Annotated in this window: 86 protein-coding genes; 31 read left to right on the plus strand and 55 right to left on the minus strand. The window is 71.2% G+C overall.

Annotated elements, in window-relative coordinates:
* Positions 1-74: 74 nt before the first annotated feature.
* The gene (locus tag AB1460_RS10850) at positions 75-449 is read left to right on the plus strand and encodes a hypothetical protein (RefSeq protein ID WP_368960768.1); all 375 of its coding nucleotides are present in this window, start codon (positions 75-77) and stop codon (positions 447-449) included.
* A gap of 22 nt (positions 450-471) precedes the next feature.
* Here the strand turns inward: AB1460_RS10850 and AB1460_RS10855 are convergent, their stop codons facing one another.
* The 3 genes from AB1460_RS10855 to AB1460_RS10865 all read right to left on the minus strand — a co-directional run bounded on the left by AB1460_RS10855 (position 472) and on the right by AB1460_RS10865 (position 3,473).
* The gene (locus AB1460_RS10855) at positions 472-1,152 is read right to left on the minus strand and encodes a response regulator transcription factor (RefSeq protein WP_368960769.1); all 681 of its coding nucleotides are present in this window, start codon (positions 1,150-1,152) and stop codon (positions 472-474) included.
* 11 nt (positions 1,153-1,163) lie between these two features.
* Positions 1,164-2,705, minus strand: a complete 1,542-nt coding sequence (locus tag AB1460_RS10860) for a sensor histidine kinase (RefSeq protein WP_368960771.1) — start codon at positions 2,703-2,705, stop codon at positions 1,164-1,166.
* 192 nt (positions 2,706-2,897) lie between these two features.
* Positions 2,898-3,473, minus strand: coding sequence for a hypothetical protein (locus AB1460_RS10865; RefSeq protein WP_368960773.1), 576 nt, complete (start codon positions 3,471-3,473; stop codon positions 2,898-2,900).
* Between the two features lie 254 nt (positions 3,474-3,727).
* On the opposite strand from AB1460_RS10865, the gene AB1460_RS10870 reads away from it, so the two are divergent.
* Both AB1460_RS10870 and AB1460_RS10875 read left to right on the plus strand, forming a co-directional pair.
* Positions 3,728-4,249: a hypothetical protein gene (locus AB1460_RS10870; protein WP_368960774.1), complete on the plus strand. Its 522-nt coding sequence runs from the start codon at positions 3,728-3,730 to the stop codon at positions 4,247-4,249.
* A 1-nt stretch (position 4,250) separates the two neighbouring features.
* The gene (locus AB1460_RS10875; protein ID WP_368960776.1) at positions 4,251-4,988 is read left to right on the plus strand and encodes a class F sortase; all 738 of its coding nucleotides are present in this window, start codon (positions 4,251-4,253) and stop codon (positions 4,986-4,988) included.
* 56 nt (positions 4,989-5,044) lie between these two features.
* Here the strand turns inward: AB1460_RS10875 and AB1460_RS10880 are convergent, their stop codons facing one another.
* On the minus strand, positions 5,045-5,263 hold the full coding sequence (locus AB1460_RS10880; RefSeq protein ID WP_368960778.1) for a hypothetical protein: 219 nt from the start codon (positions 5,261-5,263) through the stop codon (positions 5,045-5,047).
* Between the two features lie 105 nt (positions 5,264-5,368).
* Positions 5,369-6,112: an RNA polymerase sigma factor gene (locus AB1460_RS10885; protein WP_368960780.1), complete on the minus strand. Its 744-nt coding sequence runs from the start codon at positions 6,110-6,112 to the stop codon at positions 5,369-5,371.
* 229 nt (positions 6,113-6,341) lie between these two features.
* Here AB1460_RS10885 and AB1460_RS10890 point away from each other — a divergent pair, with 229 nt between their 5' ends.
* Positions 6,342-6,719 (plus strand): effector-associated domain EAD1-containing protein, encoded by a 378-nt coding sequence (locus tag AB1460_RS10890; protein ID WP_368960781.1) that lies wholly within the window; start codon positions 6,342-6,344, stop codon positions 6,717-6,719.
* Between the two features lie 321 nt (positions 6,720-7,040).
* Positions 7,041-8,384 carry a DUF1254 domain-containing protein gene (locus AB1460_RS10895; RefSeq protein WP_368960782.1) on the plus strand — a complete coding sequence of 448 codons (1,344 nt, stop codon included), beginning with the start codon at positions 7,041-7,043 and terminating at the stop codon, positions 8,382-8,384.
* Positions 8,385-8,409: 25 nt separating this feature from the next.
* On the opposite strand, the gene AB1460_RS10900 is transcribed toward AB1460_RS10895, so the two are convergent.
* The gene (locus AB1460_RS10900; RefSeq protein ID WP_368960784.1) at positions 8,410-8,853 is read right to left on the minus strand and encodes a DUF3592 domain-containing protein; all 444 of its coding nucleotides are present in this window, start codon (positions 8,851-8,853) and stop codon (positions 8,410-8,412) included.
* A gap of 184 nt (positions 8,854-9,037) precedes the next feature.
* Positions 9,038-9,757 carry an SDR family NAD(P)-dependent oxidoreductase gene (locus tag AB1460_RS10905; RefSeq protein ID WP_368960786.1) on the minus strand — a complete coding sequence of 240 codons (720 nt, stop codon included), beginning with the start codon at positions 9,755-9,757 and terminating at the stop codon, positions 9,038-9,040.
* A 151-nt stretch (positions 9,758-9,908) separates the two neighbouring features.
* On the opposite strand from AB1460_RS10905, the gene AB1460_RS10910 reads away from it, so the two are divergent.
* On the plus strand, positions 9,909-10,895 hold the full coding sequence (locus AB1460_RS10910; RefSeq protein WP_368960787.1) for an AraC family transcriptional regulator: 987 nt from the start codon (positions 9,909-9,911) through the stop codon (positions 10,893-10,895).
* Between the two features lie 97 nt (positions 10,896-10,992).
* Here AB1460_RS10910 and AB1460_RS10915 read toward each other — a convergent pair whose 3' ends face one another.
* Positions 10,993-11,721 (minus strand): TetR/AcrR family transcriptional regulator, encoded by a 729-nt coding sequence (locus AB1460_RS10915; RefSeq protein WP_368960789.1) that lies wholly within the window; start codon positions 11,719-11,721, stop codon positions 10,993-10,995.
* 234 nt (positions 11,722-11,955) lie between these two features.
* On the opposite strand from AB1460_RS10915, the gene AB1460_RS10920 reads away from it, so the two are divergent.
* A complete protein-coding gene (locus AB1460_RS10920) occupies positions 11,956-13,002 on the plus strand; it encodes an aldo/keto reductase (protein ID WP_368960791.1) in 1,047 nt (348 codons plus the stop codon).
* Positions 13,003-13,077: 75 nt separating this feature from the next.
* Here the strand turns inward: AB1460_RS10920 and AB1460_RS10925 are convergent, their stop codons facing one another.
* Entirely contained in the window at positions 13,078-13,809 is a 732-nt protein-coding gene (locus AB1460_RS10925; RefSeq protein ID WP_368960793.1) for a DUF72 domain-containing protein, read from the minus strand.
* 183 nt (positions 13,810-13,992) lie between these two features.
* Positions 13,993-14,427, minus strand: a complete 435-nt coding sequence (locus tag AB1460_RS10930) for a response regulator (protein WP_368960887.1) — start codon at positions 14,425-14,427, stop codon at positions 13,993-13,995.
* A 413-nt stretch (positions 14,428-14,840) separates the two neighbouring features.
* Here AB1460_RS10930 and AB1460_RS10935 point away from each other — a divergent pair, with 413 nt between their 5' ends.
* From AB1460_RS10935 to AB1460_RS10950, 4 genes are all read left to right on the plus strand, one after another.
* The gene (locus tag AB1460_RS10935) at positions 14,841-16,385 is read left to right on the plus strand and encodes a sensor histidine kinase (protein ID WP_420497250.1); all 1,545 of its coding nucleotides are present in this window, start codon (positions 14,841-14,843) and stop codon (positions 16,383-16,385) included.
* A gap of 535 nt (positions 16,386-16,920) precedes the next feature.
* Positions 16,921-18,144: an SfnB family sulfur acquisition oxidoreductase gene (locus tag AB1460_RS10940; RefSeq protein WP_368960795.1), complete on the plus strand. Its 1,224-nt coding sequence runs from the start codon at positions 16,921-16,923 to the stop codon at positions 18,142-18,144.
* 126 nt (positions 18,145-18,270) lie between these two features.
* Positions 18,271-18,594, plus strand: coding sequence for a DUF6221 family protein (locus AB1460_RS10945; protein ID WP_368960796.1), 324 nt, complete (start codon positions 18,271-18,273; stop codon positions 18,592-18,594).
* A gap of 182 nt (positions 18,595-18,776) precedes the next feature.
* Positions 18,777-20,228 carry a serine hydrolase domain-containing protein gene (locus AB1460_RS10950; RefSeq protein WP_368960798.1) on the plus strand — a complete coding sequence of 484 codons (1,452 nt, stop codon included), beginning with the start codon at positions 18,777-18,779 and terminating at the stop codon, positions 20,226-20,228.
* Positions 20,229-20,254: 26 nt separating this feature from the next.
* Here AB1460_RS10950 and AB1460_RS10955 read toward each other — a convergent pair whose 3' ends face one another.
* On the minus strand, positions 20,255-20,440 hold the full coding sequence (locus AB1460_RS10955; RefSeq protein ID WP_368960799.1) for a magnesium transporter accessory protein: 186 nt from the start codon (positions 20,438-20,440) through the stop codon (positions 20,255-20,257).
* A 190-nt stretch (positions 20,441-20,630) separates the two neighbouring features.
* On the opposite strand from AB1460_RS10955, the gene AB1460_RS10960 reads away from it, so the two are divergent.
* Positions 20,631-20,801 (plus strand): CsbD family protein, encoded by a 171-nt coding sequence (locus AB1460_RS10960; protein WP_368960801.1) that lies wholly within the window; start codon positions 20,631-20,633, stop codon positions 20,799-20,801.
* 198 nt (positions 20,802-20,999) lie between these two features.
* Here the strand turns inward: AB1460_RS10960 and AB1460_RS10965 are convergent, their stop codons facing one another.
* The 4 genes from AB1460_RS10965 to AB1460_RS10980 all read right to left on the minus strand — a co-directional run bounded on the left by AB1460_RS10965 (position 21,000) and on the right by AB1460_RS10980 (position 23,921).
* Entirely contained in the window at positions 21,000-21,269 is a 270-nt protein-coding gene (locus tag AB1460_RS10965) for a GlsB/YeaQ/YmgE family stress response membrane protein (RefSeq protein ID WP_420497251.1), read from the minus strand.
* 327 nt (positions 21,270-21,596) lie between these two features.
* Positions 21,597-22,316: a septum formation family protein gene (locus AB1460_RS10970; RefSeq protein ID WP_368960802.1), complete on the minus strand. Its 720-nt coding sequence runs from the start codon at positions 22,314-22,316 to the stop codon at positions 21,597-21,599.
* A 134-nt stretch (positions 22,317-22,450) separates the two neighbouring features.
* Positions 22,451-23,416: an alpha/beta fold hydrolase gene (locus AB1460_RS10975; RefSeq protein WP_420497245.1), complete on the minus strand. Its 966-nt coding sequence runs from the start codon at positions 23,414-23,416 to the stop codon at positions 22,451-22,453.
* Between the two features lie 304 nt (positions 23,417-23,720).
* Positions 23,721-23,921 carry a hypothetical protein gene (locus AB1460_RS10980; RefSeq protein WP_368960806.1) on the minus strand — a complete coding sequence of 67 codons (201 nt, stop codon included), beginning with the start codon at positions 23,919-23,921 and terminating at the stop codon, positions 23,721-23,723.
* 264 nt (positions 23,922-24,185) lie between these two features.
* Between AB1460_RS10980 and AB1460_RS10985 the strand changes: the two genes are divergently transcribed.
* Positions 24,186-24,458: a DUF4235 domain-containing protein gene (locus tag AB1460_RS10985; RefSeq protein ID WP_368960807.1), complete on the plus strand. Its 273-nt coding sequence runs from the start codon at positions 24,186-24,188 to the stop codon at positions 24,456-24,458.
* 147 nt (positions 24,459-24,605) lie between these two features.
* Here the strand turns inward: AB1460_RS10985 and AB1460_RS10990 are convergent, their stop codons facing one another.
* Positions 24,606-25,208, minus strand: coding sequence for a TetR/AcrR family transcriptional regulator (locus tag AB1460_RS10990; protein WP_368960808.1), 603 nt, complete (start codon positions 25,206-25,208; stop codon positions 24,606-24,608).
* A 72-nt stretch (positions 25,209-25,280) separates the two neighbouring features.
* Between AB1460_RS10990 and AB1460_RS10995 the strand changes: the two genes are divergently transcribed.
* Positions 25,281-26,897, plus strand: coding sequence for an MFS transporter (locus AB1460_RS10995; protein ID WP_368960809.1), 1,617 nt, complete (start codon positions 25,281-25,283; stop codon positions 26,895-26,897).
* A gap of 149 nt (positions 26,898-27,046) precedes the next feature.
* A complete protein-coding gene (locus AB1460_RS11000; RefSeq protein ID WP_368960811.1) occupies positions 27,047-27,859 on the plus strand; it encodes a thioesterase family protein in 813 nt (270 codons plus the stop codon).
* A gap of 73 nt (positions 27,860-27,932) precedes the next feature.
* On the opposite strand, the gene AB1460_RS11005 is transcribed toward AB1460_RS11000, so the two are convergent.
* Positions 27,933-28,202, minus strand: a complete 270-nt coding sequence (locus tag AB1460_RS11005; protein ID WP_368960813.1) for a hypothetical protein — start codon at positions 28,200-28,202, stop codon at positions 27,933-27,935.
* A complete protein-coding gene (locus tag AB1460_RS11010; protein ID WP_368960815.1) occupies positions 28,199-28,999 on the minus strand; it encodes a hypothetical protein in 801 nt (266 codons plus the stop codon). The genes AB1460_RS11005 and AB1460_RS11010 overlap by 4 nt, the downstream gene beginning before the upstream one ends.
* Positions 29,000-29,380: 381 nt before the next feature.
* On the opposite strand from AB1460_RS11010, the gene AB1460_RS11015 reads away from it, so the two are divergent.
* Complete coding sequence (locus AB1460_RS11015) at positions 29,381-30,562, plus strand: alcohol dehydrogenase catalytic domain-containing protein (protein WP_368960817.1); 1,182 nt, start codon at positions 29,381-29,383, stop codon at positions 30,560-30,562.
* An 88-nt stretch (positions 30,563-30,650) separates the two neighbouring features.
* Here AB1460_RS11015 and AB1460_RS11020 read toward each other — a convergent pair whose 3' ends face one another.
* Complete coding sequence (locus AB1460_RS11020; RefSeq protein ID WP_368960819.1) at positions 30,651-31,037, minus strand: nuclear transport factor 2 family protein; 387 nt, start codon at positions 31,035-31,037, stop codon at positions 30,651-30,653.
* A gap of 54 nt (positions 31,038-31,091) precedes the next feature.
* Positions 31,092-32,174: an NAD-dependent epimerase/dehydratase family protein gene (locus tag AB1460_RS11025; RefSeq protein WP_368960890.1), complete on the minus strand. Its 1,083-nt coding sequence runs from the start codon at positions 32,172-32,174 to the stop codon at positions 31,092-31,094.
* A gap of 164 nt (positions 32,175-32,338) precedes the next feature.
* On the opposite strand from AB1460_RS11025, the gene AB1460_RS11030 reads away from it, so the two are divergent.
* The gene (locus AB1460_RS11030; protein ID WP_368960821.1) at positions 32,339-33,466 is read left to right on the plus strand and encodes a serine hydrolase domain-containing protein; all 1,128 of its coding nucleotides are present in this window, start codon (positions 32,339-32,341) and stop codon (positions 33,464-33,466) included.
* 26 nt (positions 33,467-33,492) lie between these two features.
* Here AB1460_RS11030 and AB1460_RS11035 read toward each other — a convergent pair whose 3' ends face one another.
* The 13 genes from AB1460_RS11035 to gvpO all read right to left on the minus strand — a co-directional run bounded on the left by AB1460_RS11035 (position 33,493) and on the right by gvpO (position 42,692).
* A complete protein-coding gene (locus tag AB1460_RS11035; protein WP_368960822.1) occupies positions 33,493-34,377 on the minus strand; it encodes a trimeric intracellular cation channel family protein in 885 nt (294 codons plus the stop codon).
* Positions 34,378-34,662: 285 nt separating this feature from the next.
* Positions 34,663-35,658, minus strand: coding sequence for an NAD(P)-dependent alcohol dehydrogenase (locus AB1460_RS11040; protein ID WP_368960892.1), 996 nt, complete (start codon positions 35,656-35,658; stop codon positions 34,663-34,665).
* Positions 35,659-35,678: 20 nt separating this feature from the next.
* Positions 35,679-35,960, minus strand: a complete 282-nt coding sequence (locus tag AB1460_RS11045) for a hypothetical protein (protein WP_420497246.1) — start codon at positions 35,958-35,960, stop codon at positions 35,679-35,681.
* The gene (locus AB1460_RS11050) at positions 35,960-36,310 is read right to left on the minus strand and encodes an ArsR/SmtB family transcription factor (protein ID WP_368960824.1); all 351 of its coding nucleotides are present in this window, start codon (positions 36,308-36,310) and stop codon (positions 35,960-35,962) included. Before AB1460_RS11050 ends, AB1460_RS11045 begins: the two co-directional genes overlap by 1 nt.
* A gap of 249 nt (positions 36,311-36,559) precedes the next feature.
* Entirely contained in the window at positions 36,560-37,609 is a 1,050-nt protein-coding gene (locus AB1460_RS11055; RefSeq protein WP_368960825.1) for an SRPBCC family protein, read from the minus strand.
* A complete protein-coding gene (locus AB1460_RS11060) occupies positions 37,606-38,223 on the minus strand; it encodes a hypothetical protein (RefSeq protein ID WP_368960826.1) in 618 nt (205 codons plus the stop codon). Before AB1460_RS11060 ends, AB1460_RS11055 begins: the two co-directional genes overlap by 4 nt.
* Positions 38,223-39,176: a GvpL/GvpF family gas vesicle protein gene (locus tag AB1460_RS11065; protein WP_368960827.1), complete on the minus strand. Its 954-nt coding sequence runs from the start codon at positions 39,174-39,176 to the stop codon at positions 38,223-38,225. The genes AB1460_RS11060 and AB1460_RS11065 overlap by 1 nt, the downstream gene beginning before the upstream one ends.
* A gap of 5 nt (positions 39,177-39,181) precedes the next feature.
* The gene (locus AB1460_RS11070; protein WP_368960829.1) at positions 39,182-39,619 is read right to left on the minus strand and encodes a gas vesicle structural protein GvpA; all 438 of its coding nucleotides are present in this window, start codon (positions 39,617-39,619) and stop codon (positions 39,182-39,184) included.
* Positions 39,616-40,140 (minus strand): gas vesicle protein K, encoded by a 525-nt coding sequence (locus AB1460_RS11075; RefSeq protein WP_368960831.1) that lies wholly within the window; start codon positions 40,138-40,140, stop codon positions 39,616-39,618. The genes AB1460_RS11070 and AB1460_RS11075 overlap by 4 nt, the downstream gene beginning before the upstream one ends.
* Entirely contained in the window at positions 40,137-40,457 is a 321-nt protein-coding gene (locus AB1460_RS11080; RefSeq protein ID WP_368960833.1) for a gas vesicle protein, read from the minus strand. Before AB1460_RS11080 ends, AB1460_RS11075 begins: the two co-directional genes overlap by 4 nt.
* Entirely contained in the window at positions 40,450-41,721 is a 1,272-nt protein-coding gene (locus AB1460_RS11085; RefSeq protein WP_368960835.1) for a GvpL/GvpF family gas vesicle protein, read from the minus strand. Before AB1460_RS11085 ends, AB1460_RS11080 begins: the two co-directional genes overlap by 8 nt.
* Positions 41,681-42,283: a gas vesicle protein gene (locus AB1460_RS11090; RefSeq protein ID WP_368960837.1), complete on the minus strand. Its 603-nt coding sequence runs from the start codon at positions 42,281-42,283 to the stop codon at positions 41,681-41,683. The genes AB1460_RS11085 and AB1460_RS11090 overlap by 41 nt, the downstream gene beginning before the upstream one ends.
* A gap of 103 nt (positions 42,284-42,386) precedes the next feature.
* Entirely contained in the window at positions 42,387-42,692 is a 306-nt protein-coding gene (gene gvpO, locus AB1460_RS11095; RefSeq protein ID WP_368960839.1) for a gas vesicle protein GvpO, read from the minus strand.
* 425 nt (positions 42,693-43,117) lie between these two features.
* Between gvpO and AB1460_RS11100 the strand changes: the two genes are divergently transcribed.
* Together AB1460_RS11100 and AB1460_RS11105 are read left to right on the plus strand one after the other, a co-directional pair.
* Positions 43,118-44,332 (plus strand): hypothetical protein, encoded by a 1,215-nt coding sequence (locus AB1460_RS11100; protein ID WP_368960840.1) that lies wholly within the window; start codon positions 43,118-43,120, stop codon positions 44,330-44,332.
* An 11-nt stretch (positions 44,333-44,343) separates the two neighbouring features.
* Entirely contained in the window at positions 44,344-45,051 is a 708-nt protein-coding gene (locus AB1460_RS11105) for a hypothetical protein (protein ID WP_368960842.1), read from the plus strand.
* 38 nt (positions 45,052-45,089) lie between these two features.
* Here AB1460_RS11105 and AB1460_RS11110 read toward each other — a convergent pair whose 3' ends face one another.
* Both AB1460_RS11110 and AB1460_RS11115 read right to left on the minus strand, forming a co-directional pair.
* Positions 45,090-46,049 carry a Rieske 2Fe-2S domain-containing protein gene (locus AB1460_RS11110; protein WP_368960844.1) on the minus strand — a complete coding sequence of 320 codons (960 nt, stop codon included), beginning with the start codon at positions 46,047-46,049 and terminating at the stop codon, positions 45,090-45,092.
* Between the two features lie 12 nt (positions 46,050-46,061).
* Positions 46,062-46,574 carry a ChaB family protein gene (locus AB1460_RS11115; protein WP_368960845.1) on the minus strand — a complete coding sequence of 171 codons (513 nt, stop codon included), beginning with the start codon at positions 46,572-46,574 and terminating at the stop codon, positions 46,062-46,064.
* A 186-nt stretch (positions 46,575-46,760) separates the two neighbouring features.
* Here AB1460_RS11115 and AB1460_RS11120 point away from each other — a divergent pair, with 186 nt between their 5' ends.
* The gene (locus AB1460_RS11120; protein ID WP_368960846.1) at positions 46,761-48,548 is read left to right on the plus strand and encodes a thiamine pyrophosphate-requiring protein; all 1,788 of its coding nucleotides are present in this window, start codon (positions 46,761-46,763) and stop codon (positions 48,546-48,548) included.
* Here the strand turns inward: AB1460_RS11120 and AB1460_RS11125 are convergent.
* Complete coding sequence (locus AB1460_RS11125; RefSeq protein ID WP_368960848.1) at positions 48,521-49,360, minus strand: helix-turn-helix transcriptional regulator; 840 nt, start codon at positions 49,358-49,360, stop codon at positions 48,521-48,523. The genes AB1460_RS11120 and AB1460_RS11125 overlap by 28 nt on opposite strands.
* Positions 49,361-49,609: 249 nt before the next feature.
* Between AB1460_RS11125 and AB1460_RS11130 the strand changes: the two genes are divergently transcribed.
* Positions 49,610-50,083, plus strand: coding sequence for a hypothetical protein (locus AB1460_RS11130; protein WP_368960850.1), 474 nt, complete (start codon positions 49,610-49,612; stop codon positions 50,081-50,083).
* A 103-nt stretch (positions 50,084-50,186) separates the two neighbouring features.
* On the opposite strand, the gene AB1460_RS11135 is transcribed toward AB1460_RS11130, so the two are convergent.
* The 5 genes from AB1460_RS11135 to AB1460_RS11155 all read right to left on the minus strand — a co-directional run bounded on the left by AB1460_RS11135 (position 50,187) and on the right by AB1460_RS11155 (position 55,156).
* Positions 50,187-50,723 carry a DUF6328 family protein gene (locus tag AB1460_RS11135; protein ID WP_368960851.1) on the minus strand — a complete coding sequence of 179 codons (537 nt, stop codon included), beginning with the start codon at positions 50,721-50,723 and terminating at the stop codon, positions 50,187-50,189.
* A 64-nt stretch (positions 50,724-50,787) separates the two neighbouring features.
* Positions 50,788-51,930: a YihY/virulence factor BrkB family protein gene (locus AB1460_RS11140; RefSeq protein ID WP_368960853.1), complete on the minus strand. Its 1,143-nt coding sequence runs from the start codon at positions 51,928-51,930 to the stop codon at positions 50,788-50,790.
* A gap of 75 nt (positions 51,931-52,005) precedes the next feature.
* A complete protein-coding gene (locus tag AB1460_RS11145; RefSeq protein WP_368960855.1) occupies positions 52,006-52,731 on the minus strand; it encodes a GntR family transcriptional regulator in 726 nt (241 codons plus the stop codon).
* Entirely contained in the window at positions 52,713-53,714 is a 1,002-nt protein-coding gene (locus AB1460_RS11150) for a phosphotransferase family protein (protein WP_368960896.1), read from the minus strand. Before AB1460_RS11150 ends, AB1460_RS11145 begins: the two co-directional genes overlap by 19 nt.
* A 110-nt stretch (positions 53,715-53,824) precedes the next feature.
* Complete coding sequence (locus AB1460_RS11155) at positions 53,825-55,156, minus strand: acyl-CoA dehydrogenase family protein (protein WP_368960856.1); 1,332 nt, start codon at positions 55,154-55,156, stop codon at positions 53,825-53,827.
* A 130-nt stretch (positions 55,157-55,286) separates the two neighbouring features.
* Here AB1460_RS11155 and AB1460_RS11160 point away from each other — a divergent pair, with 130 nt between their 5' ends.
* Positions 55,287-57,050 carry a thiolase C-terminal domain-containing protein gene (locus tag AB1460_RS11160; protein ID WP_368960857.1) on the plus strand — a complete coding sequence of 588 codons (1,764 nt, stop codon included), beginning with the start codon at positions 55,287-55,289 and terminating at the stop codon, positions 57,048-57,050.
* 55 nt (positions 57,051-57,105) lie between these two features.
* Here the strand turns inward: AB1460_RS11160 and AB1460_RS11165 are convergent, their stop codons facing one another.
* Both AB1460_RS11165 and AB1460_RS11170 read right to left on the minus strand, forming a co-directional pair.
* On the minus strand, positions 57,106-57,774 hold the full coding sequence (locus AB1460_RS11165) for a flavin reductase family protein (protein ID WP_420497247.1): 669 nt from the start codon (positions 57,772-57,774) through the stop codon (positions 57,106-57,108).
* 7 nt (positions 57,775-57,781) lie between these two features.
* Complete coding sequence (locus AB1460_RS11170; RefSeq protein ID WP_368960859.1) at positions 57,782-59,311, minus strand: CHAD domain-containing protein; 1,530 nt, start codon at positions 59,309-59,311, stop codon at positions 57,782-57,784.
* A gap of 676 nt (positions 59,312-59,987) precedes the next feature.
* Between AB1460_RS11170 and AB1460_RS11175 the strand changes: the two genes are divergently transcribed.
* The 3 genes from AB1460_RS11175 to AB1460_RS11185 all read left to right on the plus strand — a co-directional run bounded on the left by AB1460_RS11175 (position 59,988) and on the right by AB1460_RS11185 (position 63,261).
* The gene (locus AB1460_RS11175; protein ID WP_368960860.1) at positions 59,988-61,208 is read left to right on the plus strand and encodes an ABC transporter substrate-binding protein; all 1,221 of its coding nucleotides are present in this window, start codon (positions 59,988-59,990) and stop codon (positions 61,206-61,208) included.
* A gap of 98 nt (positions 61,209-61,306) precedes the next feature.
* A complete protein-coding gene (locus AB1460_RS11180; protein ID WP_420497252.1) occupies positions 61,307-62,203 on the plus strand; it encodes a patatin-like phospholipase family protein in 897 nt (298 codons plus the stop codon).
* Positions 62,200-63,261 (plus strand): 1-acyl-sn-glycerol-3-phosphate acyltransferase, encoded by a 1,062-nt coding sequence (locus AB1460_RS11185; RefSeq protein WP_368960863.1) that lies wholly within the window; start codon positions 62,200-62,202, stop codon positions 63,259-63,261. The genes AB1460_RS11180 and AB1460_RS11185 overlap by 4 nt, the downstream gene beginning before the upstream one ends.
* 92 nt (positions 63,262-63,353) lie before the next feature.
* On the opposite strand, the gene AB1460_RS11190 is transcribed toward AB1460_RS11185, so the two are convergent.
* From AB1460_RS11190 to AB1460_RS11205, 4 genes are all read right to left on the minus strand, one after another.
* Positions 63,354-64,547, minus strand: a complete 1,194-nt coding sequence (locus AB1460_RS11190) for an MFS transporter (RefSeq protein WP_368960865.1) — start codon at positions 64,545-64,547, stop codon at positions 63,354-63,356.
* 140 nt (positions 64,548-64,687) lie between these two features.
* Positions 64,688-66,586, minus strand: coding sequence for a PAS domain-containing protein (locus tag AB1460_RS11195; protein WP_420497248.1), 1,899 nt, complete (start codon positions 66,584-66,586; stop codon positions 64,688-64,690).
* 87 nt (positions 66,587-66,673) lie between these two features.
* Entirely contained in the window at positions 66,674-67,564 is an 891-nt protein-coding gene (locus AB1460_RS11200) for a DUF5995 family protein (protein WP_368960868.1), read from the minus strand.
* A 240-nt stretch (positions 67,565-67,804) separates the two neighbouring features.
* Positions 67,805-69,280 carry an acyl-CoA carboxylase subunit beta gene (locus tag AB1460_RS11205; protein ID WP_368960869.1) on the minus strand — a complete coding sequence of 492 codons (1,476 nt, stop codon included), beginning with the start codon at positions 69,278-69,280 and terminating at the stop codon, positions 67,805-67,807.
* 355 nt (positions 69,281-69,635) lie between these two features.
* Between AB1460_RS11205 and AB1460_RS11210 the strand changes: the two genes are divergently transcribed.
* The 3 genes from AB1460_RS11210 to AB1460_RS11220 all read left to right on the plus strand — a co-directional run bounded on the left by AB1460_RS11210 (position 69,636) and on the right by AB1460_RS11220 (position 71,673).
* A complete protein-coding gene (locus AB1460_RS11210; protein ID WP_368960871.1) occupies positions 69,636-70,013 on the plus strand; it encodes a GntR family transcriptional regulator in 378 nt (125 codons plus the stop codon).
* Positions 70,014-70,093: 80 nt separating this feature from the next.
* The gene (locus tag AB1460_RS11215) at positions 70,094-70,990 is read left to right on the plus strand and encodes an ABC transporter ATP-binding protein (RefSeq protein WP_368960900.1); all 897 of its coding nucleotides are present in this window, start codon (positions 70,094-70,096) and stop codon (positions 70,988-70,990) included.
* Positions 70,987-71,673 carry an ABC transporter permease gene (locus AB1460_RS11220; RefSeq protein WP_368960872.1) on the plus strand — a complete coding sequence of 229 codons (687 nt, stop codon included), beginning with the start codon at positions 70,987-70,989 and terminating at the stop codon, positions 71,671-71,673. Before AB1460_RS11215 ends, AB1460_RS11220 begins: the two co-directional genes overlap by 4 nt.
* 127 nt (positions 71,674-71,800) lie before the next feature.
* Here AB1460_RS11220 and crcB read toward each other — a convergent pair whose 3' ends face one another.
* Complete coding sequence (gene crcB, locus AB1460_RS11225) at positions 71,801-72,175, minus strand: fluoride efflux transporter CrcB (RefSeq protein ID WP_368960873.1); 375 nt, start codon at positions 72,173-72,175, stop codon at positions 71,801-71,803.
* A complete protein-coding gene (locus AB1460_RS11230) occupies positions 72,172-72,657 on the minus strand; it encodes a fluoride efflux transporter FluC (protein ID WP_420497249.1) in 486 nt (161 codons plus the stop codon). The genes crcB and AB1460_RS11230 overlap by 4 nt, the downstream gene beginning before the upstream one ends.
* 236 nt (positions 72,658-72,893) lie before the next feature.
* Between AB1460_RS11230 and AB1460_RS11235 the strand changes: the two genes are divergently transcribed.
* Positions 72,894-73,928 (plus strand): hypothetical protein, encoded by a 1,035-nt coding sequence (locus AB1460_RS11235; RefSeq protein ID WP_368960875.1) that lies wholly within the window; start codon positions 72,894-72,896, stop codon positions 73,926-73,928.
* A 123-nt stretch (positions 73,929-74,051) separates the two neighbouring features.
* On the opposite strand, the gene AB1460_RS11240 is transcribed toward AB1460_RS11235, so the two are convergent.
* From AB1460_RS11240 to AB1460_RS11255, 4 genes are all read right to left on the minus strand, one after another.
* Entirely contained in the window at positions 74,052-74,339 is a 288-nt protein-coding gene (locus AB1460_RS11240) for a DUF1540 domain-containing protein (RefSeq protein ID WP_368960876.1), read from the minus strand.
* A gap of 375 nt (positions 74,340-74,714) precedes the next feature.
* Positions 74,715-76,133 carry a helix-turn-helix domain-containing protein gene (locus tag AB1460_RS11245; RefSeq protein WP_368960878.1) on the minus strand — a complete coding sequence of 473 codons (1,419 nt, stop codon included), beginning with the start codon at positions 76,131-76,133 and terminating at the stop codon, positions 74,715-74,717.
* A gap of 279 nt (positions 76,134-76,412) precedes the next feature.
* Positions 76,413-77,159: an SDR family NAD(P)-dependent oxidoreductase gene (locus AB1460_RS11250; RefSeq protein WP_368960880.1), complete on the minus strand. Its 747-nt coding sequence runs from the start codon at positions 77,157-77,159 to the stop codon at positions 76,413-76,415.
* 78 nt (positions 77,160-77,237) lie between these two features.
* Positions 77,238-77,699 (minus strand): cupin domain-containing protein, encoded by a 462-nt coding sequence (locus tag AB1460_RS11255; protein WP_368960881.1) that lies wholly within the window; start codon positions 77,697-77,699, stop codon positions 77,238-77,240.
* A 413-nt stretch (positions 77,700-78,112) separates the two neighbouring features.
* Between AB1460_RS11255 and AB1460_RS11260 the strand changes: the two genes are divergently transcribed.
* On the plus strand, positions 78,113-79,957 hold the full coding sequence (locus tag AB1460_RS11260; protein ID WP_368960883.1) for an ABC transporter ATP-binding protein: 1,845 nt from the start codon (positions 78,113-78,115) through the stop codon (positions 79,955-79,957).
* A 166-nt stretch (positions 79,958-80,123) separates the two neighbouring features.
* On the plus strand, positions 80,124-80,726 hold the full coding sequence (locus tag AB1460_RS11265) for an NADPH-dependent FMN reductase (protein ID WP_368960884.1): 603 nt from the start codon (positions 80,124-80,126) through the stop codon (positions 80,724-80,726).
* A 93-nt stretch (positions 80,727-80,819) separates the two neighbouring features.
* Here AB1460_RS11265 and AB1460_RS11270 read toward each other — a convergent pair whose 3' ends face one another.
* Together AB1460_RS11270 and AB1460_RS11275 are read right to left on the minus strand one after the other, a co-directional pair.
* The gene (locus AB1460_RS11270) at positions 80,820-81,257 is read right to left on the minus strand and encodes a nuclear transport factor 2 family protein (RefSeq protein ID WP_368960885.1); all 438 of its coding nucleotides are present in this window, start codon (positions 81,255-81,257) and stop codon (positions 80,820-80,822) included.
* 74 nt (positions 81,258-81,331) lie between these two features.
* Positions 81,332-81,706 (minus strand): glyoxalase, encoded by a 375-nt coding sequence (locus AB1460_RS11275; RefSeq protein WP_368960904.1) that lies wholly within the window; start codon positions 81,704-81,706, stop codon positions 81,332-81,334.
* Positions 81,707-81,847: the final 141 nt, after the last annotated feature.

An 81,847-nucleotide genomic window follows, 5' to 3' on the forward strand; every position in this document is an offset into this window, starting at 1 on the left:
TGGGTGGTGGGTGGTGGGTGGTGCCGCTCGAGAAGTTTCATGACGAGACCTCGATGTAGAAGCACACTAGGTGATTGATCGGTCACCAGGGTTTCTGCCCAGCTGCCGGGCGGGTACGAACACGCTCGCCGCATCCCGGCTGTCTCGGCTCGCCCGGTCTCGGACGAGCGCCCGGAGCCTTCGGTCATGGCATCGTCGGTATCGCGGCGGCCATCGCGGTCGACGACCAGCGACAGGGGCGCTGCACCGAGGAGTTCCGCGCAACTCTCGCCGAGATCACCGGACCGCTGGCCTGCCCCCGACGGCTCTGGTGCGCGTTGACAATCCTTGCCAACGCCGCCCTGTTGCGTGCCGAACTCGGCGGACCTGCCGGAACCGGAGCCGACCCGCCACCGCAGCCTCCGGAGGTCGCCGGCAGGCGGATCGAACAGGACGATGACGACGAATAGCCTGAACCTCTCTCCCGTCCCGTCATTCAACGGGGGGTTCGGGTTCCAGGCGGTATCCCATTCCTCGTACCGTCGTGATGGTTCCCGCGCCCAGCTTGCGGCGGAGATAACCGACATAGACGTCGACGATGTTGCTTCCCGGGTCGTAGTCGTACCCCCAGACGGCGGACAGCAGCTGCTCTCGGGCGAGTACCTGGCCGGGATGGCGCAGAAAGGTCTCGGCGAGGAGGAACTCGCGGGCCGTGAGATCGATGCTGCGGGGCCCCACCCGTGCCCGCCGGGTCCGCAGATCGAGGCTGATGCCGCCGACGGACAGCACCGTGACCTCCTCCGCCGCGCGCTCGGAGCGCAGGCGCAGCCGTACGCGGGCGAGGAGCTCCTCGAAGCGGAAGGGCTTGCTCATGTAGTCGTCGGCACCCCCCTCAAGGGCGGCGACGGTGTCACGCACGCCGTCACGGGCGGTCAACACGACGACGGGAACCCGCACACCGGCGTGACGCAGCCGGCGCAGCACGGTGAAGCCGTTCATGTCAGGCAGTCCGAGGTCCAGGACGATCAGGTCGAAGTCCGCTGTCATCGCGACGTCCAGCGCGGTGGCGCCGTCGCTGACGCAGAACGGGACGAAACCGTTGGCCCGCAGCCCCTTCTCGATGAACGAGGCGATTCTGCGTTCGTCTTCCACGATCAGGACGCTGCTGCTCACGGTCGCTTTCCTCAACTGCTCGAACTGCTCGGCGGGGCGGGGAGAAGGCCGGGGGCAGGGCCGGAGCGCGGCAGCGTGATCTCGAAGGTCGCACCGAGGCCCGGGCCGCTCCGCACCCGCACACTTCCGCCGTGCGCCACCGCGATCGCGCGCACGATGGCGAGACCGAGACCCGCGCCCTCGGACGACGAACGACGTCCGGCCGGGCCGCGGGCGAACCGTTCGAAGATCCGCGCCCGGTGTTCCGGCGCGACACCCGGCCCGGTGTCCGTCACCCAGAAGGTCACGGCGTCGTCCCGCAGCCGGGAGCCGATCCGCACCTCGTCGCCGTCGTCGGTGTGCTGCGTCGCGTTCTGCGCGAGCTGCACGAGCGCCTGGGTGACACGGTGCCGGTCCATGACGACCAGGCCGGTACCGGAACCCGCCGACCCCCACCGGCGCGGTGCCAGCGCCCCGGCCCGGGACATCAGATCCTCGGTGAACCCGGCCAGCTCGACCGGTTCGAGGCGCAGGAAGTCGGGCCGCTCCGCCTTGGCCAGCGTGAGCAGGTCATCCACCATTCTGCTCATCCGGTCGAGCTCGTCGGTGACCAGCGCGACTGTGTCGGCGCGCTCGGCGGGGTCGTCCCCGAGCAGCTCCAGGTGCCCGCGGATGATCGTGATGGGGGTGCGGAGCTCGTGGCCGGCGTCGTCGACGAACGACCGCTGGGTGCTGAACGCCTCCTCCAGCCGGTCGAGCATCCCGTTGAAGGTGCGGGCCAGTTCGGAGATCTCGTCCCGGCCGGCGACCGGAATGCGACGGGAGAAGTCCGTGTCGGTGATGGTCTGCGCTGTGCGGCGCAGCTCACGGACCGGTGCGAGGACACGGCCGGCGACGAGCCAGCCACCGGCTCCGGCGAGCCCCAGTGCCACGAAACCCACGATCGCGAGCACGCGGACGACCTCGTCGACCTCGGCCCGTTCCTGATCCGCGAAGACGGCCACGGCGAAGACACCGCGGGCGGGGCTGCTCGCCACCCGCACGGGCACCGTCGCGTACCGGACCTCGCCGGCGGGCGTCATGATCGTGCCGTACCTGGCCTCCGAGCCGGCGAGCAGGGCGGCGACGACGGCAGGGTCCGTGTCGAGCCGGTAGATCGGCTCCTCGGCGCTGCGCCGGTAGGGCACGCCGTCCACCAGCGCCAGCATGGTCTCGCTGGGCTCTGGGATGTTGCGTTCCAGGTGCACCTCCAGGAGCTGCCGGACGTCGGTGAAAGGCTGCGACGTCCGCGGGTCGACGCTGCGCACCGCGAGACGTCGAAGCTCCGCGACCTCCAGCGCCAGGCCGCGGTCGATGCGTTCGTCCACCCGCTGGAGCAGCACCTCCCGGGAGACGAGAACCGAGCCGGCGAGCGCCACCGCCACGAGGAGCAGCTGCCAGCCGAGGATGTGCAGGCGGGCGGAGCTCGCGAGGTAGCGCGCGGCCCGACGCATCCACCCGGGCACGAGCCGTCGCAGTGCCGGCCGTTTCGGTGCCAGCCTCTGTGGTGCCGGGCGCCCGGTGGTCAGCCTCATCGCCAGTCCGTCCGCGTTCCTCCTCGACCTTTCCGGAACCGGCACAGCCGCCAGCCTGACGGGGAAGTCCCACGGGATGGGTGAGACCGGGATGAGAACGTTCTCATCTTTACCGGCCGTGCCGCGGCGACGGCCGGGATGGCGCCGAACAGGGCGCCGGCAGGGATGGCGAGAGAGCCGGGGCACCCGGCATCACGGTGTTGCGGGGGGCAGTGCGCGTCCCGGTGCACGTGGCGGCGCGCTGGGCACCGGGGTCACTCCGGGTTCTGACGGCACGGGGGAGGGCGCCGCGCTGGGTTCCGTGGTGGCGGCCGGCAACGGGCGGTACGTCACCGCAGGCGCGTCGTCCGGCCGGACGGCGATCCGCTGCGGTGTCTCCTGCCCGGACATGCGAGCAGCCAGTTCCCGCAGGTACCGCTGCCGCGTCTGCTCGGCCGACACCTCGGTCGGCGCCCCGAGTGGCGCCCCGATCGGCGCCGGCTCCTCCATCGTCGGGCTGGGAACCGGGGTCGCGGCCGTCGTCACCGTCGGCACGAGGATGGGACCACCGAGGTCCGGTGGCCGTGGCTGGCCGCGGCCGGTGACGACCACGCCGAACCCGGGGGCCACGAGCGCACTCACGACGACCAGGGACAACACGGCCCCGGGCAGCAGCACCAGCCAGGGGCGCCCGGGCCGGCGTCGGCTGTCGGCACGGCGGCGGGGGTGCCGCCCGCGCGCGGCGCGACGTCCCGGTTGATCCCGCTGGTCCCGCCGGAAGCGCCTCATGGACACCAAGGCTAGGACGGGACAGGGAACCGCCGCCGGCGGGATCAGGCCCGTTCCCCGGAAGTGTCCGGACGGCGGTGCCCGCCACGCTCTGGAGCCGCGCGTGGCGCCTGGCCCGGGGTCCGGCCCGGCCCGGCTCCTCGAGTCGATGAGAGAGCTCTCATCCCCAGCTCATGGCACACCCATGCTCGGCGACGAGTGTCACTCCGCGCAGCCGCGGACTGGCCGCGGCATGACCGAACCGAGGTTCGACGATGGCATCCACCCAGAACCTGCCGCGTACCCGAAAGCTGGTGGGTGTCGCGGGGCTGGCGCTCACGCTGCTGGGCGCCGGCATTGCGACGTCGACGTCCGCCGCTGCGGCCACCACGTCGGCGCCCGCCCCGGCGCCACCTGCCGCGACCCCTCCAGGAGTGCCCGCGGCGCCCGCACCGGTTCCGGCGGAAACGCCGGCGGGCGCCGCACCGGGGGGTGCCGCACCGGGGGGCGCGCCGTCCCCGGTGCCTGTTCCGTCGCGGACAGCCGCCTGCGCGGTCGAGGATCCCGCGGTTTCGCCGGAGCAGCAGCGGTTGCGCTGCGAACGGGCGGCCGCCGCGGGGCGGGACGGCTCACTGCCCGTCGGCGGGATCGACACCGGCGCCGGCGGTACCGCCACGATCGAGACCACTGCTACCGAGGACAGCGGCCCGCTGGTTCCCCTCGCGGCCGCCGGTGCCGGGCTGGGCCTGATCGCCGGACTGGGTGTCCGGCGGCGCAGGTCGCGGGCCGAGAGCTGAGATGACGGCCCCCGTCTCGGTCCCGGCCCCCGTCTCGGTCCCGGCCCCCGTCTCGGCTCCGGCCCTCGTCTCGGCCGCGGTCCGACGGTGCTGCGCCGCTGTCCTGGCCGCGTTGCTCCTGAGCACGCTCGTGGGATGCGGGACGTCCGGGTCGGCATCGGGGCTGGCATCCGACCGGTCCACCGGCACGGCGTCGGCGTCGGTGTCCGATGCGCCGGCACGAACCACCGGCGGAGCCGGCGCAGGCGGCGAGACCGGACCTGCGGACGGTGCTGCGGTCGGCGCCGCGGTGGGGCAGGTCGCCGATCCGGCTCGGATCCGCATCCCGACCATCGGTGTCTCGGCGCCCGTCGTCCCGCTGGCGCTCGCCGTGGACGGGAGGCTGGAGGCGCCAAAGGTGTTCGCGGAGACCGGCTGGAACGTCGAGGGACCCGAACCGGGCGAGAACGGGACCGCGGTGATCGCCGGCCATGTCGACTCGCACACCGGGCCGGCGGTGTTCTTCCGCCTTCGCGAGCTGGTGCCCGGCGACCGCGTCCAGGTCGACCGCGCGGACGGCTCGTCGGCGGAGTTCGTGGTCGGCCGGCTGGAAAGCTACCCGAAGGACGAGCTGCCCTCCGAGGAGGTCTACGGGCCCACGGGCCGACCCGCCCTGCGCCTGATCACCTGCGGTGGGGCGTTCGACCAGGCCCGGTCCAGCTACCGCGACAACGTCATTGTCTTCGCTGACCTGGTCTGACGTCCGGTCGTGACCGCTCTCGCGCGCAGCTCGGCCTTCTCGTCAAAGGCACCTGATCATTCGTTCGGGCGTTGCGGCGGGCTGGTCGGTTCGTCGGTGCAGAGGAAAGGCGCCTGGTCGGGCTGCGGTCCACCGCTGTGGCCGGCCAGGCGGCGGCGGAATTCGGCGACGGCTTCGTTGCTAGCGCGTTGCCGCAGCAGTATAGCTCCCTCGGTGGCGAACGAAGATTCTTCGACGAGTCTCCTCACGGCTTCCGGATCGACGGCGTTGCTCATTGTTCCTCCTCAACGGGGCTGTGTCGCAGGGCGACGCAGCCCCAGGCCGGCAAGCGGCACGTCGAGCGACGCTCGACGTGCCGCGCCGCAGGCCTGGAATTCATGTCAGTCGCAGGTGTGCTTTTTTCTGAGTCGGGCTAACGCACTTTCCACCGCCTTCCGGGTCGTGCCCACTATCTCGGCTATCTCGGTCTGGGTGTAACCGGCTGCGCCGAGGAACGCCGCCCGTTCAGCCAACATGCCGCTTGCCAGCCGTCGTCTGACAGAGTCGAGCGCCACGGCGACGTCGCATGGGTCGGCAGCGGACTGCACCCAGCTGCGACCGACGAGTATTGAGGTCTGCCGGTCCGGTCGTGCTCGGGCCGACTGCCGGGACCACGAGCGCAGCACGTCGACGAAGCACACCAAGCATGTGCCGACGAAGTAGCTGGCCAGACTGGCCCTGCCCGCAGGATCCCAGCCGTTGCCCGACCTCGCGGTCTGCCGGAGCCGAATCACCGCGCGGACAATTGTCTCCTGAGCGAGGTCCTCAATGTCGTCGTTGGAGGCGCCTCGCAGCACGGCGGACTCCTCTGGGACGCCGTGCAGGCCCCGCAGGCGGGCATGTCGCAGGATCTGGCCGCTACGGATCCAGCCGAGCACGATCGGCCAGGCGTAACGGAACAGCTGATCCTCGACGGTCTGCAGAGCAGTTCCTGGAACGTCCTGGGTCAGGATCTCGTCCCACAGCCGCTGGTCTGCGTCGGATGGGCCAGCGTGATCCGGCGGCAGGGAACGGGTCGGGGGAGGCGAGACCGCGTCAAGGTCTCGCTTTTCGGGGGTAAGTCGGGGACTCTGCTTCTGCATCATTCGCTCCTCGGCGACCTGCCGCCCCCCGTTTAGCGGTAGGTACCCAAAGGTAGTTGTGGATGTGCAGTATCTCGTAGGCCACGCACCCTGGCCTTTCCCTCGCGATGCCCTATGTGTTCTAGGTCACGATGCGACCGGCGAGGGATCCGCGTCGATGTCGCCCTAGGACCTTACCGAGCCCACGGCTCCCGCTGTGGGTGCTATCGGCGACCGGAGTCGGAGGTCCGGCATGCGGACAGGACGTGGACGGACGGACAGAACAGACACCCGGGCCCTTGGGGAGGAGGAGGTCGTCGCATTGTCAGTCGCTTACTACGAGCCTGCGACCGTCCGGATACTGCTGGAACGAGTAGGTATCCCTTTGCGACGCCAGCCCAGCTGGGTCGGATCTCCGCAGCTCTACTGGCACGAGGTGAACCGGCTGTTGGGCGCGGGACTCCTGGTCGACGGACGTCGTCGCCTGCTGCGCGCGGCGGCCGCCGACTACCCGGCAAACCGTGTGTTCGCCGGCGCGGCCCGGCCGCGCCTATGGATTTCGGCTCAGTTCGTCGCCGAAACCCTTCGATGGGCAGCTGGGTGCATGCTGTCACAGGATCTGGAGGTTTAGGAGCAGCCTCACGCGCCTGTCCAGCACGAGAGCGCGGGCAGACGCCGACAGGCCATCCAGCGGATGATGACCGGCCCGCACGACGGCTTCGACGACTTTGGGAGGTCGGGGCCGCCGCTACGCTCGCCGACGCCTGATGCGTCCCGCATCGAGCCCACATGCGGCTCACACGTTCGGACCGGACACTGACGGCGTCGAGTTCGCCGGGGACGGGAGCACGGGATGTCAGACCAGGGGCGGGCTCGGCCGCGGAGCCGGGCATCGCGGCGGGCGCGCCGCGCGTGTCGGGCGGGTGCCGCTGCCCTGGTGATGACGGGCGTCGTGGCCTCGACCACCACGGCCGTGTCGGCTGGCGCGTCACCGGGGTCACCGGCAGCGGCGGCAGCGGCGGGCTCGGCGGAGGAGATCGCCGCGGATGGCTACGTGTTCGGCTACAGCCCGGTGGCCATGGCCCGCACCCGGGCCGGCCACGTGTGCAGGAGCGGCACGAACACCCTGCTCAACGTGCCTGTCCTGTCGACGCCGGCGAGCCGCAGTGTGGTGGCGCCGAACGTCGACACCCTCTACTCGGTCGCCTGGCTGGACCTGCGTGACGGCCCCGTGCAGCTGACGCTGCCCGACACGACCGACCGGTACGTCGTGTTCGAGATGCTGGACATCTACTCGAACGTCTTCGCCAACGTCGGCACCCGGCTCAACGGCTCGCAGCCCGGCACCTACCTGATCACCCCGCCGGGCTGGAGCGGGACGGTGCCGACCGGCACCACCGCGATCGCCGCTCCGAGCTGGGATGTGTGGGCTCTCGGTCGCACCCTGGTGAGCGGTGACGGCGACCTGCCCGCCGCGCGTGCGGTGCAGCGCCAGTACACCGTGGCGGCGACCGGCCTCGGGGTGACCGGGCCGGTGCCCCCCGCGCTCCCAGCCGTCGACTGCGCGAACCCGCCCGACCCGCAGACCCCCGACGACGCCGGTGCGGCGTTCTTCGACGAGCTGGCTGCCGTGCTCGCCGCCGACCCGCCGCCAGCCGCGGACGGCCCCGCGGTCACCTCGCTCGAGAGCATCGGGGTCGTCCCGGGTTCGACCCCGTCGACGGGTGATCCGGCAACGGTCGCGGCGCTGGCCGCGGGGGTCACGGCTGGGGAGAGCCAGGTCCAGGCCGCCGCCGAGGACGTCCTCGTTCCCTCCGGCACCTGGCTGGGAAGTTTCGACGGCGGCGTCTACGGCACCGACTATCTGCTGCGCTCGGCGGTCGCTGTGGTCGGAGTCGGTGCGAACGTGCCGCAGGAGGCGCTGTACTACTGGTCCGGCCCGGACGCCGACGGTGAGCCGCTGACCGGCGGGCACGCCTACCGGATGCATTTCGCCGCCGGCGAGCTGCCGCCGGTCGAGGCCGCCGGATTCTGGTCGGTGACGATGTACGACGAGGAGATGTTCCTGGTGCCGAATCCGCTGCGGCGCTATGCGCTGGGTGACCGCAGCGACCTCGCGGTGAACCCGGACGGCTCCATCGACCTCTATCTGTCGGCGACCGCACCGGCCGGGCATCTGAGCAACTGGCTGCCCGCGCCGGACGGACCGTTCAACCTGATGATCCGTGCCTACGTCCCGACGGAGTCCGCGCTGGCCAACAGCTGGCATCCGCCCGCGATCGAGAAGATCTCCTGACGCCGCCGCCTGTGCACACCACGGATTACGAAATGATCATCCTGATTCCGAAGTAGAGGCAGAAGGGGCCGGCGGTGAGGCAGACAGGAAGCAGGAAGACCGCCGAAAGGACCGCGCCGAACCAGTCCGTCCTCGTCACCCAGGTCGGGTCGTGCGGTCGGTACACCACCCGGACTGTGGCGCCGATGCCGGGAAAGGAAAGGTCAGGGTCCCGAAGCGTCGCGCGGCGGATCCGTTCACCGGCCCGGGTCGTGTAGTCGACGATCGGGGTGTAGATCGGGCCGCCGTCGTCGACGCCGCGTTCGATCACCTCGACGTCGACGATCGTGGCGACGGCGACATTCCCGGCGAACCGCAGCCGCATCCGCTGGATGATCCGAAGCAGGGTGTAGAGGCCGAGCAGGAGGAAAAGCGCACCGGCCCACACCATGCTGATGCTCGCGAACGTCGCGATCGTCCCGACGCTCATCGGCGGACTCTCGCTCGACGCCCCCGTGCGCCGCGGCAGCTCACCTGCGGATCATCCAGGCCTGGGAACCGCCCTGACGAGGGGTCGGGTTTCCCGTGTCGGCCACGGCGCCCGACAACGGGCGGCGCAGCGCACGGCGGCGGGCGGCGGATCCCTCGCAGGCGATCGTCAGGGCCGCGGTCGGTCAGCCGGCGAGCATGACCTCAAGGGCGAGCGGATCGGTCGAGTACACGGAACCGGCGCCTGCGGACGCGTCGTCCGGCCAGATCACCGTCCTTCCGGCGGCAACGCCGGTGATGATCCGCTCGGCGACGACCTCGGGGGCGGCCTTGTCGGCATCGACTCCGGCGAGCATGTCGGTGTCGATACCGCCGGGGTAGGCACCGATGACCTCGATGCCGCGACCACGCAGCTCCGCCCGCATCGACTGGGTGGCCGAGTGGGCGGCCGCCTTCGAGGCGCAGTAGCCCGCCATGCCTCCCACCGGCGCCAGGGCGATCAGGGTCAGCACATTGACGATCGCGCCGGGCGCGTTCGCCGTCAGCACCGGCACAAAAGCCCGGCTCACCCGCAGCAGGCCGACATAGTTCGTCGCCACGTCCCGCTGGAAAAGGTCGAGGTCGCCGTCGAGGGCGCCGCCGAAACCGAGTACCCCGGCATTGTTGACCAGCATGGTCACATCCGTCGCCGTTTTCGCCGCGGCGTCGACACTGGACTGGTCGGTGACATCCAGGGCCAGTACGTTGACCCGGGGGTCGGTGCTCACGGTCGCCGTCACGCTGCGTGGATCCCGGGCTGTCGCATAGACCCTGCGTGCGCCGGCGTCGAGGAGACGCTCGACCAGACGGGCGCCGAGACCCCGGTTGGCGCCGGTCACCAGCGCGACGCTGCCTTCGATATTCATGGCCTGTCCTCCGTTCGGAAACTCGATGGGACAACCGTATGAAGCGTGCTGGCGACGGTCGATGATCTGGAATCTCGATTTTTTGTCCGACCATCTCATCCGACCGGAGATTATGCGATCACCGATCAGAAGGGGGCGATAGGCTGAGAACGTGGAGCCGCTCGTCGAGGTACTGAATGTCGCCGGTGTGCGAGGCACCGTGGCCGCGACGGTCCACGCCGGCGACCCGTGGGGGCTGCGGCTTTTCCGGATCTCGGCAGCGGCCTTCCACGCGGTCACAGCCGGTACGGCGTGGCTGCGGATGCCGGGTCAGGCCGCCGTGCGGCTCATGCCCGGCGACGTCGTTCTCCTGCCGAGAGGCTCCGAACACGGCCTGGCCGGTGATCCGGACGGCCCGCTGGGACCTTTCGACCACGCGGCCTCGAAACGGGCTCTCGCTGCGGGCGGGCGTCTCGATGTCGGGCCCCGTCCGGTCCGGACGACGATCCTGTGCGCCTCGTACCGACACGATCCCGCCATCAGCACTCCCTTGTTCACCCTGCTGCCGGAGGTCGTCCACATGCCCGCCGGGAGCCCTGGGCTCGGGTTGCTCCCGGACACCGTCCGGCTGCTGTCCGCCGAACTCACGGAACGCGGTGTCGCCGGCGCGACGGTGCTCGACCGCCTCGTCGATGTGCTCCTCATCCAGCTGCTGCGGGCCTGGCTCCGGACCGAGCCGACCACGCCGTCGGCGTCATGGCTGCGCGCGTTGAACGATCCGACGATCGCCGCGGTCCTCACCGCGATGCATTCCGATCCGGCCCGGGCCTGGACCCTGACCTCGCTGGCCGACCACGTCGCCGTCTCCCGCGCGACGCTGGCCCGCCGGTTCCCCGCACTGGTGGGCGAAACCCCGGCCGCCTACCTCACCCGCTGGCGGATGGATCTCGCCGCCCGCCGGCTGCGTGACACCGACGACCCGATCGACTCCATCGCCCGGGCTGTCGGCTACACCTCCGAGTACGCGTTCTCCCGGGCGTTCTCCCGTGACCGTTCGCTGCCTCCCGGCCGCTACCGGGCCCGGAGCCGGGAGGGACCAGTCGGCGGGCCACCATCAGCACAGGTGGCGTCGGCCCCGGCGTCGCTCCCTCCCGCGTAGCAGCGGGCGGGTGCTACGCGGGCCGCTGGCGGCTGGCCGCCGAACGGGGCCGGCTGGTCGGCCGTGAACGTGTCCCGGTCTCGCGGCGTGGCCCTGCCTACCGGCCGACCTCGTGCTCACCGGCAGGCTCGGGGTCACCGACTGCACCGGGCTGTGGAGCGCCGGGCCTGACACGCAGGTAGACGCCGGCGTGGGCGGCGACGAAAGCACCTTCGGCGGCGCGGTTCGCAGCGGTCTCATCGGGCGGTTCGGCGGTTGTGAGCAGCCGGTAGTAGAGCGGAGCGGAGACGGCCCGGACGACCTCGCGAGCGTCGGTGCCCGCCGGTATCTCACCGCGCTCGACGGCGTCGTCCACGCATCCCGCCCATTCCGCCACGCGAATCTCGTAGAACCGGCGCAGTGCCCGCGCGGTCGAGTCGTCGGTGGCGGCGGCCGCGAGAATCGCCCGGAACAACGGGCCCTGCCGCGGGTCGACGAGGGTGCGCTGGACGAGCCGGGCATTCTCCTTCAGGTCGCCGAGCAGGGAACCTGTCCGGCTGCGCGCCAGGGACTGCTCGGCCATGTCCACGAGCAGGTCGGCGACCAGGGCACCCGCCGACCCCCAGCGCCGGTAGACGGTGGTCCTGCCCACCTGGGCGCGGCTGGCCACGTCGGCGAGATCCAGGCCGGCGAAGCCGTGTTCGGCAAGTGCGTCGCCAGCGGCCCGCAGGACCGAGGCGCGTACCCGCGCGGTGCGTCCGCCGGGCCGGATGCTGCCCGGCAGCACGCCGCAGCCGTCGCCGTCCCCGTCAGGGTCCCCGTCGCCAGGGCCGTCCCCGTCCTTCATCCACACCGCCCGATCCGCCGCTAAGGGGATGGAAGTTCCGTTAAGGCGCCCTCGGATGGTACGCTGGCACAGCCCTAATGGTACTGGGGATCTGTTAAGGATATGGCTGATCGATGAGCCGGAGCTGGCGGGTGGTCCGACGGGCGGCGACGCCGGTGGATGGTGAGGACCCGGCTTCCCTGCTCCCGCAGCGGGGGATGCAGCGGTCCACATCTCGTGGAGAGGGCGACGAAGATGGAGTTCAGACGGCTGGGCGCTTCAGGGCTCATGGTCCCCGCGCTGAGTTTCGGCGGTGGCACCTTCGGCGGCAGGGGCCCGCTGTTCGGGGCCTGGGGGGACACCGACGCCCGCGAGGCGCGCCGCCTCGTCGACATCTGCCTCGATGCGGGCGTCACGATGTTCGACACCGCCGACGTCTACTCGGACGGCGAGTCGGAAAAGATCCTTGGTGAGGCGGTCCGCGGTAGGCGGGAGAAAGTGATCATCTCTACGAAGACCGGCCTGCCGCTCGGTGACGGGCCGAACGATGCCGGTACGTCGCGGGCTCGGCTGATCACGGCCTGTGAGGACGCGTTGCGGCGGCTCGGTACCGACCACATCGACCTCTTCCAGCTCCACGCCTTCGACGCGAACACGCCGGTCGAGGAGGTGCTGTCGGCCCTCGACGATCTGGTACGCGCCGGCAAGACGAGATATGTCGGGGTCTCGAACTTCGCGGGCTGGCAGCTCATGAAATCGCTGGCGGTCGCCGGCCAGTACGGGTGGCCGCGCTACATCGCCCACCAGGTCTACTACTCCCTGATCGGCCGTGACTACGAGTGGGAGCTGATGCCGCTGGGGCTGGACCAGGGAGTCGGCGCGATCGTGTGGAGCCCGCTCGGGTGGGGCCGGCTCACCGGCCGGGTGCGCCGCGGTCAGCCGCTGCCGCCGGAAAGCCGCCTGCACCAGACTGTCCCCTACGCTCCGCCGGTGTCCGAGGAGAACCTCTACGACGTCGTCGACGTCCTCACCGAGATCTCCGAGGAGACCGGCCGGGCGATTCCGCAGATAGCCGTCAACTGGCTGCTCACCCGGCCGACCGTCGCATCCGTCATCATCGGCGCGCGGAACGAGGAACAGCTGCGGCAGAACCTGGGCGCCGTCGGGTGGGCCCTGGCCCCGGAGCACCTGGAGAAACTGGAGGCAGTCACCGCGCGAACCGCCCCCTACCCCTATTTCCCCTACTACCGTCAAGCCGGCTTCGCGCGCCTGAACCCGCCCATGGTCGGTACCGCACCGTAGACCGTAATGATCTCATGGTCGGCCGGTGTGGCGTTTGGCCTGGTGGCGGAGGGCCTGGATCGCCCGTAGCGGCTGTCAGCCGACGATTTCCCGCAGTCGGCGGGCGTTGTGGACGGCGTTTCCGCCGCCGTCGTTGTTGAAGTAGACGTAGGTCTCGTGGCCGCTGGCCAGCCATTCACCCACCCGGTCCGCCCACCAGCGCAGGTCATTGTCGCCGTACGAGCCGCCGTAAAGATACCGGTGGTCGGGCCCGTGCAGGCGGACGTAGACGAAGGGGGCGGTCGCCCGGAGAACGCAGGGCAGGTCGGCCCCGCTCATCACGCAGTAGGCGGCCTGATGGCGCTCCAGGATCTGGAACACTGCCTCGTCATGCCAGCTCGGGTGCCGGAACTCGACGGCCACCCGCATCCACCACGGGAGCCGGCCGAGGAAGTACTCCAGGCGTGCGTCGTCGCGGGTGTGGTCGGGTGCCAGCTGGACCAGGAGGACGGCGCGTCGATCAGCCAGTTCGTGCCAGCCGGCGGCCGTCCGTTCGACCCAGATCTCCGGTTCACGCAGTCGTTTCCCGTGGGTGAGCCCGCGGGCTGCCTTGGCGGAGAGCTGGAACCCCTCGGGTAGGCGTGAGCGCAGCCGCTGGAAGGCGGTGTTCGACGGCCAGCGGTAGAAACTGGCGTTCAGCTCGACGGTCTCGAAGGTCTGGGTGTAGATCTCCAGCCATCGCTGTTTCGGTGTGCCCGGCGGGTATAGCACGCCGATCCAGTGGTCGTAGCTCCAGCCCGAGGCCCCGATGTGTGCCTGCGCGCCCACGCCGACGGCCGTCCCTTCTCCATGTTCCCGAGCCGCCAGTGGTTGTCAGCCGCTGTCAGCGGCTCGCGGAGGCTGTCAGTGGCCAGGACCACCGGTCGGCCGCCGGCGGGGCGGTCGCGCCAGCTCGTGCGTGCCGCTACGGCGAGGCCGCCAGGCGTGTGCCAGCACGGCACGGTCGCACGGTCAGGGCCGTGGCAGGCGTACCAGGCCGAGGTAGAAGTCATCGATGGTGTGGACGGTGTCGAGGAAGGCGTCGAGGTCCGTCGGTTTGCAGACGTAGGCGTTGGCGTGGAGCTCGTAGCTGCCGGCGACGTCGTCAGGTGCGTCCGAGGTCGTCAGGATGACGACGGGAATGGTCCGCAGCGAGCTGTCGGCCTTGATCGCGGCCAGCGTCTCGCGGCCGTCCATCCGTGGCATGTTCAGATCAAGAATGATCAGATCGGGCCGGCGCCTGGCCGGGTCCCGAAGGTATTCCAGCGCCTCCACCCCGTCGCCGACGGTGTGCAGGAGCTGGCCGAGCCCGCGGGAGAGGAAAGCCTCCTCGACGAGCAGGGCGTCACCGGCGTCGTCCTCGGCGAGAAGGATGTCGTAGGGGCGGCTCGGCGCGGCAGCGGTCATAAGCATGGTCTCCATCGGCCCCGTGCTCGGGTGGTGTCAGGGGCGCCGCGTCATCATCGCATGTCCGCGAAGCCCTCATGATGATCACAATGAGGGATGGGCGGCCGATCCTGCCTGCACGTTTTACCGTAAGGAGGGTGCGAGATCATGAGGCGCGGCTGCCGGTGCCGTAGTTTGCGATGGCTCACAGTCGCGCTGCTCCGTTCCCGGGCACCCGAGGCCGGCGACGGCGTTTCGGCGCGGGTGGGTCCGCACCACCCGGTCGGTGGGCTGGTGCGGGTGGCCGGCGGAAAGTAGGGAACGTGGCATCGCATGAGGCTGTCTCCGACGAGCTCGACCACCCGGCGAGCGGGGCAGCCGCGGCTTCGCCGGAGCCGGCACTCGAGCCGGAGCCCGGACCGGCCACTCGGCGGATGCCCATCGGGTGGACGACCAGCCGGTGGTTGACCGTCGGGGTGGGAGGTACCCTGGCGATGCTCGTCGTGCTCGGTCTGACCGGTGCCTGGCTGTTGGCCCACGGGACGACGGTGAACCAGCGGCTGGTCGACCGGAGCACCCCTGCCCTGATCGCCGCGGTGCGGCTGGACGCCTCGCTGGTGAACCAGGAGACGGGGGTGCGCGGCTACGGAATGACCGGCCATGCCGACTTCCTCGAGCCCTATCGCCTCGGGGTCGCGGAGCAGGACCGTGCCGTGCGCGAGCTGCGCCAGCTGCTGACCGCGGACGGCGAGCGCACCGCCGCCCTCGACGCGCTGCTGACCCGGGCGGACAGCTGGCACGAGAGGTACGCGGACCCGATCGTGGCCGCGCCGTCCGGCCGACCCGTGCCGCTCGCCACAGCGCAGGCGGGAGCCGGCAAGGCAGCCTTCGACGCGCTACGCGCCGCGAGCATTACCCTGAACAGGCAGCTGACCGAGGCCCGTGTGCAGGCGCGCGCCGACCTGGTCGCTGTCCGCACCCTGCGGAACTGGACCTTCGCCGCGATCGCGGCCGTGATCCTCGTCGTGGCGGTGCTGGCGTTCGTGGGGCTGCGCCGGGCCGTGTCCGGGCCGCTGGCCCGGCTTGCCGGCGATGCGGAGCGGGTCACCGCCGGCAGCTTCGATCATCCGATCCGCTCCGGTGGCCCCGCGGACATCCAGACCGTTGCCTGGGCTGTTGATCTGATGCGAAGCCGGCTCGCCGAGGCTTACACGACGTCCGAACAGGCCCGCCTGAAGGTTGATCGCCAGGCTGACGAGCTGCGTCGTTCCAACACCGACCTCGAGCAGTTCGCCTACGTCGCCTCCCACGACCTGCAGGAACCGCTTCGTAAGGTGACGAGTTTCTGCCAGCTGCTGCAACGCCGCTACGCCGGCCAGCTCGACGAGCGGGGCGACCAGTACATCGGCTTCATCGTCGACGGCGCGACGCGCATGCAGCGACTCATCCAGGATCTGCTCGCGTTCTCCCGTGCGGGCCGCGCGGATCAGCCCGCCGAGACCGTGGAACTCGAGCAGGTCTACGACCGCGCCACCGACAGCCTCGCGCTGACCGTTCAGGAGGCGGGCGCAGAGCTTTCCCACGACGTGCTCCCGGCCGTCATCGGGCATCCCTCGCACCTGGAGATGCTGCTGACGAACCTGCTCGGCAATGCCGTCAAGTTCCGCCACCCCGACCGCGCCCCGGTCATTCATGTCGGTGCCGTGCGGGCCGGCGACCAGTGGCAGATCAGCGTGACGGACAACGGCATCGGTATCGATCCTCAGTACAGCGACCGTGTCTTTGTCATCTTCCAACGGCTCCACGCCCGTGACGAGTTTCCCGGCACCGGCATCGGCCTCGCGCTGTGCAAGAAGATCATCGAATACCACGGCGGACGAATCTGGCTCGACACCGAGTACTCCGGCGGCACCCGGGTGGTCTTCACCCTGAACGCGGCCGGCCCGGCGGCAGCGGCCGGCACAGCCTCGGCCGTCTGACCGGAAGGACCGGGCCCCGGGGGTTCAGGTGCCGGCGGGTGGCCGTTCCGGCGCGCCGCTCGTGCCGTTCCCATCACCCGTGCCACTCGACCCACCGGTGTTGCCGGGCCCGTCGCGGCCCGCGTTCCGGGGGGCGAACATCATCCAGTGTGGATCTGACAGGCGTCGTCGGTGTTTCCTGGGCGGGCGTCACGGTTGTCTCCGTCCCGGACGCGAGCGCGGCTCACCCGGACCGAACGATGTCATCCCGTCTGAACAGCACGGATCACCCACATCCCGGGGGAGGTCCGAAAGTGCGTGGGATGCCGCTGCGTCGGCCAAAGCACACAGGTGGTCGGTGGAACCACCCGCACCCGGACTGTGGCAGGGCTGTCTGCCAACGCCGCCGTGTCCACAGGCCGACAGATGGCTCCCGGAGGCCGCACAGTGCGGAAATGCTCGTTCCGGCGACGGTACGCCGCACGCCGGATCAGCCGGGCCGGTCAGGACGCAGGGGCAGGGCACAGGGGCAGGGCACAGGGGACGGGGGACGGGGATGGTTCGGCAGTCGGGTGGAATGCGGGCAGCCGCACCGGTGATCGGGTCGGACGCGGCGGCGCTCGCCGTGGCGCGGAGCTACGCCGAGTCGATCGCCGACAGCGTGATCGAGCGGGACAGGTCCGGTGCCGTGCCGGCGGCGGCCCTGGCCGCTCTGGACGGCAGCGGCCTGCTGGGGGTCACCGTGCCGGCGGAGCACGGCGGGCCGGACGTCTCACCGGTCACCCTGGCCGAGGTCGTCCGCATCATCGCCGCGGTCGACCCGGCCATCGCCCAGACACCGCAGGCCCACTTCCTGTTCGTGGACGTCCTCGCCGTGTGGGGGAGTGACGACCAGCGGCAGCGGCTGTTCGCCGACGTCCTCGCCGGTGCCCGGATCGGCAACGCGCTGGCGGAGCGCGGCGGCCGGCACGCGCAGGACCTGCGCACCCGGCTGCGCGCCGACGGCGCGGGACTGCGCCTCGACGGGACGAAGTACTACTGCACCGGGTCGGTCACCGCCCGCTGGATCGCGGTCAGCGCCCTGGACGAATCGGATCGTCTCGTCGTCGCGTTCGTCGAGCGGGACGCCCCCGGCGTCGATGTGGACACCGACTGGGACGTGATGGGGCAGCGTGCCACGGTGAGCGGCACGACGACGCTGCGGGCCGCCCCCGTCGACCCGGCGCTCGTCGTGCCCTACCACCGCGCTTTCGAGGTCCCGCAGCAGCTGGGCGCCCGGGCCCAGCTGGTGCACGCCGCCATCCAGGTGGGCATCGCCGGTGGCGCGCTGCGCGACGCGACGGAGTTCGTGCGCATTCGCGCACGGCCGTTCTTCGAGGCGGCGCGCGGCGGGTGGGCCGACTCGGCCGGCCAGGACCCGCACACCATCCTGCGCCACGGCCGGCTCGTCACCCGGGTCCGCGCCGCCGAACAGCTCCTGCGCTGGGCCGCCGGTGAACTCCAGGACGTCGGGAGGCACCCGGCGGACGCCGACCAGGCCGCCCGCGGCTCCCTCGCCGTGGCCCAGGCGAAGGCGTTCGCCTGCGACATCGCCACCGAGGTGGCCAGTGACCTGTTCGCCCTCACCGGCGCCAGCGCCGCCGACGAACGCCACGATCTCAGCCGGCACTGGCGTAACGCCCGCACCCACGCCAGCCACGACCCCGTCGACTGGAAATACCATCACATCGGCAATCACGTGCTCAACGGCGTGCTCCCACCCAACCACGGTCAGCTCTGAGCGGACCGGCCCTGCGGACGGCTGAACAGCCCCGGCCTCCCAACGACGCGGCCAGGCTCTCCGGCGCGGCCGCCGGTCCGGCCAGCGGCTCGGCGTTGGCCCTACCGACCGGCAACCGGGGAGACCGTGCCTCACCTTCGGGCCCGCATCATCGACGGCATCGACCGGCTCGAGCAGATCGCGCGTGCCGTTCCCGGGCCGTCCATCTGGAACGCCCGACAGGTCGCCGGTATGACGGGGGTCGCGCTCCCGGCCGCCGAGCACGTCGCCCGGTGGAACCCGGCCGCCGTGCTCGCGTTCTGCGCCGGCCTGCGGGAGATCACCGAGCTGCACGGCTACCGGCACGACTGCGAGGGCGACAACGGGCCCTGGAGCGTCCCCGACGGCCAGGTCTGCGCCACCCTGCGCGCCACCGCGCGGATGCTCGGCATCGACCCGGACCAGCACTGAGGCAGTCCGGAGCTGACCCGGTCCGCTGCTGCCGGCGTCCGCTGCCGCCCGCGTCCGATGCTGCCGGAGTCCGCTGCGGCCCGCGTCCGATGCCGGCCCGCGTCCGGTGGCGGGTGCGGCGGAAAGCAGTGGCAGCTGTCGGCCGATGAGAAGATCCTGCGGGGATGGTCAGCGAGCCGGCGATGACGGTGTTTCCTGAGGAGCTTCTGCCGGGCACCCGCCGGGCGCTGCTGCACCGGCTGGCCGTCGGGCAGGCGGAGGGGCGCACGCCTTCGCTGGTCGGCGCCGTCGTACGGGCCGGAGAGCTGGTCTGGACTGACGGCAGGAGCATGATCGACGGGCACAGCCCCGACGCCGACGTCCAGTACCGGATCGGTTCGATCACCAAGACCTTCGTCGCGGTGCAGGTCATGCGCCTGCGTGACGAGGGCGCGCTGGACCTGGCCGACCCGCTGGAGCGTCACCTGCCCGCCGCCACCACCACTGCCACCGCCACCACCACTGCCACCGCCACCACTACGGCCGGAGCAGAGGCCGGGACGGGTGCCGGGGTCGGGTCGCTGACGATCGCCCAGCTGCTCGGCCACACCTCGGGTCTCGCGTCCGAGCCGCCCGGGCCGTGGTGGGAACGCACCCCCGGCACGCTGCGGCCACAGCTCGGTGACGTGTTCGGCGCGCCGGTGGTGCGCCATCCGGCGGGCCGCCGGTTCCATTACTCGAACCCTGGCTTCGCGCTGCTCGGCGCACTGGTGAGCCGGCTGCGCGGGCAGCCATGGGGTGAGGTGCTGCACCAGGAGCTGCTGGCGCCGCTCGGCCTCACCCGGACCACACTGACCCCGAAGCCCCCGCACGCCGGGGGCTTCGCCGTCCACCCGTGGGCGGATGTGATGCTGCCCGAGCCGTTGGAGGACACCGGCGTGATGGCGCCGGCGGGCCAGCTCTGGTCGACCGCCGCCGACCTCTCCCGTTGGGCCGCGTTCCTGGCCCGCGGCGCCGACGGCGTCCTGAGCGCCGACACCCTCGCCGAGATGCGCCAGCCCTCGTCCGGCCCGGACGGGGCGGACGACTGGACCACCGGTTACGGGCTCGGCCTGCACCTGCGACGCCAGGACGGCCAGGTCCTGTACGGCCACGACGGTTCCATGCCGGGCTTCCTGGCCAGCCTGCTGGTGAGCCCGCGGGACGACCTCGCCGCCGTCGTCCTCGCGAACGTGACCGCCGGCCCGGAGGTCGAGCTGATCGCCGCGGATCTGATCCGGATCGTCGCCGAGCACGAACCGCGGATCCCGGAGCCCTGGCGACCACTCGCGGCGGCTGATCCCGAGCTTCTCGCGCTCACCGGCCTGTGGCACTGGGGGCCGGCGCCACACCTGCTGCACCTGCGCGCTGACCGTGGACTCGAGCTCGTACCCCAGGGCGAGACTGGCCGTGGCGCCCGCTTCCGCGCCGAACCGGACGGCACCTGGACCGGGCTGGACGACTACTACGCGGGCGAGACGCTGCGCGTCGTCCGGGCGCCGGACGGCACCGCCTCCCAGCTGGACATCGGCACCTTCGTCTTCACCCGCGCGCCCTACGACCCAGCCTCGGGCATCCCCGGCGGGGTGGAGCCGGGCGGCTGGCAGACGTACTGACACGCGGGCTCCACCCCTCCGTGGTGTCAGGCGCGGCGACGGACCAGCGATCCGATGCCTCCGCCGAACAGACCGATCGCACCGAGCAGGATCCCGAAGACCCCGAAGGTGGTCGGCGTGTCCCAGGAAATGGCGGTGGTGAAAGCAAGCAGAACTCCGATCACGATAAGCGTGATCGCGGCAAGGGCACCAACTACACCCAGATCATTCATGTCGACGATCTACCCCGCAAACGCGGGTCATAACAACCAGAATCCGAGCCGGGCCGGCTGGCTTCGCCCGCCTTCAGTCGCGCTGCCGTGCCCCCGCGCCGCTGTTTCGGCCTGCGCGGGTGACCGTGCCGAGGCCGGGTATGCCGCACAGCGTCCGCACCCCCGTGGGTACCCGAAGGAGGAGTTTCCGATGAGCATGGTCGACAAAGCGAGGAATGCCCTGAAACGCTTCACGGGGCGCAGCAGGCGAACCGCGGGCCGGGTCAGCGGCGACCGGGAGATGGAAGCCCGGGGCGCCGCGGAGAAGATCGGCGGAGACGTGAAGCAGGCGGGCGAGAACCTCAAGAGCACCAGGCGCTGACCAGAACGACGAAGCTTCGCCAAGGGGCGGCGGCACCCGGCAGTTGCCGGGCGCCGCCGCCCCTTCTCCTACGCCGCCACCACCGTCGTCCGTCTCCCGCGGCGCTGCGCAACGCGAGAAGCCGACCAGCCCGTGGACTGGTCGGCTTCTCGCGTTGCGGCGTGCCGCGCGGGGCGAGGAGCTGGTGCCCCGGTCGGGTCAGTGCCGAGCGTGGGTGCGGCTGTGGCCGCGGCTCTGCACCGCACGCCAGATCAGGAGAGCGGCGATCGCGCCGATGATGGAACCGATGATCCCGGACGGCTGCAGCGCGCCCTCGCTGAGGTCATGACCGAAGAGAACATAGCCGAGCAGGCCGCCGATGAAAGAACCGACGACACCCAGAAGAATGGTTGCCGGAATGCTCATCGGGTCACGGCCCGGCACGACCAGCCGCGCCACCGCGCCTGCGATGAGACCGAGAACAATCATGCTGACAATGAACCAGAGCACGTTGACCACCTTCGTCGTGAGGAAAAAATCCGCGTCCGGGCCTCTGTGGCACACCTCGGTATCGAGAATGTGCTCTCCGGATGTTTCTCGACTGTCGGTGCTTTCGCCCCGCGCCGCTGATCCACGAGTACCCGGGCCACCGGGCAACAAACCTTTTCTCTTCCGGGTGGCTTCGCCACCCGCGACACGCGTCGCTTTCGGTGCAGGTGAGCGGACTGCCCGTGGTCGGGCGGCCCCTTCGGGCAGACCCGGTCCCGCTGGCCCCATCGGCCCGGAGCCCGCGTTCCAGAGCCCGAGGTCCGGAGGTCAGCCGGCCGGAGCCGCCGTCAGGCCGGTGACCAGCGCGGGTGTGCCCGCATCGCCGGCGAAGCCGATCTGCTCGTCGACCCGTGCCTGGTCGTCGATCCGCGCCTGGCCGGCACCTCGGGCCCCACCCTCGAACAACCGGAAAACGCGGGCGTCCCCCACAGAATCGCTCGAGACGATGCCGCAGGTCATCAATCGTTCGCCGCGGTCCCAGCCCAGTTCCTCGGGGTGGATCCCGCCGGCGGCGAAGCGTCCGTAGGGGTCGAGTGGGTAGCCGAGGTAGGCGCGGATGATGTCCGGGCAGGACCGATGGATGATCTCGCCCCACTGGTCGGGGGTGGGGTAGAGGTCGGAGATCGGGTGGTCGGCGAACAGTGAGGCCCGACCGGCCGCCTCGAACAGATGCGGGCCCGCGCACGGGACGTCGTCCACATCGGACATGGTCTTGTCCTGGTCCCAGGAGTAGCAGTGCCCGGTCAGCAAGTCGACGTTCAGGAGCTCGACGGACGGGTCCGTGGACGTCGTCGGCGACGGGGTGACGGTGTCACCTCCGGCCGCCGCGTTCCCGCCCGCCGGGTCCCTGGCCGCGGAGTCGTCGGAGTGGAGGGCGACCAGTCCCCAGATCACCGCCCCGAGAAGAACGACGTTGATCGCGATGGTGACGGCGTGGTCGCGCCAGCCTGTCCGCCATCTGCCGCCGCGATTGCTGATTCCGGGCACGCCGGCTTCTCCCTGGGCCAGAGGATCGGGGCACGTCGCGACGGATCGCGGACGGCCGCGACGGCCGAAGCTGTTCGGATCAATGTGCGCTCAACGCGGTGATCTGACTACCTTCCGCCGTGCAGCCGACCATGCTAGGGCAGGCTGCGAAGAAGTTCTCGGCTGGGGCCGGCCTCATGCCCCGGCACCTGACTCCCGGTCCGGCGTCTGCGCCGGACCGGTGCCGCGCGGTTGACGAGCTCGCGGATGCGGGCGCTGACGGCGTTCGGGCGTTCGAGGATCACCGCGTGCCCGGCGCCGGCCTCCACCGAGAGCTCGGCCTGGGGCAGGGCTTCCGCGAGTGTCCGGCTGTGTTCCAAGGGGGTCATGACATCGGCGTCGCCGACGAGCAGCAGGGTCGGGACGTCGCGCAGCACACCCGCCGCCGCCAGCCGGTCGTGGTCGAGCAGGGTGTGCAGGAAGGCGCCGACCACGGGGATCGGCGTATCCGCGATCATCGCCTCGAGTCGTCCGACCACCGCGTCCGGCACCCGGGTCGTGCCGAAGCCGAGCCGCCGGGTCAGGGCCTTCGACACCGAGCTGCCCCGCAACCTGGTCCGTTCGAGCAGCGGCGGTGAGTGCCGCATCGCGACAGCCACCCCGGGCAGCGCGCGGCGCACCGCGTTGGCAACCGCGGCGGGCAGTCCGAGAAGCGACCGGGCGAGCCCGCCCGCGCTGGTGGACAGCAGGGCCACGGCGACGACGCGGTCATCGAACAGTTCCGGGTGTGCCTCCGCCAGCCCGAGGATGGCCATCCCGCCCATCGAATGCCCGACGAGCACGATCGGGCCGGTGGGCACCCGGTCCTCGATGACGCGGCGCAGGTCGTCGGCGAGCTGGGTGATGGTGCAGTGCCCGGCGTCGGACGGTCCTGACCGTCCATGGGCGCGCTGGTCGTAGCAGACCGTCCGCCCCAGGTCGGCGAGGTTGCGGCGCTGGAAGGACCAGGCGTCCGCGGTCATGCAGAAGCCGTGCACGAAGACCAGGGTCAACTCCGCGTCGTCGGGCCCGGACTCCTCGACATGAAGAGGGACGCCGTCCGAGGCGGTCAGCGTCGTCACCCGCGGTGCCCGTGCCCGCGGTGCCTGCACGGCGGGGATTGACGGCTTCCCCCGTCCCCGCGCGTGGCCTGGTCGCGGTTTCCCAGTGACGTACCGCGCCCGCGCCGGGGTGGCGGGCCCGCGTGCAGCCCGGGTCATCAGTCCCACCTCGCCCTCTCCATCAGCTGGACAGGCTCCGCCAGCTGAACGGGAAGGACCTGCCCCTGACAGGGGGTGATAACCGGTTATGCCGCCCGAAAGCCGGGCCGCCGTGGGTGGGACGCTGGCGGCCCGGCCCGGCCCCGCCCAGCGGGGCGTGGCGGGTTCAGTTCAGGGACGGGCTGGTGCTGGCCGGCGCGTCCTTCTCGCTGCGGGGGAGGCCGGCGTCGGCTCGTTCCTTCGCGGTGCGGCGGGCGAGGACGTCATCGTCCAGTGGTCCGCTGATGCCGCCGTGCCGGGCCGGGTCACGCCACCCGGCGGCGACTCGCGCCGCGGTGTCCGCCGGTCGACGGCTGTCGTTTCCCATCAGCTCGCTCCTCTCGCGGCCGTCCGCCCGGAGACAGCGCCGGCGCTGTGGCCGGCGGGCGGCGGTAGGCACGCAGATTCCCGCCCGTTCCGCGCCAAAACGAGCGGCGGATCGATGGTGCCGGTAGTGGACAGCGGCGGCGGGAAGCGGTGAAACCTGGATTTACGCGGCCTCGCGGGGGGATACCCGTCCGAACATGGCACCGGCGTTCAAGCGGCGACGAAGCGTGTCGACGACGGTTGTCACCTTTCGTAGGAGGAGCGCGTGAGCAAGAGCGCGAAGATCGCGTACAAGCCGATCGGCCTGCTCGGCGGCCTGCTGGCCGGAACCGTCTCCGGCATGGTCGTGACGCGGGTCTGGGTGGCCGCCGCCGGCGAGGACGAGACGCCCTCGGCGCTGCGTGCGGACTACAACTTCGGCAAGGTCGTGGCCGCCGCCGCGCTGCAGGGCGCCGTCTTCGCCGCCACGAAGACCGCGTTCGAGCGTGCGGGTGCCGTCGGCTTTCACCGTCTCACCGGTGCCTGGCCCGGAGACTGATCGGAGCAGCTGTCGAACTACTACAGCGGGCAGGTGCTCACCCCCGTCGGTGGCGAGGCCAGGCCGGGCTGAGCCGGTGCGCCCCGCCGACGTCGCCCGGTCGGCAGGTGGCGCTCCCTGGCGTCAGGTCAGGTCTTCACCGTGGTGTCAGGTCTGCGTGGCGGCGTCCACGATGGTCTGCAGGGCGGGTGCGCACCGATGGACGATCGCGTCGGGGGTCATCGAGGCGATCGGTTCCAGCTCCAGGACGTAGCGGCTGAGGATCAGGCCGGCCACCTGCGAGCTGAAGGCGGCGGCGTGTTCCGGGCCGTCCGGCCCGCCGAACCGGGCGGTCAGGCGGTCGATGAGCTCCCGCCCCACCGCCTCCCGGACGAGGCGGGTCAGTGCCGGGTCCGTCATCGCCGTCGTCAGCATCGTGCGCAGCGGCGGCCCCGAGGTCGGGTCGTCCCAGACGCCCAGCATCCCGCGCAGCACGCGCTCCGCCAGCCCGTCGCTCTCCCCCGCGAGCAGGGGATCGAGGACGTCCGCCGGGTTGACGGCGAGGGACATCGATGCGGCGAACAGGCCCTGCTTGGAGCCGAAGAAGTAGCTCGGCAGGGCGCCGTCGACGCCGGCGGCGGCCGCCACTGAGCGAAGCGTCACCGCCTGGTATCCGTCTGTGAGGAACCGTTCGCGGGCCGCGGTCAGGATCCGTTCGCGCGTGTCCGAGCCGCCCGGGCGGCGCCCTCGGCCCACAGTCTTATTCTGCACTGTTGAATTCTAGCCGGACGTCTGTCACAGTCATAATTCAGCGGTGTTGAAATCACTGGAGGGCGGCCGGTCATGGCAGTCAGGGAAAGATCAGGGACCTCGGGGCCCGGGCAGGGCCCGGTCATGGTCGTGGTGTGCGTCGCGCTCGCGACCGTCGTCGCGGCGATGGCCTCGCTCAACGTGGCGCTGCCCGACATCGCCCGCAGCACCCGGGCGAGCCAGACCCAGCTGGCCTGGGTGGTCGACGCCTACTCGTTGATCTTCTCCTCGCTGCTGCTTCCGGCCGGCGCCCTCGGTGACCGTTACGGGCGCCGACGGGCACTGCTCATCGGCCTCGCCGTGTTCGGCACCGGCTCCGTGGTGGCGATGACGGTGTCGACGGCCGGTGCCCTGATCGTGCTGCGCGGCGTGCTCGGGCTCGGCGCCGCACTGGTCATGCCGGCCACCCTGTCGACGATCACCGCCACGTTCCCCGAGGCCCAGCGGCCGCGGGCGGTCGCCACCTGGGCGGCCGTGGCCGGCGGCAGCGCCGTCATCGGTCTGCTCGCCACCGGGCTGCTCCTCGAGGCGTTCTCGTGGCGGTCACTGTTCGCGCTCAACGTCGTGCTCGCGGCGGCGGCGATCGCCGGAACGCTGCGCTTCGTCCCCGAGTCGGCCGACCGGCACGCTCCCCGGCTCGACGCGGTCGGCGCGATCGTCGCCGTCGTCGGCCTGGTCGCGCTCGTCTACTCGGTGATCGAGGCGCCGAACGCCGGCTGGCTGAGTGCGCGCACCCTGGGCGGAATCGCGGCCGGCCTCGGCGTGCTCGGCGGCTTCGTCGCGTGGGAGCTGCGCCAGGCCCACCCGCTGCTCGACCCGCGACTGTTCCGGCACCGGGCGTTCTCCGCCGGCACGCTGTCCATCCTGGTGCAGTTCTTCGCCTTCTTCGGCTTCATCTTCGTCGTGCTCCAGTACCTGCAGCTCGTCCGCGGTGACAGCGCCCTGCTCGCCGCCGTGAGCATGCTGCCGATGGCGGCGGCCATGATGCCCGTCGCCCGCCAGACGCCACGCCTTGCCGCGCACCTCGGCGCGAGGAACGTCTGCGTCGCCGGGCTCGTCCTGATCGCCACGGGTCTCGTCATGCTCTCCCGGGTCGATGCCACGAGCAGCTACTGGCTGATCGTCGCGGGCCTGGTTCCGCTGGGAGCGGGCATGGGTGCTGCCATGGCGCCGGCGACGACCGCGATCACCGAGGCGCTGCCCGCGTCGAAGCAGGGCGTCGGTTCCGCAGTGAACGATCTCGCGCGGGAACTCGGCGGCGCGCTGGGCATCGCCGTCATCGGCAGCGTCCTGGCTGCCTCCTACCGCAGCAGTCTGGACCTGCCCGGCCAGCCGTCGGCTCTGGCCGAGCAGGCACGTTCGTCACTTGCCGTCGCATCCCACCTCGGCGGTGCCGTCCAGGCCCACGCGCAGGACGCGTTCGTCAGCGGCATGCGGACGGCACTGCTGTGCGCGGCGGTCGCCGTCACCCTCGCCGCGGCCGGCGTCGCCGCCCTCCTGCGGAACCACGGCATCCCGGCGTCACCGGCGTCACCGGCGTCCCCGTCCTCGCCGGCCTCCGAGGTCTCCGAGGCATCCCCCGTTCCCGGGGCTCCCGGGGCTCCCGCGGACGCCCGGACCTCGGACGAACTCCAGCCCACCACCAGGTGACCGCCAGTCCCAGGTCGCGCCCGTCGGTGACCGCCTGTCGGTGACCGCCAGGTCGCGGGCGCGACCTGGGACCGCCCGGGTGGAATCGGGGTCTCCGTCCGCGTCGTTGCTGCTCATGCCGGCTGCCCGCCATGCCAGAGGAGAGCCACTTGTCGACCAGCGGACCGACGTCGGACAGCTACTACGTGCGCACGGGCGAGCATCGATTCAAGCCCACCAGCCACGCGGGCGGCGCCTGGCACGATGACGAGCAGCACTTCAGCCCGCTCGGTGGTCTCATCGTCCACGCGATCGACCACCACACGGCGGCGCGTCCGCACGGCGAGATGGTCCTGGGCCGGATCAGTTTCGACATCCTCGGGAGTCCTGCCCTCGACGAGTGCGAGATCCGGGTGGAGACCGTCCGGCCCGGCCGCACCATCGAGCTGGTCGAAGCCACCGTGCTCATGGCTGACCGGCCCCTCGTCCGGGCCCGGGCGTGGAATCTCGCGGTGCTGGACAGCAGCAGCGTCGCAGGCGGCGGCGCCGAGCAGCTCCCGCATCCCGACACGCTCGCGCCCTGGCCACTGAGCACGGTGTGGCGCGGGGGCTACATCGACTCGGTAAACGTCCGACCGCTCACCGAGCCGCGGCCGGGACGCACCACCGCCTGGATCTCCAGCCGCGTCGACCTCGTCGCCGGGGAGGCAGCCAGCCCTCTGGCCTCCTTCGTCGCGCTCGTCGACACCGCCAACGGCATCGCCGTACGCCAGCCGCCCACCGCCTGGATGTTCCCCAACCTCGACCTGACGGTGCACCTCCACCGCCAGCCCCAGGGCAGGTGGGCGGGCCTGGACACCACGGTCGTCTTCGGTGACACCGGCCAGGGACTCACCAGCACCGTCCTGCACGACCTCGCCGGCCCGGTCGGGCACGCCCGGCAGATCCTCACCGTCCGCCCGCAGGACCCCCCGAGCCCGTGACCGCGAGCCCGTGACCGCGAGCCCCGCCCAGCTCGGCCAGTCAAGGTCGGCGTGATCGGCCCGGTCGAGGCGGTCAGCCCCGGCCACCCCGGCCCTGCGGCTCCCGCCAGCCCTGGACGACGAACACGAGCAGCATTCCCGCGAGGCAGAGCAGGCCGAGGAGCGAGATCGCGCGGTGGTCGCTGAGCCTGGCCGCGATCTGGCCCAGCGCCAGTCCGGCGAACAGCAGCACCAGCGCCGACGTCCGGGACAGTCGGCTCATGGCCGACCAGTGCCCGGGCATGCGCCGGCGGACGGCCTCGGCGACGAAGTGCGCGGCGGGCGGGCGTCGTCGTCCGCTCACGGCTCGCCCCCGGTGAGCGTCCAGCCGTCGAGAAACAGAGTGGCGAGAAGCACGGACCCGGGAAGAACCGTGACCGCCCCACCCACCGCGAAGCCGAGCGCACCGCCCGCCAGGATGCCGACGAGCACAAGCAGTGGAGCACGGCGCCACCAATGTGGGGGCAGCGGCGAATCGTCACGGAGAACGACAGGCCTGCCGTCAGACCCGAGTTCGACGTGTACGCCGGGACGGGAGGTCAGCTCATACCCCTTCGGTGGTGTCCGCCGGACCCTCCCGACGGGCACGAGACGGACGCCGCCGGGCAGCTCGATGACGAGCGGTCCCGTCGGCCCCGGGCGCGCCGGCTTCCCCCGCACCATCACTCGGACGTTCTCCGGTGTTTCTTCGACCGCCGGATGCCACATCACCCGCTGCCAGCCGTACGGCACCGGGTTTCCGATTTCGCGCAGCATGAGCCAGGTAGTCGGATGGGTGAGGCCGGTCCTCTCGATCCGCCGTCCGATCCGGGCGTCAGCGACCATGGTGCGCCCGGGCTGGGTGGCGGAATGCCGGAAACGCAGACCCCGTACCCCCCACCACAGCGGCACGACAATCACGGCGACACCCGCGTCGGCGATGAACATGCTCGTGAAGATTTGTGTCTGCCAGGCGGTGTAGGCGGCGATGACCGTGAAGCCGACCAGGCTGGCCGAGATCCCGAGCAGTGCCGCCCGCAGTACCGGGCTGCGGCCGAGCCGGCCCGCGTTTCCTGCCTCGGCGGTCGCGGCCTCGGAGAGGGGCCGGGAACGGGTGTTCATGGATATCCGGGAAAGGGCATATCGTCCCCTTTCGGGGTAGCGTGAAGAAATCCACCACGGCACGCCAGATGGAATGTCAGCACCTCGGCGGATGGTGAGTCAGAAATGGCTGCGGCCGGGCGTCGGCCCAGGCAGAGCAGCGATATCGGCGATCAGAGGCCTCCAGGGGAAGTCGGCAAATACGGCTTCGGACAGCACAAACTGCTTCGCCGACCAGACTTCCCGGCACACCGAGAGCCACTTTATCGACTTATCTCCGCACTCGCAATCGATGCACGCCTTCCCGCGCCTCCCGTCGGGGGCGTTTCGGTGCCGGGGGTCCGGGGACGGGCTCGTCAGGAACGGGTGATGCGACGGGCGGGAACAGGCGGGAGAGCGACGATGAAGGCAGTGACATGGCACGGCCGGCGGGACGTGCGGGTCGACGAGGTGCCCGACCCGCGGATCGAGCAGCCGGGTGACGCGGTCATCCGGGTGACCAGTACCAACATCTGCGGGTCGGACCTGCACCTCTACGAGCCGCTGGCGGCCTTCATGACGCCCGGCGACATTCTCGGCCACGAGGCGATGGGTGTCGTCGAGGCGGTCGGGGACGACGTCGGTGACCTCACGGTGGGCCAGCGGGTCGTCGTGCCGTTCCAGATCTCGTGCGGCGCATGTTTCATGTGCCACGAGCAGCTGTACTCGCAGTGCGAGACGACGCAGGTCCGCGACCAGGGGACGGGGGCGGCCCTGTTCGGGTACTCGAAGCTCTACGGGCAGGTTCCCGGCGGGCAGGCCCAGTATCTGCGGATTCCGCACGCCGACGCCACGCACATCAAGGTCCCCGAGGGTCCGGCCGACGAGCGTTTCGTGTACCTGTCGGACGTCCTGCCGACCGCGTGGCAGGCGGTGCGGTACGCGGCGGTCCCCAAGGGCGGGACGGTGGTGATCCTTGGCCTCGGCCCGATCGGGGACATGGCCGCGCGGGTGGCGGCGCACGAGGGTGCCCGGGTCATCGCCGTCGATCTGGTCCCCGACAGGCTCGCCCGCGCCGCCGCCCGCGGCGTCGAGGTGCTCGACCTTCGGCAGCACCGCAACGATCTCGGGGACGTCCTGCGTGACATGACCGCGGGGCGGGGGCCGGATTCGGTGATCGACGCGGTCGGGATGGAGGCCCACGGCACGCCGGTGGCCCGGGCGATGGTCCAGGTCGCCGCTCGCCTGCCGGCCGCGGTGGGGGCGCCGCTGGCCCGGACCGCGGGTGTCGACCAGCTCGGCGCGCTGCGCTCGGCGATCGACATCGTCCGCCGCGGCGGGACGATCTCGCTGAGCGGCGTGTACGGCGGGATGGCCGACCCGCTACCGATGATGACGTTGTTCGACAAGCAGATCCAGCTCCGGATGGGCCAGGCGAACGTCCGCCGGTGGGTGCCGGAGATCCTGCTGCTGCTCACGGACGACGACCCGCTCGGCGTCGACGGGTTCGCCACCCACGTCCTGCCGCTCGACGAGGCACCCCAGGCCTACGAGATGTTCCAGCGCAAGCAGGACGGTGTCGTGAAGGTCGTCCTGCGGCCATAGTGCCGTTGCCGTGACCGGCGGGGTTCGCCCCGGCCGGTCACGGCGCTGTCGGCTTTGCTTCGGCGCTGTCGGCTTCGCTTCGGAAGGGTCAGGAGGCCTCGAACACCGGATCCAGGAAGAACCGGGTCCAGGCGATCCGCCCGTCGGCGGCCCCGGAGATGACCACTCCGCGGATCAGGGTCGCCGCCCCGTCCGTCGCGGTGCCGCGCATCTCCCACTCCGACCAGGTCTCGGCTCCGTCCGAGGTCGAACGCAGGACGTCCGCGTGGAGATCGGGAGTGCGCGCGAGGATGGCCGTCCAGTTCTCGCGGACCTTCTGGTTGCCGGTGAACCCCTGGGAGGGGTGCAGCGGCACCTCGGTGCGGTAGTCCTCGGTGAAGCACGCGGCCACGGCGGCCGGATCGTGCCCGTTGATCGCGTCCCGCAGCCGGACGATCGAGGCGTCGTGATGGGTCGAGGTCATGATCGAGGTCATGGTGAACCGATTCTCCGATCGAGAGGGTTCAAACCGTGGATCAGGCGCCGGTGGTCAGGGGCGGCGGCCGACGCCGGTGAGGACCTCGCGCACCCGGCCTGCGGGTGTGCTCGGGGCGAGGGCCGCGGTGCCCTCGCCGGCGCCCTGTCGGAGTCCGACGAGGAAGCTCTGCAACGCGGTGTGGGCGTCGTGCCGTGGTACCCAGCCGAGTTCCGTCCGGGCCCGGGTCGTGTCCATGAGGGGCAGGCGCAGGACGGCGTCGAGGAGCCCGGGTTCGGTGGGTACCAGGTGCAGGCGCCAGGCCGCCGCGAGCGCTGCCCGCGCCGCCTTCGCGGGCAGTCGGACGGTCCGGGCGTCGAGGGCTTCGGCGAGGAGCCGGCTGTCGACCACGGGATCGGTGGCGATGTTGAACGGCCCGCGCACGGTCCGCTCGGCGGCGAGCCGGTAGGCCTCGCCCACGTCCTCGGCGTGCACCACCTGGAAACGCAGCCCGGGCAGGTCGGGGATCACCGGCACCGTGGCGGGCCGGACCAGCGCGCCGGGCAGGAACGGCCCGGCGAACAGGCGTCGCTGCTGGCTGGCCGCCCGCCGCTGGAAGATGAATCCCGGGCGGAGCCGGACCACCCGCATGGCCGGATGATCACGTTCGAAGGTGTCGAGGACCCGCTCGACGTAGGCCTTCTCCCGGGTGTAGGCAGCGCCGGGCCAGCCATGGGTCGGCCAGCTCTCGTCGACGGCACGGTCCTTCGGCCCGGGTGAGTACGCCCCCACCGACGAGGCGCACACCAGCGCCGGGACTCCCGCCCGCGCCGCGGCCTCGAACACCCGGGTGCTGCCGAGGACGTTGGTCCGCCAGGTCGTCAGCGGATCGTGCGTCGGCTGAAACAGCCACGCGAGGTGCATGACCACGTCGGTGCCGGCGAACACGTCGTCCAGATCGTCCTCGGCGACGTCGGCCGCCACCCAGGTGCTCTTGTTCGTGCTCCAGGGCGGCGGCCGGCGGGCCACACCGGTGACGCGGGCGATCGCGGGTGCGCGGTCGAGAGCCGCCAGGATGCTCGTGCCGACGTTGCCGGACGCCCCGACGACGACGACCCGGACCCCGGAGGGGGACGTCCCGGGGGCGGGCGTTCTGATGATGGACGTCCCGGTGGGGGTTTCCGGCGAGCTCTGCACCTGGTGCCTCCTCGTCCTGGTGGTCTCCCGTACCGGCAGGGTCGCCGCTCAGGAGCAGGCAAAACACGGCGGGCCCCGCGGAAACTCGATGGATCAGCCTCACGATCCGCCCTAGGGTCCGGAGTGTGACGGAGGTAAGCGGCACAGCCACGGACACCTACGAACCCGTGCGCGCGGTCCTCGCGGCCCAGCTCGACGCCGACGACACCGAGGCCGGGGCCTCGGTGGCCGTCCACATCGACGGCGAACCGGTCGTGGACATCTGGGGCGGATACGCCGACGACGCCCGCACCACTCCCTGGCAGCGGGACACGATCGTCAACGTCTGGTCGACGACGAAGACGATGACTGCCCTGTGCGCGTTGATCCTCGCCGACCGCGGCCTGCTCGACCTGGACGCGCCGGTCGCCCGGTACTGGCCGGAGTTCGCCGCGGCTGGCAAGGAGAACCTGCTGGTCCGCCACGTCGTCTCGCACACCGCCGGCCTGCCCACGCTGTACGGCCGCCGGACGATCGCGGATCTGTACGACTGGCAGGCTGTCACGGAGCGGCTGGCAGCCCAGGCCCCGGAGTGGGAGCCGGGCACCGCCGCCGGCTACCACAGCATCACCCAGGGCTACCTGGTCGGCGAGGTGGTCCGCCGGGTCACCGGCCGCACGCTCGGGACGTTCTTCGCCGAGGAGGTCGCCGGCCCGCTCGGCCTCGACTTCCACATCGGGCTCGCGGCGGAACACGACCACCGCGTCGCTCCGGTGATCCCGCCCCCGTCGGAGTTCGCCCATCCCCCGGAGGAGACGGGCCAGGAGGGCGATGGCCAGGAGGGTCAGGGTGACGAGACCGAAGGCGGCCCGCGGCTCTACGCCTCGGCAGCGAACACCGTCGCCTGGCGGCGGGCGGAGATCCCGGCGGCGAACGGGCATGGGAACGCCCGCTCGGCCGCCGCCGCGCAGTCCGTGCTGGCCTGTGGCGGATCCGTGCGCGGGGTGCGGCTGCTGTCGGAGGCGGGCTGCGCACGTGCCTGGGAGGAGCAGTTCCGCGGTGTGGACCGTGTCCTGGGCGGCGGCCCGGTCTGCTATGGCATGGGGTACCGGCTGGAGGGCCGGGCCTGTTCCTGGGGTGGCTGGGGCGGCTCGATCGTGCTGTTCGACCCCGATCACCGCATGGCCGTGTCGTACGTGATGAGACGGATGCGCGAAGGCGACAGCCGTGGCCTCGAGGTCATTCTGGCCACGTACGACTGCCTTACCCGCTGACGACCTGGGCCAGGTGGTGCTGTAGATCACCGCGGTCGGCGGGCTCGGAAATCTGCTCGGTAATCTGCTCTGTGGCGTGACGAACCTGCTCCACGTGTTCGGGGCCGCCCAGCTGCTGGCGATTCTGAACGCGCTGCTCGGGCGGTGACCGGCTCGTTCCGCGGCCGCCCCGGGCCGGGGGCTTCGCCGGCCCAGGACGGCCGCGTACTCAGAGCCAGACGCTCGGGAAACGCGGCTGTGGGCCCGCCCCGAGGTCGGCCGCCGCCTCCGCCCAACGAGATCGGGTGGGTCGGCCGGGCCTCGGAACGGACGGCCTCACGTCGACGTCGCCGCGCCAGCCGCGCGCCGTGCACCGTGCCGACACGGAGCAGGAGGACGCCGATCAGCAGTGCGGTCGCGGTGGGAGCCTCCTCGCAGTGCGGGCCCATCGTCCAGCACAGCACGCCGAGGACGAGCGGCGGAACCAGGCAGGACCTGTCCCTGAACACCATGGGCGTCCTGCCGGCCACGACGTCACTACAGGCGCCGCCACCCACCGCCGTCAGCGCGGCGAAACCGAGTGTCGGAACGATGCCCAGCCCGGCGTTGCGCGCGGCCTGCGCGCCGATGTAGGAGAAGGCGACCAGTCCCACCGAGTCCAGGATCTCCATGGGGGTGGAGATCCGGTCGACGTGACGGCGCCCGGCGAGGGCGAGCGTCACCGCGACCATGACCGCGTACACGTAGGCGTAGTCGTGGAAGTAGGCCGGCTGGCGGTCGAGAAGAAGGTCGCGGACGGTTCCGCCACCAAGCGCCGTGAGGGTGCCGCACGTGATGACACCCCAGAGGTTCAGGCGGCTCTCCGTGGCGCTGCTTGCGCCGAAGAACGCGAAGGCGAAGACGCCGACGAGATCGAGCAGTCGAATATCCACGCTCAGCGCGCCCCAAGGTGCATTGCGGCTCCTTCTTCGAGGCCAGGTGTTCCACGCCGTCGTGGGCCCGTACTTCGTCGGCGATTCCCCGGTGATATCTGCGGGACTCGCCCACCCCTACTCGTCCGGAGGCGTTGTTTCTAGCTGCGCGACAACCGTACCGCCCTGCTCTCCGGCTGGGTAACGACAGACCGGAGCGGTACATCACAGCGGTGTGAGTGAACCGTTCGCACGCGCTGGACGTCAGGAAAAGGCGCACCGTGTTGCGCTCGCGCGGCGCGGTCCTCACCCGACGGTGAGGACGACCTTTCCCGGTGCGTGGCCCTCCTCCTGGTAGGCGACGGCCGTCGGCATCTCCTCGAACGGGTAGGTGCGGTCAATGACCGGCGTCACCTCGCCGCTCTCGAGGAAGCGGGTCAACGTCACGAGATTCGCCCGGTTCTCCGCGCCCGTGCATCTGCCGATTTCGGCCATGACCATCCGCTGGGGCACGAACGGCGACTGGGCTACGGCGGCGAAGACATGGCCGGCTGGCTGCACCCATCGGCCGGCGTTCCCGCCGACCGCGACGAAGGTCCCGCCCCTGGTCAGCACTCGGCGGCAGGCCGCAGCCGGGCGGCTCCCCGCGTTGTCGATCAGCAGCTCGTAGGGCTGTTCGGCCCGGGTGAAGTCGGCCGTGGTGTAGTCGACGACCTCGCTCGCGCCGAGGGAGGAGACCAGCTTCGTGTTCCGGGTGCTGCAGACACCGGTGACCTCCGCACCGAATGACCGAGCGAGCTGCACCGCGAACGTGCCCACCCCACCCGACGCGCCGTTGACGAGAACACGCTGCCCGGCCTGGAGTCGCCCCTGGTCGCGCACGGCGAGCAGCGCCGTGCAGGCCGCCAGCGGTACCGCGGCCGCCTGCGCGAACGACAGGTTCGCCGGCTTCGGCGCCAGCTCGTCGGCCCGTACGCACACGTACTCGGCGAAGCCACCGTGGCTGAGCAGGGCGAACACCTCGTCGCCCGGTTCCGGACCCGTGACGCCCGGCCCGAGGGCCTCGATCTGCCCGGCAACGTCCGCCCCCAGGATGGGGAACCGCGGCCGGCGCAGCCCGACCCCGCCACCCATGACCCGCGCGAGATAGGGCTGACCGCGCAGGTGGTGCCAGTCGTACGGGTTCACGGAGGTGGCGTGTATCCGCACCAGCACCTCTCCAGGCCCGGGAGTGGGCCGGGGGACCTCGGTGAGCCGCAGGGAGTCGGGCGGGCCGAAACGGTCGCAGACGAAGGCCCGCATGGTGGCGGTCGTGGTGGTGCTCAATCGACGCTCCTGAGGATCTTCTCGATCGACGCCGTCCGGGTGCGCAGCTCGGAGACGTCGGTGGCCACCCGCTGCTGGGCGTCCAGGGTGTTCTCGGCCAGCTGCTCGAAACGCCCGACGAGCTGTCGCAGATCCTCGGTCTGGACCGTACGCAGCTTCGTCTTGCGGTAGTCGACGGTGAACCACAGGACGGCGACGATCACGACCGTGACAGCCGTCATGAAGCCGACGGCGGCGATCGCCTCACCGCTCCCGAGATTTTCTGCGGCGATGTACATCAGGGACTCTCCTTGGGAGCGGGACCCTTCTCCGGGTCAGGGGCGGTCAGGGTGCGGGCTGCCTCGGCGAGGGCCGCCGCGGTCAGGTGGAGGTCGAAGTCGGTGATCTCGTAGTACTTCATGGCCTTGCCGTCGTCGGAGAGCTCGAGGCTGCCGGCGACCAGGCCCGCGCTTTCCAGGCGCTGCAGGTGCATGTGGAGCAGGGGACGACTGACCCCGATCTCGCGGGCCAGGTGACTCACGTAGTCCCGCCCGCCAGCCAGCGTCGCGACGATGCGCAACCGCAGTGGGTTGGCCAGCGCCGCCAGGATCGTGACCAGCTCGTCGCCGGTCGGCCGGTCTCCTGTCATGGCCCTCCGTCATGTGTAAGAAGTTTCTGACAGGTGAAACGATAGCATGACGAAGGAGGAGTGCGGAAGGGTGCGGGGACATACGGTCACGGGCTCCAGCCCCGACCTGAACGGGAGAAAACCCCGCGCGTCAGCGCGTTCTGGCAGGCCAGCGGGCCCGCAGGCAGCCAGCAGGCACACCCCTGCCTCTGCCGGCCCGCCGCCCGGGCCCGCCTACCGTCGCCGCTGACATCCGGTCATGGACCCGGCTCAGCGCTTCGACCCGGACGCCCCGACCGGCTCGGTTGCCCCGGCCGGCTCGTCAAGCTCGTCGGGCTCGTCCGACGTCGGCCTGTCCATATCGCCGTCATCGCTCGTTGCCTGTGCGGTCGCCGCATCCGGTGTCTCCGGCGAAGCCTCGCTGGAGGCCTCACCGGATGCTTCCTGCGAGGTCTCGTGGGATCCGGTCTCGCGGGATCCGGACTCGTCCTCATCCTCGTCCGGTGAGCGCACGACCTCTCCGTCGCGGATCTCACCCCGCCAGGAGCCGGTGGCCTCTCCGCGGGTCATGATGAAACGGCGGAAATGCTTGAGATCCAGCCGGGTTCGCCGCCCACCGGCGCGCCACAGGTTTCCCGTCTTCTCCATGAATCCGCTGGGGTGGTACTCCATGGCCAGGAGCACGCGCGTCAGGTCGTCGGCGATCGGGTGGAAGGTGATGACACCGTTGACCGAGCCCTTCGCTCCCTCGGAGGTCCAGGCGATTCTGCGGTCGGGAACCTGTTCGGTCACCTTCGCCTGCCAGGTGCGCCGTGACCGGAAGACCTTGACCCGCCAGTTCTGCTCGGTCTCGCTTTTCGTCTCGACCCCCTGGACGCCCTTCATGAACTTGGCGAACTCCGGGTACTGGGTCCACTGGTCGTAGGCGACGGAGACGGGAACGCCGACGTCGACCGCCTCCTCGATGTTCGTCGCCTTGGCCGGGCCACCTTTACCGCCGCCCTTGCCCTTGGCGCGGCCGAGGGCCCCCTTGACCTTGTCCTTGATGTTTGCCATGGCCGTCCCGGCCGCAGCCTTCAGCGGGGACTGGCCCTCGGCCAGCTTCCCGGCGCCTCTGGCGAGCGACGTGATCTGCCCGCCGGAGTCGCTGAGATCGTTGAGCTTGCCCGCGCCGGAGGTGAGCCGCTCGCTGAGCTGCCCGACCAGCCGGCTGCCGCCCGCCTTCGCCAGGCTTCCCGCCTCGTCGGCGAGCCTCCTGGTCGCCGGATTGTTCATGAGGGCGTTGACGAGGCCTTTCGGTTGCTCCGCCGTCCGTGTCATCGCGAGCCTCCCGCGCTTGATGGCTGCGTCAGCTGCTCGAGCGGGCCGCGGAGTGCCTCCCGGCGCCGCCCGGCGGACCTGCCCGGGACCTGACGTTCGGCGGCGGAGCCGGTCTCACTCCTGCCCCCGTCCCCGTCCTCGTCGTCCTCGTCGCGTTCGTCGGTGTCGCGCTGATCGGTCGCCTGGTCCGTGCCCGTCTCGTCCTGGCCGCCCTGATCACTGCGGGTGCCGGAGGTGGCCGAGCGGAGGACTGATCCGACAACCTTCCCGGCCGCTCCGCCGCCCTCCTCGACAGTCTTCGCCGTGTCGCCCAGTGCCGACGTCAGGCGTTCGGTGCGCTCCGCCAGTGTCTGGGAGAGCCGATCGAGCTGGCTCTCGTACACCGCCGTCGCGGCGCGCCGGCCGGCTTCCGCTGCCGGTCCCCTGATCTGGCTGATCAACTGGCCGCCCTCCTCGGAGTGCAGCAGCCGCACCGCCTGGTCCCGCAGGACGTCCTTCGCGTGGAAATTGCGGCCGGAAACCCACAGCCCCAGGCTGATGGCAGCCTTGCCCTTCTTCGTCCGACCGAGGACATAGCCTGCCACGAGCGCCAGAGCGCATTTGACGTTGCTCATCAGAATTCCTTTCTCTGCCGGCCGTTCCCGCCGCGGCGGCCTGTCTCAGATCGATCCGCCGTGCGACCCCAGCCCCACCGGCCCGACCCGCCGAACGAGTCGTCGGAGGTGCCGCCCGGCGCCTCGCCGAAGGAGCTGCCAAAGGAATCGCCAGAGGAGCGGTCGACGGATCCGCTGAAGGAGTCGCCGCCGGGGTCGGCGTCGTGGGGATCGGTGAGCACGCGGGCAGGGAACTCGACGAAGTCGACGGCGGGCAGCGGTCCCACGTACTCGACGGTGAGGGACGGATGGGTCGCCCGGATCCGGTCCACGACGGCGTCGAAGTCGTCCAGCGCGTCGGCGGGAACGAGGAAAGCCCAGCTCAGGGCGGGATCCTCCGGCCCGCCATGATGCCGGCGCGGCCGGTCCGCGCGTGCCAGCGGGCGCAGCTCGTCGAGGATCTCCTCCGCCTGTTCCGTGCGGCGCGCGGTGACGAGCTCCGCGATCCGCTGCCCCAGCTCGATCCGGCCGTCCAGATCCGCCGGGGGCGGGGCGTGAGCCAGCGATGTGCCGGCCACCGCCTCGGCGAGCTCGGTCTGCTCCGCCTCCTCGACGTCCAGGTGCAGCTCGACCAGACCGTCGATCGCGTCCAGGCGCTCGGGAAGGCTGTCCCGCACCGGGTCGAGCACCTCGGCCCGGACGGCGCCGTCGTCCGGCGCGAGCGTGCCCAGCCGCACCGGCAGCACCGGGCCGTCGGCGAGCAGCCGCTGGAGGATCTCCAGGTGCCGGACGGCATCCTGCTCCCCGAGCTCACCGATGTCCTCCGTTGCGCTGACGACCGCGGCGAGCGGGCCGGAGCGCACCAGCCGCAGCGGCGCGGGGGGATGGCCGATGCCGAGCGCGGCGTCGGCACCCTGCGCGGGGTCCAGGAGGGGATGGCCGGCCCGGACGATTCCGTAGAGCACGACAGGCATGGTGCTCACCTCTCCCGGCCGCCGCGACGCTCCGCCGGCGCGGTCCGCCCGTCGGGCCGGCCACGCCCGTTGTGCGCGGCGGAGACGGTGTCGGCGTCGGACGGCGATCCGCGGAGTACCTCGGCGGTGTCCCGGAGCCCGCCCAGGGCACCCTTCACACGGTTCCGGCTCGTGCCGTCGGTGACTTCGCGCATCAGCCCGGGCAACCCCGCCACCTGTTCCTTGGGCTGGATGTCCAGCCGGTTCACGGCCTCGGCGAACCTGAGGTAGGTGTCGACACTGGCGATCACGATGCGTGCGTCGATGGTAAGAATCTCGATGCCCACGAGGGCGACGCGTACATAGGCGTCGATGACGATGCCCTTGTCGAGTACGACGTCGAGGACGTCGGCCAGTCCACTCGGCCTGGGCGCCCGTCCCATGGGATAGCTGGCGACGGTCATGGCGGTGTCCTCGCCTTCTCCCGGAGGCCCGGCCTCCGAGCGCTTGCCCTGGGCTCGCCCGCCTCCGGGCCGGCCGATCGCGCCCTTACGCCGCCCCTGCCTGCCCGCTCCTGGCGGGAGATGCCCCTGCTGTCCGGTCGTTCGACCCGCCTGTCCGGCCGTGCGCGCGCCGTGGAGCCGGGCGTCCGGGGTGTGCCGGTCCGGGGGGCGGTCCGACTGTCGTCAGCGGCAAGGATCCTGCCGGCGCGCGCGACGGCGGCGTCGGCATCCTGGGCCGACAGACCCAGCGACTCCCGCACCTGCACCAGGCTGGCGCGGATCTCCAGCAGTGCCCGCCCGAGGTCGTCGATCTGCGCGGCGGTCAGCCCGCCGCCCTCCATCCGGCGGATGGCCTGGCGTTCCAGTACCTCGCGCAGCAGTTCCAGGACCACCACCACGAGCTGACCGAGCCCGCGCCCCACGTCATCGGGGTCCGCGTCGAGCCGCAGGCACCGGCCGTCATCGCGCCCGGCGGTCGTCATGGCCGGACCTCGCCGCTTCCTTCGATGCTTCCTTCGATGGCTGTCTGGACGCCGACCAGCAGCAGGCGGAGATCGACGCGCAGCAGGTCCACCCCGGCGAGGGCGACGACCACGTCACCACTGACGACCGCGCCGGTGTCGACCAACCTGTCCAGCAGGTCCGCGAGCGGCTGCGCCGAGCTGCGGGCGGATCGCCGCCCCGGGCGGCTCCCCGGCCGCGACCGGGCACCGGCGCCACCGCCCGGGTACCCGCCACCGCCCCGGTAATCGTTGCCGCCCCGGTACCGCGGCGTCGGGACGAATCGCTGATCAGCCACTCTCCTCACCTGATCCGATCTGGTCACCTGGGCCGCGCCGAGGCGCTGAACCCGGCGCGGCTGAACCCGTCTCGTGGACAGAGTCGACCTGCCCGTTCCCACCCAGCGTCAGATGGACGAAGGAGTAGGGCGGCCACGGCCCCGAAACCGCGCAGAGATACCCGGCCTCCTCAAGGGGCGGACCCAGCCGTTCAGCGGCGTCGAGGAACCGCTCCTCCTCGTCGCGCTCGACGAGGTAGGCGCCGTCGAAGACCCGGTCCGGCCGGCCGGGGCGACGGGCCGCGTCACGCGCATGGGCGAGCAGCTCCCGATGTGTCCGCTCGATGAGTCGGGCCACCTCGTCGCGCCGTCGCTCCTCCTCGTGCAGCTCGTCCCGCCGGGCCGCGAGGTATGCGGTGCCTGCCCCCGCGCCAGCGGTGCCGTTCGCCCCGGCCGTTGTGGTCGTCCCGTCCGTCCCCGCTGCGGGTGCGGCGGCCGTCGGCGTCTCGGCCTGACCCGCTGTGTCGATCCGGAAGCCCCACTCGCGCGCGCCATGGAGCGCGTCGAGCGCACGCGGCAGCTCATGGTCAGGGTCGTCGAGAACGGCGGCCGCCTCGTCCTCGCCGGGGAGCACAGTCCCGAACCGGAGCGGCAGGACGCCCGCGCGATCCTGCAGCTCCCGCAGGACCTGATCGTGGCCGCGGGCCAGGGCCGCGAGACGCCCGGTCTCCGACAGATCCTCCTCGACGTCCCGCAGCAGGCCCGGATCGATGGCTGAGACCACGAGCGAGACACCACCGCGCGTGACGGTATGGACGTCTGTTCCCTCAGCGAGGCCGGGCAGGCCCGCAACCTCGGTGTCGGAGCGGACGATCCCGTAGGCGTAGAGCACCCGCGCCTGCTCGATGCCCCAGGGTGACCGGCCGTCGCGGCCGGCTGGCCCGGCATCGCGGCCGGTGGGCGCGGGGCCGCCGCGATCGGCCCGGTGATGTTCCCGGCGTTCCCGGCGTTCCGGCGCCGGCTGGCGGGCCGGGTGGCCCGGGTCCCACCGATCCTCACGGACTTCCGGGGCCGGTGGGACGGGCCACGTCATCGCCGCGCCCGGCCCTTCGCAGGCGGCTCTGGTTATCGCCTGCGCCAGGAGCTGGGCGAGTTGCCCGCGCGCGACCTCGCGGGCTTCGGCCACGGCTTCGGCCATGACGCCGGGCGCGAGCCGGGCGGCCAGCTCGTCGAGGCCGCTGACATCAGCGTCCGCCGGGGCCACCGTCACGCCTCCGTCCGTCACGCCTCCGTCCGTCCTGCCTACGCGCGTCCTGCCTACGTGCTTCAGGCCTACGTTCTGAGTCCTCGACCCAGAACGGCCGCGGGCCGTCGCGGCGGATACCCGCCTCCGCGGGGAGGGCCGCCTCGGCGGAGATACCGGCGGGCGGGTCCGCCCGGGATTCGACCGCAACCTCGTCCCGGTACGGGAGGCCTTCCCGCGCCGAGCTTTCGAGCGAGGCAAGCCGCGTACGGAGCTCCTGGTTCTCCACGTGGAGCGCCTGCATGGTCTCGTCCCGCAGTTCCCGCTCCTGCTCCTGCTGCCGCGACTGTGCCTCGCGGCTGTAGAACGGATCCGTGGTCCACCAGTCGAGGCCCATTTCGCGTGCGGTGTCGGCCGATGCGATGAAAAGGCGCAGTTTGAGCGTGAGTAACTCAACATCGAGGACACTGATGACGACGTCTCCGACGATCACGACTCCCTTGTCGAGAACTCTCTCCAGCACGTCGGCGAGGGAGTCCGAGTGCGACCCGCTCAGCGCGCGCAGCCGCGGGGGCCCTGCGAGAGATCCGCGATCGACCGTCATGATGCACGTTCTTCCGAATATCAGCGGTGCTCCGAATATCCGCTCCGCGGTGCCACCCGACGGCTGCGCCTGGCAGCCGCGCTGAGCGCTCGGAGATCAGGGATCAGTCGGTGGCGCCGCGCACGAATCTCCGCAACCGCTCGTAGCCGACCAGGAAACCCTGCTCGTCGACGTCGAGCCGGTAGGTGGCGAGCACGCTGGTTGTCGACGGGATGCGTTCCAGCTCAGTGAGATCCACCAGCAACGACCAGCCCGCGTCCGTCCGGCGTGCCCCGGTGACCCGTTCGGGAGCCTGGCCCACCAGATCCCCGAACTCCGCGAGTGAGCGACTGAGCAGGGCGCTGAGTCCGTCGTGTCCGCTCATCTGGCGCGTCCGCACGCCGTTGTCCGCGGAGTCGTCGCGTGGCATGACACCCACCGGGGTGATATGTCGGCCGTCCCGGGCTCATGGCGGCGGGCCGACGACAATGTGGCGCCCTCCCCCTGCCCGACCAAACCTGCCGCAAACCCGCCGTCCGGCCTGCGCAGAGCCGCCGCCCGGCCGCCGCCCGCCCCGGGACGGTCGGTGTTTGGCGGCGTCTGGCGACGGAACGAGTCAGAGGGTGGGGAGCAGAAACCCCACAGCATCAGCGAGCAGTCGGCCGTGCACGGAGGTTCTGCGCGGAGGCCTCATGGCATGTTTCCGTGCGGGCGTGTCCCACGCGAGGCCGGAGCACTGTGACGTCATCAGCTGATCGTGATGTCCCCAGCGCACATGGCTGGCGAGGGACCGCGACGCCAGCTGACCCGCTCAGGCCGCAGGCCGCACAATCAGTGGACCGGGGAGCCGGACTTATGAGCTTTGATCCTCTGCACGAGAAGGGCATCGCCCTCGACGACCAGGTGCGCAACTGGTCGGAACTGAACGTCGCACCCTACGACCGCAACGAGGTCGACCCCTACACCCGGTGCCGGGTGATCGCGATGAACGGCATCGAGGTCGAGAGCATTCTGTTCAGCCACCAGTTCAACCGGCACACCGACGTGTCGGAGGTCAAGGAGGTCCTGGCCGAGAGCAGGGCCCTCGAGCAACAACAGCAGAAGGTCGTCAACTGGCTCATACCCGGCGACGAATCGACGTTGGAAGTCACCCTCGGATACGAACAGGTGGCCGTCGACCTGACGGCCTGGCTCGCCCGCAGTGAGCCGGACCCGTATCTGAAGCAGACCTATGACTTCGGCCTGGTCGAGGATTTCGACCACCTGTACCGGTACGCCAACCTCTACGAGCTCCTGGAGGGCAGGACCGCCGAGGGGATCGTGCAGCAGCTCACCGAGGTGATGCCGGGCCGCCCGACCGCCAACGAGCACCGGCACCCGCGGGACAACATCCGCCGGCACCTCGACGCGCACACCACCGATCCGCGCAGCCGCCTGCACGCCATCACCATCACCGCGGCCGAGCAGCAGACCATGAACTTCTACATGAACATCGGCAACAGATACATGGAGCCGCTGGCGCGGTCGCTCTACGCGGAGATCGCGATGGTCGAGGAGGAGCACGTCACCCAGTACGAGTCGATGCTCGACCCGGCCGAGAGCTGGTTCGAGCAGCTCGTCCAGCATGAGTACAACGAGTGCTACATGTACTACTCCTTTGCCGCCCAGGAGCCGGACCGGCGCATCCGGGACATCTGGGAGCTGCACCTGGCGATGGAGATCGGGCAGCTTCAGGCGGCGACCGAGCTGCTGAAGCGGTACGACGGCCGGGAGCCCGAGGAGATCCTGCCCACGGCGCTGCCGGAGCCCGTCCGGTTCGAGCCCAACAAAGAGTACGTGCGGGACATCCTCGCGGACCAGGTTGACCTGACGAGCCTCGGAACGGGCTATGTCATGGACTCCCACCGCCGGTTCCAGGAGCGCCAGGCGAAGGTCAACGCGGGTGGGGTGCCCAGCGAGCAGGTCATCGACGACCACCGGCAGCGGTTCGGCACGGACTACCGGCTGGAGACCGAGGGCCCGCACCCGGTGGAGCGGCTGCGGGCCGAGTCGTACGCACGTTCGACCTGACAGGAGTGAAAATGCCAGTCACCGTGGTACGCCCCGAGACCGGAGCCGTCATCCGGCCCGGACCGATGGTCACCGTCTCCCCGCTGCGCGAGGTCGCCGAGGACGACTACGGCGACCTCGCCCGAGACACGGGCCTGCACGGGCCGTTTCTGGCCGATCAGCTCTCCGCGTTCGTCGCGCACGAGCGGAAGCGGGTCAGCCTGCTCCGCACCCTGCGGGCCCGTGCGGACAACCCCGGCCTGCGTTCCCGCTATGGCGAGCTCGAGAGCGAGACCTTCCAGGCGATCGGGATCTGGGAGCGGTTGATCGAGAGCCTCGGCGGGAACCCCCAGTACGCCAGTCCCGCCGGCCGCGCCGTCGAGGCCCTGGACACGAAGACGGTCGAGGCGCTCCTGCTGTCCGGCTCCGCTGATCCGGAGACCTTCGACCAGACCGGGCTACGGGCCTTCGCCGCGGCAGCGACGCAGTCCGGGCTGAACGTGCGGCTGCTCGCCGCCCTCGCCCGGGGCGCGGACAAGGGCACCTCCCGAGATCTGCTGGAGTCGGCGCTTCGGGAGCTGGAACCCACGGCGCGTGGCCATGCCGACTGGGCGGGCGAGAAACTGGAGAAGATCGCAATCTCCCACGCGAAGCATCCCGCCGTCCGGAAGGTCGCGCAGGCTGCCGAACGGATGACCGCGAAGGCACGGTCCGTCCTCGGCGGCGACCGGGACGGCTGACATCCACCCGATCTCCTCCCATCCGCTCCCACTGCTCGTCACACTGGCTGGCTCGCGTGGGGCTCTGCCGTGGTGATGGCGGCGTGATCCCCACCGCGGGCCGGCCGCAGTTCTCGGCCCGCGGAGGGCCCGACGGGGTTGGCCCGCAGGGAGCGGACCTCCGACCGGCGCAGTTCCACCCGCCCGGCGGTCTCGCGAACCTCGTACACCGGCTGCGGACGAGTCGCCGGGCCGTGGACGACGTCGCCCGAGGCCAGGTCGAACTGACTTCCGTGCCAGGGGCAGCGCACACAGCCGCCGGTGCGCTCGCCCTCGTGCAGCGGTGCGCCCCGGTGTGTGCAGCGGTCGCTGAGGGCGACGACCCGGCCGTCGACCCGGGTCAGCAGCACCGGCACCCCGTCGATCTCGACCTGCCGCAGGTCCGTGGTGACCTCGCCGGCCGCGAGGACGTCCGTCCAGTCGGTGGGGCCGCGCTGGAACGCGGTGGTGTCCACCCCGACTCCGAGGGCATAGGCGAGGTGGCCGCCCAGCCAGCCACCGACACCGAGGGCGGTCGCTCCGGCGAGGCTGGCCGCCAGCCCGCTCCCGCCGCGGCGCCGCTGGCGCCACGACACCGCGTAGCTCGCGAGCCCGACGATGTTGGACGCGGCGTGGACGAGACCGACACGGCGCTCGGCGCCCGCGGTGTCGAGCCAGTCCGACCAGCCTGCCAGCGCGGCCGCGGGGGCTGTCAGGAGGCCGAGGCCGATGAGCCGGCTGGCGGCGGGGCGAAGCTCCGCGCTGCCGGTGACGTCCAGCAGGGTCGCGCTCAGCAGCGTCCCGGCCGGTACGAGCACGGCCGCGGGGTGCAGGGGATGCCCGAGCTGCCGGCCGCTGAGGACGTCCCGCAGCTTCTCCGACCGGAGCGCCGACGCCCAGAACGCCGACACGCGCCCGGCGGCCGGGTCAAGCCTTTCCTCCCGCTCGATGCGATCGAGCAGCTTTTCGGATCCGCGCATGTCCGCCTCTTCTCACCTGGTGCGCGCTGCCGCGGTGGCCCGTCGGTTCGCCTTCTTGATGGCCTCGACGAGGTCGGCTTTCCTCATCGTCGAACGCCCCGCTATGTCGAGATCGCGGGCGACCTCCCGCAGGTGCGTCACGGAGGCGTTGGCGTCGACGCCCTCCGCCGTCCGGGACGGATTGCGCAGCGACTGCGGTGCCCGCTTCGCGGCCTGCGCGTCGGAAGGTCCGGCCTTGGCCTTCGGTTCCCAGTGGTCGCCCGTCTTCTCATGGGTGTGCTTGAGGGAGGCGAACGCGGCCCGGTGTGCCCGTGCGCCCTCCCCGTAGGTCTCGACGGCCGAATCGTGGGTCTTCTTCCAGGTGCGCACGGCCTTGTCGCCCGAACGAGCCACCGTCGAGGGGACGTCGGAGCGGGCTTGTTCCGCCTGCCGCCGCCTGTCCTGCTTCCTGCCTGTGTCCTGCGTCCTGTCCTGCGTCCTGTCGCCCTGCTTCCCGGCCCTGCTGTCCTGCCTCCTGGTAGCCATCACTCGCTCGCTCTCCGCGGTTCAACCGGTCCCCCCGCCTGACGTCCGGGGTCTTCCCGGGGCTCTGGGGACGAACCCCGGTTCCGCCGGGCCCGTCGGAGGTGTTTTGGTCCGGGCCGCCGGGGGAGAGCGCTCGGGAGCACCGGTACGCCGCCCGTCCGCCGGAGTGTGAAAGGACCCCGCCCCATGAGCCAGACCGTCGGTGACCACGTCCTCGCCCGTCTTCGTGAGTGGGGGGTCGAGCAGGTCTTCGGCTATCCGGGGGACGGCATCAACGGACTGCTGGCCGCCTGGGGGCGGGCTGACAACCAGCCGCGGTTCGTGCAGACCCGCCATGAGGAGATGGCGGCGCTGGCCGCGGTCGGGTACGCGAAGTTCTCCGGACGGGTCGGGGTGTGCACCGCGACGTCGGGCCCGGGGGCGATCCACCTCCTCAACGGCCTCTACGACGCCAAGCTGGACCACGTTCCGGTGGTCGCGATCGTCGGCCAGACGGACCGCTCGGCGATCGGCGGCTCCTACCAGCAGGAGGTGGACCTGCTCAGCCTGTTCAAGGACGTCGCCAGCGACTACGTGCAGATGGTGACCGTTCCCGAGCAGCTGCCGAACGTGCTGGACCGGGCGTTCCGGGTGGCGATGGCGGAGCACGCCCCCACCTGTGTGATCATTCCGGCGGACGTCCAGGAGCTCCGGTACACCGGGCCGTCGCACGAGTTCAAGATGGTCCCGTCCAGCCTGGGCGTCCGCTGGCCGGCGGTGTCCCCGGACGACAACGGGGTGCGTGCGGCGGCGGAGGTGCTGAACGCCGGCAGGCGGGTCGCGATTCTGGCCGGGCAGGGCGCCCGGGGCGCGCGGGCGGAGCTGACGCAGGTCGCGGACCTGCTGGGCGCCGGGGTCGCGAAGGCACTGCTGGGCAAGGACGTCCTGGCTGACGATCTGCCCTACGTCACCGGGGCGATCGGCCTGCTGGGCACCCGGCCGAGCTACGAGCTGATGCGGGACTGCGACACGTTGCTCACGGTCGGGTCGAACTTCCCCTACACCCAGTTCCTGCCCGAGCTGGACCAGGCGCGCGCCGTGCAGATCGACATCGACGCGAAGTACATCGGGATGCGGTACCCGTACGAGGTCAATCTGGTCGGGGACGCCGCCGCCACCCTGCGCGCGCTCATTCCCCTCCTCCAGCGCAAGGAGGACCGGAGCTGGCGGAAGACGATCGAGAGCAATGTCGCCCGGTGGTGGGAGACGGTCGAGCGGGAGGCATTCGTCGAGGGAAAGCCCATCAACCCGATGCGGCTGTTCTGGGAGGCGTCGTCGCGGCTGCCGGACAACGCGATCATCGCCGCGGACTCCGGTTCGGCCGCCAACTGGTATGCGCGTGACCTGCGGTTCCGTGGCGAGATGCGGGGTTCTCTGTCAGGCACCCTGGCGACGATGGGCCCAGGTGTGCCCTACGGCCTCGGGGCGAAGTACGCGCATCCCGACCGACCGGTCATCATCTTCGAGGGTGATGGGGCGATGCAGATGAACGGAATGTCCGAGCTGCTCACCATCGCCCGTTACTGGCGGGAGTGGCCGGACCCGCGGTTCGTGATCGCCGTCCTGCACAACAACGACCTGAACCAGGTGACCTGGGAGATGCGTGCCATGCAGGGCGCACCGAAGTTCACCGAGTCGCAGGCGCTGCCCGACGTGTCCTACGCCGACTTCGCCCGCTCGGTGGGGCTCGACGGGATCGCCGTCGACGAGCCCGGGCAGATCGGGGGCGCCTGGGAGCGCGCCCTGTCGGCCGGGCGGCCGGTGGTGCTGGACGTCCGCACCGATCCGGACTTCCCCCCGATTCCGCCGCACGCCACGTTCGAGCAGGTGCGGGACGCCGCCGCGGCCCTGCTCAAGGGGGACGAGAACCGCTGGGGCGTGCTCTCCGCCGGGCTGCGGACCAAGGCTCAGGAGCTGCTGACCCGCCGCGGCTGACCCGAGGGTTCGGCCTGACGCATCATCGCGACCACGGCGGCCCGGCTCTGCAGGCCGAGCTTGCGGTAGATCTGCTCGAGATGCTTGTGGATGGTGCGCGGGCTGACTCCCAGGGCACGGGCGATCTCCCGATCGCCGACCCCGTCGACGAGGCGGGCCGCCACCTCGCGCTCCCGCGGGGTCAGCCCCGGCAGCCGGCTGGCCGCCTCGTCCGACGCCGAGGCGTGGCGCTGGGCGTCGCGCAGCGCGGTGGTCAGCCGGGTGAGCCGCTCGCGGTGCGCGACGGCCTGGCAGACCAGGGGCGAGACGAGATCGAGCAGCTCCCGGGCCCGGCCGGGGAACCCGCGCCGGGAGCGGTTGAAGACGAGCAGCGTGCCCTGGTCACGACCCACCGTCACGATGTTCATCAGCTGGTCGTGGGTCTGGCGCGGTCGGTAGAAGTCGGCGTAGATCGGCAGGTTGCGCAGGGCGCGGAAGTCCAGGAGGTCTGTCAGCGCCACCGAGTTGCCGGTGGGCAGCCGGCGCTCCCGGTGGGCGACGAACGCCGGGTGCTGCCCGAGGACCGCGGCGAAGGCGGCCGACTCACTGAGATCGGTGCTCGCCGGCTCCACGACGGTCGCCAGCAGGCGCCGCTCGGCGTGGTCAACCCGGCAGTAGGACGCCGAATCGCAGCCGATCATGGCCGCCAGCCGCCCCAGGACCGGCGCCGGCATCTCGCCGCCCGCCCCGCCACCGTCCAAGGTGTCGTCGTGGAGAACGCGTACCAGGTCCAGGATATCCCGCAGGTCCTTCTTGGTGGCTTCCGCCGGCATATCCGAACCTCCTCCTGCGCCCGCGAGCGCATACGCCTCCTTGCGTAAACCTTCCACGCGCGGCTAATCTGAGGAAGCGGTTGTCCGGCAGCCGACAGAATGCTTCACGGTCCGCGCCGGGGGGTCGGCGCCTACGCAGAAGTACGTATTTTCCGAGGTGCCGAGGAACTGGTTCCTTGAGGTCGACACATTCAAGCGGCCACGATCCGACGGATACGGCGTGGCCACCTTCGAAAGAGGTCGTCCGAGATGTCTCGTTCCATCGCCACCCGCTCCCGTCTGTTCGTCGTCGCGGCCGCCCTCGCGGCCACCGGGGCCCTGGGGGGGACGGCACTCGCCGCCGGGGCCCTGACGGACGGAGCCGCCCAGGCGGACAACTCCGCGGAGTCGGCGCCGCGGACGTCGAGCGCGCCGGCGGTCGCGGCGCTGCCCGTCGACGCCCCCCGCTTCGCCGTGATCGACGCGAACGGTCAGGTCGTCCGCGGCAGCGCCGGCGTCACCGCCGGTCTCACCGCCGCCCAGAACGTCGAGGTGCTGTTCGACCGGGACATCAGAGGCTGCGCCTACACGGCGAGCATCGGTGGGAAGGCGAACGACGTGCCGCCGCCCGGGTTCATCACCGTGTCGCAGCGGGCGGGGAAGACCAACGGTGTCTTCGTCGCGATGCGCAACAGCGACCTCACCAAGGCCGTACTGCCCTTCCACCTGACCGTCACCTGCTGACGGACGACCGTCACCCGCTGACGGGCGCCGCCGTAGCCCGGCCACACCGGGCAGCCCGGCCACACCGGGCGGCCGCCGAACCACGGTTCGGCGGCCGCCCGTCTCAGTCGATCGCGGTCGCCAGCGGCCGGATGGCGACCGGAACCGCGACCCACAGGACGACGAACATCACCAGGGTGACCACACCGGCGACCACGCCGGCCGTGAAGCCCTTGGTCACGTCGAAGATGAGCACCACGACGCCGGAGACAGCCACCGCGAACAGGGCCAGGCCCGCCTGGGCCAGCCGGTTCGCCACCACGACCAGATTCTCCTTCTCCTTCTTCCGGAACATGGCGCGATGCATGCTGACCGGCGTCACCAGCAGGCCCATGGCGGAGATGGCCAGCCCCACCACCCCGAGATAGAGCCACTCCTGGCCCGAACTCAGCGTGGAGAACCTGTTCTGGAACGGCAGCGCGAGGAGGAATGCCGAGAGCAGCTGCACACCGGTCTGCGCGACCCGCAGTTCCTGGAGAATCTCCGCCCAGTTGCGGTTGAGACGCTCCTGCGGTGTCTCGCCCGTCCCGGGGCCGCGGTTCTCGTCATCGGCCTGCTGGTGGCAGTCCGGTTCAGCGGGTTTTTCCCCAACCTCTGTCATGATCGTCCAATTACCCAGTTCGGGCGAGTTGATACCGGTCGGGTGCCAGGAAGGAACGTGGTGGTCACACCCGTCCCGTCGTCTTTGTCTCAGCAGGCTGATCGGCCGCCGCGGCCGCCGCGGCCGCCGCGGATGCCGCAGCAGCCGGCTGGTCAGCCGCCGCGTCGGCAGAACGGCGGCCGTGGTCGTGGTCGTGGCGGGGGCGGTGCGGCCACTTGCGGGTGTCGCGAGGTTCGGCGTAGGGCTCGGTGCCCACGGGCAGGCCGCCGGCGATGGCGCGTTCCCGGGCGATCTCGGCGTCGAACTCCAGGCCGAGCAGGATCGCCACGTTGGACAGCCACAGCCAGACCAGGAAGATGATGACGCCGGCGAGCGCTCCGTAGGTCTTGTTGTAGGAGCCGAAGTTCGCGACGTACAGCGCGAAGCCCGCGGAGGCGGCGAGCCAGATGACCACGGCCAGGACGCTGCCCGGGGTGAGCCAGCGGAAGCTGCGCACCCGGACGTTGGGCGCCGACCAGTACAGCAGCGCGATCATGCCGATCACGAACAGGACCAGGAGCGGCCATTTCGCGTAGGACCAGGCGGTGAGAGCCTCGCTGCCCAGGCCGATCGCGGTGCCGGCCTGCTCGGCGAGGCCGCCGGAGAACACCACGATGACGGCGCTGGCGGCGAGAAGAATCATGAGCATGACCGTGACGGCCAGGCGCAACGGCATGATCTTCCACACCGGTCGTCCTTCGGGAATGTCATAGACGATGTTGGCCGCGCGGATGAAGGCTGCGATGTAACCGGAGGCGGACCACAACGCGCCCACCAGACCGACGATGGCGAGGATTCCGCCGGTGCCGGTGGAGTCGCGGATGCTGTTCACCGCGTCGCGCAGGATGTCCTGGGCCGAGCCGGGGGTGAGTTGTTCGAGGTTGGTCAGGACGCTGTCGGTCGCGGACCTGCCGACGACACCGAGCAGCGAGACCAGGACGAGCAATGCGGGGAAGATCGCGAGTACGCCGTAGTAGGTGAGTGCCGCGGCCCGGTCCGGCAGCTCGTCTTCCCTGAACTCCTTCACCGTGGCTCGGAGAACCCTGAACCAGGAGCGGGGGCGCAGTTCGGTCAGGCGGTCGGGCTCCGCCTCCCGCACCGCCTCGTCCGGTCCTGTACCCAGCGCCGGCTCCAGGTCCCGCCGGCGCCGCTTCCAGATCGCAGCCATGACCAGAGCATTGCCATCTTCGGACGCACAAATCCCGACGTGCCGCGACCCGTTACCACCATGACCGAAAGGACCTCAGGACGTCGCTTCGGGTGGTGGCCAGTAGCCGCGGCTGCGTAGGTGGTCGATGGTGACGGCGGCGCAGGAACGCACGTGCTCCTCGCTTGTCCGCGTCGCCTCCGCCACGTCACCGGCCCGGATCGCGTCGAGCAGCTGCTCCCGGTACTTCGCCTCGTTGTCCGCCGACGCCGGGGAGTCGAAGTAGAAACTGCCCTGGAGCACCCCGCCGAGGAACGCGAGAATCGCGTCCAGCCGCGGTGACTTCCCCGCCGTGGCGACGATCTGGAAGAAACGGCGGTCGAGGGTCCTGCGGCGGGAGGCCTCCTCGGTACCGGCGATTTCCCGGTGCAGTCGGGCCAGCTCCTCCAGCTCCTGCGGCGTCAGTTTCCGCACCGCGCGCCGCGTCGTCATCCCGGACACCAACGCGACCACCTCGTAGTGGTCCTCGATGTCCTCGACGGTGACCTCGGCCACGAACGCGCCGCGGCGGGGAACCGCGTCCACGAAGCCCTTCTGCGCCAGTTCGATGAGCGCCTCGCGGACCGGAGCGCGGCTGATTCCGAGCACCTCGGCGATCTCGTCCTGGTCGACCTTGCTCCGTGGGGGCAGGCTGCCGGAGACCACCGCCTCCCGGATGAAGGCGGCGGCCTCGTCCTTCAGGTTGCCGTAGCGCCGCCGACCCGCCGCGAGCTGGCGGATCGCGCTCGGGTCGGCGGCACCCGTCACTGCACTGCCTGCCACGGCACCGCCGGGTAGTCGCTCGACGCGGCGGTTTCCGCCGCCTCCCGCATGTACCTGACCACGTAACCTCCGAAATCCTCGAGCTTCGGGTCGCCGTTGGCACGCTGGTAGCCCTGCTCAAGGACGATTGCCAGCTTCCATTTTGCCAGCACCAGGTAGTAGTCGAAGTCATCCACCTGCCGGCCGGAGCGCTCCGCGTAGAACGCGAGGAGTTTCGAACGCGGCGGCATGCCCACCAGGTGCTCGTGGTCCGCCGGGCCGTCGGGGTCCTCCGGCCAGCTGTGCAGTGCCCAGGCGACGTCCAGTTTCGGGTCGCCGATCGTGCCCATCTCCCAGTCCAGGATGGCGGCCAGCCGGGCCGGCGTGCCATGCCGGAACATCACGTTCGGGAACTGGTAGTCGCCGTGCATGACACCCGGGACGAAGTCGAGCGGCCGGTGGCACGACAGCCAGGCCGTCGCCTCGTCGAGACCCGGGATCTCCCGGGCGCGGATCCGCTCGTAGAACCGCGTCCAGCGTGCCACCTGCCGCTCGTGGTAGCCGTCGGGCCGGCCGAGGTCGCCGAGGCCACGGGCCCGCCAGTCGACGGCGCCCATCTGCACGATGCCGTCGATGAGCTCGTACGCCAGGTCGCCGCGCGCCTCCAGATCGTCGTCGAACGGCGGCGGCCACCACCCCGGCGTGCTCATCACCGACCAGCCGTCCACCACGTCCATCAGGTAAAAGGGGCGGCCGATGACACTTGGGTCGGCGCAGACGGCGATCGCGTCGGCGACCGGGACGTCGGTGCCGGTGAGTGCCTCGATGATCCGCCATTCCCGCAGGATGCCGGCGTCCCGCTCGGCCGGGGCCGCTGCCGGCGGGCGGCGCAGCGCGGCGCGGAAATCGCCCCGGCTGACCTCGAAGATCTCGTTCTGACGGCCGCCGGAGAGCAGCCGAGCGGTGACCGGGTGCCCACTGCCGGGCAGGTGCTGGCTGTCCATCCACCGGCCCAGCGCGCCGACATCGAGACCCGCGGTGACGGCGGCCTCGGCCTCACCGCCGGCGCCGGCGGTGAGCTCCGCAGCCGACGCCGGGTTCGCGTCAGTCGTGCTCATGCGATGTCTTCCCCGCCCTGGAGCGCCGCGTCGGTGGCGTCGATACCGAGCAGTTCGGCGTACTTCTTGCGGGCCTTCTCCTGCCGGTTCGGCAGGTAGTAGGTCGGCCACATGCCCTCGGCGGGCTTGCCCGTGCGGAGCACGGCGCGCGCGACTGTCACCCGGTGGATCTCGCTGGGGCCGTCAGCCAGACCCAGGATCATCGAGCCGGAGAACCACTCGTTGAGGGGCAGGTCGTTCGTCGTCCCGAGCGCTCCATGCACCTGCAGCGCCCGCTGGGTGATGTTGTGCATGACCTGTGGTGTGAGGACCTTCACGGCGGCGATGTCGTGCCGGACGGCGCGGTAGTCCTTCAGCTTGTCGATGCGCCAGGCCACGTACAGCACGTACAGCCGGAACTGGGTGAGCTCGGCGTAGGAGTCGGCCAGGTAGTTCTGCACCGACTGCTTGTCGGACAGCCGGCTGCCCTTCGTCTCCCGGCTCAGCGCGCGTTCGACCATCATGTCCAGGGCGCGGCGGGCCTGGCTGACAGTGCGCATCGCGTGGTGGATCCGCCCCCCGCCGAGACGGGTCTGGCTGATCGCGAAGGCCTGCCCCTCACCGCCGAGAACGTTCTCGGCCGGGACGTGGACGTCGGTGAAGCGGACGGTCCCGTGGGTGCCGTTCCCGGCCTTCTCCTGCCCGAACAGCGCCTGGTTGCGTTCGATCACGATGCCCGGCGTGTCGCTGGGCACGATGAACATCGACGCGCCCTGGTGGACGCTGACGTCCGGGTTGGTGACCGCCATGACGAGGTAGAACGACGCCCACCGGGCGTGCGAGGCGAAGAACTTCAGGCCGTTGATGACCCAGCCGTCGCCGTCCCGCTCGGCGTGGGTGGTGAACACGCTCGGGTCGGAGCCGCCCTGCGGCTCGGTCATCGCGAAGCAGGAGACGATGTCGCCGTCCAGCAGGGGCTGGAGGTAGCGCTTCTTCTGCTCCTCGGTCCCGTAGTGGGCGAGGATCTCGGCGTTGCCCGTGTCGGGCGCGGCCGTCCCGAAGATCACCGGCCCCCAGGCCGCCCGTCCGATGATCTCGTTGAGCAGCGCGAGCTTCACCTGGCCGTAGCCCTGGCCGCCGAGGTCGGCGCCGAGGTGGCAGGCCCACAGCCCCTGGTCGCGGACCTGCTGCTTGAGCGGGTCGACGATGCGGGCCAGGGTCGGGTTGATCGGCCGTTCGAAGACCTGGTTGCGCCACAGGGTCTCGAGCGGTTCGACCTCCTCCGTGACGAACTCCTCGGCCCAGTCGAGCTTCTTCTGGAACTCGGGCTCGGTCTCGAACTCCCACACAGGGCGCCTCCAGCAGTCTCGGGGGATTGCTTTCTCAAGTCTCAAAAATATTATCTGGAGTGTGACGACTCGGGACAGCGATGGCAAGAGACAGCACGACGGACAGGCCGGCGGGGACGGAGGCGCCCCGGTGGCCCGCCCGCTGCCGGTGGTGGACGATCTCAACGCCTTCTACTGGTCCGCGGGCCGGGACGGCATCCTGCGGTTCCAGCGCTGCGAGGACTGCGCCTCGCTCACCCACCCCCCGCAGCCGGTCTGCCGGTACTGCCGCTCCGAGCGCCGAGGGGTCGCCGAGGTCAGCGGTCGCGGGACCGTCGTCGGCGTCACCGTCAACCATCAGCAGTGGGAGCCGGCCTTCCCGCCCCCCTTCGTCGTCGCCTCCGTGGCGATCGACGAGGATCCGCGGGTCCGTGTGGTCACGAGCCTGGTGGACGTCCCGCCCGCGGACGCGGGGGTCGGGCTGCGGGTCAGCGTGCGGTTCGAGCAGAGCGAGGACGTCTGGCTACCGGTCTTCGCGCCGGACCCGCCGCTGCCACCACTGCCACCGGACCCGCCCGACCTGCCGGCATCGCCCGACCTGCCTGCCTCGTCCGAGCCGGGCGGGATCGTCCACGGCCCGGTGTTCGGGCCGCTGCCCGACGACATCGTGCCGCCTGCCGAGCACGGGCGGCACGTGCGCCCCATGGTCCGCGCGGACAAGTTCGAGGACAGAGTGGCGATCACCGGCATCGGCATGTCGCCGGTCGGGCGGCGGCTCATGCTGCCACCGCTCACCCTGGCCGCCGCCGCCGCCCGAGCGGCGGTCGCCGACGCCGGGCTGGACCTGGCCGACATCGACGGGCTGTCCACCTTCCCCGGTGGCGAGCTGATCGGCGGCTTCACCGAGGGCGGGGTGGTCGCGCTCGCTGACACCCTTGGTATCCAGCCCACCTGGTACAACGGCGGTGCGGAGACCTTCGGCCCCGGCGGCGCGGTCATCGGCGCCATGCTCGCGGTCGCCAGCGGTCTCGCCCGGCACGTCCTGTGCTTCCGGACGGTGTGGCAGGCCACGTACGCCGCGCAGCAGCGTGCGGCCAACCCCGGGGGCGCCAGCCCCTACGGCATAGGTGGGCGGGGCGGCCGGGTGGCGGGGCCGCAGGGGTACGTCGCGCCGTACGGCCTGGGTTCCGTCGCGCTCAACCTCGGCATGATCGCCTCGAACTACTTCCGCCGCTACGGCGCCACCCGTGAGGCCCTGGGCTGGATCGCGATCAACCAGCGGGCCAACGCGGCGCTCAACCCGCACGCCGTGTACCGCAACCCGATGACCATGGACGACTACCTCGCCGCCCGCATGATCACCACTCCGTTCGGGCTGTACGACTGCGACGTCCCGATGGACGCGAGCATCGCCGTCATCGTCTCGGCGGTGGAGACCGCGCCCGACCTCGCCAAGCCGCCCGTGTTCGTCGAGGCGGTCGGCACCCAGGTCACGGAGCGTTTCCTCTGGCACCAGAGCACGATGAGCCACGAGCCGCAGACCTTCGGCCCGTCCGCGCACATGTGGTCGCGCACCTCGTTGCGCCCGGCCGACGTGCAGGCCGCGCAGCTCTACGACGGTTTCACGTTCAACTGTCTGTCGTGGCTGGAGGCCATGGGCTTCTGCGGTGTCGGCGAGGCGGCGGACTTCGTCGCCGGTGGTCACAACATCGCCCGCGAGGGCGGAGTCGTGGCACTCAACACCCACGGGGGGCAGCTCTCCGCCGGTCGCACGCACGGAATGGGCATGATCCACGAGGCTGTCGTCCAGCTGCGTGGCGAGGCCGGCCCGCGTCAGGTCGACGGCTGTTCCGCCGTCGCCGTCAGCACCGGCGGCCTCGCCCCGGCGGGCGCGATGCTGCTGCGCCGGCCCTGAAACGTCACCACATCGCCGCTGGCGCGTCGCGCGCCCCGCCCCCCGCCGCGCCGCGTCAGCGGATGCCGAGATCGCCGTCGCCGGGCGGCGCGGCCTGCCGGGCCGCCCCGCTGCTCGGTCCCGGCCCTGATCCTGACCCCGACCGTGGTCCGACTGTGCCGTAGCTGCCGTCGTGGTAGATCAGCGGCGGGTCAGCCCGGCCGACGCGGCTCTCCAGAATCTCCGCGATGACCAGGTGGTGGTCCCCTTCGACCGTGCGCCGCCGGATGCGGCAGCGCATCCAGACCTCCGCGTCGAGGAGCAGGGGCTCGCCGCCGGGCAGCCTGCGCCAGTGGGTCGGGGGCGCGAACCGGTCGGCTCCGGGCCGCGCGAACCGGGCCGCCAGGTCGTGGTGGCCCGCGGAGAGCAGATGGACCACGAGCGTGCTGGCCCCGGTCAGCACGGAGGCGAGGGACGAGCGGGTCGACAGCGCCAGCGAGACCAGCGGCGGCTCCTCGGACAGCGACGCCACGGACGTCGCGGTGAAGCCCACCGGGCCGAGCGGGCCCGCCATGGTCACGATCGTGACACCGGCCGCGTGCCGCCGGAACGCGCGGCGCAGGTCGACAGGCCCGCGTGCGGACGTCTCTGCCGCGGGCCGGGGGGACACGGCGCGTTGTGCCGCGGGCCGGGGTGGCGCGGGCCGGGGTGGCGCGGGCGGCTCGACCGCGGGCCGGGGGGACACGGCCCGCTCAGCCATGGAGCCAGCGCCGGTAGCGCCTGCGGGCGAGTTTGGGCCATCGCGCGGTGAACTCGTCGATCGTCCGCTCGGCGCGTGCGTTCTCGGCGCCGGTGAGCAGCCCGTAGGTGTAGGACGACTCGCCAGCCAGGTTCGCCGCGATCGCGAGTGTCCGCATCCGCTCCCGGGCCACGACGCAGTCCTGGTGCTCGCCGAGCATGTCCTGGACCGTCTTCGCCCCCCTGCCGAGCCGCGCCGCATCCGGGCCGAAGACGGGGGTGACCGCCTCGCAGGCGTACCGCAGCCGCTTGGCCGCCTTGCGGGCGTCGTGGTGGGCGACATCCCTGGGCCGGCCGGCTGCCGCGTGCTCGGCCCGCGCCACCCGCCGGGTCAGCCGCCGATCCGCCTTGCGGGCCAGCTTCGGGAGCACCTGGGACGCGGGACGACGGGCAAGCGCGGTCTGCCCCGTGTCAGCCACAAAGGCCAGCAGGGTCTCGATGAACGTCAGGTACTGCTCGCCGCGGAGGTAGGCGAGGGCGCTCTGCGCGCCGCGGAGCCGCTCACCCAGGAAGGTCTGCTCCACCCTGGCGCGGACGGGGCCGAGGACGGCTTCCGTCGGCTGTGCGTCGACGGCGCGCAGGTGGCGCGCCAGCTGTACCTCGGCGTCGCGCGGGACGCCGAGAGCCTCGCCGAGCGCCCTGAGCCCCGTCTGGATCTCGGCCGCCCGCGCCGGGTCGAAAAGCGGGCGGAACGTCTGCACCGTGCTGCGTAGCCGCCTGGCCGCCACCCGCATGTCGTGCACGGCTTCCGGGGTGTCCAGGCGGACCCGTGGGTCCTCCTCCAGAAGCTGCGCCGTCTGCTCGGCCAGATAGCCGTGGATGACCGCGCCGGCGCAAGCCGCCCCGGTCAGCGGCCCGGCAGGGATCTCGACCTCGGCAGGTCCGACATCGTCGCCCAGGGCGCGCAGCAGCTTCGCGGGGGCGCGGGACGGCCGGGCGCCCGCCTCGCGGAGCGCCTTCGCGGTGGCGGGCAGGATCCTCGTTCCGGCCTCGTCGACGGCCTCGAGCTCGATCTCGCGCCAGGTCGACACGACCGTCCTGTCGCCCATTGTCTGGGCCTTGACCAGATCGTCCGCGACCTCGATCAGGTCGGCGCCGGTCGCATCGCTCAGCCGCTGGGCACGGCGGACGGTGGACAGATGGGCCACCGGCCGCAGCTCGTGCCCGCGGGTGCGTACCGCGACCAGGTCGAGCAGGTCCTCCGGGATGACGTGGGGATCACCCAGGGCGCGCTGGATCTCGTCGCGCTCCCCGTCCGCAGCGGGCAGTTTGAGATGCCAGCCCTGGTCTCCGCCGCCCTGGCGCCGGCGCAGCACCAGGTGGTTGCGCGCCAGCCGCAGGTCGTCGGTGTCGTAGTAGACGGCGTCGAGGTGGCGCTCCTCGACGCCGGAGGCGGAACTGACGCCGCGCACGCGGGTGAGCGCCGGCAAGGCGAAGGTGCTGTCCACGTCGAACTTCCGCTCGACCTCGTGCGTGCTGCCCATGACCACGCTCCGTCTCCGTCGTACCCGCGTTCGTACCCGCGCCGACACCCCTGCGCAACAGGCCCGGACCCATCATCGTGGCGGCACGTCGCAGGCGGGTACCGACACGTCCGCTATTCCGCGCGGGCGGCTCCCAAAACCCCGTGATGCCCGCATGTACCTCGAATGCGCCACCCGCGAACCTGTCGGACAGCGCTGATCACCGTCGCTCGGCTCGCCGCGCGTGGCGCTTCGCGGTGGTGCCATCGCCTGCTGTGACACCATGTGGTGGCGGCCGGAGCGGCATGGCGTTCCCCGGGCGGGCGCGCCGTTGCGCTGCCGTGGTGCCGGCAGGAACATACTGGTGAAGAATCCCCGCGTTGGCGAGGCAACGAGAAAATGGCCTCGCGGTGAATTCAGGGAAAAGTCGAGTCGACGAAATCAGTGGCTCGGATCAAATGGTAAGCCCAGATGGTCCCGGCGGGACCATCTGGGCTTACCATGCTTAGGGTGCCCTGGTATCGTTCGTGACGCACGCGCCCCGTATTCAATATGGTCGGCGGGCGGTTCGTCGGTCATAGGCTTCACATCACGGGAGATCTCAGCGGTGATCGAGTCGTCACTTTTTTGTCATGTGTGACACGCGAATAGAACCCGATCGCCTTCCTCGTTTCGAGACCATCATCCAGGGGGCCCGATGCTCACCCGCCGTCGGACGCTGTGCTCGATGCTGGCCGCGGTCACCCTCGGGTCGACCGGCCTGCTCGCCAGCTGTACGTCCCCCGAGGCGAGCGCGGCGCCTGTCTGCGGCGCACCGGGCGTGAGCGCCGACCGGATCGAGATCGGTGTGCTCTCCCCGGACACCGGGCCGGCAGCGGAGAACTTCGACACCGTTCGCGGTGGGATCGATGCTCGGCTGGGTGAGGTGAACGCGGCCGGCGGGGTGAACGGCCGAAGAGTCGTCTACCAGTGGCGCGACGACAAGGGATCGCCCGCGGGGAACGCGATCGCTGCCCGTGATCTTGTCGAGCAACAGGAGGTGTTCGGGATCGTGGAGCTCTCCGTGGCGGCGTCCGGAAGCGCGAACTACCTCCTGAGTAACGAGATCCCGGTGACGGGCCTTGCCAGCGAGCCGGTCTGGTCGACGATGCGGAACATGTTCGCCTTCACCTACGTGACCGGTATAGCTGTCGACACGCAGGGTCAGTTCGTGCGTTCCCAGGGCGGCACTCGCGCGGTGATCCTGCAGACCGCGCTGTCGACGGGCATCTCCGACACCGCCGACAAGTATGAGCGCAGCATGAATGCCATAGGCGTCTCCGTGGTCGACACCGTGAACTTCACTCCGGGTTTCGATGATCCGGCGGCGTTGGCGGCGAGGATTGTGGCCGCGCGGGCCGACACGGTTATCGGGCTGATTCCACCGGAAAACCTGATCGCTGTTCTCGCTGTTCTGCGCCAGGCCGGCCATGCGCCACAGGTCGTGCTTTCCACCAACGGCTACGACAAGAAGCTCCTCGAGAGGTTCGGTCCGCAGGCCGCGGGAATGACGGTGCCGCTGGTCCACCGGCCGCTGGAGCTCGGCGGGCCGGCGACGAAAACCTATCTCGATGCGATGAGCCGGTACGCGCCGCAGGTCACCCACCCCGAGAACGACACGTCGGTGCTGGCCTACATCAGCACCGACATCTTCCTGGAGGGCCTCCGCCTTGCCGGCGAGTGCCCGACCCGGCCGGATTTCATCACGAAGCTCCGCGCGGTGAACAGCTACGATGCCGGCGGCCTGATCAGCCCGATCAGCTTCCGGACGAATGCCGGCCGGTCGACCACCTGCTACTCCTTCGTCCAGGTCAACGCCACGGGAAGCGGCTACCTCATCGTCGAGCCGAACCTGTGTGGCAACGAGCTCAGCCCCTGAAGGCCACCGGAGGATCCGCGGCCGCTCGCATGGGTACACGTCCGCGTGGGTAGCAGCGTCCGGTGACCGCTGTTACGCCCACTGCCCAGGCGGGCCCGGTGGCCTTCGTGCTCGGCGGTGGCGGCGTGCTCGGCGCCGCGGAGGTCGGCATGCTCGGCGCGCTGCTGGACGCCGGCTGCCGGCCCGACCTGGTCGTCGGCACGTCGGTCGGGGCCATCAACGGCGCGGTCGTCGCCGCTGACCCGACAGCCGCCGCGATCGGCCGGCTGACCGAGCTGTGGTCCGATCTTGGCAGCTCGGAGGTGTTCGCGGGCGGGCCGGCGAAGCGCCTGGCGACGGTCGTCCAGCATGGCTATCTGCATTCGAACGCGCCGCTGCGGCGGATGCTGCACCAGCATCTCGCGGTTACCTTCGAGGAGCTGCCCGTGCCGTTCCAGTGTGTCGCCGCCAGCATCGAGCGTGCGGCGGCGCACTGGTTCGGGCAGGGGCCGCTCGTCGACGCGGTCCTGGCATCCTGCGCAGTGCCCGCACTGCTCCCGCCGGTGAAGATCGACGGCGAGCACTATGTGGACGGTGGCCTGATCGACAGCACCCCGGTGGGCCGGGCGGTGGCCCTCGGCGCGCGGACGGTGTACGTGCTGCACGTCGGCCGGATCGAACGTCCACTCAGGCCGGGGCGCTGGCCGTGGGAGGCCGGGCTGGTCGCCTTCGAGATCGCCCGCCGCCGTGGTTTCGCCGACGCGATGGCGAGTCTGCCCGCGGGGGTGGCGGTGCACGTCCTGCCGGTGGGCAGCGGGAACGGGGCGCCGCTGCTCGGGCTGCGCTACCGGTCGGCCGCCGGGGTGCGCCGCCGGATCGAGCAGGCCCGCCAGGCCACCGCCGAGCACCTCGAACGGATCGGAACCGGTGCCCCGCCGCAGGCGTCCGCCGCGTCCGCCGCACCGTCCCGGCCACCTGTGCCGCCCGGGGTATCGGGGTCGGGTCGGGCCAGGTGAGGGTCCCGCCGCGGGCCGTCCGTCGGCTGGTCATCGATCCGGTGTTCGTCCCGGTCGCGCTCGGGGGGACGGCGCTCGGGGCCGCGGTGGCGCTGCTGGGCCTGCTCGGCGTGCCGCTGGACCGGAGGTTACGGCTCAGTCGCATCGCCGCGCTGGCCGCGACCTACCTCGCCGCCGAGGCAGTAGTGATCATCGCGGGATTCGGGCTCTGGCTGGTCCGGCCGCTGCTGCGGATGCGGTGGGAGCAGGCCCATCTCGCGTTGCTGCGCGGCATGCTGGGGCTGGTCGTGGCGGCAGCGCGCCGGCTGATGCGCTTCCGGCTGACCGTGCACGAGCCTCCGCCCGGGGGGCCCGGGTGCGCCGGCCGCCCCGTGCTGGTCGCCAGCAGGCACGCCGGTGCCGGCGACTCGTTCGTGCTGGTCGACCTGGTGCTGAACCGCTACCAGCGAATCCCGCGGGTCGTGCTGCTGGCCAGCCTTCAGCTCGACCCGGCGATCGACATCCTGCTCGGCCGGCTCGGCGCCTGCTTCCTGCGGACGGACGGCGCCGACGCGACGGCCGTCGCGCGGGTCAACGAGCTCGCGGCCCGGCTGACCGACCGGGACGCGCTGATCATCTTTCCCGAAGGGGCGAACTTCACCGCCAGGCGCCGCCGGCGGGTGATCAGCGGACTGCGCCGCCGCGGGCAGCGGGCCCGGGCCCAGATCGCCGAGGACCTCACCCACGTGCTCCCGCCGCGGCCCGCCGGGGTGCTCGCCGCGCTGGACGCCGGCACCGTCGCCGGGACGGTCGTGGTTGCTCATACGGGTCTGGACCGCCTGGTCACACCGGGCCTGGTGTGGCAGGCGCTGCCGCTGCGGGAGCCGATGGAGGTGCGCTGGTGGTGGATTCCGGCCGGAGAGCTTCCCGCGGCGGGCACGGAGCGCACGGACTGGCTGACCATGCACTGGGCGGTGGTGGACGCCTGGGTCGACGCCCACCGGCCCGCCGGTCCCGCGGGTCCCGCCGGTCCCGCCGGCCCCGCGGGCCCTGCCGGTTCGCAGCCATCCCAGGCCTGACCGGCGCCGGCCGGGACCGAACGTCGAGCCGCATGGCCCGGCCGAGATGCATGGTCCCGGGGGAACGCCGCGCTCGTCGTCAACACCCGCGACTACGGACCGGCTCGTTCATCGTCAGCGCGACCTCCGCGACCTCCGCGACCTCCGCGACCTCCGCGACCTCCGCGACCGTGGGCCAGGGCGATCACTGCGCCGGCTGCGAGAACGACGGTGAGGGCGGCATAGCCGTAGGTCAGGGTGGTGAACGCGGCGATGCCGCCGACCAGGAGCGGGCCGCCCGCATCGCCGAGCTCGCGGCCCAGTTCCGCGGTGCCCATCGTCTGGCCGAGGCGGTCGGCGGGGGTGGCGCCCGCGAGGGCGGCGAAGCCGAGGGGAGTGATCAGGCCCGTTCCGGCGCCGATGAGAGCCGCCGCGGCGAGGACACCGCCAAGGCCTGGGAGCATGGCGCAGCCGAGGCCGGCGGTGGTCGTGAGCAGCCCCGTGGCGATCCCGGCGTGGGCGGTGAGCCTGCCGGCGTCGAGGGCACGCCCGGCCCGGGGCTGGACCAGCGCCCCGCAGGCTGCCAGCACCGACACCGCGGCGCCGGTCGCGATCGTTCCGAGCCCGGCGGCGGCGCCGGAGACGGGCAGGAAACCGACGCCTGCGGACAGCGCCGCGGTCGCCGCGGCGAGTGCAGCGGTCGGGCCGAGAAAGGTCGGCTCGGCCAGGCGCCGGGCCAGGTCGAGAACCGTCTGGCGGGCCCGGGGCAGCGGGGGGACCGCCGGGACGGTGTACGCGGCCCAGGCGGCGACGCCGGCCGCGAGCACCGCCAGCACGCCGAACAGCAGCCGCAGGCCCCCGGCCCACACCAGCACGCCGCCGAGCAGGGGGCCGAGGGTGTACCCGATGGATTTGTAGAAGCCGTAGCTGCCGAACGCCCGGCCGTGCCGGGCGGCCGGGTTGAGCCGCGCGACCAGGGCTGATGCGGCGGGGGAGAAGGCGGACGCCGCGGCCCCCTGGCCCAGCCGGGCCGCCCACAGCCAGCCCGGACTGTCCGCGATCGCATAGGCGGCGGAGGCGGCGGCGAACGCGACAAGGCCGCCGAGCAGCACCGGGCGGGCGCCGATCCGGTCCGACAAGGTGCCGAAGATCGGCTTGAGCAGCACCTCCGCCCCGTCGTACAGGGCGAGCAGACCACCGAGTACCAGCAGCGAGGTGACCGCGTCGTCGGAGAAGCCGCCGAGGTTGGCGGCGATGCCGTGGGCGCCGAAGGCGGTGGTGAATCCTGCCGCGTACAGCGGCCACATGCGCCGGTCCCGCCCGGCTGGTGCTGGCTGGTTCACGGCTGGTGATGCATGCGTCACCGCTGGTGCCGCCGGTTCGTCGGTCTCCTCGGGGCGGACTGCTCGACAGCATCATCACTCCTGGCCGGCAGGGACGGAGGGACTCACGAGGGCTGGAGGGCGAAGATGGTCCGGCGGATCTCCTCGATGGTCTGGTCGAGGGCGCTGGTGGCGGCGGTGAGGCGGGCCGCGGCGAGGTCCCCGATGAGGCGGACGAGGGACTGCAGCTGCAGGCCGATCGCGAACAGCCGCTGGATGACCTGGTCGTGCAGGTCCCGGGCGATCCGGTCCCGGTCCTTGAACACCGCGAGCCGGGCGCGTTCCTGCTGGGCGCGGACGAGTTCGACGGCGAGGGCTGCGTCGTTCGCGAACGCCTGCACCAGCTCCACGTCGCCGGGTGGGCGGCGGGTGCTCTCCGCACGATTGCCCAGGATGAGAACGGCCGGTGACTGGTCCGTGAGACGCATCGGGACGATCAGCGCGGTGGCGAACGGGACGTCCGGTGCGGGCAGGACGCGGCTGCCGCGAAGGTCGAGGCAGTCGAGGAGCACCGTCCTGCTGCGGGCCAGTTCGTCGCGGATCTGGCTGCCGGCGAGCCCGATGGCCAGGCCGCGCAGCGCGTCGGGCCGGACGGGCAGGTCGGAGGCGACGTCAGCCGCGGTGAGCACCAGGTTGCCGTGTTCGTCGGGGACAGCGATCGCGGCGAGGTCGACGGCCGCCATCTGCCGCGCCATGGCCACGACCGTGTCGAAGGCGGCCGGCATGCCGGGTGCCGTCAGGACGCCGGCGGTCATCTGGGCGCTCGCGGCGAGCCATGCCTTGCCGCGTTCGGCCCGTTCGTAGAGCCCGCGCAGCTCGTGTTCGGCCCGGTCCCGCTCGAGGGCCGCGGTGAGGACGTGCGCGACAGCCTGGACGAACGTCTTCTCGTCCGCACCGAGAAGACGCGCTGCCGGCGGCCAGACCGCCAGGAAGCCAAACGGAGACCACACGCCGCCGATCCGGGCGGTGACGATGGTCGGCTCCCCGTCCGGGATATGGCCGTCGGGCCGGACCAGCTCGCACCGCGTGCCGTCGAGGACGGAGGTGATCAGACGGATCGCCTCGGCGACCAGGGCGTCGACTCCGGAACCGGACACGGCATGGCTGCCGAGCCGGGCCAGGCCCGCCTGCCGGTTCTCGGCCCGGCGCAGGTCGGTGATGTCGGTGAGGACGACCGCCAGCACCTCCTCGCCGTCCTGCAGACTGGGGATCACCGATACCCGCAGGGACATGACGGGCCCGCGGCCGACGGTGACGTCGAGGTCGCCGGTCTGGGCATGGTTGGTGCGGAGCGCGGTGGGCACCATGCCCCACTCACCCCCGAGGGGTCGCTGTCGCGGGTCGGCCGGCCACAGCAGGTCCACCAGGTCGGAGAGCGGGGCACCGAGGCGCTGCGGGGCACCGGCGATCCGGTCGATGACCGGGGAGGTGCGCCGCAGCCGCAGGTCGGCGCCGTAGACAGCCACGCCGACCGGCAGGTCGCCGCCGCCGACCTGGGCCGGGACCAGTTCGAGCAGGGCGGCATGTTCCCCGATCGTCTCCGTACCGTGGCGCGACGCGGTGACGTCCAGGATCGTGCCGGTGTTGCCGACCACCGCGCCCGTCTCGTCGCGGATCACCATCGCCCGGATCTGGACCCGGCGGTAGCTGCCGTCCCGGGTGCGGTAGCGGGTCTCGTGGTGGCAGTGATCAGCTCCGCCGGCGACCACCCCCATGAACAGGGTGATCGTGTACTCCAGCTCGTCAGGGTGGACGTAGTCGAGGAAACGGGTTCCCAGGCTGGGTCCGGTCTCGAAACCGGTGAGCCTCTCCCACGCCCTGTTGAGATAGGTCCACCGGCCCTCGGCGTCGGTCTGGAACACCACCTCGCCGAGTGTGTCGAGCAGCTGGGCGGCGTCCACCCGCCGGTCGCCGGCTGGCCCCTGCTCGGGTATCTGGACAGTGTCACGCGACACCGATGTCACCGACGGCCCCCGATCCATCGTGAGAGTGGACTGCCGGTGCCGGCGGCCCACGCATGAGCCGGCCACCGGCACCAGTCGGTCAAGGCATCAGGAACGTGCCATGCAGTAGACGTTCCTGTCCTGGCCCAGCGGAAGAAGGCCGGGTACGGAGTACACCGTCCGCAGGGTGGTCGCGGTGACCGCGGCCGCCGTCTCGATCTCCCTCTCGACGCGGGCGCGCGCCTCGGCGGTGGGAGCGTTCACCAGGCGCTCGGCGTTGCGCCAGGCGGTCTCCCGCCAGGTCACCAGCAGCTGCATGAGCACGGTGTACGACAGGCCCAGCGGGGTCGCGATGTTGTCGATCGAGGGGTCGAACCGGTCGGCCGCCTCGCGCAGCAGCGGGTCGACGACCTGGTTGAGCATGACGTTGACCTTGTCGTGGTCGGGCTTGCGGCTGCGGCCGTCCGCCGAGACCAGCCCCAGCGAGGCCAGCACGAACGGCAGATCCCGGTTCACGTGCGCGTTCATGCCCAGCAGGATGTTCCCGGCGCCGGCGAGGCGGCGGCCCGCTGCCGCGTCGAACGCGATCCGCCACGCCGCGGGAACCTCGGTGCCGCCGCCGGCCCGCCAGCTGTCATAGGCGTGGAAGTAGTACGCGGCGAACACGGCGTCCTCGGTGTTGACGTAGGAGACGTCCTGGAAGAAACCAGGCTGTGCCGCCACCCGCCGGTATTCCTCGGTGGTGCGCAGGTAGGTCAGCGCGAACACCGCGTTGTGGTCACAGCTCGCCGCCAGTGGGTCGTAGCGGACCTGCATATGCGCGATCGTCGCGTCGACACACCTGGGATCGCCGTCGGTGCACTCCTGCACGTCGGCCGGGGTGTACGCGGTGGGAAGCGGTGGCAGCAGGCCCGTCCACCCGATGAACAGCGGCGTTGCCGCCGAGGCGGGTACGGCCGTCCAGAAGGCGAGCCCTACCGCCAGTATTCCTGAGACCAATGAAATAAATGCACCGGCGATCCGACTCCATCCGGCAGGCGAGAACGTCATGGTTCCGCATCATAGGGCCGCCATCGGACGAAAACTTACCGCACTATTATTCGGGAAAGCTAGAATCGATTACCTTTTAGGCTTCTCGCGGTCGCGTCAGATCTCCGGAACGGGCGCATCGGGCCGCCGGTCAGCGGCACTCCCCGGTGGTACCCCCGACGGTGCCGCCGGGGGTGCCACCGGGCGGTGCTACAGGGGGATGTTGCCGTGGTCGCCCCGGCGGGCGGGTGCGCCGGCGAGGGCTTCGGCGATGCACTGGCGGGTGTCCGCCGTGTCGATGACAGTGTCGATGACGCCGAGGGCCAGCCCGCGGTCGACGCCGCCCGCGGAGCGGGTGTGCTCCTCGGCGAGCTCGGCGAGCACCTTCGGTCGTTCCTCCTCGGACGCGGCGGCGAGGGTACGCCGGTGCAGGATGCCGACCGCGGCCTCGGCACCCATGACGGCGATCTCGGCTTCCGGCCAGGCGAGGACGGCGGTCGCGCCGAGCGAGCGGGAGTTCATCGCGATGTACGCCCCACCGAACGACTTGCGGGTGACCAGCGTGACCCGGGGCACGGTCGCCTCGGCGAACGCATAGAGCAGCTTGGCGCCGCGGCGGACCACGCCGTCCCATTCCTGCCGAACACCCGGAAGATAACCGGGGACGTCCACGAGCACCACGAGCGGAACGCCGAAAGAATCGCACATCCGGACGAAGCGGGAGATCTTCTCCGCGCTGAGCGAGTCCAGGCAGCCGCCCTTGCGGATCGGATTGTTCGCGATGACTCCGACGGGCTGGCCATAGAGGCGGCCGAGGCCGACGACCGCGTTCGCGGCCCATTTCGGCTGGAGTTCCTCGAACGGGTGCGGGCCGTCGTCGAGGATGCGCAGGATCAGCGGCCGGACGTCGTAGGCCCGGCGGGGCCGTTCCGGCAGCAGCGCGCCCGGGTCGGGCCGCAGGTGCTCGTCCGCGTCCAGCTCGGCGGTGAGGCCGGGATCGAGAACGAACGGGCCCGCCCCGGCGAGCAGACCGGTGATGCGCCGGGCCCGCGCGAACGCGTCGCTCTCCGAGGAGGCCTGCACGTGGACGACACCGGACCGGCGGCCGTGGGCGTCGGCTCCACCGAGGCCCTCCATGTCGATCTGCTCGCCGGTCACGCTGCGGACGACGTCCGGGCCGGTCACGAAGATGCGGCCGGCCGGCGCCATGATGACGACGTCGGTCAGTGCCGGCCCGTAGGCGGCGCCACCCGCGGCCGGCCCCAGTACCACCGAGATCTGCGGGATCCTGCCCGATGCGTGGATCATGGCGGAGAAGATGCGGCCGATGCCGTCGAGGGACTGCACACCCTCGCCGAGACTCGCCCCGCCGGAGTGCCACAGGCCGATGACGGGGCGCCCGATGCGCACCGCCTCCTCGATGGCGGCGGCGATCCGGGCGGCACCCTCGGCGCCGAGGGCGCCGCCCATGCGGGTGCCGTCCGTGCAGAAGGCGACGGTCACGTCACCGTCGATCCGGCCCCGGCCGGCGAGCACGCGGCTGCTCGCCGCCGCGGCGCCTGCGCCGGCGAACGGGACGAACGAGCCCGGGTCGAACAACTGGGTGAGCCTGTGGTGGGGCCCGCGTCGGTCGTCCTGTTCCGGAATGACCACCCGGAGCCGATCGCCGCTTGCTACCTCCGTCATGTGATCCCTTCCCAGCTTCGGCGGCCGCCGGAGGGGACACCTCCGCGGCACCGGCGGAAGACGCCCGCCGCCCGCTCGGCCCGGTGTGCCCACCAGGCCCCGTCGCGTCCAACTGGTCCGATGATGGCGAGAGGTGCTTACGGATCTCTATAGCGGCGCTCAAGTCCCGGTGAACACTGCCGGTCACAGCAGTCGAGTGACGAAACGGTCGACGACCTGGTCGCTGTGAGTAGTAACTCGACTGCAGGGTCGCTCCCGCTGGGGTTGCCGGGATGCTTGACGATCTCCAGTTCGCTGGTAAGTTACTTGAGTAACTAACTAGTGAGCGGCGCCGAGATCGCCGCAGGGGGTGGCTGTGCTGGATGACGGAACGCCGCTGTTCGCCCAGATCGCCGGGCGGCTGGCAGACGAGATCGCCGACGGCTCGCTGGCGGAGGGCGAACGCGCGCCGTCCACCAACGAGCTGGCGGCGTACCACCGGATCAACCCCGCCACCGCGGCGAAGGGCCTCAACGTGCTGATTGACGACGGACTGCTGGAGAAGCGCCGGGGTGTGGGCATGTTCGTGGCGGCCGGCGCCCGCGACCGCCTGCTCGCCGACCGGCGCAGGTACTTCGCCGAGCGCTACGTGCAGCCCCTGGTCGCCGAGGCGCAGCGGCTCGGGATCGACGCCGACGCGCTGGTGGAGCTGGTTCGCGAGGCCGGCCGGGTGCAGGAGGCGGGAGCGCTGTGACGACGTCCGTTCCGACTGGCGGTGCCGCGGCCCAGGCCGGCCCGGCGGCTGATCCGTCCTCCGGCGAGACTCCTGGCCCGGTGGCTGTCTCGGTCACCGGCCTGACCCGCCGCTACCGCGGTCACCTCGCCCTCGACGATGTGACGATCGACTTCGGCGGGCCGTCCATCACCGGGCTGCTGGGTCGTAACGGCGCCGGAAAGACGACGCTGCTGAGGCTCGTCGCCGCCCAGGAACTGCCGTCGCAGGGGCAGGTCCTGGTGTTCGGCGCCAGCCCGGTGGAGAACGACGCGGTGTTGCGGCGCATGGTGTTCGTGCGTGAGGACCAGACGTTTCCCGATTTCAAGGTCCGTCATGCGCTGAAGGCGGCGTCCTGGTTCTATCCGAACTGGAGTGACGCGGCCGCCGCGGCGCTGGTCGAGGAGTTCGAGCTGCCGACCGGGCGGGCGGTGAAGAAGCTCTCCCGCGGAATGCGGTCGGCGCTGAGCATTGTGATCGGCCTGGCGGCCCGCGCGGAGGTGACGCTGTTCGACGAGCCGTACGCCGGGCTGGACGCCGTCGCGCGCCAGCTGTTCTACGACCGGCTGCTGACCGAGTACGCCGAGCATCCCCGGACGATCGTGCTCTCCACCCACCTGGTCGACGAGGTCGCCGGCCTGCTGGAGCGGGTGGTGATGATCGACGGTGGCAGAGTGGTCCTCGACGCGCCCGCCGACGATCTGCGCGGTGCGTTCACCGCCGTGAGCGGTCCGGCCGCCGCGGTGGAGACCCTCGTCGAGGGGCGTCGCGTCTGGGGCCGCCGCCGGGTCGCCGCCCGGGAGTCGGTCGTGGTCGGCCCGCTGGACGGCGTCGACCGGCTGCGCGCGCGGGACCTGCACCTGCGCCTGGAAACCCTGTCGCTGCAGCAGGTGATGGTGCACGCCTCGAGCCGCTCGGACGGCGGCCCGGTGGAGTCACCGGAGAGGACAAACGCGTGACCAGCTGGAGCACCATCGTCAGGGTTGCCCGCTACCATCTGATCCAGCGTCCCATCTACCTGTCGCTGCCCTGGGCGCTGACCATCTTCAGTCTGGCCATCAACCTGGTGATCGCGTCCCAGACGCCCGCCAGCAACACCGGCGGGCTGCTCACGATGTACTCGTGGATGTTCGTCGGCGGCCTGCTGAGCACCACCCGCTCGTTCCCGTTCGGGCTCACCCTCGGCATCAGCCGGCGCTCGTACTACCTGGGGACCACAGCACTCGCGATCATTCTCGCCGCTGGCAACGGGGCCGTGCTCTCCGCCCTGCACGCGCTGGAGGGGCTCACCGACGGATGGGGCGTCGGCCTGCACTTCTTCCGGGTGCCCTACATCCTCGACGGGCCCTGGTACCTCACCTGGCTGACGTCGTTCGTGGGCATCGGGCTGCTGTTCGTGTACGGCATGTGGTTCGGCATCGTGTATCGGCGCTGGAACCTCACCGGGCTGGTCGCCTTCCTCGCCGGCCAGATGACGCTGGCGCTCGCCGTCATTCTCGCCGTGACCTGGACGGACGCCTGGGCGGCCACGGGACGTTTCTTCACCGACCTCAGCGCGGCCGGGCTCACCGGGGTCCTCGCCGTGCTCACCGCGGCGCTGTTCGCCGGCGGGTTCACCACGATCCGCCGGGCCACCGTCTGACCACCGGCAGGTAGCCGAGGGCGGCCGAGGGAGACGCGGCCGAGGGAGACTGAGCGCATGCGGGTCGCCCTCCTGGTCACCGTGAGCGCGGACACCGACCACCCGTCCGAGGCCTGAGCGGACGGGTTCAGCCCCACCACAGTTCGGCGATCCCGACACCCGCGGCGGCCGCGCCGAACGTGGCGAGCACACTGCCCGCGACGTTCGCGGCGGCCAGCAGCAGCGCACCCTTCTCGACGAGCAGCAGGGTCTCGTAGGAGAAGGTGGAGTAGGTGCTCAGGGCGCCGCACAGCCCCGGCCCGAGCAGCAGCGCGAGGCTGTCCGAGGCGGCCCCGGCGGCGGCGGCGCCGGTCACCAGGCCCAGAACCAGGCTGGCGACGACGTTCACGGTCAACGTCCCCCAGGGGAAGCGGCTGGGGTGCCGGGCCTGCACGGCCCGGTCGGTCAGGTAGCGCAGCGGCGCGCCGACCGCGGCGCCGGCAATCACCAGCAGCCAGGTCACCCGGCCTCCTCCGGCGCTGCCCGGCGGATCCCCGTGAGCCGGCGGGTCACGGTGACGGCGGCGCTCACCGCAACCAGCGCGCCCAGCACCGTCCCGCCCAGATAGGCGAGGGCGAGCCCGCCCCGGCCAGCGGCGACCAGGCCGCGTGCCTCGACCGCGTAGGCGGAGAAGGTCGTGAACCCGCCCAGTACCCCGACGCCGAGGAAGGGGCGGACCAGCGGATGCACCCCGCGCCGGCGCACCCGGTGCCGAGCCGAGATCGCCGCCATCAGCACGCCGATCGCGGCGCAGCCGGTCAGGTTCACCCCGAGTGTCGTCCAGGGGAAGGCCTCGGCCGGAGTCGGCCAGAGCAGCGACGCCCCGCGGCGCAGGCACGCTCCGGCCGCGCCGCCAACCGCGATCACCACCAGCAGCGACAGCGGGGAGCGCCGGCCGCCGGCCACCACCGGCGCCGCGCGGCCCCGGTCGTCGCGGTCTGCCACCACAGGTCACTGTAGCCGCTGGCACTCCGGAAAAGGCGGGCCAGGCCCCTTCTCCGCGATGGGCGAATGCCCCCGGGCCGGTGGCTTCCGGCGAAGGAATCGATGCCGGAGATATATCGGATTGGTATATCTGTGCGGCAGAAATTGTATTGGCAGGCGTTGGGTGAGCAGCCGTAGCCTACTACCGGCACGGCCGCCGGACCGATCGCGCTGACCCGCGGAGAAGAGGACATCCCATGGCCATTGATCTCACCGGCGGACTTCCCTCGAGCCGCGAGCACGTTTTCGCCGAGCGGCCCGAAAACCCGGAGATGCGCGACTCGGCCAGTATGTGGATCTCCGATGACCGGGGCGAGATCGGAATCCCCCGGGTGGCGATCGAAGCCGTCGCCGCGAACTGGGAAAATCATCAGCTGCAGCTCAACCTGGCGTTCCCCGACGGCCGGGTGTACCGCCTCCGGGAGGCGGGCCCCTCGCACCCGCCGCTGGACGACGAGGGGCGTCCCGCGGTGCTGGGCGCCGGCCCGCTCGAGTTCCGCTGCGTCGAGCCGTTCCGGACGTGGACGGTCTCCTTCCGGGGCGACGCCGTGCAGACCTCGACCCGGGCGCTGATCGCCGGTGATCCGGATGGGCCGCGGGTCGACGTGGAGTTCCAGGTGGAGGCCACGCTGGCGGCGCCGCCGTGGATCCAGGGCACGCTCCTGCCCGAGGCTGGCGCGCTGCTCGCCGGTTCGGTCGAGGGCGGCCTGATGGGCGGCCCTCGCTACGAGCAGCTGTTCCGGGCGAAGGGGACGGTGCGGGTCGGCGGCGACGAACAGACGTTCAGCGGGAGCGGGCTGCGGATCCGGCGCCAGGGCGTCCGCGAGCTGGCCGAGTTCCGCGGGCACTGCTGGCAGTCCGCGCTGTTCCCGGGCGGGCGCGCCTTCGGCTACATCGCCTACCCGCCGCACGACGACGGCCGGCCCACCTTCAACGAGGGCTTCCTGTACACCGGGGATGGGCCGCTCGTCCCCGCCCGGGTGATCGAGGCGCCCTGGCTCGGCCGGCTGCAGCCTTCGGGTGAGGACGTCTCACTCGTCCTCGAATCCGAGCTGGGGCGAACCCGCATCGAGGGTGAGAGCGTCGTCTCCACCTTCGACATCGTGCACAGGCCCGACATGCCGAACTTCCCGGTTCTCCACCAGGGCGGAATCCGGTACCGCTGGGACGGCGAAGAGACATACGGAATGCTGGAGCGTTCCACCATGCGCGACAGAATCATCTGGTCCTGAGCGCAGCGGCCAGCGTTTTCGTCGGTAGGCCGGCAGGAGGTACACCTCGACCACCGGGCGGCGGAACGCGGCGCCGGTGGTCGAGGTGGGCCGGTCGGCGACCGGTCTACCGCGCCCCCGCCGTCACTTCTGGTACGTGAGGCAGTCCACGCCGTTCAGGTTGAAGCCGACGGTGATGCCGTCCGCCCTACAGGTGAAGTCCTTGTTGTGCTTGCAGTCGGTGACCTTACAGGCGCCGACATGACCGGCGTCGGACCTGCTTCCACCCTTGGAGGGCGCCACGAAGAAAGTATCGCAATGTGCCACCAGAGCACCCGAATCGCCCACCGTGATGGCCGGGGCGTGGCAGGCCTGCTTGTTGTTGTACGCGCACGCGTCGACCGCGCATTTCGTGATAACGGGAAGCTCCATGACTCTCCTCGTCTCTGTCGGTCCTCGCTGCGGAGGAAAAACCCTGCGACCACTTTTTAGAAGTGTTGCAGGCCTCCGTCAAGACGATCGTGGCGACGGGGAATGGAGAGTGAGGGGCCTTCAGGTCATCGCTCGCCCGGCATCCCAGCGACGCTGCATCTCTTTCGAACACTGAACGCAGGTAAGGTTAACCTGAATTCATGGCCGGGCTGATGAAGTGCCGCCAGGATGCCGCATGAAAGGTCCGGAGCGTCTTCCGCGGGCCGGGGTCACGGCATGATTGCCATGACCCCGACCACGCAGACGCCCGTAGTGTCAAAGGAAATCAGGAAATCAGGAAACCGGGGCTGCCGCACCGTTCTCCATCGTGTTGCCTCAGCGCGGTGACGGGACGGCGAAGTAGCCGAGGATGTCCACCCCGTGGCGGGCAAGGTCCTCGTCGGTCAGGCCGGCCTGCTGATGCGCCTCGCGGGGGAGGGCGGAGAGCTCGGCAAGATTGACAAGCATGAAGTAGACACGTGTCGTGATCCCGGAGTAGCCGCCGTAGCCGATGTTGTACGGCTGGACCATGAAGCAGTTCTGATCGGTCAGTTCCAGCGGGTGGCCGGGGAAGAACCGGCCGGTGCCGGGGGCGCGGGCCGGGGTGGAGTCCGTCGTCGCGGGATCGGCCCAGGCCGCGGGCACCAGGATCCTGCCGTCGGCGGGGCGGGAGTCGAGCTGGCCGCCCAGCGTCACCGAAGGGCTCCAGGCCGGGAAGTACTGGTACGAGGCCGCCGTGACCCGAATGCCGCCCGGTTCGCTCCCCGGGCCGTCGATGATCTCGGCGCTGGTCGGCAGTGGCAGTCCGTAACAGCCCGAGGCCGGAGCCGCACCTCCACCGCCTGCCCCTGGAACAGCCCCTGCAGCAGGCGCTCCGCCCTGGCCGGGGGCTCCGAACGGCGGTGGCAGCCCGGGCCCCGGCGGGGGGCCGGGCCCTCCTACGGGGGCCGGAGCTCCGGGACCGCCCGGACCGAACGGCGGCGGCTCCACTCCGTCCCCCGGGCGGGGGGAGGCCTGCTCGATGCCGCCCGATTCCAGCACGACGGTGGAATCATCGTGGGTCAGCACGAACACCATGGCCGCGACAGCCGCGACAGCCGCGACGGCGGCGAGCAGCGCCGAACCGGTCAGCGCCCGGGCCGTCCGCCGGGACAGTTGGGCCGCGCCCGATTCGGCCAGCTCGACCGGCGCCGCTGCCGCTGCGCCGAGCGGCGTATTCGGAGCGGTCGGCGCGACCTGGTCGGTCGGGGTTCTCGGGGCGACCTGTGCCGGCGGGCCGGGCAGCGCCCTCGGGGCGTTCTGAGCCGCGGAGATCTCCGCGCCAGCAGGGACGTCCGGGCCGGAGCGGTCGACCCGAGTATCGGAGCCAGCCAGGTCGGTAGGAGTGCCGGGGACGCCGGGGGCCTCAGCAGAAGGCGCTTCGGGGAGCTGGGTCGGGCCGCTGGCAGCCGGCTGGGTACGGGGCGCGGGAATCGGCCGCGGGTGCAGCCGGTGCCAGGCGGCCAGCCAGGCGTCCCGGCGGTCGGGGTCGTAGGCCTCCGCGATCAGCGTGAGCGTTTTCAGCGTCAGTCGACGGCGCCCGTTGCGCAGGTCGTTCACGGTCGTCTTGGAGACGCCGACGCGTCTCTCGACCGCGCGGTCGTCGGACGTCCCCAGCATGCGCACGACCGCGGCGCGCAGGTCATCGGTGCTGGAGATCCCGTCCGGCCCGGTGCCCGGGCCCGCGGAGTCCCTGTCCGGCGGTCGCTGCGTCATCGTTCCCTCGGTGTCGTCGCCTTGCGGGCAAGCGTCCGCCGCGCGGATTGCCCTGCACCACAGCGATTGCCCCAGGGTCGACCGTACGACAGGACAGGACGGGACAGACAGGACGTGCCGTTCTCCGCGGGGGATGGCCCGGGATCAGGACACGGATAACCTTTGTCTGGCGTTCGGGGGGACGTCCAGCAACCGGGCGCCGGGTTCAGACCCGGTGCCCGGAGGCTGGCAGACCCCGAGGCCGCCAGGGCCAGGGGTTGGTGGACGGGGCGCCGCCGGTCAGCTGACGGTGAGGCCGTTGTCGATGGTGTAGACGGCGCCGGTGATCGCCCGGGCTTCGTCCGAGGCGAGAAACGCGAACAGTGCCGCGATGTCCTCCGGCTCCGCCAGGCCGCGCATGCCGGCCATGCGGCGGGTCAGGTCGTGGTCCATGTCGGGCGGGAACGTCGCCCCGGTGGCGATGTTGGTCCTGGTGCCGGCGGGCGCGATGGCGTTGACCCGCAGCGGCGTCTTGAGGAACTCGACGGCGAGCGAGCGGGTGAGCTGGATGAGGCCGCCCTTGCTCATGCTGTACGCCGCGGAGTAGGGCACACCCTGCAGACCCGAGTTCGACGCGATGTTGATGATCGACCCGCCGGTCTCCAACAGGTGCGGGATGGCTGCCTGGGCGAGGAAGAACGCGCCGTCGAGGTTCACGCCCATGACCCGCCGGTACTGTTCGACCGACGTCTGGGTCGTGTGTGCGGCGAGGTAGATGCCGGCGACGTTGCCCAGGACGTCCAGCCGCCCGAACTCCGCCACGCAGGCGGCCACCGCCTCGGCGCACGCCGCCGGGTCGCTGACGTCGGCCTGGCGCACCGACACCCGGCCGGTCGTGAGCGCCTTCGTCTCGGCGAGCCGGCCCTCGTCGATATCCAGGCCGAGCACGGACGCGCCCTGGCTCGCGAGCCGTAAGGCGATCGCACGGCCCATTCCGGAACCGGCCCCGGTGATCAGTGCGGTCCTGCCGTCGAACGATGCGGTCATGGGGTGAGTCCTCCGTGTCGTCAGATCAGGGGTTGCGGACGTCGACGTGCGGGTTGGAGAGGCGACAACAATGCCAGGTCAGGATGTCGGGCCCTGATCGACGAAGATCGCGGGTTCGCCGGCGTGGATCTCGATCCATTCGGCACCCTCCTCTCCTGCGCGCCAGGCGTAGAGCAGGTCGGGGGTGAAGAAGCCCATGCCTGGGCCGACCCGCCGCCGTCCGAAGACGAGTTCACCGCGCAGGACGTAGTTCAGTTGATGGGTGCCGTGGCGGTGGGGTTTGACCTGCTCGCCGGGCTGGGCCTTCTCATGGAAGACGGAAAGCCGCGGCGTCTGGACGATGGTCTTCGTGACGAGGTCGCGCCCAAGGAGGTCCAGATAGCCCTGGACATCCTCCCCGTCGCCGAAGATCTCGGCGTTGGTGCGGCCCGGGAGCTCGTCGATGTCGAAGAAGAACTGCCGGGGCCGCTGCTCGGCCTGGGCCTGGTCCGCCTGCCGGTCCTCGGGCTCCTGGGGCTTTCCGGTGGGCTGGTCAGCCATTGGCTGACTCCTTCCGAGTTGGTGGGTACGTCCCATGTTCCCCCTGGTAGCGGGCCGAAGGACCAGAAATGGCCGCCTGCCGCGCGCCGAACGCCCCGTCTTCGGCCGGGAGGAAGTCCTTCCACTTCGGCCAGTTGACCCGAGATGCCCGCGGGCCACCGCAGACCACGACGAATGACGGGGAGGGCGACCGCCGGGTCACTGACGCTGGTGCCGTGAAGCAGGATCCTGAATCTCCCGGTCCCGTTCCCGTCCAGCGGCCCGCCGAGGCCGCGCCCGCGCCTGCGCCTCCCCCTGCGGCGGCGCCAGCCCCGGCCGCGGCGAGTAGCCCCACACCAGGCCGTGACCAGGTGCTGACCTACGGCCGGGAGGATGATCCCAAGGCTCGGGCATGGTCGAAGCACGACCTCACGATGAGCCGCACGGGCGTCCTCGCGATGGGCCGGCGGCTACCCGGCCTGCTCCGGCTGGCCTGGTCGCTGGCCTGGGAGGCCGACCGGTCGGGGCTGATCGCCCTGGTCGGCCTGCGGGTGCTGGCGGGGGTGGTCGAGGCCGTCGGGCTGCTTGCGGTGGCGGGCGCGCTGACCGCCGTGCTCAGCGAGGGTCCGACCCCCGACCGGCTGCGGGAGGCGTTGCCCGCCCTCCTGATCGTCGTCGGGGCCGGGGTGCTGCGGACCGCGCTCTCTCTGATCACCAACCTGCTGCAGAGCCGGTTCGGCCCGCGGGTCGATCGCGTCTCGCTCGTGCGGCTGCTTGACCTGGCGACCCGGACGTCCGTCATGTCCTTCGACGACCCTCAGTTCGTCGACGATCTCGACGCGGCGGAGCGCGGAGCGACCAGCGGGCGCAAACTCGTCGACGACGCCGTCGAGGTGTTCACCTCGGGAGTGCAGATGGTGGCCGCGGGCGGAGTCCTCACCGCGCTGCACCCTGTCCTGCTGCCGTTGCTGGTGGCCTCGATCCTGCCGGACGGCTGGGCGTCGGCGCGGTCGGCACGGCTGGCGTACCTGTCGTGGCTGGGGCGGATCCGGCAGGTCAGGCGGCAGTTCATGCTGCGTCACCACATGACGGCACGCGACTGCGCGGCGGAGATCCGGTCCTTCGGCCTGAGCCGGTTCCTGCTCGACGAGTACGAGTTTCTGGCGCGGGACATCGAGGCCGAGCAGATCCGGGTCGGCCGCGGCCAGGCGAAGTACCGGCTGACCGGCGAGCTCGTCTCCGGCCTGGCCCTTGGAGCGGTCTACACGACGCTGGTCCTGCTGCTGAACGCCGAGATCATGCCACTGGCCGCGGCGGGCACCGCGGTGCTGGCGATCCGGACCGGGCGCGGAGCCCTCTCCACCGCCCTGACCAGCCTGAACAGTGCGTACGAGAACTTTCTGTACTTCGACGAGTACCGCTCGTGGATGGCGGAGGCGGTGCAGCGTGTGCCGGTGACACGCGCGGGCTCGGCCCCGGCCGAGCCCGCGGTCATCCGGGTCGAGGACGCCACCTACACCTACCCGCAGACCGACACTCCGGCGCTGCACGGCGTCACGGTGGAACTGCGCCGCGGCCAGGTCGTCGCGTTCGTCGGGGCGAACGGCAGTGGCAAGTCCACCCTCGCGAAGGTTCTCGCCGGCCTGTACGAGCCGGACTCCGGCCAGGTCACCTGGGACGGCGTCGATCTCGCCGGCGTCGACCCGGCCAGCGTCCGGTCCCGGATCGGGCTGATCCCGCAGCAGTACACGCAGTGGCCGATGTCCGCCCGGATGAACATCGCCGTCGGGGAGATCAGCCGGCTGTGGGCCGAGGGCCCGGACAGCGTCATCCCGGCAGCGCGCGCCACCGCCGCCGACGAGGTGATCGACAAGCTGCCGCACGGTTACGACACCTCGCTGGCCAGGCAGTACAGCGCCGGGCACGACCTGTCCGGTGGGCAGTGGCAGCGAATCGCCTGCGCCCGGGCCGTCTACCGGGACGCCCCGGTGCTCATCGCGGACGAACCGTCCGCGGCCCTGGACGCCCGGGCGGAGCAGGCCCTGTTCGACCTGATCCGGGACCTGGGTCGCGACCGGGCCGTCCTGCTGATCACCCATCGGCTGGCCAGTGTCCGCACCGCCGACCGGATCTACGTCCTCGACGAGGGCCGGGTTGTCGACGAGGGCACGCACCCCGAGCTGATGGAACGCCCGGGGATCTACCGTGACCTGTTCACGCTCCAGGCCCGCCACTTCGTCGACCTGCCTGACCCCGGCCGGGAGGCTGTGGACGCCTGACGGGACGGCCGGTGCGGCCCGCCTCGACCCGGCGTGTGAGGTGGGACGCGGCTCGGCGGGAAGGATCGAGCCCCCAAACTGCTTGAAGCCTCAAGAGAAGGGCAGCCCCGGAACCACGCCGGGCACCACGGAGCGGCACGTGTCGCGCGGCCAGAGCGGAGATCCCATGTCCAAGCCCCTTCTGCAGGTCATCGTCGCCAGCACGAGACCGAACCGGGTCGGCCCGGCGGTGGGCTCGTGGATCGCCGACGCAGCCCGGGCACACGGCGGATTCGACGTCGAGGTCGTCGACCTCGCCGAGGTGGACCTGCCGCTCTTCAACGAGCCGCACCACCCGATGACCGGCAACTACGTCCACGAGCACACGAAGCGGTGGAGCGCCCTCGTCTCACGCGCGCAGGCGTTCGTGGTGGTGACGCCGGAGTACAACCACAGTTTCCCGGCCTCGCTGAAGAACGCGCTGGACTATCTTGCCCGCGAGTGGCGCTACAAGGCCGTCGGCCTCGTCTCCTACGGCGGGGTGTCCGCTGGCCTGCGGTCGGTCGCGCAGCTCAAGCCGGTTCTCGCCGCGCTGCGCATGGTGCCGGTGACGGACGGCATCTCGGTGCCGTTCGTCGCGCAGCGACTGGACGAATCCGGAACCTTCCGCAGCGACGAGGTGCTCGACGCGTCTGCCAGGAAGATGCTCGACGAGCTGGTGACCGTGGGCACCCCGCTGATCGCGCTGCAGGAGCCCGCAGCCACCTCCATTCCCGCGCCGAGAGCCTGAACTGCCGAGGCCTGAACTACCGAGGCCTGAACCTGCGCGCCGTCACGCCCGAGCCGGGTGCGCGGGCGCGCAGGGGTGACGTCCGCTCGCCCGCTACCGGGGGGCTCCGGTGGCGGCCTCGAACCAGACGTTCTCCTCGACGAGCTTCCTGCTCTTCCAGCCATCGTCGGTACGCACCATCTGATGGCGGTAGAACCCGCCGCAGTAGCTGAGTCCGGAGGTGCCGGGGAGGATCATGGGATTGAAGAACATCGCCAGCACCTCGGCGGTGTCACCGTCCAGGGTGATCTCGACATTGGTGATGTAGTGCTGCGTCATCGGCATTGCACCGATGCCGGCGCGCAGCCAGGCGCCCATGTCGTCGCGCGAGCCGAAGCTGGTGGGTGAGGAGCTCGCCGCGCGGAAGTCAAGGAAGGCGTCGGGGGTGAAGACCGTCTCCCACAGCTCCCAGTCCTTGGTGTCGACCCCGCGGGCGTAGCGCGCGAGCACCTCGTTGATCTCGATCCGGTCGGCGACTTCCTGTAAGTCCATGGGTCCCCTTCGCGAAGACGGTGGCGTGACGTGGTGCCCGGCCCGTTCCCGTCACCACCGTGCCAGGAGTGGGCCTATCCCGCCGCGGGGATGCCCGCCGGGCGGCGCAGCTCCCAGCGGTTGCCCGCCGGATCGGCGCAGAACAGCACGGTCAGGTCGCCCCGCCCGGCGGACCGGAACGTGATGCCGGCGGCGGTGAGCCGGGTCTCGAGCACCGCGACGTCGTCGTCGACCTCGATCGCCGTGTGCGCGCGGGCAGCGGGCCGGTGGTCGGGGTCGATGCTGAGATGGATCTGGCTGCCGTCGGTCGCCTCGTACCACCGGGCGATGCTGGCGAGATCCGCCGGCACCTCCATCCTGCGGTAGCCGAGAACGTCGACCAGGAATGCGCCCTCGACCTCCTCGAGGCCAGGCGGCACACCCAGGTTCGCGTGGTGGAAGCGCGGCATGATTCTCCAAACTGCCATGAAAGGGAGCCACGCACCAGCACCAGCACCAGCACCAGCACCAGCACCAGCACCGGCGCCGGCGCCGGTGCTGGTGCTGGTGCTGGTGCTGGTGCTGGTGCTGGTGCGTGGCTCCCTTTCATG

It is taken from the genome of Parafrankia sp. FMc2, assembly GCF_041008525.1.
In the GTDB taxonomy this organism is placed as follows: Bacteria; Actinomycetota; Actinomycetes; order Frankiales; family Frankiaceae; genus Parafrankia.

Coding starts and splice junctions, on each gene's coding strand:
- AB1460_RS10860 (WP_368960771.1), bottom strand. CDS start 2,705: ATGAGGCTGACCACCGGGCGCCCGGCACCACAGAGGCTGGCACCGAAA.
- AB1460_RS10865 (WP_368960773.1), bottom strand. CDS start 3,473: ATGAGGCGCTTCCGGCGGGACCAGCGGGATCAACCGGGACGTCGCGCC.
- AB1460_RS10870 (WP_368960774.1), top strand. CDS start 3,728: ATGGCATCCACCCAGAACCTGCCGCGTACCCGAAAGCTGGTGGGTGTC.
- AB1460_RS10875 (WP_368960776.1), top strand. CDS start 4,251: ATGACGGCCCCCGTCTCGGTCCCGGCCCCCGTCTCGGTCCCGGCCCCC.
- AB1460_RS10880 (WP_368960778.1), bottom strand. CDS start 5,263: ATGAGCAACGCCGTCGATCCGGAAGCCGTGAGGAGACTCGTCGAAGAA.
- AB1460_RS10885 (WP_368960780.1), bottom strand. CDS start 6,112: ATGATGCAGAAGCAGAGTCCCCGACTTACCCCCGAAAAGCGAGACCTT.
- AB1460_RS10890 (WP_368960781.1), top strand. CDS start 6,342: ATGCGGACAGGACGTGGACGGACGGACAGAACAGACACCCGGGCCCTT.
- AB1460_RS10900 (WP_368960784.1), bottom strand. CDS start 8,853: ATGAGCGTCGGGACGATCGCGACGTTCGCGAGCATCAGCATGGTGTGG.
- AB1460_RS10905 (WP_368960786.1), bottom strand. CDS start 9,757: ATGAATATCGAAGGCAGCGTCGCGCTGGTGACCGGCGCCAACCGGGGT.
- AB1460_RS10915 (WP_368960789.1), bottom strand. CDS start 11,721: ATGAAGGACGGGGACGGCCCTGGCGACGGGGACCCTGACGGGGACGGC.
- AB1460_RS10920 (WP_368960791.1), top strand. CDS start 11,956: ATGGAGTTCAGACGGCTGGGCGCTTCAGGGCTCATGGTCCCCGCGCTG.
- AB1460_RS10930 (WP_368960887.1), bottom strand. CDS start 14,427: ATGACCGCTGCCGCGCCGAGCCGCCCCTACGACATCCTTCTCGCCGAG.
- AB1460_RS10935 (WP_420497250.1), top strand. CDS start 14,841: ATGCCCATCGGGTGGACGACCAGCCGGTGGTTGACCGTCGGGGTGGGA.
- AB1460_RS10940 (WP_368960795.1), top strand. CDS start 16,921: ATGGTTCGGCAGTCGGGTGGAATGCGGGCAGCCGCACCGGTGATCGGG.
- AB1460_RS10950 (WP_368960798.1), top strand. CDS start 18,777: ATGACGGTGTTTCCTGAGGAGCTTCTGCCGGGCACCCGCCGGGCGCTG.
- AB1460_RS10955 (WP_368960799.1), bottom strand. CDS start 20,440: ATGAATGATCTGGGTGTAGTTGGTGCCCTTGCCGCGATCACGCTTATC.
- AB1460_RS10960 (WP_368960801.1), top strand. CDS start 20,631: ATGAGCATGGTCGACAAAGCGAGGAATGCCCTGAAACGCTTCACGGGG.
- AB1460_RS10965 (WP_420497251.1), bottom strand. CDS start 21,269: ATGATTGTTCTCGGTCTCATCGCAGGCGCGGTGGCGCGGCTGGTCGTG.
- AB1460_RS10980 (WP_368960806.1), bottom strand. CDS start 23,921: ATGGGAAACGACAGCCGTCGACCGGCGGACACCGCGGCGCGAGTCGCC.
- AB1460_RS10995 (WP_368960809.1), top strand. CDS start 25,281: ATGGCAGTCAGGGAAAGATCAGGGACCTCGGGGCCCGGGCAGGGCCCG.
- AB1460_RS11010 (WP_368960815.1), bottom strand. CDS start 28,999: ATGAACACCCGTTCCCGGCCCCTCTCCGAGGCCGCGACCGCCGAGGCA.
- AB1460_RS11015 (WP_368960817.1), top strand. CDS start 29,381: ATGAAGGCAGTGACATGGCACGGCCGGCGGGACGTGCGGGTCGACGAG.
- AB1460_RS11020 (WP_368960819.1), bottom strand. CDS start 31,037: ATGACCTCGATCATGACCTCGACCCATCACGACGCCTCGATCGTCCGG.
- AB1460_RS11040 (WP_368960892.1), bottom strand. CDS start 35,658: ATGCGGGCCTTCGTCTGCGACCGTTTCGGCCCGCCCGACTCCCTGCGG.
- AB1460_RS11045 (WP_420497246.1), bottom strand. CDS start 35,960: ATGTACATCGCCGCAGAAAATCTCGGGAGCGGTGAGGCGATCGCCGCC.
- AB1460_RS11050 (WP_368960824.1), bottom strand. CDS start 36,310: ATGACAGGAGACCGGCCGACCGGCGACGAGCTGGTCACGATCCTGGCG.
- AB1460_RS11055 (WP_368960825.1), bottom strand. CDS start 37,609: ATGACACGGACGGCGGAGCAACCGAAAGGCCTCGTCAACGCCCTCATG.
- AB1460_RS11060 (WP_368960826.1), bottom strand. CDS start 38,223: ATGAGCAACGTCAAATGCGCTCTGGCGCTCGTGGCAGGCTATGTCCTC.
- AB1460_RS11065 (WP_368960827.1), bottom strand. CDS start 39,176: ATGCCTGTCGTGCTCTACGGAATCGTCCGGGCCGGCCATCCCCTCCTG.
- AB1460_RS11070 (WP_368960829.1), bottom strand. CDS start 39,619: ATGACCGTCGCCAGCTATCCCATGGGACGGGCGCCCAGGCCGAGTGGA.
- AB1460_RS11075 (WP_368960831.1), bottom strand. CDS start 40,140: ATGACGACCGCCGGGCGCGATGACGGCCGGTGCCTGCGGCTCGACGCG.
- AB1460_RS11090 (WP_368960837.1), bottom strand. CDS start 42,283: ATGACGGTCGATCGCGGATCTCTCGCAGGGCCCCCGCGGCTGCGCGCG.
- gvpO (WP_368960839.1), bottom strand. CDS start 42,692: ATGCCACGCGACGACTCCGCGGACAACGGCGTGCGGACGCGCCAGATG.
- AB1460_RS11100 (WP_368960840.1), top strand. CDS start 43,118: ATGAGCTTTGATCCTCTGCACGAGAAGGGCATCGCCCTCGACGACCAG.
- AB1460_RS11105 (WP_368960842.1), top strand. CDS start 44,344: ATGCCAGTCACCGTGGTACGCCCCGAGACCGGAGCCGTCATCCGGCCC.
- AB1460_RS11110 (WP_368960844.1), bottom strand. CDS start 46,049: ATGCGCGGATCCGAAAAGCTGCTCGATCGCATCGAGCGGGAGGAAAGG.
- AB1460_RS11115 (WP_368960845.1), bottom strand. CDS start 46,574: ATGGCTACCAGGAGGCAGGACAGCAGGGCCGGGAAGCAGGGCGACAGG.
- AB1460_RS11120 (WP_368960846.1), top strand. CDS start 46,761: ATGAGCCAGACCGTCGGTGACCACGTCCTCGCCCGTCTTCGTGAGTGG.
- AB1460_RS11125 (WP_368960848.1), bottom strand. CDS start 49,360: ATGCCGGCGGAAGCCACCAAGAAGGACCTGCGGGATATCCTGGACCTG.
- AB1460_RS11130 (WP_368960850.1), top strand. CDS start 49,610: ATGTCTCGTTCCATCGCCACCCGCTCCCGTCTGTTCGTCGTCGCGGCC.
- AB1460_RS11135 (WP_368960851.1), bottom strand. CDS start 50,723: ATGACAGAGGTTGGGGAAAAACCCGCTGAACCGGACTGCCACCAGCAG.
- AB1460_RS11140 (WP_368960853.1), bottom strand. CDS start 51,930: ATGGCTGCGATCTGGAAGCGGCGCCGGCGGGACCTGGAGCCGGCGCTG.
- AB1460_RS11150 (WP_368960896.1), bottom strand. CDS start 53,714: ATGGACAGCCAGCACCTGCCCGGCAGTGGGCACCCGGTCACCGCTCGG.
- AB1460_RS11170 (WP_368960859.1), bottom strand. CDS start 59,311: ATGGGCAGCACGCACGAGGTCGAGCGGAAGTTCGACGTGGACAGCACC.
- AB1460_RS11175 (WP_368960860.1), top strand. CDS start 59,988: ATGCTCACCCGCCGTCGGACGCTGTGCTCGATGCTGGCCGCGGTCACC.
- AB1460_RS11190 (WP_368960865.1), bottom strand. CDS start 64,547: ATGTGGCCGCTGTACGCGGCAGGATTCACCACCGCCTTCGGCGCCCAC.
- AB1460_RS11205 (WP_368960869.1), bottom strand. CDS start 69,280: ATGACGGAGGTAGCAAGCGGCGATCGGCTCCGGGTGGTCATTCCGGAA.
- AB1460_RS11235 (WP_368960875.1), top strand. CDS start 72,894: ATGGCCATTGATCTCACCGGCGGACTTCCCTCGAGCCGCGAGCACGTT.
- AB1460_RS11240 (WP_368960876.1), bottom strand. CDS start 74,339: ATGGAGCTTCCCGTTATCACGAAATGCGCGGTCGACGCGTGCGCGTAC.
- AB1460_RS11245 (WP_368960878.1), bottom strand. CDS start 76,133: ATGACGCAGCGACCGCCGGACAGGGACTCCGCGGGCCCGGGCACCGGG.
- AB1460_RS11250 (WP_368960880.1), bottom strand. CDS start 77,159: ATGACCGCATCGTTCGACGGCAGGACCGCACTGATCACCGGGGCCGGT.
- AB1460_RS11255 (WP_368960881.1), bottom strand. CDS start 77,699: ATGGCTGACCAGCCCACCGGAAAGCCCCAGGAGCCCGAGGACCGGCAG.
- AB1460_RS11260 (WP_368960883.1), top strand. CDS start 78,113: ATGAGCCGCACGGGCGTCCTCGCGATGGGCCGGCGGCTACCCGGCCTG.
- AB1460_RS11265 (WP_368960884.1), top strand. CDS start 80,124: ATGTCCAAGCCCCTTCTGCAGGTCATCGTCGCCAGCACGAGACCGAAC.
- AB1460_RS11270 (WP_368960885.1), bottom strand. CDS start 81,257: ATGGACTTACAGGAAGTCGCCGACCGGATCGAGATCAACGAGGTGCTC.
- AB1460_RS11275 (WP_368960904.1), bottom strand. CDS start 81,706: ATGCCGCGCTTCCACCACGCGAACCTGGGTGTGCCGCCTGGCCTCGAG.